The 93968-nt window shown below is 71.8% G+C and carries 86 protein-coding genes and 3 pseudogenes; 45 read left to right on the top strand and 44 right to left on the bottom strand.

What is annotated here, in order from left to right:
• Window positions 1–151: 151 nt before the first annotated feature.
• Window positions 152–3724 carry a CDP-glycerol glycerophosphotransferase family protein gene (locus tag ACIG5E_RS28015; protein ID WP_396537870.1) on the bottom strand — a complete coding sequence of 1191 codons (3573 nt, stop codon included), beginning with the start codon at window positions 3722–3724 and terminating at the stop codon, window positions 152–154.
• Window positions 3725–3857: 133 nt separating this feature from the next.
• Between ACIG5E_RS28015 and ACIG5E_RS28010 the strand changes: the two genes are divergently transcribed.
• Together ACIG5E_RS28010 and ACIG5E_RS28005 are read left to right on the top strand one after the other, a co-directional pair.
• On the top strand, window positions 3858–4856 hold the full coding sequence (locus ACIG5E_RS28010) for a glycosyltransferase family 2 protein (protein ID WP_396537868.1): 999 nt from the start codon (window positions 3858–3860) through the stop codon (window positions 4854–4856).
• Window positions 4857–4922: 66 nt separating this feature from the next.
• The gene (locus tag ACIG5E_RS28005; protein WP_396537866.1) at window positions 4923–5831 is read left to right on the top strand and encodes a YihY/virulence factor BrkB family protein; all 909 of its coding nucleotides are present in this window, start codon (window positions 4923–4925) and stop codon (window positions 5829–5831) included.
• 28 nt (window positions 5832–5859) lie between these two features.
• Here ACIG5E_RS28005 and ACIG5E_RS28000 read toward each other — a convergent pair whose 3' ends face one another.
• Window positions 5860–7092 carry a D-alanyl-D-alanine carboxypeptidase family protein gene (locus ACIG5E_RS28000; protein ID WP_396537864.1) on the bottom strand — a complete coding sequence of 411 codons (1233 nt, stop codon included), beginning with the start codon at window positions 7090–7092 and terminating at the stop codon, window positions 5860–5862.
• Window positions 7093–7233: 141 nt separating this feature from the next.
• Here ACIG5E_RS28000 and ACIG5E_RS27995 point away from each other — a divergent pair, with 141 nt between their 5' ends.
• Window positions 7234–7491 carry an SCO4848 family membrane protein gene (locus ACIG5E_RS27995; RefSeq protein WP_396537862.1) on the top strand — a complete coding sequence of 86 codons (258 nt, stop codon included), beginning with the start codon at window positions 7234–7236 and terminating at the stop codon, window positions 7489–7491.
• A 93-nt stretch (window positions 7492–7584) separates the two neighbouring features.
• The gene (locus tag ACIG5E_RS27990) at window positions 7585–9198 is read left to right on the top strand and encodes a hypothetical protein (RefSeq protein WP_396537860.1); all 1614 of its coding nucleotides are present in this window, start codon (window positions 7585–7587) and stop codon (window positions 9196–9198) included.
• 62 nt (window positions 9199–9260) lie between these two features.
• Here ACIG5E_RS27990 and ACIG5E_RS27985 read toward each other — a convergent pair whose 3' ends face one another.
• The 7 genes from ACIG5E_RS27985 to ACIG5E_RS27955 form a co-directional block, all read right to left on the bottom strand.
• On the bottom strand, window positions 9261–10034 hold the full coding sequence (locus ACIG5E_RS27985) for a succinate dehydrogenase iron-sulfur subunit (protein WP_396537858.1): 774 nt from the start codon (window positions 10032–10034) through the stop codon (window positions 9261–9263).
• The gene (gene sdhA, locus ACIG5E_RS27980; RefSeq protein ID WP_396537856.1) at window positions 10034–11776 is read right to left on the bottom strand and encodes a succinate dehydrogenase flavoprotein subunit; all 1743 of its coding nucleotides are present in this window, start codon (window positions 11774–11776) and stop codon (window positions 10034–10036) included. Before sdhA ends, ACIG5E_RS27985 begins: the two co-directional genes overlap by 1 nt.
• A 51-nt stretch (window positions 11777–11827) precedes the next feature.
• Window positions 11828–12319 carry a succinate dehydrogenase, hydrophobic membrane anchor protein gene (sdhD, locus tag ACIG5E_RS27975; RefSeq protein ID WP_031073427.1) on the bottom strand — a complete coding sequence of 164 codons (492 nt, stop codon included), beginning with the start codon at window positions 12317–12319 and terminating at the stop codon, window positions 11828–11830.
• A gap of 8 nt (window positions 12320–12327) precedes the next feature.
• On the bottom strand, window positions 12328–12708 hold the full coding sequence (gene sdhC, locus ACIG5E_RS27970; RefSeq protein WP_396537854.1) for a succinate dehydrogenase, cytochrome b556 subunit: 381 nt from the start codon (window positions 12706–12708) through the stop codon (window positions 12328–12330).
• A 290-nt stretch (window positions 12709–12998) separates the two neighbouring features.
• Window positions 12999–13484 (bottom strand): 2-oxo-4-hydroxy-4-carboxy-5-ureidoimidazoline decarboxylase, encoded by a 486-nt coding sequence (locus ACIG5E_RS27965; protein ID WP_396537852.1) that lies wholly within the window; start codon window positions 13482–13484, stop codon window positions 12999–13001.
• A 292-nt stretch (window positions 13485–13776) separates the two neighbouring features.
• Window positions 13777–15426: an alpha/beta hydrolase gene (locus ACIG5E_RS27960; RefSeq protein ID WP_396537850.1), complete on the bottom strand. Its 1650-nt coding sequence runs from the start codon at window positions 15424–15426 to the stop codon at window positions 13777–13779.
• A 66-nt stretch (window positions 15427–15492) separates the two neighbouring features.
• A complete protein-coding gene (locus ACIG5E_RS27955; RefSeq protein ID WP_396537848.1) occupies window positions 15493–16233 on the bottom strand; it encodes an SDR family oxidoreductase in 741 nt (246 codons plus the stop codon).
• A 127-nt stretch (window positions 16234–16360) separates the two neighbouring features.
• Between ACIG5E_RS27955 and ACIG5E_RS27950 the strand changes: the two genes are divergently transcribed.
• The 8 genes from ACIG5E_RS27950 to ACIG5E_RS27915 all read left to right on the top strand — a co-directional run bounded on the left by ACIG5E_RS27950 (window position 16361) and on the right by ACIG5E_RS27915 (window position 26822).
• A complete protein-coding gene (locus ACIG5E_RS27950; protein ID WP_396537846.1) occupies window positions 16361–17959 on the top strand; it encodes a methylmalonyl-CoA mutase in 1599 nt (532 codons plus the stop codon).
• 221 nt (window positions 17960–18180) lie between these two features.
• Window positions 18181–19434, top strand: a complete 1254-nt coding sequence (locus tag ACIG5E_RS27945) for an amidohydrolase (RefSeq protein ID WP_396537844.1) — start codon at window positions 18181–18183, stop codon at window positions 19432–19434.
• Between the two features lie 253 nt (window positions 19435–19687).
• Window positions 19688–20746 carry a BMP family protein gene (locus ACIG5E_RS27940; protein WP_396537842.1) on the top strand — a complete coding sequence of 353 codons (1059 nt, stop codon included), beginning with the start codon at window positions 19688–19690 and terminating at the stop codon, window positions 20744–20746.
• Window positions 20747–21094: 348 nt separating this feature from the next.
• Window positions 21095–22618 carry an ABC transporter ATP-binding protein gene (locus tag ACIG5E_RS27935; RefSeq protein ID WP_396537879.1) on the top strand — a complete coding sequence of 508 codons (1524 nt, stop codon included), beginning with the start codon at window positions 21095–21097 and terminating at the stop codon, window positions 22616–22618.
• 3 nt (window positions 22619–22621) lie between these two features.
• Window positions 22622–23776, top strand: coding sequence for an ABC transporter permease (locus tag ACIG5E_RS27930; protein ID WP_396537840.1), 1155 nt, complete (start codon window positions 22622–22624; stop codon window positions 23774–23776).
• Window positions 23773–25038: an ABC transporter permease gene (locus ACIG5E_RS27925; RefSeq protein ID WP_396537838.1), complete on the top strand. Its 1266-nt coding sequence runs from the start codon at window positions 23773–23775 to the stop codon at window positions 25036–25038. The genes ACIG5E_RS27930 and ACIG5E_RS27925 overlap by 4 nt, the downstream gene beginning before the upstream one ends.
• Entirely contained in the window at window positions 25035–25427 is a 393-nt protein-coding gene (locus tag ACIG5E_RS27920) for a cytidine deaminase (protein WP_396537836.1), read from the top strand. The genes ACIG5E_RS27925 and ACIG5E_RS27920 overlap by 4 nt, the downstream gene beginning before the upstream one ends.
• Window positions 25428–25544: 117 nt before the next feature.
• Entirely contained in the window at window positions 25545–26822 is a 1278-nt protein-coding gene (locus tag ACIG5E_RS27915; protein ID WP_396537834.1) for a thymidine phosphorylase, read from the top strand.
• Between the two features lie 27 nt (window positions 26823–26849).
• Here ACIG5E_RS27915 and ACIG5E_RS27910 read toward each other — a convergent pair whose 3' ends face one another.
• Both ACIG5E_RS27910 and ACIG5E_RS27905 read right to left on the bottom strand, forming a co-directional pair.
• Entirely contained in the window at window positions 26850–27404 is a 555-nt protein-coding gene (locus tag ACIG5E_RS27910; RefSeq protein WP_396537832.1) for a Uma2 family endonuclease, read from the bottom strand.
• Window positions 27405–27430: 26 nt separating this feature from the next.
• Window positions 27431–28723: an MFS transporter gene (locus ACIG5E_RS27905; RefSeq protein WP_396537830.1), complete on the bottom strand. Its 1293-nt coding sequence runs from the start codon at window positions 28721–28723 to the stop codon at window positions 27431–27433.
• Between the two features lie 92 nt (window positions 28724–28815).
• Between ACIG5E_RS27905 and ACIG5E_RS27900 the strand changes: the two genes are divergently transcribed.
• The 3 genes from ACIG5E_RS27900 to ACIG5E_RS27890 all read left to right on the top strand — a co-directional run bounded on the left by ACIG5E_RS27900 (window position 28816) and on the right by ACIG5E_RS27890 (window position 31626).
• Window positions 28816–29784 carry a LysR family transcriptional regulator gene (locus ACIG5E_RS27900; RefSeq protein WP_396537828.1) on the top strand — a complete coding sequence of 323 codons (969 nt, stop codon included), beginning with the start codon at window positions 28816–28818 and terminating at the stop codon, window positions 29782–29784.
• A 105-nt stretch (window positions 29785–29889) separates the two neighbouring features.
• Entirely contained in the window at window positions 29890–31047 is a 1158-nt protein-coding gene (locus ACIG5E_RS27895; protein ID WP_396537826.1) for an adenosine deaminase, read from the top strand.
• Between the two features lie 213 nt (window positions 31048–31260).
• A complete protein-coding gene (locus tag ACIG5E_RS27890) occupies window positions 31261–31626 on the top strand; it encodes an ATP-binding protein (protein ID WP_396537824.1) in 366 nt (121 codons plus the stop codon).
• A gap of 86 nt (window positions 31627–31712) precedes the next feature.
• On the opposite strand, the gene ACIG5E_RS27885 is transcribed toward ACIG5E_RS27890, so the two are convergent.
• Entirely contained in the window at window positions 31713–31898 is a 186-nt protein-coding gene (locus tag ACIG5E_RS27885) for a PspC domain-containing protein (RefSeq protein WP_396537822.1), read from the bottom strand.
• 356 nt (window positions 31899–32254) lie between these two features.
• Between ACIG5E_RS27885 and ACIG5E_RS27880 the strand changes: the two genes are divergently transcribed.
• Window positions 32255–33643 (top strand): hypothetical protein, encoded by a 1389-nt coding sequence (locus ACIG5E_RS27880; protein WP_396537820.1) that lies wholly within the window; start codon window positions 32255–32257, stop codon window positions 33641–33643.
• Between the two features lie 75 nt (window positions 33644–33718).
• Here ACIG5E_RS27880 and ACIG5E_RS27875 read toward each other — a convergent pair whose 3' ends face one another.
• The gene (locus tag ACIG5E_RS27875) at window positions 33719–34246 is read right to left on the bottom strand and encodes a hypothetical protein (protein ID WP_396537818.1); all 528 of its coding nucleotides are present in this window, start codon (window positions 34244–34246) and stop codon (window positions 33719–33721) included.
• A 155-nt stretch (window positions 34247–34401) separates the two neighbouring features.
• Between ACIG5E_RS27875 and ACIG5E_RS27870 the strand changes: the two are divergent.
• A pseudogene (locus tag ACIG5E_RS27870) lies at window positions 34402–35031 on the top strand (PhzF family phenazine biosynthesis protein); the annotation flags it as partial.
• A 113-nt stretch (window positions 35032–35144) separates the two neighbouring features.
• On the opposite strand, the gene ACIG5E_RS27865 reads toward ACIG5E_RS27870, so the two are convergent.
• From ACIG5E_RS27865 to ACIG5E_RS27850, 4 genes are all read right to left on the bottom strand, one after another.
• Window positions 35145–35729 (bottom strand): VanZ family protein, encoded by a 585-nt coding sequence (locus tag ACIG5E_RS27865; protein WP_396537816.1) that lies wholly within the window; start codon window positions 35727–35729, stop codon window positions 35145–35147.
• Window positions 35730–35886: 157 nt separating this feature from the next.
• Window positions 35887–36207, bottom strand: a complete 321-nt coding sequence (locus ACIG5E_RS27860; RefSeq protein ID WP_396537814.1) for a hypothetical protein — start codon at window positions 36205–36207, stop codon at window positions 35887–35889.
• The gene (locus ACIG5E_RS27855) at window positions 36204–37745 is read right to left on the bottom strand and encodes an ATP-binding protein (protein WP_396537812.1); all 1542 of its coding nucleotides are present in this window, start codon (window positions 37743–37745) and stop codon (window positions 36204–36206) included. Before ACIG5E_RS27855 ends, ACIG5E_RS27860 begins: the two co-directional genes overlap by 4 nt.
• A gap of 39 nt (window positions 37746–37784) precedes the next feature.
• Window positions 37785–38462, bottom strand: coding sequence for a response regulator transcription factor (locus ACIG5E_RS27850; protein WP_030257458.1), 678 nt, complete (start codon window positions 38460–38462; stop codon window positions 37785–37787).
• A gap of 272 nt (window positions 38463–38734) precedes the next feature.
• Between ACIG5E_RS27850 and ACIG5E_RS27845 the strand changes: the two genes are divergently transcribed.
• Complete coding sequence (locus ACIG5E_RS27845) at window positions 38735–39700, top strand: SigE family RNA polymerase sigma factor (RefSeq protein ID WP_396537810.1); 966 nt, start codon at window positions 38735–38737, stop codon at window positions 39698–39700.
• 196 nt (window positions 39701–39896) lie between these two features.
• Here ACIG5E_RS27845 and ACIG5E_RS27840 read toward each other — a convergent pair whose 3' ends face one another.
• From ACIG5E_RS27840 to deoC, 4 genes are all read right to left on the bottom strand, one after another.
• Window positions 39897–40535 carry an ATP-binding protein gene (locus tag ACIG5E_RS27840; RefSeq protein WP_396537808.1) on the bottom strand — a complete coding sequence of 213 codons (639 nt, stop codon included), beginning with the start codon at window positions 40533–40535 and terminating at the stop codon, window positions 39897–39899.
• 198 nt (window positions 40536–40733) lie between these two features.
• Complete coding sequence (locus ACIG5E_RS27835; RefSeq protein ID WP_396537806.1) at window positions 40734–41639, bottom strand: aldehyde dehydrogenase family protein; 906 nt, start codon at window positions 41637–41639, stop codon at window positions 40734–40736.
• Window positions 41632–43113 carry an aldehyde dehydrogenase family protein gene (locus tag ACIG5E_RS27830; RefSeq protein WP_396537804.1) on the bottom strand — a complete coding sequence of 494 codons (1482 nt, stop codon included), beginning with the start codon at window positions 43111–43113 and terminating at the stop codon, window positions 41632–41634. The genes ACIG5E_RS27835 and ACIG5E_RS27830 overlap by 8 nt, the downstream gene beginning before the upstream one ends.
• Before the next feature lie 5 nt (window positions 43114–43118).
• Complete coding sequence (deoC, locus tag ACIG5E_RS27825) at window positions 43119–44105, bottom strand: deoxyribose-phosphate aldolase (protein ID WP_396537802.1); 987 nt, start codon at window positions 44103–44105, stop codon at window positions 43119–43121.
• 167 nt (window positions 44106–44272) lie between these two features.
• Here deoC and ACIG5E_RS27820 point away from each other — a divergent pair, with 167 nt between their 5' ends.
• On the top strand, window positions 44273–44953 hold the full coding sequence (locus ACIG5E_RS27820) for a PH domain-containing protein (RefSeq protein ID WP_396537800.1): 681 nt from the start codon (window positions 44273–44275) through the stop codon (window positions 44951–44953).
• A 57-nt stretch (window positions 44954–45010) separates the two neighbouring features.
• Here ACIG5E_RS27820 and ACIG5E_RS27815 read toward each other — a convergent pair whose 3' ends face one another.
• The 3 genes from ACIG5E_RS27815 to ACIG5E_RS27805 all read right to left on the bottom strand — a co-directional run bounded on the left by ACIG5E_RS27815 (window position 45011) and on the right by ACIG5E_RS27805 (window position 48307).
• Window positions 45011–46729 (bottom strand): phospho-sugar mutase, encoded by a 1719-nt coding sequence (locus tag ACIG5E_RS27815; RefSeq protein ID WP_396537798.1) that lies wholly within the window; start codon window positions 46727–46729, stop codon window positions 45011–45013.
• Window positions 46730–46899: 170 nt separating this feature from the next.
• A complete protein-coding gene (locus ACIG5E_RS27810; protein ID WP_396537796.1) occupies window positions 46900–47721 on the bottom strand; it encodes a purine-nucleoside phosphorylase in 822 nt (273 codons plus the stop codon).
• 148 nt (window positions 47722–47869) lie between these two features.
• The gene (locus ACIG5E_RS27805) at window positions 47870–48307 is read right to left on the bottom strand and encodes a gamma-glutamylcyclotransferase (protein WP_396537794.1); all 438 of its coding nucleotides are present in this window, start codon (window positions 48305–48307) and stop codon (window positions 47870–47872) included.
• 98 nt (window positions 48308–48405) lie between these two features.
• Between ACIG5E_RS27805 and ACIG5E_RS27800 the strand changes: the two genes are divergently transcribed.
• Window positions 48406–49860: an NAD(P)H-quinone dehydrogenase gene (locus ACIG5E_RS27800; RefSeq protein WP_396537792.1), complete on the top strand. Its 1455-nt coding sequence runs from the start codon at window positions 48406–48408 to the stop codon at window positions 49858–49860.
• 236 nt (window positions 49861–50096) lie between these two features.
• Window positions 50097–51053 (top strand): DeoR/GlpR family DNA-binding transcription regulator, encoded by a 957-nt coding sequence (locus ACIG5E_RS27795; protein ID WP_380422337.1) that lies wholly within the window; start codon window positions 50097–50099, stop codon window positions 51051–51053.
• Between the two features lie 104 nt (window positions 51054–51157).
• On the opposite strand, the gene ACIG5E_RS27790 is transcribed toward ACIG5E_RS27795, so the two are convergent.
• The 6 genes from ACIG5E_RS27790 to ACIG5E_RS27765 form a co-directional block, all read right to left on the bottom strand.
• Complete coding sequence (locus ACIG5E_RS27790) at window positions 51158–52933, bottom strand: acetyl/propionyl/methylcrotonyl-CoA carboxylase subunit alpha (protein WP_396537790.1); 1776 nt, start codon at window positions 52931–52933, stop codon at window positions 51158–51160.
• Between the two features lie 236 nt (window positions 52934–53169).
• Window positions 53170–53916 (bottom strand): hypothetical protein, encoded by a 747-nt coding sequence (locus ACIG5E_RS27785; RefSeq protein ID WP_396537788.1) that lies wholly within the window; start codon window positions 53914–53916, stop codon window positions 53170–53172.
• Window positions 53917–53982: 66 nt separating this feature from the next.
• A complete protein-coding gene (locus ACIG5E_RS27780; protein WP_396537786.1) occupies window positions 53983–54585 on the bottom strand; it encodes a nucleoside triphosphate pyrophosphatase in 603 nt (200 codons plus the stop codon).
• Between the two features lie 60 nt (window positions 54586–54645).
• The gene (gene mmpB / locus ACIG5E_RS27775; RefSeq protein WP_396537784.1) at window positions 54646–54786 is read right to left on the bottom strand and encodes a morphogenic membrane protein MmpB; all 141 of its coding nucleotides are present in this window, start codon (window positions 54784–54786) and stop codon (window positions 54646–54648) included.
• A gap of 168 nt (window positions 54787–54954) precedes the next feature.
• Window positions 54955–55176: an acyl-CoA carboxylase epsilon subunit gene (locus ACIG5E_RS27770; RefSeq protein ID WP_396537782.1), complete on the bottom strand. Its 222-nt coding sequence runs from the start codon at window positions 55174–55176 to the stop codon at window positions 54955–54957.
• A 30-nt stretch (window positions 55177–55206) separates the two neighbouring features.
• Entirely contained in the window at window positions 55207–56817 is a 1611-nt protein-coding gene (locus ACIG5E_RS27765) for an acyl-CoA carboxylase subunit beta (protein WP_396537780.1), read from the bottom strand.
• Between the two features lie 235 nt (window positions 56818–57052).
• On the opposite strand from ACIG5E_RS27765, the gene ACIG5E_RS27760 reads away from it, so the two are divergent.
• The 4 genes and pseudogenes from ACIG5E_RS27760 (at window position 57053) to ACIG5E_RS27745 (ending at window position 61797) form a co-directional block, all read left to right on the top strand.
• Window positions 57053–57946: a biotin--[acetyl-CoA-carboxylase] ligase gene (locus ACIG5E_RS27760; protein WP_396537778.1), complete on the top strand. Its 894-nt coding sequence runs from the start codon at window positions 57053–57055 to the stop codon at window positions 57944–57946.
• A 173-nt stretch (window positions 57947–58119) separates the two neighbouring features.
• Window positions 58120–59241 (top strand): adenylate/guanylate cyclase domain-containing protein, encoded by a 1122-nt coding sequence (locus tag ACIG5E_RS27755; RefSeq protein WP_396537776.1) that lies wholly within the window; start codon window positions 58120–58122, stop codon window positions 59239–59241.
• Window positions 59242–59477: 236 nt separating this feature from the next.
• Window positions 59478–60704 (top strand): annotated as a pseudogene (locus ACIG5E_RS27750) (diguanylate cyclase domain-containing protein); the annotation flags it as partial.
• Window positions 60705–61443: 739 nt separating this feature from the next.
• Complete coding sequence (locus tag ACIG5E_RS27745) at window positions 61444–61797, top strand: hypothetical protein (RefSeq protein ID WP_396537774.1); 354 nt, start codon at window positions 61444–61446, stop codon at window positions 61795–61797.
• Here ACIG5E_RS27745 and ACIG5E_RS27740 read toward each other — a convergent pair.
• Window positions 61794–62396 carry a TetR/AcrR family transcriptional regulator gene (locus tag ACIG5E_RS27740; RefSeq protein ID WP_396537772.1) on the bottom strand — a complete coding sequence of 201 codons (603 nt, stop codon included), beginning with the start codon at window positions 62394–62396 and terminating at the stop codon, window positions 61794–61796. The genes ACIG5E_RS27745 and ACIG5E_RS27740 overlap by 4 nt on opposite strands.
• A gap of 102 nt (window positions 62397–62498) precedes the next feature.
• Here ACIG5E_RS27740 and ACIG5E_RS27735 point away from each other — a divergent pair, with 102 nt between their 5' ends.
• A complete protein-coding gene (locus ACIG5E_RS27735; RefSeq protein WP_396537770.1) occupies window positions 62499–63701 on the top strand; it encodes a macrolide family glycosyltransferase in 1203 nt (400 codons plus the stop codon).
• A 120-nt stretch (window positions 63702–63821) separates the two neighbouring features.
• Window positions 63822–65405, top strand: coding sequence for a histidine ammonia-lyase (gene hutH, locus ACIG5E_RS27730; RefSeq protein WP_396537768.1), 1584 nt, complete (start codon window positions 63822–63824; stop codon window positions 65403–65405).
• A gap of 81 nt (window positions 65406–65486) precedes the next feature.
• Here the strand turns inward: hutH and ACIG5E_RS27725 are convergent, their stop codons facing one another.
• Window positions 65487–65921, bottom strand: a complete 435-nt coding sequence (locus ACIG5E_RS27725) for a hypothetical protein (RefSeq protein ID WP_396537766.1) — start codon at window positions 65919–65921, stop codon at window positions 65487–65489.
• A 229-nt stretch (window positions 65922–66150) separates the two neighbouring features.
• Between ACIG5E_RS27725 and ACIG5E_RS27720 the strand changes: the two genes are divergently transcribed.
• The 6 genes from ACIG5E_RS27720 to hutI all read left to right on the top strand — a co-directional run bounded on the left by ACIG5E_RS27720 (window position 66151) and on the right by hutI (window position 73023).
• Complete coding sequence (locus ACIG5E_RS27720; protein WP_396537764.1) at window positions 66151–67020, top strand: MurR/RpiR family transcriptional regulator; 870 nt, start codon at window positions 66151–66153, stop codon at window positions 67018–67020.
• A 65-nt stretch (window positions 67021–67085) separates the two neighbouring features.
• Entirely contained in the window at window positions 67086–67409 is a 324-nt protein-coding gene (locus ACIG5E_RS27715) for a hypothetical protein (protein WP_033350007.1), read from the top strand.
• Window positions 67410–67582: 173 nt separating this feature from the next.
• Window positions 67583–69253 (top strand): urocanate hydratase, encoded by a 1671-nt coding sequence (gene hutU, locus ACIG5E_RS27710; RefSeq protein WP_396537762.1) that lies wholly within the window; start codon window positions 67583–67585, stop codon window positions 69251–69253.
• A 17-nt stretch (window positions 69254–69270) separates the two neighbouring features.
• Window positions 69271–70452, top strand: coding sequence for an allantoate amidohydrolase (locus ACIG5E_RS27705; RefSeq protein ID WP_396537876.1), 1182 nt, complete (start codon window positions 69271–69273; stop codon window positions 70450–70452).
• On the top strand, window positions 70449–71801 hold the full coding sequence (locus ACIG5E_RS27700) for a formimidoylglutamate deiminase (protein WP_396537874.1): 1353 nt from the start codon (window positions 70449–70451) through the stop codon (window positions 71799–71801). Before ACIG5E_RS27705 ends, ACIG5E_RS27700 begins: the two co-directional genes overlap by 4 nt.
• Window positions 71802–71847: 46 nt before the next feature.
• Entirely contained in the window at window positions 71848–73023 is a 1176-nt protein-coding gene (gene hutI / locus ACIG5E_RS27695; protein ID WP_396537760.1) for an imidazolonepropionase, read from the top strand.
• 59 nt (window positions 73024–73082) lie between these two features.
• Here hutI and ACIG5E_RS27690 read toward each other — a convergent pair whose 3' ends face one another.
• Both ACIG5E_RS27690 and ACIG5E_RS27685 read right to left on the bottom strand, forming a co-directional pair.
• Window positions 73083–73283, bottom strand: coding sequence for a DUF397 domain-containing protein (locus ACIG5E_RS27690; RefSeq protein WP_396537758.1), 201 nt, complete (start codon window positions 73281–73283; stop codon window positions 73083–73085).
• Window positions 73276–74139 (bottom strand): helix-turn-helix domain-containing protein, encoded by an 864-nt coding sequence (locus ACIG5E_RS27685; RefSeq protein ID WP_396537756.1) that lies wholly within the window; start codon window positions 74137–74139, stop codon window positions 73276–73278. The genes ACIG5E_RS27690 and ACIG5E_RS27685 overlap by 8 nt, the downstream gene beginning before the upstream one ends.
• A gap of 287 nt (window positions 74140–74426) precedes the next feature.
• Between ACIG5E_RS27685 and ACIG5E_RS27680 the strand changes: the two genes are divergently transcribed.
• From ACIG5E_RS27680 to ACIG5E_RS27660, 5 genes are all read left to right on the top strand, one after another.
• On the top strand, window positions 74427–74792 hold the full coding sequence (locus ACIG5E_RS27680) for an ATP-binding protein (RefSeq protein ID WP_396537754.1): 366 nt from the start codon (window positions 74427–74429) through the stop codon (window positions 74790–74792).
• On the top strand, window positions 74789–75040 hold the full coding sequence (locus ACIG5E_RS27675; RefSeq protein WP_396537753.1) for a hypothetical protein: 252 nt from the start codon (window positions 74789–74791) through the stop codon (window positions 75038–75040). The genes ACIG5E_RS27680 and ACIG5E_RS27675 overlap by 4 nt, the downstream gene beginning before the upstream one ends.
• Complete coding sequence (locus ACIG5E_RS27670) at window positions 75028–75159, top strand: hypothetical protein (RefSeq protein ID WP_396537751.1); 132 nt, start codon at window positions 75028–75030, stop codon at window positions 75157–75159. The genes ACIG5E_RS27675 and ACIG5E_RS27670 overlap by 13 nt, the downstream gene beginning before the upstream one ends.
• A 161-nt stretch (window positions 75160–75320) precedes the next feature.
• Window positions 75321–76841 (top strand): hypothetical protein, encoded by a 1521-nt coding sequence (locus ACIG5E_RS27665; protein ID WP_396537749.1) that lies wholly within the window; start codon window positions 75321–75323, stop codon window positions 76839–76841.
• Window positions 76825–77136 (top strand): hypothetical protein, encoded by a 312-nt coding sequence (locus tag ACIG5E_RS27660; protein WP_396537747.1) that lies wholly within the window; start codon window positions 76825–76827, stop codon window positions 77134–77136. Before ACIG5E_RS27665 ends, ACIG5E_RS27660 begins: the two co-directional genes overlap by 17 nt.
• 160 nt (window positions 77137–77296) lie before the next feature.
• Here the strand turns inward: ACIG5E_RS27660 and ACIG5E_RS27655 are convergent, their stop codons facing one another.
• The 3 genes from ACIG5E_RS27655 to ACIG5E_RS27645 are packed head-to-tail and all read right to left on the bottom strand — an operon-like array spanning window position 77297 to window position 78901.
• Window positions 77297–78145 carry a helix-turn-helix domain-containing protein gene (locus ACIG5E_RS27655; RefSeq protein WP_396537745.1) on the bottom strand — a complete coding sequence of 283 codons (849 nt, stop codon included), beginning with the start codon at window positions 78143–78145 and terminating at the stop codon, window positions 77297–77299.
• Window positions 78146–78159: 14 nt separating this feature from the next.
• Window positions 78160–78675 carry a DUF6879 family protein gene (locus ACIG5E_RS27650; protein ID WP_396537743.1) on the bottom strand — a complete coding sequence of 172 codons (516 nt, stop codon included), beginning with the start codon at window positions 78673–78675 and terminating at the stop codon, window positions 78160–78162.
• Window positions 78647–78901, bottom strand: a complete 255-nt coding sequence (locus ACIG5E_RS27645) for a hypothetical protein (RefSeq protein WP_396537741.1) — start codon at window positions 78899–78901, stop codon at window positions 78647–78649. The genes ACIG5E_RS27650 and ACIG5E_RS27645 overlap by 29 nt, the downstream gene beginning before the upstream one ends.
• 609 nt (window positions 78902–79510) lie before the next feature.
• On the opposite strand from ACIG5E_RS27645, the gene ACIG5E_RS27640 reads away from it, so the two are divergent.
• Window positions 79511–80173: a methyltransferase domain-containing protein gene (locus ACIG5E_RS27640; protein WP_396537872.1), complete on the top strand. Its 663-nt coding sequence runs from the start codon at window positions 79511–79513 to the stop codon at window positions 80171–80173.
• A 178-nt stretch (window positions 80174–80351) separates the two neighbouring features.
• Here the strand turns inward: ACIG5E_RS27640 and ACIG5E_RS27635 are convergent, their stop codons facing one another.
• The 3 genes from ACIG5E_RS27635 to ACIG5E_RS27625 form a co-directional block, all read right to left on the bottom strand.
• On the bottom strand, window positions 80352–80909 hold the full coding sequence (locus ACIG5E_RS27635; RefSeq protein ID WP_396537739.1) for a DUF3291 domain-containing protein: 558 nt from the start codon (window positions 80907–80909) through the stop codon (window positions 80352–80354).
• Between the two features lie 370 nt (window positions 80910–81279).
• Window positions 81280–83301 carry a prolyl oligopeptidase family serine peptidase gene (locus ACIG5E_RS27630; RefSeq protein WP_396537737.1) on the bottom strand — a complete coding sequence of 674 codons (2022 nt, stop codon included), beginning with the start codon at window positions 83299–83301 and terminating at the stop codon, window positions 81280–81282.
• 84 nt (window positions 83302–83385) lie between these two features.
• Window positions 83386–84894, bottom strand: a complete 1509-nt coding sequence (locus tag ACIG5E_RS27625; RefSeq protein ID WP_396537735.1) for a peptide MFS transporter — start codon at window positions 84892–84894, stop codon at window positions 83386–83388.
• Between the two features lie 328 nt (window positions 84895–85222).
• Between ACIG5E_RS27625 and ACIG5E_RS27620 the strand changes: the two genes are divergently transcribed.
• Together ACIG5E_RS27620 and ACIG5E_RS27615 are read left to right on the top strand one after the other, a co-directional pair.
• Window positions 85223–85897, top strand: coding sequence for a response regulator transcription factor (locus ACIG5E_RS27620; RefSeq protein WP_030290974.1), 675 nt, complete (start codon window positions 85223–85225; stop codon window positions 85895–85897).
• A gap of 63 nt (window positions 85898–85960) precedes the next feature.
• A complete protein-coding gene (locus ACIG5E_RS27615) occupies window positions 85961–87208 on the top strand; it encodes an ATP-binding protein (protein ID WP_396537733.1) in 1248 nt (415 codons plus the stop codon).
• A 28-nt stretch (window positions 87209–87236) separates the two neighbouring features.
• Here the strand turns inward: ACIG5E_RS27615 and ACIG5E_RS27610 are convergent.
• Window positions 87237–87530: pseudogene (locus ACIG5E_RS27610) on the bottom strand (ester cyclase); the annotation flags it as partial.
• Window positions 87531–87690: 160 nt separating this feature from the next.
• Window positions 87691–88239, bottom strand: a complete 549-nt coding sequence (locus ACIG5E_RS27605) for a GtrA family protein (protein WP_396537731.1) — start codon at window positions 88237–88239, stop codon at window positions 87691–87693.
• 257 nt (window positions 88240–88496) lie between these two features.
• Here ACIG5E_RS27605 and ACIG5E_RS27600 point away from each other — a divergent pair, with 257 nt between their 5' ends.
• The 3 genes from ACIG5E_RS27600 to ACIG5E_RS27590 are packed head-to-tail and all read left to right on the top strand — an operon-like array spanning window position 88497 to window position 91405.
• Window positions 88497–89636 (top strand): 5-(carboxyamino)imidazole ribonucleotide synthase, encoded by a 1140-nt coding sequence (locus ACIG5E_RS27600; protein ID WP_396537729.1) that lies wholly within the window; start codon window positions 88497–88499, stop codon window positions 89634–89636.
• On the top strand, window positions 89633–90157 hold the full coding sequence (purE, locus tag ACIG5E_RS27595; protein ID WP_396537727.1) for a 5-(carboxyamino)imidazole ribonucleotide mutase: 525 nt from the start codon (window positions 89633–89635) through the stop codon (window positions 90155–90157). Before ACIG5E_RS27600 ends, purE begins: the two co-directional genes overlap by 4 nt.
• 33 nt (window positions 90158–90190) lie before the next feature.
• Window positions 90191–91405, top strand: coding sequence for a dipeptidase (locus ACIG5E_RS27590; RefSeq protein WP_396537725.1), 1215 nt, complete (start codon window positions 90191–90193; stop codon window positions 91403–91405).
• Window positions 91406–91408: 3 nt separating this feature from the next.
• On the opposite strand, the gene ACIG5E_RS27585 is transcribed toward ACIG5E_RS27590, so the two are convergent.
• Together ACIG5E_RS27585 and ACIG5E_RS27580 are read right to left on the bottom strand one after the other, a co-directional pair.
• Window positions 91409–91822: a CoA-binding protein gene (locus ACIG5E_RS27585; RefSeq protein ID WP_396537723.1), complete on the bottom strand. Its 414-nt coding sequence runs from the start codon at window positions 91820–91822 to the stop codon at window positions 91409–91411.
• Between the two features lie 46 nt (window positions 91823–91868).
• Window positions 91869–93206 carry a UDP-glucose dehydrogenase family protein gene (locus ACIG5E_RS27580; RefSeq protein WP_396537721.1) on the bottom strand — a complete coding sequence of 446 codons (1338 nt, stop codon included), beginning with the start codon at window positions 93204–93206 and terminating at the stop codon, window positions 91869–91871.
• A 208-nt stretch (window positions 93207–93414) separates the two neighbouring features.
• On the opposite strand from ACIG5E_RS27580, the gene ACIG5E_RS27575 reads away from it, so the two are divergent.
• A partial coding sequence (locus tag ACIG5E_RS27575; RefSeq protein WP_396537719.1) for an acyl-CoA dehydrogenase family protein occupies window positions 93415–93968 on the top strand: 554 nt, incomplete at its 3' end.

Below are 93968 nucleotides of genomic sequence, written 5' to 3'. Positions count from 1 at the left end.
ATTTTGGGTCAAATCTTTTTTTATTGCGTTTTTTAAACCTTCTATTCTTCTCAACAAACCGCTTCCGGGGTGGGTTTCTCTAATCAATTCGGGGGTCCCCCCGGGGGGGGGGGGGGGGGCGCGCGCCGCACGCCTCAGCGGGGGCCCGTGACTACTCCTTGCGGAGCATCGCGTCGACCACCCGGGCGGCGGCCTTGCCGTCGTCCAGGTCGCAGTACGCCTCGCGGAACGCGGCCGCCTTGTCCGCGTGCTCGGCCGCGACCTCGTCCACCCGGGCGAGCGCGTCGACCAGGTCCTCGGAGGTGGACAGCAGCGGGCCGGGCGCCTCGGCCTCGAAGTTCAGGCTGAATCCGCGCAGGTTGTCCCGGTAGTGCTCCAGGTCGTGGGTGAAGAAGAGCATCGGCTTGCCGGTGGTGGCGAAGTCGAAGACGCTCGACGAGTAGTCGGTGACCAGCACGTCGGTGATCAGCAGCAGCTCCGCCATGTCGGGGTAGCTGCCGACGTCCCAGATGTAGCCGTTGCCGGCGCCCGGGATCTGGCCGCACATCATGTTGTGCCGGCGCACCAGCAGCACCTGGTCGTCGCCGAGCGCCGCCTTGGCCGCCGCCAGGTCGATCCGCAGGTCGATCTGGTAGCCGCCGTTCGGCCGGCGCCGGTCCTCGCGCCAGGTCGGCGCGTACAGCACGACCTTCTTGCCCTCGGGCAGGCCGAGCCGTTCGCGAACCTGTTCGGCGGTCTTCTCCCGGTCGGCCGCGAACAAAAGGTCGTTACGGGGCGAACCGCTCTCCAGGATCTCGCCCTGGTAATCGAAGGCGCGCCGCAGGACGGGGGCGGACCAGCTGTTGCCGGCCACCAGCAGGCTCCAGTTCGGGACCTCGCGGGACAGGCCCTTGAGGTAGTTCGAGTCGGTGAACCAGACCTTCTCGAAGTCGAAGCCGATCTGCTTCAGCGGGCTGCCCTGCCAGGTCTGGACGACCACCTGGCCGGGCCGGCGGACGAAGAAGTCGGGCAGGTGGGTGCTGGTGACGATGTACTTGGCGGTCGCCAGCGCCTCGAACCACTCCGGGCTCCAGAGCCGGATCGCCCGCGCGGTGCGCGGCAGGTCGGCCTGCATGTCGTCGCTGCCCCAGAGGTGCTCCAGCGGCAGGCCGCGGCGGACCAGCTCCTCATGGATCGCCTTGGGCGAGTCGGCGTACGCGCTGCCGTGCCCGGCGTTGTACAGCACCGTGTCGCGCACCGGCAGGCGGCGGGCGGCCGGGTAGTCGACGGTGCGCAGCCGGCGCTGGCGGAAGCCGGACCGCTCCTCGGGCAGCAGGGCCGCGTGCGACTCCAGCGACAGCCCGTCGTGGTAGCGGCGCTCCAGCGCGATCCGCTTGCCGCGGGACTCCACCTCCACCGGCAGCGAGCCGAAGCAGTCCGGGGAGATCTGCACGTGGCTGTCCGGCAGGGAGGCGGCGGCCACGCCGACCGGACGGAAGAAGACGTTCCAGGTGCCCTGGGCGAGCGGCACCCGGCCGGCGAAGGAGGCGGTCGGCACGGCGGGCAGCGCGGTGCGGAACCGGCCGTCCGAGATCTCCACCGGGTAGACGTGCTCCTCCTCGCGCCAGTTGTGCCGGACCACCAGCTCCCAGCGGTGCGAGCCGGGCAGCGGGAACGAGCCGCTCAGCAGGAAGCCGTCGGCGCCGCGCGCCGACACCTCGTCCACCAGCGGCTGCAGCAGCTGGTCGGAGAGCTGCAGGTGGCCGCTCGGGGAGGGCTTGGTGTAGATCGCCCGGCGCTGCTCGACCGGCGCCTGCGGGTCCAGCGGGACGTGCAGCTGCTCGGGCGCGTTGCGGTCGTCCCAGACCAGCGGCAGGACGCTGCCGTCGGTGAGCAGCAGCGCGGTGCTCCAGCGGTCCCGGACGCGCTCGGCGGCCACCGGGTCCAGCTCGGCCCAGGCTTCGCGGACGGCGGTCAGCTCGGCCACCTCGACGGAGGAGGTGAACGGCTGCAGGGTGCCGGCCGGCGTGCCCAGCTCCAGCGGGAAGGTCAGCTCGCGGTCCGACTCGAGGTGGGTGAGCCGCAGCCGGGCCCCGGCGAGGCTCGCCCCGGAGCGGGCCGCGCCGGAGACCTCGACCCGGCCGCCGTGCGCGGCCAGGCCGGTCACCCGGGCCTTGACGGTCTCCACCTGGAGGTAGACGAAGCTGTCCCGGATCCACGGCACGATCCGCACGTCCGGCTCGACCCAGTGCTGCGGGATCGATGCGGCGGAGTCGCTCCAGCCGGCCGAGACCCGGCCCTTGTAGACGCCGCCCTTGCCCGCACCGGCCACCAGGACGCGCCAGTGCCCGTCCTTCCACTGGCCGCGGTGCTTGAGCTTCTTCGGGTCGAAGGCGACGCTGAAGCCGGACCAGTCGCAGGTGTACAGGTCGTGGTTGCAGCTCGCGGTGGCCTCGGGGCTGTACTGGGCCTTCATCGGCACCGCGATCACCCGGCGGCCCTTGGCCTCGCGCAGCACCAGGGTGCGGACCATGTCGTGCTTGTTCGCCGCGCCGAGCTGCTCCGGGTAGGCGTGGCCGGTCAGCTCCAGCTTCCCGCCGACCCAGGCGCTCTGGTACAGCCGGCTGCGCATGACCAGCGAGTTGTCCAGCTTGAGCACGCCGGCCGGCACGCTCTTGCGCCCGCCGCGCAGGAACGGGTAGTCCGCGTACGGCCGCAGCAGGCCGCGGGCCTGCACGCCGCCGCTGCTCTCGCCCTCGTACTTGATCTGCTCGACCAGCTCGTCGATCCGGTTCTGCAGGGTCAGGTGGTACTTCAGCCGCAGCGGCGCGCGCAGCTTGCGGACCTGCTCCTGGCCGATCGACCGGAGCAGCCGGCTGACGTGCTGGACGTAGGCGTCCCGGTAGTCCTTGTCGCCGTCCACGACGGACCAGAAGAACATCGGGATCTCCTCGACGAGGGTGTTCTCGTCGTAGGAGTGCAGGTACTCGGCGAAGCGCGGCTCGGTCTGCTTCTTCAGCCAGGCACGGACCAGCTCGACCGAGGCGACCCGGTCGATCAGGCCCTTGGGGTTGGTGCGCATCTGGGTGATCGACATCTCGCCGACCTCGCGCTCGCGCCAGTGGTAGATCGGCTCGGAGAGCACGTCCACGCTCTTGGCGAGGTAGTGGTGCGGCACGCTGACCGGCGCGTCCTCGTACAGGATGCCCTCGGGGTAGAGGATGCCCGCCGCGTCGAAGAAGGAGCGCCGGTACACCTTGTTCCACGCGGTGCGGTCGGTGACCAGCGCCGGGAGCTCGGTGATGTGGGTCTTGAGCCGGGTCTCCTTGAACGGCTTCGCGTGCCCGCCGGACTGGTAGTAGCCCACCGCGCGGAACCGCAGCACGTTGCCGGTGCAGAAGTCCGAGCCGGTCTCCTCCAGCGTGTTGATCATCAGCTCGTACGCGCTCGGCGGCATCGAGTCGTCGCTGTCCACGAAGCACAGGAACTCGGAGTCCGGGTCGATGTGCCGGATGCCGGTGTTGCGGGCCGCGCCGAGGCCCTTGTTCACCTGCCGGACCAGCCGGAACCGCGGGTCCTTGGCCGCGTACGCCTCGGCGAGCGCCGCGCTGTCGTCCTTCGAACCGTCGTCGACCATGACGCACTCGAAGTCCGTGAAGGTCTGGGCGGCGATCGAGTCGAGGCATTCGACGAGATAGCGCTCGACGTTGTAGATCGGAACGACGATGGAGAGGCGGGGAGCCATCGGCTACGCAGGCCTTTCTCGGGAGGAGCGTGGCAGCCCGCAAGGGGTCTGGCCGCACTTGGATCGGTGCGTACGTGCGTCCCGATCCTACCTTCCGGGGCCCGGCCCTCCCCGGGCCCACTACGCTGGCCCCGTGCCCCGCTTCAGCGTCATCGTCCCCGTGTACCAGGTCCAGGACTACCTCGCCGAGTGCCTCGAATCGGTCCTCGACCAGGGCGGACCCGACTTCGAACTGATCGCGGTGGACGACCGCTCACCCGACGGCTGCGGCGCCATGCTGGACGCGGCGGCCGCCGCCGACCCACGGATCCGGGTGCTCCACCTGCCGGAGAACGTCGGCCTCGGCCGGGCCCGCAACGCCGGCCTGGAGATCGCCACCGGTGACTACGTCGTCTTCCTCGACAGCGACGACACCCTCACCCCCGACCTGCTGAAGGCCGTCGACGAGCGGCTCGCCGCCACCGGGGACCCGGACGTCCTGGTCTACGACTACGCCCGCACCTACGCCGACGGCCGGATCACCCGGGCCGCCGCCGCTCACGTCTTCGGCGCCGCCTCCCCGGACGTCTTCGACCTCGCCGCCCGCCCCGACCTGCTCGACCTGCTCCAGGTCGTCTGGAACAAGGCCTACCGCCGCGGGTTCATCGCCGAACAGCGGCTGGAGTTCCCGGCCGGCTACTACGAGGACACCCCCTGGACGTACCCGGCGCTGCTCGCCGCCGCGAGCATCACCCTGCTCGACCGGGTCGGCGTGCACTACCGCCAGCGCCAGGAGGGCGGCAACATCCTGGCCACCGCCAGCCGCAAGCACTTCGACGTGTTCGCCCAGTACGACCTGGTGTTCGCCTTCCTCGACCGCCGCCCCGACCTCGACGCCTGGCGCCCGGTCGTCTTCGGGAAGATGCTGCACCACCTCAACACCGTGGTCGCCAAGCCCGGCCGGGTCCCGGCCGGCGACCGCCGCGAGTACTTCCGCCGCGCCGCCGCGCACTGCGCCCGGCTGCGCCCGGCCGGCTACCGCCCGCCGGCCGGCGTGGACGGCGTGCGCACCGAGCTGCTCGGCCACGGGCGCTACGCCGCGTACCAGGCCGTCCGCGCCCTCGCCAAGGCCCGCCGGTTCGTCAACCGGTAACCCCGTCCCGGACATCCGGCCCACGCCTGACGGCCGTTCGGGGGACGGGCCGGTATAACCGGTCGGGTGGACTTCCTGACCCGCCTTCCGGTCCTGGGCCCGCTCGTGGCCCGGGTGCTGCGCAGCCGCCCGTACCGCGTGTACGAGTACTTCTCCGCCGCCCGCGGCAACCGGCTGGCCGGAGCCGTCACCTTCTTCGGCTTCCTCGCCCTGTTCCCGCTGCTCACGGTGGGACTGGCGATCGCCGTCGCGACGCTGAACGGCAGCCAGGTGGACGACCTGCAGCACCGCATCTCCGACCAGCTGCCCGGCCTGTCGGACGCGCTCAACCTGCCCTCCCTGGTGGCCAACGCGGGTGCCCTCGGACTGGCCAGCGGGGCCCTGCTGCTGGTCTCCGGCCTCGGCTGGGTGAACACCATGCGCACCTCGATCCGGGACCTCTGGCAGCTGCCCGAGGAGAAGGGCAACCCGGTGCTGCGCAAGGCCTGGGACGTCGTGGTGCTGGCCGGCCTCGGCCTGGTGTCGCTGTTCTCGATGGCCGCCTCCGCCGCCGGCACCACGCTCGCCGGGCGGATCGCCGACGCGATCGGCCTCGGCAGCGGCTACCTGCTGACCGGGGTCGGCGTGCTGATCGCCATAGCGTGCGACATGCTGCTCTTCGCCTACCTGCTGGCGCCCTTCCCCGGCATCACGGGCCAGCGCCGCCGGGACCTCGTGCGCGGCGCGCTGATCGGCGCGGTCGGCTTCGAACTGCTGAAGCTGCTGCTCGCCTCCTACCTCGGCTCGGTCGCCGGGCGCAGCCTGTACGGCGCCTTCGCCACCCCGGTGGCGCTGCTGCTGTGGATCAACTTCGTCAGCCGGCTGCTGATGTACTGCGTGGCCTGGACGGCGACCGCCGACCCGGAGGCCGCCCGCGAGCGGACCAGGGCACACGGCCGGGCCCTGCTGGCCGCGGCCGACGAGTCGGAGGCGTGACCCGCCCGCTCGCCTCCGGGCCGGGGGATCAGCCGTGGAAGCGGTTCCAGGTGCGGTCCGACGTCCGGCGCCGGAAGAGCACCACGGCGGCCGTCCCGACCACGGCCCCGGCCGCCACGGCCGACCAGCCGCCCACCAGGCCGAGCCAGTCGTCCCCGGCCTTCGCGGCGGCCGGCGGGGTCGCGGTGGCGGAGGCGTGCGGCGGCGGGGCGGGGGCGCCGGTGGTGCCGCTCGCCTGACCGGTGGGCTCCTGACCGGTGGGCTCCTGGCCGTCGGCCGACTTCTCGTCGACCAGCCGGCCGACCGGCCGGACCTTGCCCGCCGCGGCGAAGCCCCAGTCCAGCAGCTCGGCCGTCTCGTCGTACACCCGCTGGTAGCTGGCCGGGTGCATCACCGTCACCAGCAGGGTGCGCCCGTTCCGCTCGGCGGCGCCGACGAAGGTCGAGCCCGCGTTGGTGGTGGTGCCGTTCTTCACCCCGATCAGTCCGGGGTACTTGCCCAGCAGCCGGTCGGTGTTGGCGATCCCGAAGCTGCCGCGCTTGCCGGTGTTCTTGTCGACGGCGCCCGGGAACATCGCGTCGCGGGTCGCGCAGTACATCCGGAAGTCCGGGTTGCGCAGGCCGGAGCGGGCGAACAGCGACAGGTCGTAGGCCGAGGACACCTGGCCGTCCATGTCGTAGCCGTCCGGGGAGATCACCCTGGTGTCCCGGGCCTGCAGGGCTTCGGCCCGGGCCTGCATCTCGTCGACGGTCGGCTGGATGCCGCCGTTCATGAACGACAGGACGTGCACGGCGTCGTTGCCCGAGCTCAGGAACACCCCGCGCCACAGGTCCTCGACCCGGTAGTCCAGGTTCTCCTTGATGCCGACCAGGCTGCTGCCGGCGCCGATGTTCTGGATCTCCCGGTCGGCGACCCGGTGCACCGCGTTGCGGTCGAACTTGGGCAGCACGGTGTCCGCGAAGAGGATCTTCAGGGTGCTCGCCGGGGGCAGCCGCAGGTGCGGGTTGTAGGCCGCCAGGACTTCTCCTGAGGCGGCGTCGGAGACTATCCAGGACTGGCCGGTGAGGTCCGTCGGCAGGGCCGGGGCACCCGCCAGCGGGTTGACCTGGACCCCGGGGAGACCGAGCCGCTCACCGCCGACAGCGGTCGACGGGGGCGGCACCTGCGGGGCCGCGACCGCCGCCGGGGCGGCGAGCAGAACCGGGAGGGCCGCGGCGACCGCGGCGCACAGCTGCGCGAGGGTGTGACGGGATGTAGGCACCAACTGACCGTACCCACTGCGGCGCCGTGGCGTCCGCCACGCCGGACGGGTCCCCCGCATGAGGGGCCCGCCCTAGGCCGATCGGCGGCCCGCGCATACTGGGGAGGCACACCGCCTCCACACCCCGCCGAGGACCACCCCATGAAGCTCAGCCGCCGCACCTCCTGGTTCCTGACCGCCTTCGGCGTCTGGTCGATCATGATCTGGACGACTTTCGTCAAGAATCTGTGGAAGGACTCCAGCGGCCAGGCCTTCGTGAACGGCGACCACTCCCAGCCCACCGCCTTCTTCTGGATTCACCTGCTGCTGGCGATCACGTCCTTCGTGCTCGGAATCGCGGTCGGCGCCGTCGGCGTCCGCGGCCTGCGGGCCACCCGCCGCGGCCCGGCCACGGACTGACAATCGCGTTGCCGCGGTCAGTCCCCACTGGCAAGATCCTCACGGTTCTCATGCGCGTACCGGACGCGCTGATCACAAGGGGTGGGGATTTCGATGGAGCACGTACACCTGCGCAGACTCGGCGGGGTCGCCGCGGTGACCATGGCCGCCGGTCTGCTCGCCACGCCGACGGCGGCCATGGCCGACACCACGCCGGCCGTCCTCGGCACAGCGCAGGGGGCTGGCTACCAGACCACCGCCTGCGACTCGACCGCTGACCCGACCTGGATCGGGCTGACCGTGAACGGCCCGACGATCAACGCCAAGATCACCGGGGAGGCTGCCAAGTTCAGCGTCTGGGACGTGACCACGGGCGCCGAGGACCCGGTGTTCACCGGCCAGGCCCAGACGTACGGCCAGCCGTCTGCCGCGCTCACCGTCCCCGGCCTGGTGGACGGGCACAGCTACGCCTGGCACGCCTGGGCCCAGCAGGGCACCCAGACCTCCGCCCCGTCGGCGGACTGCCACTTCACGGTGGACACCACGAGCCCGACCGCCACGGTCTCCTCGACCGACTTCCCGGCGAGCGGCACCGCCACCAAGTTCGCGGGCCAGACGGGCACCTTCGTCCTCAAGGGCGCCGACCCGGTCCCCGCAGGTGGCGAGGCCTCCGGTGTTGCCTGCTTCCAGTACGGCTGGACCTACGCCGGGAGCGACTGCAACTCGCCGGGCGCCGTCGAGCCGGACGCCGACGGTACGGCGAAGATCGACCTCAAGGTCCCGCAGTGGGGTACCAACAACCTCGTGGTCAACGTGATCGACAGTGCGGGCAACGTCGGCCGGACGACCTACACCTTCTCCGCGCCGTCGAACCCCAACCCGCCGAAGACCCTCGGCGACGTGGACGGCGACGGCGTCCCGGACGTCCTGCTGCCGGACTCGGCCGGCAACCTGCAGATCATCAGCAGCGGTTCGGGCGACACCACCCCGACCGCGACGGTCCGGGCCGCCGTGTCGCCGAACCAGAGCTCCTGGTCCAACGTCCAGGTGGCACACCGCGGTTGGGACGCCAACGCGCACGCGCCGATGGACGACATGGTGCTGCACCCGAGCGGCTCGCCGGCGCTGTACTTCTACAGCAACCAGGACTACGCCTCGTTCACCCGCGGCTTCTCGACGATCTCCCGGCCGACCGCCTGCCAGGACGCCGCCGGCACCGCCACCGCCTGCCCGACCGGCTTCGCCACCGACTGGCACAAGGCCGACCAGGTCGCGATGATCGGTTCGCTGGACACCCGGATGGTCTCGTCCGTCATGACCGTCGAGGACGGCAACCTCTGGCTGTTCGCCAACCCCGGCTTCTCCTACCGGCTGCGGACCGCCCGCCAGCTCACCACCAACGGCGCCTGGGCCGGCTACGACCTGATCGCCCCGGGCCCGGACTCGGGCGGCAACCTCACCCTCTGGGCGCGCGAGCGGGCCACCGGCGACCTGCACGCGTACCCGGTCGTGAAGAAGGCCGACGGCAGCTACGACTTCTCCGCGCTCGCGGACCCGAAGGCGAACGTCGTCGCGAGCGGCTTCACCGTGGCCAGGTACCCGACGCTCGGCAGCTCGGGCGACGTGGACGGCGACGGCCGGCCCGACCTGTGGGCCGTCACGGCCGACCGGCACCTGGTGTACTTCAGCGGCTGGAGCGAGCCGACCGACGCCGGCGCCCTGCAGTGACATGAGCGAAGGCCCCGTCCGATCACCCGATCGGACGGGGCCTTCGGCCTGTCAGGCGGGGATCAGAAGCGGCGGGTGACCAGCGCCCGCTTCACTTCCTGGATCGCCTTGGTGACCTCGATGCCACGCGGGCAGGCCTCCGAGCAGTTGAAGGTGGTGCGGCAGCGCCACACGCCCTCACGGTCGTTGAGGATCTCCAGGCGCTGCTCGGCACCCTCGTCGCGCGAGTCGAAGATGAAGCGGTGCGCGTTGACGATGGCGGCCGGGCCGAAGTACTGGCCGTCGTTCCAGAACACCGGGCAGGACGACGTGCACGCGGCGCACAGGATGCACTTGGTGGTGTCGTCGAAGCGCTCGCGGTCCTCGGCGGACTGCAGGCGCTCGCGCGTCGGGTCGTTCCCCTTGGTGATGAGGAACGGCATGACGTCCTTGTACGCCTGGAAGAACGGGTCCATGTCCACGACCAGGTCCTTGAGGACCGTCAGGCCCTTGATGGCCTCGATCGTGATCGGCTTCTCCGGGTCGACGTCCTTGATCAGGGTCTTGCACGCCAGCCGGTTGCGGCCGTTGATCCGCATGGCGTCGGAGCCGCAGATGCCGTGCGCGCAGGAACGGCGGTAGGTGAGGGTGCCGTCCTGCTCCCACTTGATCTTGTTGAGCGCGTCCAGGACGCGCTCCTTCGGGTCCAGCGTCAGCTGGTAGTCCACCCACACCGGGTCCGGGTGCTCCTCCGGGTTGAACCGGCGGATCCGGAAGGTGACGGTGATCAGCTGGACGCCACCGGCCTCGGCCGCGTCCAGAGCCGCCGAGTGCTTCTCCACGGTCGGAGTGCTCATCAGTACTTACGCTCCATCGGCTGGTAGCGGGTCGTGACGACCGGCTTGTAGTCGAGGCGGATGGAGGTGGTGCCGTCGGCCGCGACCTCCTGGTACGCCATGGTGTGCTGCATGAACTTCACGTCGTCACGGGTCGGGAAGTCCTCGCGGTAGTGGCCGCCGCGGGACTCCTCGCGGGCCAGCGCGGAGACGGCCAGCACCTCGGCCAGGTCGAGCAGGTTGCCCAGCTCGATGGCCTCCAGCAGGTCCGTGTTGTACCGGAAGCCCTTGTCCTGGATGGAGACGTGCTTGAAGCGCTCCCGCAGCGCGGCGATGTCCTCGACCGCCTGCTTCAGGGTGGCGCCGGTGCGGTACACCATCGCGTTGGTGTCCATGGTCTCCTGCAGCTCCTTGCGGATCTGCCCCACGGACTCGGTGCCGGTCGACTCGCGCAGCTTGTCGACCATGCCCTGGACCAGCTCTTCCGGGTTCTCCGGCAGCGGGACGAACTCGTTCGCGTTGGCGTAGTCGGCGGCGGCGATGCCCGCGCGACGGCCGAACACGTTGATGTCCAGCAGGGAGTTGGTGCCCAGGCGGTTGGCGCCGTGCACGGACACGCAGGCGACCTCGCCGGCCGCGTACAGGCCCGGGACGATGTCGGTGTTGTTGCGCAGGACCTCACCCTCGACGTTGGTCGGGATGCCGCCCATGGCGTAGTGCGCGGTGGGCTGGATCGGGATCGGGTCCGTGTAGGGCTCGATGCCGAGGTAGGTGCGCGCGAACTCGGTGATGTCCGGCAGCTTGGCGTCCAGCTGCTCCGGCGGCAGGTGGGTCAGGTCCAGGTAGACGTGGTCGCCGTCCGGACCGCAGCCGCGGCCCTCGCGGATCTCGGTGTAGATCGCGCGGGAGCAGACGTCACGGGACGCGAGGTCCTTCATGACCGGGGCGTAGCGCTCCATGAAGCGCTCGCCGTCCTTGTTGCGCAGGATGCCGCCCTCGCCGCGGGCACCCTCGGTGAGCAGGATGCCCATGCGCCAGATGCCCGTCGGGTGGAACTGGAAGAACTCCATGTCCTCCAGCGGCAGGCCGCGGCGGTAGGCCACGGCCTGGCCGTCACCGGTGAGGGTGTGGGCGTTCGAGGAGACCTTGAACATCTTGCCGGTGCCGCCGGAGGCGAACACGACGGCCTTGGCCTGGAAGACGTGGATCTCGCCGGTGGCCAGCTCGTAGGCGACGACGCCGGCCGTCTTGCCCTCGTTGATCAGCAGGTCGAGGACGTAGAACTCGTTGAAGAACTCGACGCCGTGCTTGACGCAGTTCTGGAACAGCGTCTGGAGGATCATGTGGCCGGTGCGGTCGGCCGCGTAGCACGACCGGCGGACCGGGGCCTCGCCGTGGTTGCGGGAGTGACCGCCGAAGCGGCGCTGGTCGATCCGGCCCTGCTCGGTGCGGGAGAAGGGCAGGCCCATCTTCTCCAGGTCGAGGACGGCGTCGATGGCCTCCTTGCACATGATCTCGGCGGCGTCCTGGTCGACCAGGTAGTCACCACCCTTGACCGTGTCGAAGGTGTGCCACTCCCAGTTGTCCTCCTCGACGTTGGCCAGGGCGGCGCACATGCCGCCCTGGGCCGCGCCGGTGTGGGACCGGGTCGGGTAGAGCTTGGTCAGGACGGCGGTGCGGCTGCGCTGCGTCGACTCGATGGCCGCGCGCATGCCGGCGCCGCCGGCGCCGACGATGACGGTGTCGTACTGGTGAATCTGCATGGGGGGTTAACTCGCCTCTGGCCTCTGCCGATGGTCGATGGTGCTCGCGGCTCAGATGTTGGGGTCGAAGGTGAAGATCACCAGGGTGCCGAGCAGCACGGTGAAGACCGTGGCGGTACCCATGAGCCCCTTGAGCCAGAGCCGGGTCGAGTCCTTCTCGGCGTAGTCGTTGATGACCTGACGCATGCCGTTGGCGCCGTGGAGCATGGCGAGCCAGAGCATGAGGAGGTCCCAGCCCTGCCAGAACGGCGAGGCCCAGCGGCCGGCCACGAAGGCGAAGCCGATCTTGGAGACGCCCCCGTCCATGATCAGCATGATGAACAGGTGGCCGAGGATCAGGGCGACCAGGACGACACCGGACAGGCGCATGAAGAGCCAGGCCAGCATCTCGAAGTTGGTGCGGGTGCGGCGCGGGGTCTTCGCGGTCCGCTTGCGCGGCGGCTCGATGACGAAGGCGTCGGCGGGGTTGCCGGTGCCGAGGCCCTTGCCGGTGTGCGCCTGCTTTGAGGGGACGACGATCGCGTCGGAGTATTCCGTGGTCATCAGTCAGCTCACTTCCCGAACCAGGAGATCAGCGTGTGCTGCAGGATGCCGTAGAAGGAGCCGGCCATCAGGACGACCCAGACTCCGACGACGGTCCAGAGCATCTGCTTCTGGTACTTCGGGCCCTTGGACCAGAAGTCCACCGCGACGACGCGCAGGCCGTTGAGCGCGTGGAACAGGATGGCGGCCACCAGGCCGTACTCCATCAGGTTCACGAGCGGAGTCTTGTACGTCTTAATGACGCTGTCGTAGGACTCCGGCGACACTCGCACCAGGGCGGTGTCCAGGACGTGGGCGAACAGGAAGAAGAAGATGAGGACGCCGGTGACTCGATGAGCCACCCAGCTCCACATGCCTTCCCGGCCGCGGTACAGCGTTCCAGCCGGCACGGAAAAACCCTCCGGAAGCGATTGGGGGCTCGGCCGGCTTCGGTGTCGGTCAGCCCGGCCGGGTACGGTCCACCGGCCGCGAGCATCCTATCGACGCCTTGTCGGGAACCGCCTCCGGGGCCCCTATGTGTGATCAATCAGGCACTTCTGGCCTAGCGGGGCGGGAACCAAACCTGCCGTGGTCACATTGGGTGAATGGCTCGTCGCGCTACGGTAGCGGCTGCCGGTGCCCGCCCATGCCGACGCCGCCGGACGAACGGGTCGTCCGGCGGCGCGGGGAGTTGCGGGGCTCAGTGCGCCCCGGCCTCCGAATGGGTGGCGACCAGGTGCTCCAGCCGGGTGAGGGCGATCCGCCGGAGCTCGTCCGCCGCGATCAGCCGCTCCTCGTCCGGGTCGCTGGCCAGCCGGGTGCGGATGGAGGAGAGCACGGTGTCGAGCATCTCCTCCGGGTCGACGCGGTCCAGGCAGACCACGAAGACGTGGCCGAACCGGGCCTCGTACGCGGCGTGGGCCGCCCGCAGCGCGGTGTGCGCGGCCTGGCTGCCCGGCGCGCGCATGCCGAGCAGCGGCTGCGGCATCCAGCTCTCGTCGGCCAGGGCCTCGGCGAGGTCGGCCGGGCGCAGGTCGTAGGAGGCCTCGCTGGCGGCGGCCAGCAGGGCCTCTATGTCGGGATAGGGGCGGTGTGCGGTGAGCCGCAGGGCCCAGCGGTGGCTGCCGCAGCAGGCCAGCAGGGCCTCCTCGGCGGCACCGGCGTCCGCTTCGTTGAAGCGGTGCAACCCGAGGAGGGTCGGCTCGGTGCTGGCGTCGGGCCGCTGTGACGGGATGTCGCTGGCCAGCGGGTCCTCCTCGTGAGGGCGGGAAGGGGCCGGTGGGGTGGTGTGGCAGCTGAAGTATGGGGCTGCGGAGGGGCGTTCGTCGCCGTTCTGGCAGCTCCTCAAAGGTAGTTGAGCGGTCATCAGTTGGGGAGGGCGCGCGCGGAATTCATCCGGACGAGCTATCAAGTTGTGACGTTGACACCTGTGCGTCATCGCCCTCCCCGCCTTCGTCTGCTGAACCGCCGCCCGCGGCTCAGGTGCAGCGGGTCCCCTCGGCCGGCATCGTGCCGTCGGTGAGGTAGGCGTCCATGGCCTGGTCGATGCAGGTGTTGCCCTTGCCGAAGGCGCCGTGGCCCTCGCCGACCCGGGTGAGCAGGGTCGCCTTGGCGAAGCCCTTGGCCAGCTGCTCGGCCGAGGAGTACGGGGTGGCCGGGTCGCCGGTGGTGCCGACCACCAGGATCGGTGCGGCGCCCTCGGCCCGGATGGTGTGGGGCTTCTCCTGGGTCTTGAACGGCCAGTAGGCGCAGCCGGGCTCCAGGTAGTCGTCCACCGTGACGCCCTTGGACAGCAGCGGCGCCTCGGCGAGCAGCCGGTCGACCGCCTGCTGGGCGTGCTCGGGGGTCGGCGCGGGGCGGGCGGCGTCGGCGCAGCTGATCGCGCCGTTGGCCTCGTCCATCGGGCTGTAGTGGCCGTTCTCGTCGCGACCGTTGTAGTCGTCGGCGGCGGCCATCAGGTAGTCGCCCTTGTCGCGCATCATCGCCCAGCCGAGGCTGTTGCGCAGGTACCGCCAGGCGGTCTTCTCGTCGCCGTAGAGCAGCGAGATGACGCCCGTCCAGGCCAGGTCGCGGCCGAGCGTGCGGCCGTCCTTGGTGGTCAGCGGGTGGTCGTGGAGGCCGTCCAGGAAGGCGGCGGCCTTCTTGGCGGCCTTGTCCTTGTCCTTGCCGAGCGGGCACTCGTCGGCGTGGTTCTCCACGCAGTCGGCGGCGAAGCGCTCGAAGGACTTCTCGAAGCCGACCTGCTGGTCGACGCCGTGGTCCATGGTGTCCTGGGCCGGGTCGACGGCGCCGTCCAGGATCAGCCGGCCGGTGTTCTGCGGGAACTCCTCGGCGTACAGCGCGCCGAGGTAGGTGCCGTAGGAGATGCCGAGGTAGTTGAGCTTCCGGTCGCCGACGACGGCGCGCAGCACGTCCAGGTCGCGGGCGGTGTTGCGGGTGCCGACGAAGGGCAGCAGCTTGCCGGACTTGGCCTGGCAGGCGGCGGCGTGGTCGGTGGACTGCTTGACGTGCGCGGCCTTGCGCTCGGCGCGGTCGTCCGGCGCGTCCGTCTGGTTGACGGCGTCGAGCTGCTTGTCGTCGTAGCAGACCACCGGGGAGCTGTCGCCGGTGCCGCGCGGGTCGAAGCCGATCACGTCGAAGCGGGTGTGCAGGGTGCCGTCGAAGTCCTTGGCGCCGTACTTGACCATCTCGACGCCGGAGGCGCCGGGGCCGCCCGGGTTGACCATCAGCGAGCCGATCCGCTGGTCCTTGGCGGTCGCCGGGTACTTGATCAGCGCGAGGTCGATCGCGTCGGCGGCGGGGTCGGCGTAGTCGAGCGGGACGTGCAGCTTGCCGCACCGCATGCCGGAGATGTCGATCTTCGCCTGTTCGGCCTTGGGGTCGGCCGGGCAGTCCGCCCAGGTGATCTGCTGGCCGTAGAACGGCTTGAGCGCCGGGTCGGCCTCGCCCTTGGGCTTCGGGGTCGGGGTCGGGCTGGCGGTGGGGCTCGCCGCGGCGGGTGCGGCGGTGCCGGAGGCCTTGTCCTGGGCCGTCGTGGCGGAGTCGTTGCAGGCGGACGTGAACAGGAGGGTGCCTGCCGCCATAGCGGTCAGCAGGACCCGTGGGCGGGCGGCCCGGAAGATCGTCATCGCACGTGTGTACCACCCGTGGACGACATGTGTTCGAGCGGGGTTCCCCGGGCCGCCCGTCGCAGGTCAGCCGCGGTGGACCTTGTGGTTGGCGGCCTGCGCCCGCGGGCGGACCACCAGCAGGTCGATGTTGACGTGCGAGGGCCGGGTGACCGCCCACGCCACGGTGTCCGCGATGTCCGCCGAGGTCAGCGGCTCGGCCACGCCCGCGTACACGGCGGCGGCCTTGTCCTCGTCGCCGCGGAAGCGGGTGATCGCGAAGCCCTCCGACTTCACCATGCCGGGGGCGATCTCGATCACCCGGATCGGCTCCCCGCACAGCTCCAGCCGCAGCGTCGCCGCGATGGTGTGGGCGGCGTGCTTGGCCGCGACGTACCCGCCGCCGCCCTCGTACGCGGCCAGCGCGGCGGTCGAGGAGAGCACCAGGACCGTGCCGTCGCCGGTGGCGCGCAGGGCGGGCAGCAGCGCCTGCGTCACGTGCAGCACGCCGAGCACGTTCACCTCGTACATGGCCCGCCAGTCGGCCGGGTCGCCGTGCTCGACGCTCTCGGCGCCGATCGCGCCGCCCGCGTTGTTCACCAGGACGTCCACCCGGCCGACCTCGGCCGCGAAGGCGTCCACGGCGGCCCGGTCGGTGACGTCCAGGGTGTAGGCCCGTCCGCCGATCTCCTTGGCCAGTGCCTCGATCCGCTCGGTCCGGCGGGCGGTCAGCACCACCTCGAAGCCCTCGTCGGCCAGCCGGCGGGCGGTCGCCGCCCCGATTCCGCTGCTGGCACCGGTGACCACGGCCACCTTCTGCTCGGTCATTGCCACTCCCTGGGGCTCATCCGGTCGTTCACCCGATCATCTCAACCGCGTCCGCGCGCCCGCCGCCCGGCCGCGCCCTACGTTGGAAGGGCTGACCCCGCGCCCCCGCCGACCCCGTGGAGGACCGATGCCGCGCCCCGCCGAATCCGCCCGCCTTTCGGAATCGGGCTTCCCGATCGATCCGCTGTACGGCCCCGAGGCGCTGGCCGGCTGGGACCCGGACACCCGGCTGGGCCGGCCGGGGGAGTACCCGTACACCAGGGGCGTCTACCCGACGATGTACACCGGTCGGCCGTGGACGATGCGCCAGTACGCGGGCTTCGGCACCGCCGCCGAGTCCAACGCCCGCTACCGCCGGCTGATCGCGGGCGGGGGCACCGGCCTCTCGGTGGCCTTCGACCTGCCCACCCAGATGGGCTACGACTCGGACGCCCCGCTCGCCGCCGGGGAGGTCGGCAAGGTGGGCGTGGCCGTGGACGGCGTCGAGGACATGGCGGTGCTCTTCGACGGCATCCCGCTCGGCGAGGTGTCCACCTCGATGACCATCAACGCGCCCGCCGCCCTGCTCCTGCTGCTCTACCAACTGGTCGGCGAGGCCCAGGGGGTGGCGCCCTCGGCGCTCACCGGCACGGTGCAGAACGACGTGCTGAAGGAGTACATCGCCCGCGGCACCTACATCTTCCCGCCGCAGCCCTCGCTGCGGCTGGTCGCCGACGTGTTCCGGTACTGCCGGGCCGAGATCCCGCGCTGGAACACCATCTCGATCTCCGGCTACCACATGGCCGAGGCCGGGGCCGATCCCGCGCAGGAGATCGCCTTCACCCTGGCCAACGGGATCGCCTACGTCCGGACCGCGCTCGCCGCCGGGATGGCCGTGGACGAGTTCGCGCCCCGGCTCTCCTTCTTCTTCGTGGCCCGCAGCACGCTCCTGGAGGAGGTCGCCAAGTTCCGCGCCGCCCGCCGGATCTGGGCCAGGATCATGCGGGAGGAGTTCGGCGCGCGGGACCCCCGCTCGCAGATGCTGCGCTTCCACACCCAGACCGCCGGGGTGCAGCTGACCGCCCAGCAGCCGGAGGTGAACCTGGTCCGGGTCTCGGTGCAGGCGCTCGCCGCGGTGCTCGGCGGCACCCAGTCGCTGCACACCAACAGCTTCGACGAGGCGATCGCGCTGCCGACCGAGAAGGCCGCCCGGCTGGCCCTGCGCACCCAGCAGGTGCTCGCCCACGAGACCGACGTGACCGCCACCGTCGACCCCTTCGCCGGCTCCTACGCGGTCGAGTCGCTGACCGACGCGGTGGAGGCCGCCGCGCTGGCGCTGATGGCCCGGGTCGAGGAGCGGGGCGGCGCGGTGGCCGCGATCGAGCAGGGCTTCCAGAAGGGCGAGATCGAGCGCACCGCCTACCGCATCCAGCAGGAGACCGACTCCGGCGAGCGCACCGTGGTCGGCGTCAACCGCTTCCGGCTGGACGAGGAGGAGCCGTACCAGCCGCTGCGGGTGGACCCGGCGATCGAGCGGCAGCAGGCCGAGCGGCTGGCCCGGCTGCGGGCCGGGCGCTCCGCCACGGCCGTCGGCCGGGCGCTGGACGCGCTGCGCCGCACCGCGGAGGGGCCGGAGAACGTGCTGTACCCGATGAAGGAGGCGCTGGCCGCTCGGGCCACCGTCGGCGAGGTCTGCGACGCGCTGCGCGGGGTGTGGGGCACGTACGTTCCGGTGGAGCGCTTCTGACCGCTTCCGGATGTTCCTGATCGCCTGTCAAGCGTCACCGGTCGTCAAGCCGGCGGCGGCCGTGACCACCGGCCCGGGTGATCGTTGCACAGGGCAAGCAATCCGGGGAAGGCGGCTGAAACGAGATGTCATACCCACCTGTCCGGACGGTATGCGCCCATCCGGGGACTAATTTTCCGGAAGTCGGGCCAAATCCCCCCAGCGGGCCTAGTCTTGGGGAGATGAACCGTCCTGAGCCCGCTCAGCCGGGCACCACTCTCGCCGCCGCACGCCCCGCCGCCGAACTGCGCGCCCGGGTCCGGGGGCTGGAGCCCGAGCTGATCGCCTTCCGCCGTGATCTGCACCGGCACCCGGAGCTGGGCCGCCAGGAGTTCCGCACCACCAACCTGCTGCGCGACCGGCTGGTGGCGGCGGGCCTGGAACCGCGGGTGCTGCCCGGCGGCACCGGTCTGCTGGTCGACATCGTGCCCGCCGGCACCGCCCCGGGCGCCGAGTTCCTGGCCTTCCGCGCCGACATCGACGCGCTGCCGATCGACGACGCCAAGACCGACGTGCCGTACCGCTCGACCGTCCCCGGCCGGGCCCACGCCTGCGGCCACGACGTGCACACCTCGGTGCTGCTCGGCCTCGCCCTGGTGCTGGCCGAGGCCGTCCGCAGCGGCGAGCTGCGCCGCCCGGTCCGGCTGGTGTTCCAGCCGGCCGAGGAGGTCATGCCGGGCGGTGCGCTGGACGTCATCAACGCGGGCGGGATGGACGGCGTCGGCCGGATCTTCGCGGTGCACTGCGACCCGAAGGTGGAGGTCGGCCGGATCGCCCTGCGGGCCGGGGCGATCACCTCGGCCTGCGACCGGCTGGTGCTGCACCTGGACGGCCCCGGCGGGCACACCGCCCGCCCGCACCTGACCACCGATCTGGTGACCGCGATCGCCCGGATGGCCGCCGACCTCCCGGGTGCGCTGGCCCGCCGGATGGACCCGCGCTGGGGCGTCAGCCTGGTCTGGGGCCGGATCGCCTCCGGCTCCGCGCCCAACGTCATCCCCCAGCACGCCGAACTGGAGGGGACCGTCCGCTGCCTGGAGCTGGACGGCTGGCGCGAGGCGCCGGACCTGCTGCACGAGCTGATCGCCAAGCTCGCCGAGACCTACCGGGCCAAGTGGACGCTGGACTACCACCGCGGGGTGCCGCCGGTGGTCAACGAGGCGGTCTCGGTGGCGCAGCTGGAGGCGGCGATGACCGCCCGGTTCGGCCAGGGCGGCGCCCAGGTGGTGGAGGGCACCGAACAGAGTCTGGGCGGTGAGGACTTCTCCTGGTACCTGGAGCACGCCCCGGGCGCGCTGGCCCGCCTCGGCGTCCGCGCCCCCGGCGACACCACCGTCCGCGACCTGCACCAGGGCCGGTTCGACGTGGACGAGCGGGCGATCGGCGTGGGTGTGGAACTGTTCGCGGCGCTGGCCCTGGAGGGCGACCGAATCTGACCATTCCTGGGGGTATGTGGTCGACCCGTGACCGGGTCGTTGAGATCCGGGGCGACGGAACGGTCCGTAAACTGGGCCGGACCAAGTCTCGGATCACCGTCCGCGCAGGGGAAAAGAGCCTTCGGAAGGCCTTCAGACCACGGTTTGATAACAACCCGAATGCTCTGGCAGCCCGTAATACAACCGTGTTCTACGCGCGTTACGGTGGCGTCCGACCACGCTAAACGGGTGCGTGTGAGAAGGAGATACTCCCTTGCGCCGTTCAATGAAGCTCGCCGCGGTTGTGCTCTCGGGTTCCCTGGGCATGGCCTCGCTCGCCGCTTGCGGCGCAAAGAGCACTGACACCAACGCCTCCTCCGGGTCGTCGTCCGACGCCCTCAAGGTCGGCATGGCCTACGACATCGGCGGCCGTGGCGACCAGTCCTTCAACGACTCCGCCGCGCGTGGTCTGGACAAGGCCAAGGCCGATCTGGGCGTCAACATCAACGAGGCCGAGGCCAAGCCGGGCGAGGCGGAGGCCGACAAGGAGACCCGCCTCAAGAACCTGATCGACGCCGGTTACAAGACGATCATCGCGGTCGGCTTCGTCTACCAGCCGGCCGTCGACAAGGTCGCCAAGGACAACCCGAACGTCAAGTTCGCGATCATCGACTCGAACGACAAGGACCAGCCGGCCAACGTCACGTCGCTGGTCTTCGCCGAGCAGGAGGGTTCGTACCTCGCCGGCGTCGCCGCCGCGAACAAGTCGAAGGGCCACCACATCGGTTTCATCGGTGGTGTGCAGTCCGAGCTGATCAAGAAGTTCGAGGCCGGTTACAAGGCGGGCGCCAAGTCCGTCGACCCGAACATCCAGATCGAGACCACCTACCTCACCACCCCGCCGGACTTCACCGGCTTCAACTCGCCCGACAAGGGCAAGGAAGCCGCCCAGGGCCAGCTCGACAAGGGCGCGGACGTCATCTACTCCGCCGCCGGCTCCTCCGGCAACGGCTCCATCGAGGCCGTCGCCAACGCGGGCAAGCTCGCCATCGGCGTCGACTCCGACCAGGCCAACCAGCCGGCCCTGGCGAAGTTCAAGGGCAGCATCCTGACCTCGATGGTCAAGAACGTCGACACCGCGGTGTACTCGTACATCGACTCGGTCAAGAAGGGCACGCCGTTCACCGGCATCAAGCTCTTCGACCTGAAGGCCAACGGTGTCTCGCTCGCCACCACCGGCGGCAAGATCGACGACATCCAGGACAAGCTGAAGGCCGCCACCGACGCCATCACCAGCGGCGCCACCACCATCCCGACCGCGCCGACCTCCTGAGGTCAGCGCGTCTCGGACGCGACCTGCGCCTGCCGCCTGCCCGGTAGCGCGACGATCGACACAGTTCACGGGAGGGGCCCGGCAGGGTGCGCTCAACGCGTACCCCCGGGCCCCGTTCCGTCCCTCCGTTTCCCCACTTGGCCCTCCGAGCGCAACGACGCGCCTCCAGACCACCAGGAGATCGCCATCACCGCATCAGACCCCGTCCCCCTGCGCAAGGACGGCACCCCCAGCGCGGGGACGGCGACAGCGGCCGTCGAACTGCGCGGCATCACCAAGCGCTTCCCCGGCGTCGTGGCCAACCACGACATCAACCTCACCGTCCGCACCGGCACCGTGCACGCCCTGATGGGTGAGAACGGCGCCGGCAAGTCGACGCTGATGAAGATCCTCTACGGCATGCAGCGGCCGGACGAGGGCACCATCGCGATCAACGGCGAGCAGTGCGAGTTCCACACCCCGGGTGACGCCATCGCCCGCGGCATCGGCATGGTGCACCAGCACTTCATGCTCGCCGACAACCTCACCGTGCTGGAGAACGTCGTCCTCGGCGGCGAGAAGCTCCACGGCATCGGTGCCAAGGCGAAGGCGAAGATCAAGGAGATCTCCGACCAGTACGGCCTGGGCGTGCGCCCGGACGCCCTGGTCGAGGACCTCGGCGTCGCCGACCGCCAGCGCGTCGAGATCCTCAAGGTGCTGTACCGCGGCGCCAAGATCCTGATCCTCGACGAGCCCACGGCGGTGCTCGTGCCGCAGGAGGTCGACGCGCTGTTCGACAACCTGCGCGAGCTCAAGTCCGAGGGCGTCACGGTCATCTTCATCTCGCACAAGCTGCACGAGGTGCTGGCCGTGGCCGACGCGATCAGCGTCATCCGGCGCGGCACCACGGTCGGCGACGCCGACCCGAAGGCGGTCACCGCCCGGCAGCTGGCCGAGATGATGGTCGGCGCCGAGCTGCCCTCCCCGGAGAGCCGCGAGTCGACCGTCACCACCACCGAGATGCTCAAGGTGGAGGACCTGCGGATCGCCAAGACCGACGCCGAGGGCATCGAGCGCGTCGTCCTGGACGACATCTCCCTGAGCATCCACAAGGGCGAGATCCTCGGCATCGCCGGTGTCGAGGGCAACGGCCAGGCCGAACTGGTCGAGGCCATCATGGGCATGCTGCCGCTGGACGGCGGCACCGTCACCCTGGACGGCAAGGACCTCTCGGGCACCCTGACCCGGGCCCGCCGCGAGGCCGGCATCGGCTACATCCCCGAGGACCGCCACAAGCACGGCCTGCTGCTGGAGGCCCCGCTCTGGGAGAACCGCATCCTCGGCCACGTCACCGAGGAGCCCAACTCCAGCGGCGCGCTGCTCAAGCCGGCCGCCGCCCGGACGGACACCCTGCGGATCGTCGAGCAGTACGACGTCCGCACCCCCGGCATCGAGGTCACCGCGGCCTCGCTCTCCGGCGGCAACCAGCAGAAGCTGATCATCGGCCGCGAGATGAGCCACCAGCCCAAGCTGCTGATCGCCGCCCACCCGACCCGCGGTGTGGACGTCGGCGCGCAGGCGCAGATCTGGGAGCACATCCGGTCCGCCCAGCGCGAGGGCCTGGCCGTCCTGCTGATCTCGGCCGACCTGGACGAGCTGATCGGCCTCTCCGACACCATCCGGGTCATCTACCGCGGCCGCCTGGTCGCCGACGCCGACCCGGCCACCGTCACCGCCGAGGACCTCGGCACCGCGATGACCGGTGCCGCGGCCGGCCACATCGAGTCCGAGCCGGAGGCCGTCGAGCAGTTCCACGAGACGCTCGTGGAGGGCACCGAGGCCGAGGCCACCGACCCGTCCGACACCGCCGACGACCCGCAGGCGGGGGAGTAACCCATGACCAGTCCCAACCCCGCCGCCAAGCGTGGCCTGACGCAGCGGATCAGCGGTGAGCGGATCGTGCTCGCACTGGCGGCGCCGGTGCTCGCGGTCGTGCTGTCCGTCGCGATCTGCTCGATCCTGCTGGCGACCTCGGGCAAGAACCCGTTCGACGCGTGGAACGTGATGATCACGTACGCCACCAAGTCGGACGGCCAGGTGGCGATCCTCAACCGCGCCACCACCTACTACCTGGCCGCCGCGGCCGCCGCGTTCGGGTTCCGGATGAACCTGTTCAACATCGGCGTCGAGGGCCAGTACCGGATCGCGGCGCTGTTCGCGGCCTTCGTCGGCGCCCAGGTCGACCTGCCGTCGTTCATCCAGATCCCGCTGCTGCTGATCACCGCCATGATCGTCGGCGGTCTGTACGCGAGCATCGCCGGTCTGCTGAAGGTCTACCGCGGTGTCAGCGAGGTCATCTCGACCATCATGCTGAACTCGATCTCGGTCGCGATCGTCGGTCTGCTGCTCGTCCCGGGCATCTTCGCGCCCAAGGTCAGCGGCACCAGCAACTCGATCCAGACCGACCCGGTCTCGGACTCCAGCCACTTCTTCAGCATCCCGACCGCGGGTGGCGACCTCTGGGGCTTCATCTTCATCGCCGCCCTGGTCGGCGTGGTCTTCCAGTTCACCCTGACCCGCACCCGCTTCGGCTTCGACCTGCGCGCCACCGGCCGCTCGGAGTCCGCCGCGACCGCGTCCGGCGTGAACGTCAAGAAGATGGTCGTCATCTCGATGGTGGTCTCCGGCGCGATCGCCGGTCTGATCGGCCTGCCCGAGCTGCTGCAGAACTCGTACTACTACGGGCAGAGCTTCCAGAGCGGCCTCGGCTTCCTGGGCATCGCGATCGCCCTGCTCGGCCGGAACAGCCCGATCGGCATGGCCTTCGCCGCGCTGCTCTTCGCGTTCCTGGACTCCACCGGCTCGCAGCTGCCGCTGCAGGGTGGCTTCCCGTTCGAGATCGTCGCGGTCATGCAGGGCACCATCGTCATCTGCGTCGTCGTCGCGTACGAGCTGGTGCGCCGCTACGGCCTGAAGCGCCAGCAGCAGAAGGTCGGCGCCCAGCTCGCCGCCCAGGCCGCGGCCACTGAGAAGAAGGAGGTGTCCGCATGAGCACCGCGACTGCTGCTCGTCCGAAGGCGCCGGGCGCGCCCGCGAAGAAGCGCAAGCTGTCCTGGCCGGTGGTCCTGCTCCTGATCGCGGGCGCCCTGATCCTGGTCTCCGCCGTGGGCATGGCCACCGGCAACCACTCGCTGACCTCCTCCGGTCAGATCACCGCCGCGCTCAGCGCCGCCGTGCCGATCGGCATGGCCGGTCTGGGCGGTCTCTGGTCCGAGCGGGCCGGCGTGGTCAACATCGGCCTCGAAGGCATGATGGTCGCCGGTACCTTCTGCGGCGCCTGGGCGGGCTACCTGGTCAACCCGTGGGTCGGTCTGCTGGCCGGCATGCTCGGCGGTGCGCTCGGTGGTCTGCTGCACGCGATCATCACCGTCACCTTCGGCGTCGACCACATCGTGTCCGGTGTCGGCATCAACCTGCTGATCCCCGGCATCTGCGCGTACGTCAACCGGATCTACTACAAGGACTACCTCTCGGCCGGTGCCGGGGCGAACCAGTCCCCGCCGGCGGATCCGCTGCCGTACCTCACCGTTCCGGGGCTGTCCTCGGGCCTGAAGAGCATCGAGAACCACCACTGGTTCCTGGTCTCGGACGTCGCCGGCGTGCTCGGCGGTCTGGTCACCAACCTCTCGGTGGTCGTGGTGCTGGCCGCCGTGCTGATCGTGGTCAGCTACTTCCTGCTGTGGCGCACGGTGTTCGGCCTGCGGCTGCGCTCCTGCGGTGAGAACCCGACCGCGGCCGAGTCGCTGGGCGTCAACGTCTACAAGTACAAGTACATGGCGGTCATCGCCTCCGGCGCCTTCGCGGGCCTCGGCGGTGCGTACCTCTCGCTGGTCGCCGCGCACTTCTACAAGGACGGCCAGACCCTGGGCCGCGGCTTCATCGGCCTCGCGGCGATGATCTTCGGCAACTGGATGCCCGGCGGTCTCGCCATGGGCGCCGGCCTGTTCGGCTTCACCGACAGCCTCCAGCTGCGCGACCCGGAGTCGGTCCACGTGCTGATCCTGATCGTCGCGATCGCGATGGCACTGCTCGCCCTGTGGCAGCTGTACCGCCGCAAGTTCACCGCGACGGTGATCTCCCTCGTGGTGGCCGGCGGGCTGGGTGCCTGGTACGCGCTGACCGACCAGGTGCAGCGTCCGCTGATCGTCGCCACGCCGTACGTGATCACCCTGGTGGTGCTCTCGCTGGCATCGCAGCGACTGCGGATGCCCAAGGCCGACGGCCAGATCTACCGCAAGGGCCAGGGCAAGTGACGGCCCCCGTGATCGACTGGGCGCGGCTGCGCGAGGCGGCGCGCGAGGCGATGAGCCACGCGTACGCCCCGTACAGCAAGTTCCCGGTCGGCGCGGCCGCGTTGGTGGACGACGGCCGGCTGGTCAGCGGCTGCAACGTGGAGAACGCCTCGTACGGGCTCGGGCTGTGCGCCGAGTGCGGGCTGGTGTCCGCGCTGCACGCCTCCGGCGGCGGCCGGCTGGTCGCCTTCACCTGCGTCGACGGCGCGGGCGAGCTGCTGATGCCGTGCGGGCGCTGCCGCCAGCTGCTGTACGAGCACGGCGGCCCGGAGCTGCTGGTCGAGCTGGCCTCCGGCGTGAAGCCGATGAGCGAGGTCCTGCCCGACGCGTTCGGGCCGGAGCGGCTCTAGCATCTCTTTCTGTTACGCGCGTAGAGTGTCGCGAGTGGGCCGGAACCCGGTCATCTCGCGACACTCTTCGCTTTTGTCGCATCTGTTTGACGCATCTGAACCCCTCTTGGAGCACGCATGGACGCCATCTCCGTCATCAGGACCAAGCGCGACCGCGGAGAGCTGAGCGACGCTCAGATCGACTGGGTCATCGACGCCTACACCCGTGGCGAGGTCGCCGACGAGCAGATGTCCGCGCTGGCCATGGCGATCCTGCTGAACGGCATGAAGCCGCACGAGATCAGCCGCTGGACCGAGGCGATGATCCGCTCGGGCGTCCGGATGGACTTCTCCTCGCTGCCGCTGCCCACCAGCGACAAGCACTCCACCGGCGGCGTCGGCGACAAGATCACCCTCCCGCTCGCCCCGCTGGTCGCCGCCTGCGGCGCCGCCGTCCCGCAGCTGTCCGGCCGCGGCCTCGGCCACACCGGCGGCACCCTGGACAAGCTGGAGTCCATCCCCGGCTGGCGCGCCCTGCTCTCCAACGACGAGATGATGGACGTGCTGCGCGACTCGGGCGCGGTCATCTGCGCGGCCGGCGACGGCCTCGCGCCCGCCGACAAGAAGCTGTACGCGCTGCGCGACGTCACCGGCACCGTCGAGGCCATCCCGCTGATCGCCTCCTCGATCATGTCCAAGAAGATCGCCGAGGGCACCGGCGCGCTGGTGCTGGACGTCAAGGTCGGCTCCGGTGCCTTCATGAAGAACCTCGACGACGCCCGCGAGCTCGCCCGCACCATGGTCGGCCTGGGCACCACCGCCGGGGTCAACACCGTCGCCCTGCTCACCGACATGTCCACTCCGCTCGGCCTCACCGCGGGCAACGCGCTGGAGGTCCGCGAGTCCGTCGAGGTCCTGGCCGGCGGCGGCCCGGCCGACGTCGTCGAGCTCACCCTCGCGCTCGCCCGCGAGATGCTCGCCGCGGCCGGGGTGCACGGCAAGGACCCGGCCGACGCCCTCCGCGACGGCTCCGCGATGGACCACTGGCGCCGCATGATCGCCGCCCAGGGCGGCGACGTCGACGCCCCGCTCCCGGTCGCCCGCGAGCAGCACGTCATCCCCGCGCCCGCCTCCGGCGTGCTCACCGCGCTGGACGCCTACGCCATCGGCGTCTGCGCCTGGCGCCTGGGCGCCGGCCGCGCCCGCAAGGAGGACCCGGTCCAGGCCGGCGCCGGCGTCGAGATGCACGCCAAGCCCGGCGACACCGTGGTGGCCGGCCAGCCCCTGCTGACCCTCCACACCGACACCCCGGAGCGCTACGACTACGCCATCGAGGCGCTGGCGGGCGGCATCGAGGTCTCCCCGGCGGGCACGGCCTTCACCCCGAACCCGATCGTCCTCGACCGCATCGCCTGATCCGGTCGGTGTCCTGCGGACGTGCGCTCAGGCGTACGTCCGCAGGACGCTGGTGTCGAGGGTCCAGGGGCCGACCGTGATCGTGTCGCCGAATTTGAACTTCTCCCGGGAGTCGTAGCCGGGGCCGTCGTGGATGATTCCGGTGCCCTTGCGGGGGTCGACCAGGAGATACATCGGGATGCCCATGGCCGAGTAGTCGCGGACCTTGCCGTGGTAGTCGTTCTCAGGGTTGGACTTGGACACGATCTCCACGACGAGAAGGATTTCGTGAGGGAGGAAGGCCGGCTTGTCGTCGTCCAGATCCGCCTCGGGGAACACCATCAGATCCGGGTTTCGGAGCCGGCCGAGGCCGACGTCCTCCAAGTCCGCGCCGCCGTGGGCGATGTAGCCGGGATGCGTCTGGGGCAGCTGGGCGTTGAGCTGCCGGGCCAGGCGGATGACGGCGAGTTCGTGGCGCTTCACCGGCGACATCATCATGACGATCTCGCCGTCGGCGATCTCGATCTTCCCTATTCCCGGCACCTGCGGCAGCTGATCCGCGATCTCCCGCAGCCGGGCGTACACAGCAGGATCGATGCTCATATCCCGGAGTGTATCGGCGGAGACTGTCAAGCGTCCGCGACCGCTCGCCTCGTGGTATGCGCCTGACGGGTGGCGTAGAGGGTGACCGCTGCGGCCAGGGTCATGGCGGTGAGGCCGACGGTGGCGGCGCCGGGCCAGCCGGTGGAGTGGTAGGCGTCGGCGCCGAGGGTGCCGCCGAGGCTGTTGCCGAGGTAGTAGGCGATCAGGTAGAGGGCGGAGGCCTGGGCGCGGCCCTCGGTGGCGGTGCGGCCGACGGCGGCGGAGGCGGTGGCGTGGCCGGCGAAGAAGCCGGCGGTGATCAGGACCAGGCCGAGCAGCGCGCAGAGCAGTGAGTCGGCGAGCGAGAGCAGCAGGCCGGCCGCGGTGACGCCGATGGCGACGTAGAGGGCGCCGCGGCGGCCGAGGCGGGCGGAGAGTCGCCCGGCCGCGGCGGAGGTGCCGGTGCCGACCAGGTAGACCACGAAGATCGAGGCGGCGATCGACTCCGGCAGGTGGAACGGGGCGGCGATCAGCCGGTAGCCGACGGTGTTGTAGACGGCGCCGAACACCGCCATGAACAGCATCCCGAGCGCGTACAGCCGCACCAGCAGCGGGTTGCGCAGGTGCCGGCCGACCGTACGGGCGAGTGCGCGGGCGTCCACCGGGGCCGGGGTGAAGTGCCGGGCGGCGGGGATCAGCAGCCGGAAGGCGAGCGCGGCGAGCAGGGCGAGGGCGGCGGAGGCGGCCAGGCCCCAGCGCCAGCCGAGGGCCGCGGCGGTCCAGCCGGAGAGCAGTCGGCCGCCCATGCCGCCGATGCTGTTGCCGGCCACGTACAAGCCCATCGCGGAGGCCAGCGCGCTGGGGTGGACCTCCTCCGCGAGGTAGGCCATCGCGGTGGCGGGCAGGCCGGCGAGCGCGGCGCCCTGGAGGACGCGCAGTGCGACGAGGGTGGTGAGGTCGGGCGCGAAGGGCAGGGCGACGGCGAGCGCGGAGGCGGCGAGGGTGGAGGCCGTCATCACCGCGGTGCGGCCGTACCGGTCGGACAGTGCGCTGGCGGGGAGCAGCCCGAGGGCGAGGCCGAGGGTGGCGGCGGAGGCCGTCCAGCTGGCCTGCCCGGGGGTGAGGTCGAGGTCGGCCGAGAGGACCGGCAGCAGGCCCTGGGTGGAGTAGAGCAGGACGAAGGTCGCGACTCCGGCGGCGAACAGGGCGAGGTTGGCGCGGCGGAAGTCGCGCTGGCCGGGGCGGTGGCGGTCGTCGTGGCCGAGCGCGGGGGCGCCGGGGGTACGGGCGGTGGAGGCATCCGGGGTGGGCACGGATGCCCTGGTATCGGCGGGCTGCATGACGTCGACGGTAGGCCCGGCGCGGTTGATGCGTCCAATGCATGAAGAGTGGATGATCGATGCACTGACGTATGAGTCGAGGTGAGGCGCGGATGACCGTGGCGGATGTGTCGGACGGAGCGGAGCAGCGGTACCGGGCGGCCGAGTTGGGGCCGGACGAGCCGGCCGTGCTGCTGGCGCCCCGGCTGGCGCAGTTCGCCGCGGTGGCCCGGCTGGAGCACGTGACGCAGGCGGCGGCGTTGCTCGGGGTGCCGCAGCCGACGCTGTCGCGCGCGGTGGCCCGGCTGGAGGAGGAGCTGGGGGTGGACCTGCTGGCCCGTCAGGGCCGGACGGTCCGGCTGACCAGAGCCGGCCGGCTGCTGCTGGCCTCGGTGGAGCGGGCGTTGGCGGAACTGGAGCGCGGTGCGGAGGCGGCCCGGGCGGAGGCGGACCCGGCGGCGGGGCGGGTGGCCTTCGGGTTCCTGCACACGATGGGGCCGGACGCCGTCCCGGCGCTGCTGCGCGGGTTCCGGGCGGCGCATCCGCAGGTGCGGTTCCAGCTGGTGCAGGACTACGGCATGGCGATGCTGGAGCGGCTGCGGGCGGGCGAGTTGGACCTGTGCCTGGTGGCGCCGCTGCCGGACGACCCGGCCTTCACCGCCCGCCCGCTGGACGAGCAGCGGCTGCACCTGGTCGTCCCGGCGGACCACCGGCTGGCCCGGCGGCGGCGGATCCGGCTGACGGAGGTGGCCGAGGAGCCGTTCGTCGGCCTGGAGCAGGGGTACGGGCTGCGCATGATCACGGACGGTTTCTGCGCCCAGGCCGGGTTCGTGCCCCGGCTGGCCTTCGAGGGGGAGGAGACCGAGACCCTGCGCGGGCTGGTGGCGGCCGGGCTGGGGGTGGCGCTGCTGCCGCCGGCCCTGGTGCCGCGGCCGGGGGTGGTGGAGCTGGAGGTGACCGCGCCGCGGACCCGGCGGGCGATCGGCCTGGCCTGGGCGACGGGGCGGCCGCTGACCCCGCCGGTGGCGGCTTTCCGGGACTTCGTGCTGTCCCGGCGGGGGCGGCTGCTGCACCACGACTGATTTGGCGGATCGTATGGACCGGGAGGAGGAATTCCGGGCGGACTTTGGACCATCCGGCGGTGTCCGCGGTGGTCGGTCTACGCGCGTAGGGGCTATATTTCCGCAATGGAGAAGCAGATCCCCGTCACCACCGCGGGCACCGGCCCGCGCATTCCCACCCCCGACCAGATCCGCCGCGCGCCGAAGGTCCTGCTGCACGACCACCTCGACGGCGGACTGCGCCCGGAGACCGTGGTCGAGCTCGCCGCCGCGACCGGCTACGAAGGTCTCCCCACCACCGACGTCAAGGAACTCGGCGAGTGGTTCCGCGAGGCCGCCGACTCCGGCTCGCTGGTCCGCTACCTGGAGACCTTCGCCCACACCTGCGCCGTCATGCAGACCCGCGAGGCCCTGATCAAGGTCGCCGCCGACTGCGCCGAGGACCTGGCCGCCGACGGCGTCGTGTACGCCGAGGTCCGCTACGCCCCCGAGCAGCACCTGGAGGGCGGCCTGACCCTGGACGAGGTCGTCGAGGCCGTCCAGGAGGGCTTCCGCCTCGGCGAGGCCAACGCCCGCGCGGCCGGCAACCGGATCCGCATCGGCACCCTGATCACCGCGATGCGGCACGCCGCCCGCTCCCAGGAGATCGCCGAGCTGGCCAACCGCCACCGCGACCAGGGCGTCGTCGGCTTCGACATCGCGGGCGCCGAGGCCGGCTACCCCCCCACCCGCCACCAGGCCGCCTTCGACTACCTCAAGGGCGAGAACAACCACTTCACCATCCACGCGGGCGAGGCCTTCGGCCTGCCGTCGATCTGGGAGGCCCTGCAGTGCTGCGGCGCAGACCGGCTCGGCCACGGCGTGCGGATCGTGGACGACATCACGGTGAACGAGGACGGCAGCGTCGAGCTGGGCCGGCTGGCCGCGTACGTGCGCGACAAGCGCATCCCGCTGGAGATGTGCCCGACCTCCAACCTCCAGACGGCGGCGGCCACTTCGTACGCCGAGCACCCGATCGGGCTGCTCAGCCGGCTGAAGTTCCGGGTCACCGTGAACACCGACAACCGGCTGATGAGCGGCACCAGCATGAGCCAGGAGTTCGGGCACCTGGTGGACGCCTTCGGTTACACGCTGGGCGACATGGAGTGGTTCACGGTGAACGCGATGAAGTCCGCGTTCCTGCCCTTCGACGAGCGACTGGCGATGATCAGCGACGTGATCAAGCCGGGCTACGCCGAGCTCAAGGCGGAGTGGCTGTTCAGCGCGGGTACCGGCGGCAACTGAGCCGGCGCGCCACTGCGGTCGGGTGAACGCCGCTTCCCTGTAGGGAAGTTGGCGTTCATCTGACTAGTCACTCGGGTGAGTGAACGCCCTTTGGATCTCGCGCGACCCTGTCACTACGGTGTGCCAGTCATTGCTGACAGGTCGTGGCGACGGTCGCCCGTCCGCCGGACCGCGCGACGTCGGCCACCGACTGAGGACTCAAGGGGACGAACCATGAAGCAGGCTCTCAAGGCCGCCGGCACCGCGGCGCTCGGCATCGCCATCGCGGCGGTCGGCGCCGGCACCGCCTCCGCGGCGGCCGGCCAGGCGGCCGGCGGCCTCGGGCTGCCCACCGGCGCGGTCACGAACCCCGCGGTGACCGGTGCGGTCACCGACACCGCCACCAAGCTGCCCGGCGGCGACAAGGTCGCCGGCACGCTCGGCACCCTGGCCCCGACCGCCGGTCAGGCCGCGCCCGCCGCCGACGCCGCCCCGATCGCCGGCGTCACCCAGCAGCGCGCCGCCGTCCCGTCCATCCCCGGCCTGGACAAGACCCCGATCGGCGGGCTGACCGGCTCCCTGCCCGGCCTGGGCGGCTGATCCCGGCCACTGGCACGACGACGGGCCGCCCGCCCCCGGGGTTTCCGGGAGCGGGCGGCCCGTCGTCGTGCCCCGCCCGTACGGCCTCACGGCTCCTGGGGGAGCAGCACCCACAGCGCGAGGTAGATCAGGAACTGCGGGCCGGGCAGCAGGCAGGACAGCAGGAAGATCAGCCGGACGGTGAACGGCGCCACGCCGAAGCGCTCGGCGATCCCGGCGCAGACGCCGGCGATGACGCGGTTGTGGCGGGGACGGGCGAGGCGCGCGTTCATGGGGACTCCTTGGCTTGCCGCCTGGCCGGGCGGTCCGGCGGGCGTACTTCCATGCTCCGCCGCGGACGGCCCGGATTCCTCCGCCCACCAGGCGATTCCCGACCCCGGCGGGTCACCGGGGAGGAGTAGGCCCGTGTCGGGGTCCGTCTCGGGGATGCCCCGGAGGCCGGCGGGGTGCCCGGCGGTCCCGAGGCCCCGAGGGCCCGTTCGTAAAGCCGTCCGACCCGGGGGATATGATTCCGCGGTCGCTGCTGGTGGGGGGCATTCGGCGGCGCCTGTACGGCCTCAATAGGCCCCTCACGCCTGCGATTTCGCACTCTTATCGGGTTACGCCCGAATTCCTCCGTGAGGTTCCCTTGCGCAATCAGCCCCGCAGAATCCTCGCTGCGGCCGCCACCGCCGCCCTGGTCTCCGGTGTCGCCCTGGCCTCGGCCCCGGCCGCCCTCGCGGCCCCGGCGGCCACCGGTACGACCCAGGGCACCCAGGCCTCCTCGCCGGTCACCGTCGCCCTCGTCGGCCTGCCCGACACGGTCAAGGCGGGCGGCGCGCCGATCGAGTTCTCCGCGACCCTCAGGAACACCGCCGACCACCAGATCGACGTGCTGGGATCGGTCTTCACGATCGCGGACACGGGCATCGGCAGCAAGCCGAGCCAGTTCAAGCTGGAGTACCAGGCCCCCGGCGGTACGCAGTGGAAGGACGCCACGCCGAGCGGCGGGATCGCCGGTGGTCTCTGGGACATCGACCGGACCGCCGGGCCGCACCTGGCGCCCGGCGCCGAGGTCGCCTACCGTCTGCGGCTCACCGTCACCGCCGACGCCCCGGCCGGCCGGGTGGCGCCGGGCTTCAACTCCGTGGCCTCGGACCCCACCCTGCCGCCGGAGCAGCGCACCTCGTTCGCGATGAGCGGCTCCCCGAGCCTGGTGATCGCCCCGGCGGTCACGCCGACCACTCCGGCGACCACGCCCGCTGCCACGGCGGACGTGCGGCTCGACGGGGTGCCCGCCGTCTTCACGGCGGGCGCGGAGGCGAGGCCGCTCAAGCTGGTCCTCACCAACAACAGCGGCAAGGACCTCCGGCTGGTGCCCGCGGTCGTGTTCCAGGGGCAGGACATCCTCCCCTCGGGGACGGTCGAGTTCGAGTTCCAGGCACCGAACGGGGACTGGCTGGCGGGCGCCCCCGGAGGCGACTCGGACCACCCGTCCTGGCTCTACCTGGGCCTGCGGACCGGCAGCAAGGACGCCGACGTCATCACCCTGCCGAAGGGCGGGACCAGGACGATCAACGCCCGACTGGCCTTCACCAAGGACGCCCCGGCCCTCGCCGAGTCCCTGGTCGCCATCGCGGGCACGCTGCCCGGCGCCGGCGAGAGCGCGGCCGAAGCGTCCAGCCCGAAGGCCGACTTCAACATCGCGGGCCCGGCGGGCTCCGTCGGCACCCCGGCCCCCACCACGCCCGCCACCGGTACGGCTCCGGCCGCCACCGATCCGTCCACCGCCCCGTCCACCGCCCCCGCCGCCGTCCCGGCCGCGCAGGTCACCACCGGCGCGCCGAGCCCGGCGGCCGACGCCGTGAAGGCCGCCGCTGCGGCGCCGGCCGCCGTGACCGCCACCCGGCTGGCCTCCACCGGCGGCGGCTCCTCCGCCGCCCCGATGGCGATCACCGGCGCGACCGCGATCGCCCTCGGCATCGGCACCCTGGTCGTGGCCCGCCGCCGCAACGGCGCCCAGGGCGCCCGCAACTGACCCGGTACGGCGAAGGCCCGCCCGTCACCGCTGCGCAGCGGTGACGGGCGGGCCTTCGGCCTTCGTGCGGCGGGATCAGCCGGCCGGCTGCTGCGGCGGCTGCGGCTGTGCGTACGGGTTGTCCGCCACCGGCTGGACCGGCGCACCCGGCTGGTGGGGCACGGCATCCTGCGGCGGCACGGGCTGGCCGGGCTGCGGAGCCACCGGGGCGTTCGGGTTGAACGCGGCCTGCTGGGCAGCGCCGGGGACGTACGGCGCGTTCGGGTTGTACGGCGCGTTCGGGTTGTACGCCCCGACCGGCGGGGTCGGCCGGTTCTTCGCGTTGCTGCGCTCGACGATGGCCTTCACGGAGGCGACGATCATGCCGACCGGAAGGATGAACGCCTTGAAGAAGATGAAGTACTCGCCGCCCTCGAAGACGAACGCGAGGTAATAGGCGTACCCCAGGAATCCGAGGCCGAAGAGCACGTTGAAGATCCGCAGGCCGACCTTCATGCCGCCGAGGGGCAGTACCCCGAGGACCAGCATGATGAGGCCGCTGAGCGCCAGCAGGACGACGTACCAGGAGAACAGCGGCTCGGCGCTGAAGTCGAGATTGTTCAAGGGGGGTTTCCTGTGGGAGGAGAAAAACGACGGGAACCGTCCGGGGACGAAAGCGCACAGTACTGGAGGCGACCGACATCCGTCGTCGCCTTTTCATCACGGTGTCGTTGCGTTGCGTCGGAGCTGCGCCGAAACGGTAATTGACGAGGTGGGAAATGACTGATTATGAGGTGCTGCGGGTCTTTTGCGGGCCGGACGGGCGGCACGGGAACGAGCTCGGGGTGGTGCGCGACGGTGCCGCCGTGCCGGGGCGGGCGGCGCGGCAGGACGTCGCGCGTGAACTCGGGTTCAGCGAGACGGTGTTCGTCGACGATCCGGGGCGCGGGGAGATCGACATCTACACCCCGAGCGTGCGCCTGCCGTTCGCCGGCCACCCGTGCGTGGGGGCCGCCTGGCTGCTCGGGGTGGAGCAACTGGTCACCGCCGCCGGGGTGGTGGCCGTCCGGCACGAGGGCGGGCTGACCCGGATCGAGGCCCGGCCGGAGTGGGCTCCGGGGCGGACCCTGCGGCAGTACGGCTCGGTGGCCGAGGTGGAGGCGCTGGAGGTGCCGCCGCCGGGGGAGTGGATCTACGCCTGGGCCTGGCAGGACGAGGCGGCCGGTACGGTCCGGGCGCGGGCCTTCCCCGGTCGCGGTGACGGGATCGACGAGGACGAGGCGACCGGCGCGGCCGCCCTGTTGCTGGCGGCGCGGCTCGGGCGGGCGCTGACCATCACCCAGGGCCGGGGTTCGCAGCTGATGGCGGGCCCGCGTCCGGGCGGGCTGGTCGAGGTCGGCGGCCGGGTGGTGCCCGCCGGGGCTCAGCCCGCCCTGCCCCGAGCCGAAGGGCGCGCCGACGTCGAAAGGGAGAAGCGAGAGGGCGACGCAGGAGCGACGGAGCGCCGACCGTCAGCGTCGGATCAGGAGCGCCCGGAGGCGAGCGGGCGAGTAGGCGGCGTCGGCTCCGCGTAGGCGCGCGGCCGGGCCGCGGGTGCGACCGCCACCGTCGGGGTGACGGTGGCGGTCACCGGCGCGGCGGCCAGGACGGATACCCGCGGCGCCCGCGGCTTCGACCGGTGGGTCCGCAGCAGGTGGCGCAGGCCGGGGACGAGGGCGAGGTGGGCGATCACCACGCCGAGCACGGCGAACAGTATGTGGTCCACGTTGAGCACGTGTCCGGGCGTCCAGGAGGAGAGGAACTCCAGGCCGGTCGCCAGCAGGGCGGAGGCGCCCGTGGTGCGCAGGAAGGACGGCAGCCAGGGGGCCCGGACCCGGCCGCCGGCCAGCGGGAGCAGGACGCCGAGCGGGGCCAGCAGCAGGAACTCGCCGACCACCTGCCAGGTGGTGGAGGAGCGGAGCGAGGCCAGCGGCGTCAGGTTGGCGTCGTACACCCAGGCCACCGGCAGCGGTCTGAGCACCAGCCAGAGCACCAGTGTCAGGTGGAGGGCCAGGCCCGCCAGCCCGGCCAGCCGGAGGGGACGGTGGACGCCTTGCGGAGCACGCACCCCAACCCCGCTCGGCGCGCCCTCCGGGCGGACGACGGGAGTTCGAAGGCGGGCCCCAGTGCCATCTCGCTGCACGGGGGGAAGGACGTGAGCCGGTGGCGCGGCGGTTCCACCTCGGGCGTGAACATTCCAGGACACGCCCCCGTTCCCCCCTCCGCTAGCGGCACGGAGCGGCCGTCGGCACCGCGCTGAACACGTTGTCCGGCGGCGGCGAGCCCGGCGCCACCGGGGTCGGCGAGGGGCTCGGACTGACGCCGGCCTTGGCCGCGCCGCGGGCCGAGGTGGCGGTCGGGGCCGGGCCGGTCGGGGTGGCCAGGGCGGTCGGTATGTGCGGGGCGGTCGGGCAGGCCGTCCGGCTGGCGGGCGCGCCGGCGTCGACCGGTACGGCGGTCGGCCGGATGCCGCAGCCGGAGGCCAGTACGAGCAGGAACAGCACGCCGGCGGTGCGGCGCAGGGTGGTGCGGGTGGGGGAGGTCACGTGGCGTCCTTGTGCTCGGCGCCGCCGGTGGGGCCGCCTTCGGCCCCGCCCGCGGACGGCGGCGGTGGCGGGGTCAGCGGCAGGGTGAGGGTGAACACCGCGCCGACCTCCCCGTTCGCCGCCGTGATCGTCCCCCCGTGGATCTGTGCGTTGGCCATCGCGATGGACAGCCCCAGGCCGCTGCCCTCGGAGCGGGCCCGCCCCCGGTCGGCCTTGTAGAAGCGGTCGAAGACGTGCGGCAGCACGTCCTCGGGGATGCCGGGGCCGCTGTCGGAGACCTCGACCACGACCGAGTCGTCGGTCTGCCGGACCTTGACCCGCACCGGCGAGCCGCCGTGCTTGAGGGCGTTGCCGATCAGGTTGGCGAAGACCACGTCGAGCCGGCGCGGGTCGACCACGGCCAGGATGCCGCGCGGGGCGTCCAGTTCGACCGCGTCGTACCAGGCCCGGCCGTCGATGCAGGACATGATCAGGTCGGCGATGTCCACCTCGTCGGCGACCAGCTTGGCGGTGCCCGCGTCGAAGCGGGTGACCTCCATCAGGTTCTCCACCAGGTCGGACAACCGCCGGGTCTCGCTGACCACGAGCCGGACGGCCGGCTCGATCATCGGGTCCAGCGACTCGGCCTCGTCCTCCAGGATGTCGGTCACCGCGGTCATCGCGGTCAGCGGGGTGCGCAGCTCGTGCGACATGTCGGCGACGAACCGCCGGCTCTGCGCCTCGCGCGCGCTCAGCTCCTCGACCTGCTCGTGCAGCGACTCCGCGGCCCGGTTGAACGTCCGCGCCAGGTCGGCGAGTTCGTCCGAGCCCTCGACCTCCAGCCGGGTGTCCAGGTGCCCCTCGCCGAGCCGCTTGGCGGCCTCGCCGAGCCGCTTGACCGGCCGCAGCACGGTCGCCGAGGCGGCCTGGGCGAGCAACGCCGAGCCGATCAGCGCGAGCAGCGTCGCGATGGCCAGCGACCAGCCCAGCGTGTTGAGGTCGGCCCGCTCGTTCTCCAGCGACTTGAACATGTACGCCGTCGGACCGTTCGGGAGCACCTTGGTGCCGCCGATCACGAACGGGCGGCCCTCCAGGTTCTGCCGCTGCCAGTACAGGTGGTACGGGTACGGGTTGCTCTCGGTGACCTCGCGCGGCTTGGCGACGGTGGACTGCAGCGCCGCCGGGACGTCCGCCAGCGTGAAGTGCGTCGGGTCGGAGGAGGCCGGGCACTCCGGGTGCGCCGGGTCCACCACGACCACGTCGTAGGTCAGGCCGGAACTCGCCACGGTGGAGGCCAGCGCGGAGAGCTCCGGACAACTGGCGTTCAGCGGCAGGTCGGAGACGTTGCGGCTGAGCGAGACCCGGAAGTCGTTCAGCGCGGTGTCCTGGGCGCGCTTGAGCACCGCGTCGCGGTTCAGCCAGTACGCGATGCCGGAGGCCGAGACGGCGGCGAGCAGCGCGACGGCCGCGAACACCGCGATCAGCCGCACCCGCAGGGAGCGCAGCCGCCGCCACGGGCCGGACGAGAACCGTCGGGCAGTCTGCTGATGGTCAGTCACAAGAGCCTGTCGTGATACGGGAGTTCAGAATGGGAAGGGTCAGGCGGGCGGGTCCAGCCGGTAGCCGACGCCGCGTACGGTGCGGATCAGCGTCGGTGCGGACGGCACGTCCTCGACCTTGGCCCGCAACCGCTGCACGCAGGCGTCCACCAGGCGGGAGTCGCCGAGGTAGTCGTGCTCCCAGACCAGCCGCAGCAGCTGCTGGCGGGAGAGCGCCTGGCCGGGGCGGCGGCTGAGCTCCAGCAGCAGCCGCAGCTCGGTCGGGGTGAGCTGGAGGTCCTGGCCGTCCTTGGTGACGGTCATCGCGGCCCGGTCGATCACCACGCTGCCGTACGCGGAGGAGTCCGAGCTCTCGCGCTCGCCGCGCCGCAGCACCGCCCGGATCCTGGCGTCCAGCACGCGCGGCTGCACCGGCTTCACCACGTAGTCGTCCGCACCGGACTCCAGCCCCACCACCACGTCGATGTCGTCCGAGCGCGCGGTGAGCAGGATGATCGGCAGCTGGTCGGTGCGGCGGATCCGACGGCAGACCTCGAAGCCGTCGATCCCGGGCAGCATCACGTCCAGGACGATCAGGTCGGGCCGCTGCTCCTTGAAGAGCCTCAGGCCGTCCTCGCCGGAGGCGGCGGTGGCCACGCGGTGGCCCTGGCGGGTGAGGGCGAGTTCGAGGCCGGTACGGATGGCGTCGTCGTCCTCGATCAGTAGGAGGAAAGGCACGGGCCCCATTTTGGCTTACGGGAAGCGCCGATTCACCCCCCGGACCGGTCACTGCCCGTATGGGAACCGGAAGGACGGCCGCCGGCGTCCGGTACGGAGGGAGGCGGACCGGGACGAAAGGCCCGCCCCTGTGACACCCCTGTGACAGTCGGCGGACAGCGCCATCACAACCGGCGGGCAGGATTTTCCATGTCGCCGCAGGACAGCGGGCCGCAAGGGCCGGCTGGAGGGCGGCAACAGGAACCGCTCGTACCGATCCAAGGGGGCGCACGATGAACGCCATGCTTCAGACCCGGACCAACCCGGCTGTCCGCACCGCGCGTTCGTCAGCGACCACGCACCGGACCCGGTACGAGATCAGGACCGACGAGAACTCCGGTGCCGTGACCGTACGGGGGTGCGCGCACAGCACCGGTGGAAATCCTGTCGCCCGTCGGGTGAGCGGCGGCGGCAGGACGGGGGAGCTGTACGGGATCGGCCGACTGGGGAGTGCGGTCGACTCCGCCAACACCCTCACGCTGCGGGGGATCCTCCCCGTCCGCGTCGAGGGCAAGGACAACCGGGGGAACAACGGCCTGCGGGCGGTCGGTTCGGGGGAGCCGACCGGTCGCGAGGCCGCCGGTGCGACGCTGTTGCGGCTGAACCCCGCACCGGCCCGCACCACCGAGGCGGGACAGGGAGACGCGCAGGGGGAGCACCCGGCCGTCGCGGAGGACCACATCACGGAGTTCACCGCGTACGTGCGCGAGCGCCGCGCCTCCCTGTACGCCACGGCGTACCACCTCACCGGTGACCGCTACGAGGCCGAGGACCTGCTGCAGAGCGCGCTCTTCAGCACCTACCGCGCCTGGGGCCGGATCACCGACAAGGCCGCGGTCGGGGGCTACCTCCGCCGCACCATGACCAACCTGCACATCTCCGCCTGGCGGCGCCGCAAGGTCAACGAGTACCCGACCGAGGAGCTGCCGGAGACGGCCGGCGACACCGACGCGATGGGCGGCACCGAGCTGCGCACCGTGCTCTGGCAGGCGCTGGCGAAGCTGCCGGAGAACCAGCGGACCATGCTGGTGCTGCGGTACTACGAGGGCAAGACCGACCCGGAGATCGCCGACGTGCTGGGGATCAGCGTCGGCACGGTCAAGAGCAGCATCTGGCGCGCCCTGCGCCGGCTGCGTGACGACGAGCACCTGAACAAGTCGGGCGACACCGTCCGGGCGTTCGGCGAGCTGGTCGCGTAGGACCAGGGGGAAGAGGACTCCCGTCGGGGGACGGGTAGCGGACGGTTACGGTTCGGGGGCGCCGGCTCGGGGGAGCGGTGCCTGTGGGGAGCCGAGGCCGTTCGGCAGGCGACGGCCCGGTGCGGGGGAGACGCACCGGGCCCGTCGTCGTTTTTTCCGTCGTCTCCGTCGTTCTCCGTCGTCGTGCCGTCGCGGTTCAGACCGCGGAGAGCTCCCGCTGCCCGGCCGCCGCGCGGACCCGCCGCCCGGCCTCCGGCCCGGCGCACGGGTACGAGCCGAGCTCGACCTGCCGGCCGACGATGGCCCGCTCGGCCCGCATCAGCCGGAAGCCCCGGCGCAGCAGCACCGGCAGCGACTTGCGGCCCTCGCGGACGTCCCGGCGCAGCCGGCGCCACGCCGTGGTGAGCGCGCCGTTGCGCAGGCACAGGGCGTCCCCGAGCAGGCCCTCGGCCGCGCACTCGGCGACGATCTCGGCGGCGAAGATGCCCTCGGCGATGAACGCGGTCGCGCCGCCCAGGTCCAGCGGGCGGGTGGAGACCCGGCCGTTGTCCGGGATCGAGTACACCGGCACCTCGGCGCGCCCGTGCTCGTACAGGGCGCGGATGGCGGCGACGGCCTGGTCGCGGTGCCAGGCGAGCGGGGAGTCCCAGTCCACGGCGCCGTCGGGCAGCCGGGGCAGGGTGGGGTCGTCCCCGTCCTTGTAGAAGTCGTCCAGCTGGAGCACCGGCAGACCGCTGCGCTCGGCCAGCGAGGACTTCCCCGATCCGGAGGGCCCGGAGAGCAGGATCACCCGGGCATGGGCTGTCGGCGCGGGATTCATGGGGGAGTCACTCACGGGACACCAGTCTGACGCATCCCGGCCGGTTGCCGAAACCGTCCGGCTCACACCTTCTGCGCTCACCGGGAAAGTCGACGGACCCGCGCCAGGGGGGGAGAGGCGCGGGTCCGTCCAATGACCGCCCGGGCCCTGGGGGGGAGAGGGCACTGGGGACGGTCAGTCTGTGGAGTTGTGACGCGGTGGAGCGAGGGAGGGTCAGATCCCCATCGGGTGCCAGACCGTCTTCGTCTCCAGGAACGAGAGTAGCCGGTCCGTACCGGGCGCACTGGTCCAGTCCTGGGCGAACGGGTCCAGCTCCGGACGGACCACCCGCTTCAGGGTATCGGCGGCGGCGGCCTCCAGGGCGGGCGCCGCGCCGGGACCGTCGGCGGCGATGGCTCCGGTGAGGTCCAGCGCGTTGACGTCCTGGTGCGAGGCCAGGGTGGGGGCGATGTCCGCGGTGCGGCCCGAGATGATGTTGACCACGCCGCCCGGGACGTCCGAGGTGGCGAGCACCTCGCCCAGCGACAGCGCGGGCAGCGGGGCGTCCGCGGCGGCCGCGACCACGACCGTGTTGCCGGTGGCGATCGCCGGGGCGATCACCGAGACCAGGCCGAGCAGCGAGTGCCCGTAGCCGGCCTGCGGGGCGACGATCCCGACCACGCCGGTCGGCTCCGGGGTGGAGAGGTTGAAGTACGGCCCGGCGACCGGGTTGGCGCCGCCCGCGATCTGGGCGACCTTGTCCGTCCAGCCCGCGTACCAGACCCAGCGGTCGATCGCGGCGTTCACCAGCGCGGCGGCCTTCTTCGGGCCGATGCCCTCGGAGAGCGACACCTCGGCGGCGAACTGCTCGCGCCGGCCCTGCAGCATCTCGGCCACCCGGTACAGCACCTGGCCGCGGTTGTACGCGGTGGTGCCGGCCCAGCCCTTGACCGCCGCGCGGGCGGCCAGGACGGCGTCGCGGGTGTCCTTGCGGGTGCCCAGCGGGGCGTTGGCGAGCCACTCGCCGTTGGAGTCGGTCACCTCGTACACCCGCCCGCTCTCGGAGCGCGGGAACTTCCCGCCGACGTACAGCTTGTAGGTCTTGAGGACGTCAAGACGCGCGAAGGTCGTGTCAGACATCGAGGTAGGCCTCCAGACCGTGGCGGCCACCCTCGCGGCCGTAACCCGACTCCTTGTAGCCGCCGAACGGCGAGGTCGGGTCGAACTTGTTGAAGGTGTTGGCCCAGACCACGCCGGCCTTGAGCCTGTTGGCCATCCAGAGGATGCGAGAGCCCTTCTCCGTCCAGATGCCGGCGGAGAGGCCGTACGGGGTGTTGTTGGCCTTCGCGACCGCCTCGTCGGGCGTGCGGAAGGTCAGCACCGAGAGCACCGGGCCGAAGATCTCCTCCTGGGCGATCCGGTGGGCCTGGCTGACGCCGGTGAACAGGGTCGGCTTGAACCAGAAGCCGGTGCCCGGGAGTTCGCACTCCGGCGACCAGCGGTCCGCGCCCTCGGCCTCGCCGGCGTCGGTCAGCTCGGTGATCCGGGCCAGCTGGGCGGCCGAGTTGATCGCGCCGATGTCGGTGTTCTTGTCCAGCGGGTCGCCGACCCGCAGGGTGGCCATCCGGCGCTTCAGGGCATCCAGCACCTCGTCCTGGACCGACTCCTGGACCAGCAGGCGCGAGCCCGCGCAGCAGACGTGGCCCTGGTTGAAGAAGATGCCGTTGACGATGCCCTCGACCGCCTGGTCGATCGGCGCGTCGTCGAAGACGATGTTGGCGGCCTTGCCGCCCAGCTCCAGCGACAGCTTCTTGCGGCTGCCGGCCAGCTGCTTGGCGATCGCCCGGCCGACCGGGGTGGAGCCGGTGAAGGCGACCTTGTTGACGTCCGGGTGCGCGGTGAGCGCGGCGCCGGTGCGGCCGTCGCCGGTGACGATGTTGACGACGCCCTTCGGCAGACCGGCCTGGCGGCAGATCTCGGCGAAGCGCAGGGCCGTCAGCGGGGTGGTCTCGGCCGGCTTCAGGACGACCGTGTTGCCGGTCGCCAGCGCGGGCGCGATCTTCCACGCCAGCATCATCAGCGGGAAGTTCCACGGGATGACCTGGCCGGCCACGCCCAGCGGGCGCGGGTTGGCGCCGAAGCCCGCGTAGTCCAGCTTGTCCGCCCAGCCGGCGTAGTAGAAGAACCACGCGGCGACGGTCGGGATGTCGAAGTCGCGGGTCTCGCGGATCGGCTTGCCGTTGTCCATCGACTCCAGCACGGCCAGCTCGCGGCTGCGCTCCTGGATGATCCGGGCGATCCGGAACAGGTACTTGGCGCGCTCGCTGCCGGGCAGCGCCGACCAGTCGGCGAAGGCCTTGCGGGCGGCGGCGACGGCGCGCTCCACGTCCTCGTCGGTGCCCTGGGCGAACTCGGCGAGCACCTGCTCGGTGGCCGGGTTGACCGTCTTCAGGGCCTCGCTGCCGGAGGAGTCGACGAACTCGCCGCCGATGAAGTGGCCGTAGGAGGTGGCGATGTCGCCCGCGGCGGCGGGGGACTCCGGGGCCGGGGCGTAGGCGAAGAGGCCTCCGGCCGGCTTGGCCGCGGGCTCCTCGATGTTCTTCTTCTTGGCCATGGTGATCAGTCCACCGTCACGTAGTCGGGGCCGGAGTAGCGGCCGGTGGCGAGCTTCTGGCGCTGCATCAGCAGGTCGTTGAGCAGGCTGGAGGCGCCGAAGCGGAACCAGTGCGGGGTCAGCCAGTCGTCGCCGAGCGTCTCGTTGACCATCACCAGGTACTTCATGGCGTCCTTGGTGGTCTTGATGCCGCCGGCGGGCTTCACGCCGACCTGGACGCCGGTGGCCGCGCGGAAGTCGCGGACGGCCTCCAGCATCAGCAGGGTGACCGGCGGGGTCGCGTTGACGGTGACCTTGCCGGTGGAGGTCTTGATGAAGTCGGCACCGGCCAGCATCGCCAGCCAGGAGACCCGGCGGACGTTGTCGTAGGTCTGCAGTTCGCCGGTCTCGAAGATCACCTTGAGGTGGGCGGAGGTGCCGTCCGGGCGCTTGCACGCCTCCTTGACGGCGACGATCTCGTTGAAGACGTCGAAGTAGCGGCCGGAGAGGAAGGCACCGCGGTCGATCACCATGTCGATCTCGTCGGCGCCCGCGGCCACCGCGTCGGCGGTGTCGGCGAGCTTGACCGGGAGGGCGGCGCGGCCGGCCGGGAAGGCGGTGGCGACCGAGGCGACCTGGATGTCGGTGCCGCGCAGGGCGTCCTTCGCGGTGGCGACCATGTCCGGGTAGACGCAGATGGCGGCCACGCGCGGGGCGGTCGGGTCGGTCGGGTCGGGGGTCCTGCCCTTGGCGCACAGGGCGCGCACCTTGCCGACCGTGTCCGCGCCCTCCAGCGTGGTCAGGTCGATCATGGAGATCGCCAGGTCGATGGCATAGGCCTTCGCCGTGGTCTTGATCGAGCGGGTACCGAGGGAGGCGGCGCGGGCTTCGAGGCCGACCTGGTCGACGCCGGGCAGGCCGTGCAGGAAGCGGCGGAGCGAGGCCTCGGACGCCGCAACGTCCGCGAGGCCGCTGCCCGCAACGCCGGGGGCATTGGCTGCAACAGTGGACATAGTCACCAGACCAGCATATCTACGCGCGTAGTCGACCGCTAGGGCGACCACCTTTCCGGCCGCCTTTCGTGGCCGGACCGAGACCTCGGCCACGCGGAACCCCGGCCCGCCATTCGTGGCCGGACCGAGACCCGCCGGTGAGGGGCGGATGGGGCAGAATCGACGCCATGACCGAATCCGACGGCAAGCCCCACCAGGGCCCGGCCGCCCCCGGCGGGGAACCCGAGTACGCGGACCGCGTGTACCGCTCCGTCCCCGGCGTGATCTCCGGCGTGCTCCTGCTCGCCGTCGCCGCCTGGCTGATCGGCGACGCGGTGGTGACCGGCACCGGGAAGACCCCGTACGTCGCCCTCGCGGCGGTGCCGGTGTTCGCCTTCCCGGTGATCGCCTACACGCTGCGCCCCGCGGTGTTCGCGGGCCGCGACCGCCTGGTCGTCCGCAACCCGTGGCGCACCATCACCGCCCCCTGGGGCTCGGTCGCCGCGCTGCGCGCCGGGTACTCCGTCGAGCTGCTGGCCGGCGGGAAGAAGTACCAGGTGTGGGCCGTCCCGGTCTCGCTGCGCCAGCGCAAGCGCGCCACCCGGGCCCAGAGCCGCGGCAACGCCGAGCACGCCTCCCGGACGGGGCTGGGGCTGGGACTCGCCGGCCGGACCAACCCGGTCGTCCAGGGCTCCCCCGACCCCACCCGCGCCTGGTCCGACCAGGTGACGGACGTCCTCCAGGAGATGGCCGAGCGCAACGGCACCCGCCCCGACGCCGCCGGGCCCGTGGTCGTCCGCTGGTGCTGGTGGGTCATCGCCCCCGCCCTGGTGGGCCTCGTCGCCCTGATCACGGTGATCGCCGTCTGAACCCGGATGCGCGAGGGCCCGCCGGTACGGAACCGGCGGGCCCTTTCACGTACGGCGTCAGATGCCCGCGGCCTCGGCGAGGTCGCGCTTGACGGCCGCCAGCAGCTCGGCGGCGCGCTCGCGGGCGGCGGCCAGGTCGGCGGCAGTGGCGACCGGGAGGACGACCTCCAGGTAGCACTTGAGCTTGGGCTCGGTGCCGGACGGGCGGACCACGATCCGGGCCGAGCGGACCGGGTCGCCGGCCAGGTAGTAGCGCAGGCCGTCGGTGGGTGGCAGGTCGGCGGAGCCGGCCGAGAGGTCGTCGGCGCGGGTGACGGCCAGGCCGGCCAGGACGGTCGGCGGCTGCTCGCGCAGGCGGCGCATCGCGTCGGCGATCAGCGAGAGGTCCTGCACCCGGACGGACAGCTGGTCGGTGGCGTGCAGGCCGTGCTCCAGCGCCAGGTCGTCCAGCAGGTCGCTCAGCGTGCGGCCGGACTTCTTGAGGGTCGCGGCGAGCTCGGCGACCAGCAGGGCGGCGGTGATGCCGTCCTTGTCCCGGACGCCCTGCGGGTCGACGCAGTAGCCGAGCGCCTCCTCGTAGCCGTAGCGCAGGCCCTCGGCGCGGGCGATCCACTTGAAGCCGGTCAGCGTCTCGGCGTACGCCAGGCCCGCGGCCTCGGCGATCCGGCCGAGCAGGGTGGCGGAGACGATGGTGGTGGCGAAGGTGCCCTCGGCCTTCTTGGCGACCAGGGCGGAGCCGAGCAGCGCGCCGACCTCGTCGCCGCGCAGCATCCGCCAGCCGGCGGAGCCGTTGCCGCTGCCCGCCGCGTTGCCGTTGACCGGGACGGCCACCGCGCAGCGGTCGGCGTCCGGGTCGTTGGCGATCACGATGTCCGGGCCGACCGCGGCGGCGGTGCGGAAGGCGAGGTCCATCGCCCCCGGCTCCTCCGGGTTGGGGAAGGCCACGGTCGGGAAGTCCGGGTCGGGCTCGGCCTGCTCGGCGACCACGGTCGGCGCCGCGAAGCCGGCCCGGCGGAAGGCGGCGACCAGGGTGTCGCGGCCGACGCCGTGCATCGGGGTGTAGACCACGTCCAGCTCGCGCGGGCTGTGCTCGTCGACGATGGAGACGGCCCGGGTCAGGTAGGCCTCGATGACGTCCTCGCCGAGCACCTCCCAGCCCTCCTCGGCGCGCGGGACGTCGTCCAGCGAGCCGATCGCGTCGATGTGGGCGGCGATCCCGGCGTCGGCCGGCGGGACGATCTGCGAGCCGTCGCCCAGGTAGACCTTGTAGCCGTTGTCCTGCGGCGGGTTGTGGCTGGCGGTGACGGTCACTCCGGCGGCCGCACCCAGGTGGCGGATCGCGAAGGCCAGCACCGGGGTCGGCAGCGGGCGGGGCAGCAGCGCGGCGCGCAGGCCCGCCCCGACCACCACGGCGGCGGTGTCGCGGGCGAAGTCGTACGACTTGTGCCGGGCGTCGTAGCCGATCACGACCAGGTCGCCGAGGCCCTGCTCCTTCACGTACGCGACCAGGCCGGCGGCGGCCCGGATCACCACGGCGCGGTTCATCCGCATCGGGCCGGCGCCGAGCTCGCCGCGCAGGCCCGCGGTGCCGAACTGGAGGCGGTCGGAGAAGCGCTCGGCGAGCTCGGACCAGGCGAGCGTGCAGTTCTCCTCGGCCTCCGGGCCCTCGGCCCGGGCCAGCAGGGCGGTCAGCTCCTCGCGGGTCTGCGGGTCGGGGTCCTCGGCCAGCCAGGTACGGGCCCGGGCGAGGAGGTCGGTGGTGGGTGCCTGCGTCATGGCTTCCAGAGCTCCATCGGGAAGTGCATCGGTGGGTCGGCCGGGGGCCGGAGGGTTACACGCGAAGAGAGGAAGAGGGGGCACATGCGGACGGGGCCCGCGGGAAGGCGTGATCAGCGGATCACGCCGCCCGAGGGCCCCGTCACTCATGATTCTGCGCCCGGCAGGCGTCAGATCCGCTCCAGGACCTTCGCCAGCAGCTCGCCCATGCGCTCGGCGGAGGCCTTGCCGGCCTCCAGGACCTCTTCGTGGTTGAGCGGCTCGCCGGTCATGCCGGCGGCCAGGTTGGTGACCAGGGAGATGCCGAGCACCTCGGCGCCGGCCTCGCGGGCGGCGATGGCCTCCAGGGTGGTGGACATGCCGACCAGCTCGCCGCCGATCACCCGGGCCATGTTGACCTCGGCCGGGGTCTCGTAGTGCGGGCCGCGGAACTGGACGTAGACGGCCTCGTCCAGGGACGGGTCGACCTCGTGGCACAGGGCGCGCAGGCGCTTGGAGTACAGGTCGGTGAGGTCGACGAAGTTGGCGCCGACGATCGGGGAGTCCGCGGTCAGGTTGATGTGGTCGCGGATCAGCACCGGCTGGCCGGGCGTCCAGCCCTCGCGCAGGCCGCCACAGCCGTTGGTGAGGACGACGATGCCGCAGCCGGCCGCGGCGGCGGTGCGCACGCCGTGGACGACGGTGGCCACGCCGTGGCCCTCGTAGTAGTGGTTGCGGCCGAGGAAGATCAGGGCGCGCTTGTCGCCGATCTTCACCGAGCGGATCTTGCCGGCGTGGCCGGCCACGGCGGGGGCGGGGAAGCCCGGGAGCTCGGTGACCGGGAACTCGGCCACGGTCTCGCCCAGGGCGTCGGCGGCCGGCACCCAGCCGGAGCCCATCACCAGGGCGACGTCGTGCCGCTCGGCACCGGTCAGCTCGCGCAGGCGCTCGGCGGCGGCCTGGGCGGCGGCGTAGGGGTCGGTGGAGACGACCGACTGAGGAGAAGCGTTCACGGGAACGAGGATAGACGGCTTTCGGCTACGCGCGTAGAAGATCCGCGTACGGCATGCCGGATCGTTACGCGGTTGACCCGAAAGCACAGCTCGGTGGCGCTTTCGGGTGACCGGGTCTGTCGATACGTACAGAAGGGAGGGCCGGCCGTCAGCAGGGGCGGCGGCGCAGGTCCAGCACGTAGTCGTCCGGGGCGCCGGCGCTCTCGGCGGCGTCGGCGATCAGACCGAGGTAGCGGGCCGCGGGCAGGCCGCCCTCGTAGTCGTTGAGCACGTACGTCCAGACCGGGATGTCGCCGTCCAGGGTCTGCGCGCGCAGCCTGATCTTGCGGTAGATGCCGAGCTGGACGCCCTCCCAGCGGTCCAGGCCCTCCTCGTCCATCGGCGCGATGTCGTAGAGGGAGACGAAGACCTGGTCCTTCCCGTCCTCGACGACGGTGGCCAACGAGCCCTCCCAGCCGAGCTGCTCGCCGCCGAAGGTGAGCCGCCAGCCGTCCAGCCACCCCGTGCCGCGGAGCGGGGAGTGCGGGGCTCGGCGGGTCATCTGCCGGGCATCGAGGTTGGTGGCATACGCGGCGTAAAGGGGCATGGGTGCCAGCGTAGCCCGGTCGGCCCACGGTCTGGGGTGACTGGATGAACGTACCGAGCGCGGACCCCGTTGTGGCGCCGCATCCGCCGTGCGGGACAATGGGGTACGTGACTCGGATCGTGATCATCGGTGGCGGACCCGGCGGCTACGAGGCGGCCCTGGTGGCCGCTCAGCTCGGCGCGGAGGTGACCGTCGTCGACCGCGACGGTCTGGGCGGATCGGCGGTGCTCACGGACTGCGTGCCGTCGAAGACCCTGATCGCGACCGCGGAGGTGATGACCACCTTCGACAGCTCGTACGAGGAGCTGGGCATCACGGTCGACCGGGACGGCGCCGCCGCGGACCGGGAGACCAAGGTCATCGGCGTGGACCTGGGCAAGGTCAACCGCCGTGTGAAGCGCCTCGCGATCGCGCAGTCCCACGACATCACCCAGTCCGTCACCCGCGCCGGGGTCACCGTGCTGCGCGGCCGCGGCCGGCTCGGCGCCGGCGGGCAGGCCGTGGACGGCTCCCGCGAGGTGCTGGTGGACGCCCCCGACGGCACCGTGCACTCGCTGCGCGCCGACGCGGTGCTGATCGCCACCGGCGCCCACCCGCGCGAGGTGCCGGACGCCCAGCCGGACGGCGAGCGGATCCTCACCTGGACTCAGGTGTACGACCTGGACGAGCTGCCGCGCGAGCTGATCGTGGTCGGCTCCGGTGTCACCGGCGCCGAGTTCGCCGGCGCGTACCAGGCGCTCGGCTCCAAGGTCACTCTGGTGTCCAGCCGCGACCGGGTGCTGCCGGGTGAGGACCCGGACGCCGCCGAGGTGCTGGAGGACGTCTTCCGCCGCCGCGGCATGAACGTGATGAGCCGCTCGCGGGCCGAGAGCGCCAAGCGGATCGGCGACCGGGTCGAGGTCACCCTCTCCGACGGCAAGGTGATCGAGGGCACCCACTGCCTGATGGCGGTCGGCTCGATCCCCAACACCGCGGACATGGGCCTGGAGGAGGCCGGGGTCAAGCTCAACGACTGGGGCCAGATCCAGGTCGACCGGGTCTCCCGCACCAGCGCCCCGGGCGTGTACGCGGCCGGCGACTGCACCGGCGTCTTCATGCTCGCCTCGGTGGCGGCCATGCAGGGCCGGATCGCGATGTACCACGCGCTCGGTGACGCGGTGCAGCCGCTGAACCTGAAGACCGTGGCCTCCAACGTCTTCACCGACCCGGAGATCGCCACCGTCGGCTACACCGCGGCCGACGTGGAGTGCGGGAAGATGGACGCCGTCGTGGTCAAGCTGCCGCTGCGCGGCAACCCGCGGGCGAAGATGCAGGGCATCCGGGACGGCTTCGTGAAGCTGTTCTGCCGTCCGGGCACCGGCATCGTGGTCGGCGGCGTGGTCGTCGCCCCGCGGGCCAGCGAGCTGATCCACCCGATCGCGCTCGCGGTGGACGCCAATCTGACGGTCGAACAGGTGGCCAGCGCCTTCACCGTCTACCCGTCGGTCTCCGGCTCGACCGCCGAGGCCGCCCGGCAGCTGCACATCCGCAAGCGGTCCGACGGCGAATCCTGAGCTCAAGGCGCACAGTTGAGGGCGGCTGCCGATCGGCGGCCGCCCTTCGCGCGGGCATGACCATCACCCGGACGGCAGGCGCAGTTCCGGGTTGTTGACGGCGCGTATTGTACGGTCATGCGCCGCTCTTGCGTGAGCAATTCCCGCTACCAGCTGCAAACGCCTGAAAGCAGACGGTCACGCGGGTTACCGTCGGTTCTGTGTTTGCAGCAGAACGTCGCCAGTTGATCCTCGAAATGGTGCGCGCCAACGGAGCGGTCTCGCTCCGGGAGTTGGCCCGCGTCGTCCAGACCTCCGAAGTGACCGTGCGCCGCGACGTGCGGGCGCTGGAGGCAGAAGGGCTCCTCGACCGCCGGCACGGCGGCGCGGTGCTCCCCGGCGGCTTCAGCCGCGAACCCGGCTACCCGCAGAAGACCCACCTGTCCGCGGCGGAGAAGAGCGCCATCGCGGACCTGGCCGCCGGCCTGGTGGAGGAGGGCGACGCGGTGGTGGTCGGCGCCGGCACCACCACCCAGGAACTGGCCCGCCGGCTGGCCCGGGTGCCCGGGCTGACCGTGGTCACCAACTCGCTGCTGGTCGCCCAGGCGCTGGCGCACGCCAACCGGGTCGAGGTGGTGATGACCGGCGGCACCCTGCGCGGCTCCAACTACGCCCTGGTGGGCAGTGGTGCGGAGCAGTCGCTGCAGGGGCTGCGGGTCACCAAGGCCTTCATCTCCGGCAGCGGGCTGACCGCCGAGCGCGGGCTGTCGACCGCGAACATGCTGTCCGCGAGCGTGGACCGGGCAATGGTGCTGGCGGCCGCCGAGGTCATCGTCCTCGCCGACCACACCAAGCTCGGCGCGGCCGGCATGTTCCAGACGGTCGCCACCGAGACCATCACCCGGCTGGTCACCGACGAGCAGGCCACCGCGGACGACGCCACCGCCCGTGAGCTGGACGCGCTCGCCGACTGCGGGGTGCAGATCGACCTGGCCCCGCTCGGCGTCGCCACCGGCGGCGACGCCCCGGTGCACGGCACCGGCAGCGGCCCGGTGCACCAGACCCAGCCCGGCCCGATGGGCCGTCGGCCCGTCCCGCCGCCCGGTGGCGCCCCGTTGCCCGGCCAGCGCCGCCCCGGCACGCACGGCGGGCCGGTCGGCCCGGGTGGGATGCCGGTCCGGCTGGCCGAGATGGGCCTGCCGCGCGGGCGCTGAGCCCGGCCCGCCGCGGCGCGGGGTAACGCGACCGGTCCGCACCCCCCGAAGGGAGTACGGACCGGTCGAAGATTGACGGAGCCGGCGTCAGCCGCCGATCCCGGTCAGTCCTTGATCTCGCACAGCGCGGCGCCGCTGCTGACGCTCGCGCCCACCTCGGCCTTGAGGCCGACGACGGTGCCCGCCTTGTGCGCGTTCAGCGGCTGCTCCATCTTCATCGCCTCCAGGACCACGATCAGCTCGCCCTCGGCGACGACCTGGCCCTCCTCGACGGCGACCTTGACGATGGTGCCCTGCATCGGCGAGGCCAGGGTGTCACCGCTGACGGCCGAACCGGCCTTCTTGGCGCCCACCCGGCGCTTGGCCTTGGCCGCACCCGTGGCACCGGCCGCGGGGGCCGTCGAGACGCCCAGCGAGGACGGCAGCGACACCTCGATCCGCTTGCCGCCGACCTCGACGACCACGGTCTCCCGGGTCTCGGCCTCCTCGGCCTCGCCGGCCGCGCCGACGAACGCCGGGATGGTGTTGTCGAACTCGGTCTCGATCCAGCGGGTGTAGATCTTGAACGGGCCCTCGCCGCCGTGCACCTCGGGCGCGAACGCCGGGTCGGTGACGACCGCCTGGTGGAACGGGATGGCGGTGGCCATGCCCTCGACCTTGAACTCGTTGAGCGCGCGCTTGGCCCGCTCCAGGGCCTGCTTGCGGTCGCGGCCGGAGACGATCAGCTTGGCCAGCAGGGAGTCCCAGGCCGGGCCGATGACCGAGCCGGTCTCCACGCCGGAGTCCAGGCGCACGCCCGGGCCGGACGGCGGGGCGAACAGCGTCACGGTGCCGGGCGCGGGCAGGAAGTTGCGGCCCGGGTCCTCGCCGTTGATGCGGAACTCGAAGGAGTGGCCGCGCACCTCGGGGTCGCCGTAGCCGAGCTCCTCGCCGTCGGCGATCCGGAACATCTCGCGGACCAGGTCGATCCCGGTGACCTCCTCGGTGACCGGGTGCTCCACCTGCAGACGGGTGTTGACCTCCAGGAAGGAGATCGTGCCGTCCAGCGCGACCAGGAACTCGCAGGTCCCGGCGCCCTCGTAGCCGGCCTCCTTGAGGATGGCCTTGGAGGCGCGGTACAGCTCGGCGTTCTGCGCCTCGGTCAGGAACGGCGCGGGCGCCTCCTCGACCAGCTTCTGGTGCCGGCGCTGCAGCGAGCAGTCACGGGTGGAGACGACCACCACGTTGCCGTGCTTGTCCGCGAGGCACTGGGTCTCCACGTGCCGCGGGTTGTCCAGGTAGCGCTCGACGAAGCACTCGCCGCGACCGAAGGCGGCGACCGCCTCGCGCACCGCGGACTCGTACAGCTCCGGGATCTCCTCCAGGGTGCGGGCGACCTTGAGGCCGCGGCCGCCGCCGCCGAAGGCCGCCTTGATGGCGACCGGAAGACCGTGCTCCCGGGCGAACGTGACGACCTCGTCGGCACCCGAGACCGGGTCCGGGGTGCCGGCCACCAGCGGGGCGCCGGCGCGCTGGGCGACGTGACGGGCGGTGACCTTGTCACCGAGGTCCCGGATGGCCTGCGGCGGCGGGCCGATCCAGGTCAGGCCCGCGTCGATGACGGCCTGGGCGAAGTCGGCGTTCTCCGACAGGAACCCGTAGCCGGGGTGGACGGCGTCCGCGCCGGAGTCCTCGGCGGCCTTGAGGACCTTGGCGATGTCCAGGTAACTGGTGCCGGGGGTGTCACCGCCCAGCGCATAAGCCTCGTCGGCCGCGCGGACGTGCAGCGCATCCCGGTCCGGCTCGGCGTAGACGGCGACGCTGGCGATACCGGCGTCCGAGCAGGCCCGGGCGACGCGGACGGCGATTTCCCCGCGGTTGGCGATGAGCACCTTGCGCACTGTGGCTCCCTTCTTGAACCTCGTTGAGTTTATGGATTCCTGGGCAGTACCGGCGAGTAGCCCCAGGTTGTGAACTATCCCACACGGACCGTGATGGGATTCCGGGCCCGGTCGACGGGCCGGACGGAGACTTCGCAGGTCGTGCCCGGTGCGGTCGAGCGGGCCCGGGCGACGGTGGGTGACCGGGCGGCGGCGTGGCGGGACGGTGGCATGGAACACATCCTCCCGCCGGCCGCTCAGGCCGCAGTCGAGCCGGCCGGGGCGGCCGCCGGGGACCGCCGCAGCGCCTCGGTCGTCACGTCGGCCGCGAGCTCGACCATGTCCGGCCCGTAGGCCTCCGGGTTGACCACCCGCAGGACCAGGGCGAAGGTGCCGTTCCGGCCGTACTCGCGGGCGAGTTCGCGGTGGTGCGCGACCAGGTAGCGGACGCCGGCCTGGTTGGCGACGCCGGTCTGGCCGGAGATCAGGAACACCGGGCGGCCACTGTCCGGAGTGGCGATCCGGGCGAGCAGGACGTGGGTCTGGTCGTGGTCGACGGAGAAGTCCCGGTCGCCCACCACGATCACGTTGCTGCCCGGGCCGGGGCCGGAGGTGATCAGCACGCCGGGCAGGCCCCAGGCCAGGTGGGCGGCCGTCCGCTCGTTGCTGACCGGACCACCCAGGCACAGCTCGGTCTTGGCGCCCAGACCGCGGTGCGCGGCGTCGTGGGCGACCAGTTCGGGCCGGGCGCCGCACTCCTCGACCAGCCCGGCCAGCCACATCAGGGCGTAGGCGTCCCGGCGGGTCACGGTGTGGGCGTGCGAGCCCGTCCCGATGCTGCGGGGCACCACGATCAGGCACTCGCTGCCGGCCGGCAGCCCGAAGAACGCCCGCACCCGCTCCACCCGGCGGCGCCGCCGCAGGGCCTGCGCCAGCCAGCCGAGACCGGCGCTGATGGCACTGGCCACCAGGCCGAGCACCACGTTGAGCACGTTGTCGTTCATCGGCGTGCTTTCTCCCCCTATTCGAACGCCGGTCAGCTTAGGGCCTGAACTACCGGATGCGGCAGGTTACTTGGTCCACAGATCGGTGATGCGCAGGTCGAGGTCGGCGAGCAGGCGGCGCAGCAGCGGCAGGGACAGGCCGATGACGTTGCCCGGGTCGCCGTCGATGCCGTCGATGAACGGCGCCGAGCGGCCGTCCAGGGTGAACGCCCCGGCCACGTGCAGCGGTTCGCCGGAGGCGACGTAGGCGGCCACCTCCTCGTCGTCCGGGGTGCCGAAGCGGACGGTGGTGGAGGCGGTCGCCGAGGCCTGCCGGCCGGTCGTGGTGTCGACCACGCAGTGGCCGGTGCGCAGCACCCCGGCGCGACCGCGCATGGACTGCCAGCGGGCCAGCGCCTCCGCGGCGTCGGCGGGCTTGCCGAGGGCCCGGCCGTCCAGCTCCAGGACGGAGTCGCAGCCGATCACCAGCTCGCCGCCGGTCAGTCCGGCGGCGACGGCCTTCGCCTTGGCCTCGGCCAGGACGAGGGCGAGTTCGCCGGGGGTGGCGGCGCTGATCGCGTCCTCGTCGACGCCGCTGACCACCACGCGCGGGTCGAGCCCCGCCTGGCGCAGCAGCCCGAGGCGGGCGGGGGAGGCGGAGGCGAGGACGAGGGCGCGCTGGTCGGTCATGCCCACCAGAGTAGGGGGTGGCACCAAGGGGGTGTCGCTGCCGCCGTTCGGGTGAACGGCTCAGGTGAAGAACCGGGTGAGCATGATCAGCACTGAGCCCACCAGCACGATGGCGGCGAGCACCTTGCCGGCCCGCTGCATCCGCTCCTGCATGCGACGGGCCTCGGGCGAGGGCCCGTCCTCGGGGTCTGACCAGAGCACCCGTCCAGAGTGCGGTGCGGGCGGGCCCGGACGCCTGAGTATCCGTACTCAGGTTTCGGGCAAAGCGGGCGGCAGAACGCGGCGGGGAGGGCGGCAGGGGCGGAGCGGGGAGCGGCCCGGAGCGGGAAGTCGGACGGGCCGACCTCCCACTCCGGGCCGGAGCGGCTCCTAGTGCGCCCAGCCGGACGTCCGCCAGGCGTTGACGCCCGGGCGGACGGCGGGGCGGAACAGGCGGGAGCGGTCGTTCCAGGGGGAGGCCGGGCCGACGCCGGCCAGACGCGCCGCGTCGGCGGCGGCCTGCGCGGCGGCGGCCCGGGCCTGGACCACCGCCAGGACGGTGGCGAGCTCCTCGGGGGTCGGCTGCCCGTGCAGCACGTGGATCGGGGACATGGCTTGGTTCTCTCCCGAGAGGGATGGTGCCTACAGGGGGATGTTGCCGTGCTTCTTGGGCGGCAGCACCTCGCGCTTGCCGCGCAGCGCCCGCAGGCCCCGGACGATGTGCCGACGGGTCTCGCTCGGGGCGATCACCGCGTCGACGTAGCCGCGCTCGGCGGCCAGGTACGGGTTGAGCAGGGTGTCCTCGTACGAGGCGATCAGCTCGGCCCGCTTCTCCTCGGCGGTGCCGGCCGCCTCGGCCTCGGCGATCTCCCGGCGGTGCAGGATGTTGACCGCGCCCTGCGCGCCCATCACGGCGATCTGGGCGGTCGGCCAGGCCAGGTTGAGGTCGGCGCCCAGGTGCTTGGAGCCCATGACGTCGTACGCGCCGCCGAAGGCCTTGCGGGTGATCACGGTGATCAGCGGGACGGTGGCCTCGGCGTAGGCGTAGATCAGCTTGGCGCCGCGGCGGATGATGCCGTCCCACTCCTGCTCGGTGCCGGGCAGGAAGCCGGGCACGTCGACGAAGGTCAGCACCGGGACGTTGAAGGAGTCGCAGGTGCGGATGAACCGCGCGGCCTTCTCGCTGGCGTTGATGTCCAGGCAGCCGGCCAGGTCCATAGGCTGGCTGCCGACGATGCCCACCGACTGGCCCTCGACCCGGCCGAAGCCGGTGATGATGTTGCCGGCGAACAGCGGCTGGGTCTCCAGGAACTCGCCGTCGTCGACGATGTGCTCGATCACCTTGCGCATGTCGTACGGCTGGTTCGCCGAGTCCGGCACGATGGTGTCGAGTTCGAGGTCCTCGTCGGTGACGGTGAGGTCGGCCTGCTCGGGGTAGGACGGCGGGTCGCTCAGGTTGTTGGAGGGCAGGTACGAGAGCAGGCTCTTGACGTACTCGATCGCCTCCTTCTCGTCCGTGGCCAGGTAGTGCGCGTTGCCGGACTTGGTGTTGTGGGTGCGGGCGCCGCCCAGCTCCTCCATGCCGACGTCCTCGCCGGTCACGGTCTTGATCACGTCGGGGCCGGTGATGAACATGTGCGAGGTCTGGTCGGCCATCACCACGAAGTCGGTGATCGCGGGGGAGTAGACCGCGCCGCCCGCGCAGGGGCCCATGATCAGCGAGATCTGCGGGATGACGCCCGAGGCGTGCACGTTGCGGCGGAAGATCTCGCCGTACAGGCCGAGCGAGACCACGCCCTCCTGGATCCGGGCGCCGCCGGAGTCGTTGATGCCGATGACCGGGCAGCCGGTCTTCAGCGCGAAGTCCATCACCTTGACGATCTTCTCGCCGAAGACCTCGCCGAGCGAGCCGCCGAAGACGGTGAAGTCCTGGGCGAAGACGGCGACCTGACGGCCGTCCACGGTGCCGTAGCCGGTCACCACGCCGTCGCCGTAGGGCCGGTTCTTCTCCTGGCCGAAGTTGGTCGAGCGGTGCCGGGCGAACTCGTCGAACTCGACGAAGGAGTCCTCGTCCAGCAGCTCGACGACCCGCTCGCGGGCGGTCAGCTTGCCCTTGGCGTGCTGCTTCTCCACCGCCTTGGCGGAGCCGGAGTGCACCGCCTCGTCCAGCCTGCGCCGCAGGTCGGCGAGCTTGCCGGCGGTGGTGTGGGGGTCGTACGGCGCCTCGGTCATCCGGTGGCTCTCCCTGATCATCGGCCGCGACCTGTTCGAGTGCGCGCGGACCGGAGATGGAGGCCCGCGCAGGAGGGCAGGGCGGCGCTGCGAACTACCGCTGCGTAGCGTAGCCAGCGCGCCGGGCGATCCGTCATGTCCTGGCGTTATGGTCATCGACACAGTGTGTTAACGGGCGTTATGCGGGACGATGGGGCGGACTGCGCCTCTGTGGTCCGTCCTGCCGCGGGCCCGTCCTGGTTCTAGGGTGGCCACCATGACCGCACCCGACACCCCTCGCCGCAGCGGACTGCGCGGCTTCGGCCGCACCGGACCGTCCCCCTGGACCGACCTGGACCGGCCGCCGCTGGACCAGGAGGTGCTGCGCCGCGACCTGGTCGTCCCGGGCGGGCTCTGGACCTCGCTGGACGTCGTCGCCGAGACCGGCTCGACCAACAGCGACCTCGCCGAGCGGGCCCGGGCCGGCGCCCCGCAGGGCGCGGTGCTGGTCGCCGAGGTGCAGAGCGCCGCGCGCGGCCGGCTGGACCGGCAGTGGACCGCCCCGGCCCGCTCCGGGCTGTTCCTGTCCTTCCTGCTGCGCCCCGGGGAGGTGCCGGTCGAGCGGTACGGCTGGCTGCCGATCCTGGTCGGCGTGGCCGCCGCCAGCACCCTCGACCGGGTGGCCGGGGTCGAGGTCGGGCTGAAGTGGCCCAACGACCTGCAGGTGGAGATCGACGGCGCGGAGCGCAAGCTCGGCGGCATCCTCACCGAGCTCAGCGGCGGCGCGGTGGTGGTCGGGATGGGCCTGAACGTCTCGCTGCGCGCCGCCGAGCTGCCCGTCCCCACCGCCGGCTCGCTGGCCCTGGCCGGCGCCTCGACCACCGACCGGTCCGTCCTGCTGCGCGCCCTGCTGCGCGAGTTCGCCGGGCTGTACCGCGAGTGGACGGCGGCGGCCGGGGACCCGCACGCGAGCGACCTGCTGCGCGCGTACGTGGACCGCTGCAGCACGCTCGGCCGTCAGGTGAAGGTGCACCTGCCGGGCGACCGCGAGCTGGTCGGCGAGGCGGTGGCGATCGACGGGGACGGCCGACTGGTGGTCCGTACGGCCGACGGCGTACGCCGGGCGGTCGGCGCGGGGGACGTGGTCCACGTCCGCCCCGAGCCGCGCTGAACGGCACTCTTCACCTCTCCTTGACTCGGGCGGATGCTCCGGATCACGTGATTCCGTGCGAACATTCCACCTGGCAGCGGTGTGAGGCGCGCCACTGTCCGCCCGGGTGGCGGGCGGTGCGCCCGGACAGGTAGGACACGAGGCAAGTGCGGCAACCGCACGGGGACGGACCGGTGGCAGAGGACGGCAGCAGCGGGACGGCGGGCAGCCACGACCCCACGGTCGCGCTCGAACTGGAACGCCTGATCCTGGACGCGCCACGCCGCTACACCCCGTACCAGGCCGCGCGCGCCGCCGACGTCCCGATGGAGCTGGCCACCCGCTTCTGGCGCGCCATGGGCTTCCCCGACATCGGCCAGTCCCGGGCGCTCACCGACGGCGACGTGATCGCGCTGCGGCGCCTGGCCGGCCTGGTCGAGTCCGGGCTGCTCAGCGAGTCGATGGCGATCCAGGTGGCCCGCTCCACCGGCCAGACCACTGCCCGGCTGGCCGGCTGGCAGATGGACACCTTCCTGGAGAACCTCACCCAGTCCGTCGAGCCCGGGCTGACCCGCGCCGATGTCGCGTACCCGCTGGTCGAGCTGCTGCTGCCGGAGCTGGAGCAGTTCCTGGTGTACGTCTGGCGGCGCCAGCTGGCCGCCGTCACCGGCCGGGTGGTGCAGGCCGCCGAGGACAACGAGATCACCAGCGGCCGGCTCGCCGTCGGCTTCGCCGACCTGGTCGGCTTCACCCGGCTGTCGCGGCGGCTGGAGGAGGAGGAGCTCGGCGAACTGGTCGAGACCTTCGAGAACACCTGCTCCGACCTGATCGCCGGGCAGGGCGGCCGGGTCATCAAGACCCTCGGCGACGAGATCCTCTACGTCACCGAGGACCCGGCCACCGCCGCCGAGATCGCGCTCAGCCTGATCGAGGCGCTGGCCGAGGACGACACCATCCCCGCGCTGCGGGTCGGCATGGCCTTCGGGACGGTCACCCAGCGGATGGGCGACGTCTTCGGCACCACCGTCAACCTGGCCAGCCGGCTCACCTCGATCGCGCCCAAGGACGCGGTGCTGATCGACGGGGAGTTCGCCGCGGCGCTGGAGCAGAACGGCAGCGTCGGCCCGGCCGAATCGGAGGGGCCCGGCCTGGCGGAGGCGCTGTCGGTGGCGGCCGGGATGCCCGCCTCCGGGCTGCCGGTGCCCGGACCGGACCCGGGGGCGCGGTTCCACCTGCAGCCGATGTGGCGGCGGCCGGTGCGCGGGCTGGGGCTGGTGGAGCCGTGGCTGCTGTCGCGGCGGATGAAGGCGCAGTAGGGGGTGGGCCGCTCGGGGGCCGGGCGTTTCGTAGGTCGGGGCCTCGGGCGCTCGGATGGGTGCCGAACGGTTGAAAGCCGTACCGTCGGCTGCGGGTCCATCCGGGCAATCGGGGCATAACCGAACGAAATCGCCATAGTCTTGGTGCGAGCGGCCGGACGGGTGCGGCCGACCGGTGGGGGTCCGGCAGGACCGAGCACAGGGAGCGAGGCGAGCCGGTGAGCAGTGAGGCGATCATGACGGACCGCGGCTGCGACTGCGATGGCCCGCACCACTCCGACCCGCTGCCCGACCTGCGGCTGCAGTCGGTGGTCGAACTCGCCCAGGACATGGCCGGGGCGCTCACCCCGTTGGAGGCCGTCCGGGCCGCCGCCGCCCGGGCCACCGAGGCGCTCGGCGCCACCATGGCCGCCGTCTCCGTCTGGGACCGCGAGTCCGGCCGGCTCCGGGTGCTGGTCAACCACGGCGAGCTCGCGCCCGGCGAGGAGGAACTGCCCGAGGACGAGTCGTACCCGGTCGCGGACTTCCCGGAGATCGTCACCTACCTGGAGGAACGGTGGACCACCGGGCGGCTGCCGCGCGCCTGGCTGCAGACCGCCGAGAACGTCGAGGCGCACGTCGGGCACAACCACCCGACCGCCGGAGCGTACTGCCAGGAACGCGCCGCCGCGCTGCGCCGGCGCGGCCGGGCCTGCTGCGTGGTCGCGCCGATCGTGCTGCACGGGCAGGCCTGGGGCGAGCTGTACCTCGCCCGGTCGACCGGCATGCCCGAGTTCACCGAGGCCGACGCCGACTACGCGACCCTGCTCGCCGCCCAGGTCTCGGCCGGACTCGCCCAGACCGAGCGCCTCGCCGACCTGCGCAAACTCGCCTTCTCCGACCCGCTCACCGGCCTCGCCAACCGGCGGGCCGTCGACGCCCGGCTGGAGAGCGCGCTGGAGGCGCACAACCGGGACAACACCGTGGTCTCGCTGGTGGTCTGCGACGTCAACGGGCTGAAGCGGGTCAACGACCAGCTCGGCCACGAGATGGGCGACCGGCTGCTGGAGCGCTTCGCCCACCAGCTGTCCCTGGCCGCCGCCAAACTGCCCGGCAGCCTCGCCGCCCGGCTCGGCGGCGACGAGTTCTGCCTGCTCGCGGAGGGGCAGAAGGCCGACGAGGTGGTCGCCGTCGCCGAGGAGCTGTGCGCGCGGGCCCTCGCGCTGTCCGAGGGCGAGGGCGTCGCCTGCGGCGTCGCCTCCACCGGCGACTCCATCGGGCCGGTCACCACCCCCGACCGGCTCTTCCGGCTCGCCGACGCCGCCCAGTACCGCGCCAAGGCCGCCCGCGCCGCCCACCCCGTGGTCGCCGGGCGCAGCCACGGCCCCGGCTTCTCGCCCGACCCGACCGTGCTGCTCGCCGACGCCGCCGACCCCCACCACCGCGCCGACGGGCGACGCGGCCCCGGCGGCCGGGCCGGCGCGGCCGACCGGCGGCGCTTCCGCGGCGCCGCCCACAGCGCCGACCCCGGCCAGCTGCTCACCGCCGTGCTCGCCGCCCTCGACCAGGCCTCGGCCGCCCGGGCCGTCCACCCCGCCGACACCCTCGGCAAACTGGTCGTCGTCGCCGAGACCTCCGCCCGGCTGCTCGACGCCGTCGGCTGGTGGGTCTCGTACGTCCCGCCCGGCTCGCACCTGATGCGCACCGCCCAGCACGCCGTCTACCGGATGACCAGCGGCCCCAGCAGCACCCGCGCCGAGACCCAGCGCGCCCAGATCGAGGCCCCCGACGCCGTCTTCGACCTCCGCCACTACCCGACGACCCGCCGCGCCGTCCGCGGCGGCGCCTTCGCGCTGCGCGCGGGCGCGGCGGGCAACGACCCGGCGGAAGAGGCGATGCTCGTCGTCTCCGGCTACCGCGGCATGGTCGCCGCCGGCGGCCAGAACCCGGCGGGCGGCTGGCTGGTCGAGCTCTTCGCCGACGACGCCACCCTGCCGCTCGGCCAGGCCGCCTGCGCGATGCGGGCGCTGGTGGCGGTCGCCCTGGCGGGGGCGGCTTCGCCGCCGGTGATGTGACGGAGGGGCGGGGGGCCGCCCCGGGCGAGGTGTACCGGTTCGGTGACCGGGGTGTCGCGGGTGGGTCGCGGTTGAGGGGCCGGGGGTGCCGTGGTGCGGGGCGGGGTGGGATGGTGTCGGGGCTGGATCGGGGACCGGGGAACGGGGGGTGGCCATGGGCGGACGGCTGGTGGGCGCGGCGGTGGCCGGGGTGCTGGTGCTGGGCGGCGGGGTGGCGGCGGCCGGGCCGGCGGCGGCGGTGCCCGTGGTGCGGGTGGCGGGCCAGACCGGTACGGCGTCGGCGGGGGTGACCGGTCCGGCGGCCGTGCGGACGGCGCGGGCCGGGCTGCGGGCGCACCAGATCACCGACCACGCCTCCTCGCGGCGCAGGCACAAGACCCGGCGCAGCCTGGTGGGCCGGGCGCTGGACGCGGTGTTCGGCCGGATCGTGTTCGTGGTGCTGGTGGTCCTGCTGCTCGCGGCGCTGCTGGTGTACTCGGTCCGGCGCCGGAAGGGCCGTTAGCGGGCGGCCGGTTCGAGGGCGCGCAGGGTGGAGTCGACCAGGCGGTCCGCGTGGTCGTGGTCGAGCGGGCCGAGCCGGTGCATCCAGCGGTAGTACAGCGGGCCGTAGAGGAGTTCGACGGCGAAGTCGAGGTCGGTGTCGGGGGCGAGGGCACCGGCCGCGCGGGCGCTGCGCAGGCGGTCACGGGTGACCTCCAGGAGCGGGTCGAGCAGCCGGGTGCGGTACTCCGCCTGTACGGCCGGGTCGTTGAGGATCTCGGCGTTGAGGGCGCGGTAGGTGCGGTCGATCGCGGGGTCGGCGAGGTCGTCGATGCTGAGCCGTAGCACGGTCTTCAGGTCGGCGGCGAGGTCGCCGGTGTCGGGGAGGGCGAAGTGGCCCTCGTGGCCGTTGACGGTGAGGAAGGCGTCGAAGACGACCGCGCCCTTGGAGGGCCACCAGCGGTAGATGGTCTGCTTGCCGACCCCGGCGCGGGCGGCGATCGCCTCGATGGTGAGCTTGCCGAAGCCGATCTCGGAGACGAGCTCGTAGGCGGCGGTGAGGACGGCGGAGCGCGAGCGCTCGTTGCGCCGGGTGGGGTCGGGGGCGGTTCTCGGGGCCATGCCGAAAATTCTATGCGAGACATCGAGACGAGACGTATCGTCTTGTCCTGTCCGCGGGCGAGACGCAACGTCTCGTCTCATTCGCCGTTCCCGGAGGTGCCCATGCCCCGATCCCACCCCGCCCACATCCTGATGGTCTCCATCCCGGCCCACGGGCACGTCAACCCGAGCCTGGCCGTGGTCACCGAGCTGGTCGCCCGGGGCCACCGGGTCAGCTACGTCAACGACGCCTCCTTCCGGGAGACCGTCGAGTCCACCGGGGCCGCGTTCGTCCCGTACCCCTCGACGCTGCCGCTCACCGACGACCCGGCGAGCTGGGCGGTGGACCCGGTGGCCCTCCAGGAGCTGTTCCTGGACGACGCGCTCGCGATGTGGTCCGTCCTCCTGGAGCACTTCGACGAGGGTGGCGACCGCCCCGACCTGGTGCTCGTCGACATCGCGGGCTACGCGGGCCGGGCGCTCGGCGAGCGGCTCGGAGTGCCGGTGGTGCAGCTGTCGCCCACGCACGTCGGCTGGGAGGGCTTCGAGGAGGACTTCCCGGAGGTCTTCGGGCAGCTGCGCTCGTCTCCCGGCGGCGCCGAGCACTACCGGCGGTTCGCCGACTGGCTCGCCGAGGCCAGGGTGGTGCAGCGTGACGTGGACGCCTTCAAGGCCCTGCCGGACCGGGCGATCGCGCTGATCCCGCGCGCCATGCAGGCGTGCGTGGACCGGGTGGACGAGCAGCGCGTCACCTTCGTCGGGCCCTGCTTCTCGGACCGCGCCCACCAGGGCCGGTGGGAGCGCCCGGCCGATGCCGAGAAGGTGCTGCTGGTCTCGCTGGGCTCGGCCTACACCAACCAGCCCGCGTTCTACCGGGCCTGCATCGAGGCCTTCGGCGACCTGCCGGGCTGGCACACCGTGCTGCAGATCGGCCGGCACACCGACCTGGCGGAGCTGGGCGAGGTGCCGGACACCGTGGAGGTGCACCGCTGGGTGCCGCAGCTGTCGGTGCTCGCCCAGGCGGACGCCTTCGTCACCCACGCGGGCATGGGCGGCTCCAGCGAGGGGCTGTTCCACGCGGTGCCGATGATCGCCGTACCGCAGGGCGTCGACCAGTTCGCCAACGCGGACGCCCTGGTCGGCCTCGGCGTCGCCCGTCGGCTGGACGCCGACGCGGTCACCCCGGAGGCGCTGCGCTGCGCGCTGCTGGAGCTGGTCGGGGACGCGGCGGTGGCCGAGCGGCTGGAGGTGCTGGCCGCCGCCGGCCGGGCCGAGGGCGGCACCGCGCGGGCGGTGGACCTCATCGAGGCCGAGCTGAAGGGCTGATGCCGGAGTCGGGGTGCGGGTGGCGGAGGCCCCGGGGGTGCGGCGCGGATCCGGGCGTCGGAGAATCCGGATGGTGAGCAGCTGTTGTCATATCTCCATTCACCTGATGTGATTATGTATATGGATATGCACAGTGCTGTGGCCCCCGACGCTCCGCTGGTCCAGGTCGGCAAGGCCGACGTCAGTGCGGAGGACGTACTGGCCGTCGCCCGGGGCAACGCCCGGGTCGAGATCGGCCCCGACGCGCTCGCCGAGATGGCGGTCGCCCGCGCGCGGATCGACGCCCTCGCGGCCGAGCCGCGCCCCGTCTACGGCGTGTCGACCGGCTTCGGCGCGCTCGCCGTCCGGCACATCAGCCCCGAGCTGCGCGCCCAGCTGCAGCGCTCGCTGGTCCGCTCGCACGCGGCCGGCATGGGCCCGGTGGTCGAGCGCGAGGTGGTCCGCGCGCTGATGTTCCTGCGGATGAAGACCCTGGCCTCCGGCCGTACCGGCGTCCGGCCGCTGGTCGCCCAGACCATGGCCGCCCTGCTCAACGCGGGCATCACCCCGGTGGTCCGCGAGTTCGGCTCGCTCGGCTGCTCCGGCGACCTCGCGCCGCTGTCGCACTGCGCGCTGGTGCTGATGGGCGAGGGCACCGCCACCGGCCCGGACGGCGTGGAGAAGCCCGTCGCCGAGCTGCTGGCCGCCGCCGGGATCGAGCCGGTCGAGCTGCTGGAGAAGGAGGGCCTGGCCCTCATCAACGGCACCGACGGCATGCTCGGCATGCTGGTGATGGCCATCGCCGACCTGCAGCGGCTGTTCACCACCGCCGACATCACCGCCGCGATGTCCCTGGAGGCGCTGCTCGGCACCGACAAGGTGCTCGCCCCCGAGCTGCACGCCCCGATCCGCCCGCACCCGGGCCAGGCGCTCAGCGCCGCCAACATGCTCGCCGTGCTCAAGGGCTCCGGCCTCACCGGCCACCACCAGGACGACGCGCCGCGGGTCCAGGACGCCTACTCGATCCGCTGCGCCCCCCAGGTCGCCGGGGCCGGCCGGGACACCCTGGCGCACGCCCAGCTGGTCGCCTCGCGCGAGCTCGCCGCCTCGGTGGACAACCCGGTGGTGCTGCCGGACGGCCGGGTGGAGTCCAACGGCAACTTCCACGGTGCGCCGGTCGCGTACGTGCTGGACTTCCTCGCCATCGCCGCCGCCGACCTCGGTTCGATCTCCGAGCGCCGCACCGACCGGCTGCTCGACAAGGCCCGCTCGCACGGCCTGCCGGCCTTCCTGGCCGACGACCCGGGCGTGGACTCCGGCCTGATGATCGCCCAGTACACCCAGGCGGCGCTGGTCAGCGAGAACAAGCGGCTCGCCGTCCCGGCCTCGGTCGACTCGATCCCGTCCTCCGCGATGCAGGAGGACCACGTGTCGATGGGCTGGTCGGCCGCCCGCAAGCTGCGCCAGGCCGTCGAGAACCTCGGCCGCATCCTGGCCGTCGAACTGACCGCCGCGGCCCGGGCGCTGGAGATCCGTCAGCAGGCCGATGCGGCGGGCGGGCCGGCCCCGGCCACCGCGGCCGCGATGGCCGCCGCCCGCGAGGCGGGGGTCGGCGGCGCCGGCCGCGACCGCTTCCTCTCGCCGGACCTGGAGGCCGCCGCCGCGCTGGTCGCCTCCGGGGACCTGGTGCGGGCGGTGGAGCGGGTCACCGGCCCGCTGGCCTAGGGAGTGTCTTGTGGATCTTGTCGGACCCGGCAAAGATCCACAAGACACGACCTAATGCCCCGGACGCGGGGCGGCCGGGGCTCAGTCCCAGTCGCTCTGCGGCCGGCGCTCGTCCCGGTCCCGGCGGTTGCCCAGGGCCGCCGCGAAGTTGACCCCGACGATGCCCGCCCAGCAGGCCAGCAGGCCGGCGAAGCCGCCGCTGCCGGGGCTGCTGGCGATCGCGGTCAGCGGGATGCCGAAGGCCAGCGAGATCACCGCCATCCGGTTGCCGGAGCGGCCGGGGGCCCAGCCGCGGCGCGAGCGGCGCCGGTCCCGGTCCCGGTCCCGGTCGCGGTAGTCGGGCTCGTAGTCGTCCAGCCGCGCGGCCACGGAACGCTCCACCCGGGCGTCCAGACGGGCGTCGAGGCGCTTCATGAAGGAGTCGACGAGCTCCTCCTCGTACTCCTTGCCGAGCTCCTTGCGGGCCTGCAGGGTGGCGTCGAGGTCGCGCCGAAGTTCGTCCTGGCGAGTGTCCATGCCAGTAGCGTGGGGCCGCCGCGCGGCCCGGTCCATCCGTTCGCGGGGGGAATCCGGGCGGGGTCAGGGAGAAATCAGGGTTACCCCGAGGCCCGTGTCCGGCGCCCGTTCCGGTGTCCGATCATTGGGACGTCCCGTGCGGCGTTCCGCCGTACGAGACGTCTTTGCCAGGCGCGGCGCGCTGTTGCACAGTCGTCGTCCCGAACGCTCGCACCCGGAGGTAGAGCTGATGACCGCCACCGACGAGGCCGGTACCGTCGGCCCCTCCGCCCGGCTGCTCCAGCTGTTCGAGGGGCACCGGCTGACGCCCACCCAGCGGAGGATCGCCCACTCGCTGGTCCGGCACGCCACCGAGGCGCCCTTCCTGTCCAGCGTCGAGGTCGCCGAACTCGCCGGGGTCAGCCAGCCCTCCGTCACCCGCTTCGCGGTCGCCCTCGGGTACGACGGCTACCCGGCGCTGCGCAAGCAGCTGCGCGAGCTCGGCGTCGGCGAGCCGGCCGCGCCGGAGACCCCGGACGACGCGGTGCGCAACGAGCACCAGCAGGCCGTGCTGGCCGAGATCGAGCACCTGCGCCACCTCGCCGAACTGCTCGCCGACCCCGAGCCGATCATCCGGGCCGCCCGGCTGCTGGCCGCCTCCCGCCCGCTGCCGGTGCTCGGCCTGCGGGCGGCCTCCGCGCAGGCGCGCGGCTTCGCGTACTTCGCGGCCAAGGTGCACCCGGACATCCGGCTGCTGGACGAGGGCGGCAGCATGCTGGCCGACCGGCTGGAACAGGCCACCGCGGCGGGGGCCACCGCGCTGCTCTGCTTCGCCCTGCCGCGCTACCCGCGGGAGTTGATGGACGCCCTGGCGGTCGCCCGGGAGTGCGGGCTGACCGTGCTCACCGTGGCCGACAGCGCCTTCTCGCCGGTCGCCAAGCTCTCCGACCTGATGCTGCCGGCCGCCGTCGGCACCGGGCTGGTCTTCGACACCGCCTGCGCGCCGATGATGCTCGGCCGGGTGCTGCTGCAGACCATGTGCGACGAACTCCCCGGTGCGGAGGCCCGGTTGGAGGCGATCGAACACGCGGCGGCGGCGCGGGGGCTGTTCCTGGAATAGCGAAACAAGGCCGGGGGAGTACTCGACACGAACCCGGGCATCCCCTAGTGCAGGGGGTGCCGCCCATGCGCGTGATCCACGAGATGAAGTTCGTCGCCCGCCTGGCCTCGGGTGCCGACGAATGGTCCTGCCCCGCCTGCGGACGCCGCGTCACCCTGCGGCGCCTGCCCGAACCCGAACTGACCGTCCTCGACCCGGGCGACGAGTCCGCCGTCCACGTCGGCGTCATCGAACCCGACGCCCGTGCCACCGCGGCCGCCGAGAAGTACGGCCTCGGCCCGGTCCAGAACATCCCCCGCCCACCGTCTCCGCCCGCCCCCGACGCCGCCGACCGCCGCTGGCTGGCCGAGATCGGCATCGACTGGGACGGCGGTGACGCCGCCGCCTGAGGGCGTCCGCTCCAGCCCGTACCGGCCCGTGCCGGGCGGGCCCTTCGGCGTGCCTGGAGGCCGGTTCCGGCCATGGCTGTTCCGATGGATTGCAGGTCTGGTCGAAGGCTGAATGATTGGATATATTCAGCCGAACCGAGCTTGAATGAATCCATCCGCAGAGGAGCCGGGACATGGTGCAGCAGCAGGCGAGCGGGCCGCGTGAGGTGCGTGCGGCGCGCGGGACGGGACTCACGACGCAGGGCTGGCAGCAGGAGGCGGCCCTGCGGATGCTGATGAACAACCTCGACCCCGAGGTGGCCGAGCACCCGTCGAAGCTGGTCGTGTACGGCGGCACCGGCAAGGCGGCGCGGGACTGGCGCTCCTTCGACGCCATGGTGAAGACGCTGCAGGGGCTGAAGCAGGACGAGACCATGCTGGTCCAGTCCGGGCGGCCGGTCGGCGTCATGCAGACCCACGAGTGGGCGCCGCGCGTGCTGATCGCCAACTCCAACCTGGTCGGCGACTGGGCCAACTGGGAGGAGTTCCGCCGGCTGGAGAGCCTCGGGCTCACCATGTACGGCCAGATGACCGCCGGCTCCTGGATCTACATCGGCACCCAGGGCATCCTCCAGGGCACCTACGAGACCTTCGCCGCCGTCGCCAACAAGCGCTTCAACAGCACGCTGGAGGGCACCATCACCCTCACCGCCGGCCTCGGCGGGATGGGCGGCGCCCAGCCGCTGGCCGTCACCATGAACGGCGGCGTGGCGATCTGCATCGACTGCGACCCGTCCCGGATCTCCCGCCGGATCGAGCACCGCTACCTGGACGTCGAGGCCAAGGATCTCAGCCACGCGCTGGAGCTCGCCACCGCCGCCCGCGACAAGAAGCAGCCGCTCTCCATCGGCGTGCTGGGCAACGCCGCCGAGCTGGTCCCGCAGCTGCTCGCGATGGACGCGCCGATCGACATCGTCACCGACCAGACCAGCGCCCACGACCCGCTCAGCTACCTGCCGGTCGGCGTCGCCTTCGAAGACATGGCGGACTACGCGGCCGCCAAGCCCGCCGAGTTCACCCAGCGCTCGCGCGAGTCGATGGCCCGGCACGTCGAGGCGATGGTCGGCTTCCTGGACCGCGGCGCCGAGGTCTTCGACTACGGCAACTCGATCCGCGGCGAGGCCCAGCTGGCCGGCTACGACCGCGCCTTCGCCTTCCCCGGCTTCGTCCCGGCGTACATCCGCCCGCTGTTCTGCGAGGGCAAGGGCCCGTTCCGCTGGGCCGCGCTGTCCGGCGACCCGCAGGACATCCACAAGACCGACAAGGCCGTCCTCGACCTCTTCCCGGAGAACGAGTCGCTGCACCGCTGGATCAAGATGGCCCAGGAGAAGGTGCACTTCCAGGGCCTGCCCGCGCGCATCTGCTGGCTCGGCTACGGCGAGCGCGACAAGGCCGGTGAGCGCTTCAACGACATGGTCGCCTCCGGCGAGCTGTCCGCGCCGATCGTGATCGGCCGCGACCACCTGGACTGCGGCTCGGTGGCCTCCCCGTACCGCGAGACCGAGGCGATGCTGGACGGCTCGGACGCGATCGCCGACTGGCCGCTGCTCAACGCCATGGTCAACGTGGCCTCCGGCGCCTCCTGGGTGTCCATCCACCACGGCGGCGGCGTCGGTATCGGCCGCTCGATCCACGCCGGCCAGGTCACCGTCGCCGACGGCACCGCGCTGGCGGGCGAGAAGATCCGCCGGGTGCTCACCAACGACCCGGGCATGGGCGTCATCCGGCACGTGGACGCCGGGTACGACCGCGCCACCGAGGTCGCCGCCGAGCGCGGTGTGCGCGTCCCGATGGGTGAGCTGTGAGCTCCAGCTTCGAAGCGATGTGGGCGGAGCTGCTCCCCGTGGGCCGCTCCGCCGCCTCCGGCGGCTACCGCCGCTTCGCCTGGAACTCCGCCGACGCCGAGTGCCGCGCCTGGTTCGAGCAGCAGGCCCGCAGCCGAGGCCTGACGTACGAGCTGGACCGCAACGGCAACCAGTGGGCCTGGCTGGGCGACCCGACCGCCCCGGGGGCGATCGTCACCGGCTCGCACCTGGACTCCGTCCCGGACGGCGGCGCCTTCGACGGCCCGCTCGGGGTGGTCTCCTCCTTCGCCGCGCTGGACGAACTGCGCGGTCGCGGGGCCGAGTTCGACAAGCCCCTGGCGATCGTCAACTTCGGTGACGAGGAGGGCGCCCGGTTCGGCGTGGCCTGCATCGGCTCCCGGCTGACCGCCGGGGTGCTCTCCCGCGAGGCCGCGTACGAGCTGCGCGACGCCGGCGGCCTGCGGCTGCCCGACGCGATGGAGAAGGCCGGCTACGACCCGACCGCGATCGGCGCGGACGAGGAGCGGCTGGCCCGGATCGGCGCCTTCGTCGAACTCCACGTCGAACAGGGCCGTCACCTCGCAGAGGGGCAGCCGGTCGGCGTGGCCGGTGCGATCTGGCCGCACGGCCGCTGGCGGTTCGACTTCCACGGGGAGGCCAACCACGCCGGCACCACCCGGATCGAGGACCGCCGCGACCCGATGCTGACGTACGCCAACACGGTGCTCGCCGCCCGCAAGAAGGCGAAACTGGCGGGCGCGCTGGCCACCTTCGGCAAGGTCGCGGTCGAGCCCAACGGCACCAACGCGATCGCCTCGCTGGTGCGCGGCTGGCTGGACTCCCGGGCCGCCGACGAGCGCACCCTCACCGAGCTCGTCGCCGAGATCGAGCGGGCCGCCGCCGAGCGCGGCGAGCGCGACGGCGTCCGGGTCGAGCTGACCCGCGAGTCCTACACCCCGGTGGTGGACTTCGACGGCCCGCTGCGCGACCGGCTCGCCAAGCTGCTCGACGCCCCGGTGCTGCCCACCGGCGCGGGACACGACGCCGGGATCCTGGCGTCCGCGATCCCGACCGCCATGCTGTTCGTGCGCAACCCCACCGGCGTCTCGCACTCCCCGGCCGAGCACGCCGAGGTGGCCGACTGCCTGGCCGGGGTCGCCGCCCTCGCTGACGTACTGGAGGATCTGGCGTGTCATTGACCTCAGTGACCTACTGGGCGCAGCACGCCTGGCTGCCGCACGGCAACGGGCCGGTGGTCGAGCCGGACGTGCTGATCACCACCGGCCCCGACGGCCGGATCGTCCGGGTGGAGCCGGACAGCGGGCCCTGCCCGCCCGGCGCCGTCCGTCTCGACGGACTGCTGCTGCCCGGCCAGGCCAATGCTCACTCGCACGCCTTCCACCGGGCGCTGCGCGGGCACGTCCAGGTCGGCTCCGGGACCTTCTGGACCTGGCGCGACACCATGTACCGGTTCGCCGGCGCGCTCGACCCGGACAGCTACCTGGAGCTCGCCACCGCCGTCTACGCCGAGATGGCGCTCGCCGGGATCAGCGCCGTCGGCGAGTTCCACTACCTGCACCACGCGCCCGGCGGCGCCCGCTACACCGACCCGAACGCGATGGGCGAGGCGCTGATCGAGGCAGCCGCCCGGGCCGGCATCCGGATCACCCTGCTGGACACCTGCTACCTGTCCTCCGGCTTCGGCGCCGAGCCGACCCGCCCGCAGCTGCGGTTCAGCGACGGCGACGCCGAGGCCTGGGCGGTCCGGGCGGACGCGCTCAAGCCGCGCGAGCACGCCCGGATCGGCGCCGCCATCCACTCGGTCCGGGCCGTCCCGGCCGGGCAGTTGGGCACCGTCGCGCACTGGGCGGCGATGCGCAAGGCGCCGCTGCACGTCCACCTGTCCGAGCAGACCGCCGAGAACGACGCCTGCCTGACCGCGCACGGCGTCACCCCGACCCGGCTGCTCGCCGACCACGGCGCGCTCGGCCCGCGCACCTCGGCCGTGCACGCCACCCACCTCACCGACGAGGACGTCAAGCTCCTCGCCGACTCCTCCACCACCGTCTGCATGTGCCCCACCACCGAGCGGGACCTCGCCGACGGCATCGGCCCGGCCCGCCGGCTCGCCTCGGCGGGCAGCCCGATCAGCCTGGGCAGCGACAGCCACGCGGTGATCGACCCGTTCGAGGAGGCCCGGGCGCTGGAGCTGGACGAGCGGCTGCGGACCAGGACCCGCGGCCACTGGACGGCGAACGCGTTGCTGCGGGCCGGTGGCGAGGACGGGCACGCCTCGCTGGGCTGGCCCGAGGCCGGGCGGGTCGAGGCCGGGGCGCTCGCCGACTTCACGGTGATCGCGCTGGACTCCGTCCGCACGGCGGGGCCGCCGCCTCGGCTCGGCGCCGAGATCGCCGTGTTCGCGGCCTCGGCGGCGGACGTGCGGCACCTGGTGGTCGGCGGACGGCACGTCGTCCGGGACGGCGTGCACCAGCTGGTGGCCGACGTGCCGGGGGCGCTGCGCTCCGCGATCGGCGCGCTGGACTACTGATTTCCCTGTTGATTCCCTTGTTCAACTCCCTTCGGAAGGCGTTGTCTTGAGCACCAGGACCACCTTGATCACGGGCATCGGCAGCCTGGTCACCAACGACCTCGGGCGCGGCACCGGACCGCTCGGCCTGCTCGCCGACGCGGCCGTGGTGATCGACGGTGACACCGTCGCCTGGGTCGGCCCGGCGGCACAGGCCCCGGCGGCGGACGAGCGCTTCGACGCCGAGGGGCGGGCGCTGTTGCCCGGCTTCGTCGACTCGCACGCCCACCTGGTGTTCGCGGGCGACCGCACCGCCGAGTTCAACGCCCGGATGTCCGGGCAGGCGTACTCGGCGGGTGGCATCCGCACCACGGTGGCGGCGACCCGGGCGGCGAGTGATGCCGAACTGGACGCGAACGTGGCGGGGTTCGTCCGGGAGGCGCTGCGCCAGGGCACCACCACCATCGAGTGCAAGTCCGGTTACGGGCTGACGGTCGAGGACGAGGCCCGGGCGCTGCGGATTGCGGCCCGGCATACCCCGGAGACCACCTACCTGGGCGCGCACATCGTGGCCCCCGAGTACGCCGAGGACCCGGCGGGTTATGTGGACCTGGTCACCGGCGAGATGCTGGACGCCTGCGCGCCGCACGCCCGTTGGGTGGACGTGTTCTGCGAGAAGGGCGCCTTCGACGGCGACCAGGCGCGGGCGGTCCTGACGGCGGGGATCGAGCGCGGCCTCACGCCCCGGGTGCACGCCAACCAGCTGACGTACGGGCCTGGCGTGCAGCTGGCGGTGGAGTTGGGGGCCGCCTCGGCGGACCACTGCACCCACCTGACGGACGAGGACGTGGCGGCGCTGGCGGGCTCGGCGACGGTGGCGACCCTGCTGCCGGGGGCGGAGTTCTCCACGCGGGCCGAGTACCCGAGCGGGCGCCGGCTGCTGGACGCGGGGGCGGTGGTCGCGCTGTCGACGGACTGCAACCCGGGTTCCAGCTTTACGAGTTCGATGGCGTTCTGCATCGCGGTGGCGGTACGGGAGATGGGGATGACCCCGGACGAGGCAGTCTGGGCGGCCACGGCGGGCGGTGCGCATGCGCTGCGGCGCAGTGATGTGGGGACGGTGGTGGTCGGCTCGCGCGCGGACCTGCTGCTGCTGGACGCCCCGTCGCACGTGCACCTGGCCTACCGCCCGGGCGTGCCGCTGACGGCGGCGGTGTGGCGGGCGGGCGTCCGGGAGGTCTGAGCTCCGGGACTGTAGACGGCCCCCGCGCCCCCGGGGTGGCGGGCGCGGGGGCTTCTTGCTCACGGGGTGGGGATCAGGTGGTCGAACTCGCCTGCCTTGGCGCCTTGGAGGAAGTCGGCGAAGTTGAGGCGGGTGGTGCGGACGATGACGTCCGCGTCGTCGGACTCGCGCACTTCGAGCGAACCGTTGATGGAACGCACCTCAACGCAGTTGTCGCTTGAGGCCGAGTAGCTGGACTTCTGCCACGCGGAGCTAGACATGCTGGCCTGCCATTTCTTCCTTGATCGACTGCATGAGGTCACGTGACTTCTCCTCGGAGAGCGCCGTGGAGTCCATCATGGCAAGGAGGGCACGGAACCTTGTGAGGTGGGCTGGGCTGTCGAAGAGCTGCCCACCATGGCCTGTGTCCATCTGCGCAGCGTCCAGGTCCGTTATCGGCCCTTCGGCATAGGTGAAGTTCTCGCACGGGCTCGGGACCGCGCCGGCAGCGAACGGTACGACTCGGACCGAGATGCTGGGCTGCTCCGAGTCGGTCATGAGTGCGTCGATCTGCTCGATGTTGACCTCCGGATCACTGAACTGCATGCGCAGGGCTGCCTCGTGGATGAAGGCAGAGTACGGCGTCGCTCCAGATCGGATGATGCGCTGTCGCTGCATGCGGAAGGCCGTCTTGAGATCGACCTCGTGACGCAGCGGTGGCGGGTAGGCCTGAGCGAACAGCGCAGCCGTGTAGGCGCCGGTCTGGAGCAGGCCAGGGATGAACGTGGTCCCATAGGCCGAGAGTCTGTGGGCGTGACCCTCCAGTTCGGCGATGTCGAGGAAGTCTGTTGCCAGGGTTTCCCGATACTCCTCCCACCACCCGGGCTTGCCTCGCTCGGTGATGATGTCGGCGAGCGCGTCGATCAGCGGTTGGTTCGAGCACATGCATGTCGTGGCGATCGTGTGCAACCGCTCCACGCTGATGCCGATCTTCCCCGACTCCATCTGCGTCACCTGGGCCGGGTTCATGCCGACCGCTCGGCCGAGCTGGCTGCCGCCGAGGCCGACCTGCTCTCGCATCCTCCGCAGTTCTGTTCCCAGCCTGCGCTGACGGAGTGTGGGGTTCGTACGAGCCATGGTTCCTTCCGGGGCGAGGGGGGTTCCCAGTCTGCCGCGCTGGCCTGACGTGGGTCCATCTCAGGCCTCCAGCCACGATCGAGGGAATATTTGGATTCCATGGAAATTTTCTCATGGGTCTGAGTTATCGTCGTCCACAGCTCGATCCGACGGATCGTCAGTAATGCCTGCATCCAGGGCAGTAGGCGCCTGCTGCCCGCACGCCGTAGAGCAGCCGCCGCCCCGGCCTGGCTCACGGTGACGACCGTCCTCACCTCTCCCCACACCACAGCCTCACGGAGGTTCCCGTGTGCACCCGTAACACCCCCTCGCTCACCCTCTCCCGCCAGGCCCTGCGGGACGCCATGACCCGCAGCGGCGGTTGGGACGCCGACATCATCTTCAACGCCGAACTCGCCCTCTGCGAGCTGATCGTCAACGCCTGGCGGCACGGCGGCACCCCCGCGCCCGTCGTCTGGTTCTCCATCCTCAACCAGACCCTCCGGGTCACCGTCTCCGACGAGAGCGACGCCCTTCCCCAGCTGCGAACGTCCTCCGGCCTCGCCGAGACCGGCCGAGGCCTCCAGCTGGTCGAGGGCCTCACCCACCGCTGGGGCGTCGACCCGCAGAAGCGCGGCAAGACCACCTGGTACGAAGTGGACTCCACGCCGTGAGCCGCGACCCCATCGCGCCCGACGACCCCCGGATGCGCGACTACACCGAGCCCCAAATCACCACCCTCCTCGGCGAGTTGCACCGGCGCGGCCTGCCGCACGGTCTCCTCTGGGGCTCCGCCGCTCCCGGCGAGACGACCCTCGACGGCCGCATCCTGATCGACTTCGGCAACGCGCCGGTCAGCACTCTGCTCAACCTCCTCCACCTGCTCCGCGACCTGGAGCGCGACGAGGCGTGGCACCGGTGAAGTTCTTCGTCGGCGCGATCCTCGTCGCCCTCCTCGCCCTCGCGATCGCCACCGTCGCCCTCGGCGTCCTCGCCACCCTCAAGATGCCCCGCCCCGAGGAGCCCGACGACCAGCCCTGAAACCCACGCGCAGGCCCTCGCCCACCCAGGCCGAGGGCCTCGCAGGCAATATCAGGCCCGCGTGACTGGGATCACGTGCATGGCGTGAAACCCCGTCAGCCGGTTCGTCGATCTCATCACCGTAGTGGTGAGTTCCGTGAGCGCGTACGGGGGTGTGGCACATGGGTGAGTCCTCGGTCGCGAAGGCCGTCCAGAAGGTCACCGGCATGTGGTGGCCCGACGCCGACCCGGACAAGCTGCGCACGATCGCCGACGCCTGGGACGCGATGGCCACCGCCATCGACAACGTCACCGCCCCCACCAACCAGGCCGCCGCTGCCATCGTGGCCAACAACCACGGCCCCGCGATCGACGCCTTCGGCAAGTTCTGGGGCCGGTACTACGGAGGCAAGGACAGCGCGGGCAAGGGCAAGGGCTGGCTGCCCGAGACCGCCGAGGCCTGCCGTGCCCTGGCCAAGGCGCTGCGCGACTTCGCCCACGAGGTCGACAAGGCCATCAAGAAGCTGGAGGAGGAGGCCGCCATCGTCGGCGGCACCCTCGTCGTCGGCACCGCCCTGGCCATCGTCACCTTCAGCATCTCGGCCGACATCGCCGCCGCCACCGCGGCGGGCATCGTCGCCACCGCCGCGGCAGTGGGCGTCACCGTCTCCGAGGCCATCGCCACCATCGCCGCCACCGTGCTGGTCGGCGCCGCCTTCGGCGCCGTCGAGGCCATCACCGTCGACCTCGCCGTCGCCCAGCCCATCCGCGTCGAGCTCTTCGGCGACGGCGGCTACAGCCTCACCGAGGCCGCCGACTCCGCCAAGACCGGCGGCATCATGGGCGGCGCCGGCGGCGGCCTCGGTGCCGGCGCCCGCGTCGTCTCCACCGCCGCCGAAGGCACCGAGAACGCCTCCGTCGCCCTCGCCGGCCTCGCCAAGGTCGCCAACGCCGCCGACACCGTCCCCGGCCGCATGATCACCGGCGCCGGCCTCACCTACGGCTACGACACGGCCTTCAAAACCGGCCCCGTCATGCCCCTCGACCTCGCCCTCGGCGCCGTCGGCAGCGCCGCTGGGCCCCGCGCGCGCTCCACTGAGAGCGCCCCTTACGTGCCCAAGCACGCCAAACCGGTCGAGCTGCCGATGCCCGGCAGGCTGCCCCCGCGCGAGTACGTCGAGGTCCACCCGAGCGTCGCCAAGGTGACCACCGAGCTTGCGCGCGTGCCACCCAAGGTCTTCAACAAAGTTTGGGACTACCTGAAGGCCGCGCCCGGCGGCGGAATCAGCATCGGCCCGAGACCCATCACCGAACTTCCGGGTGGTTTCCACCTCGGCGGGGTCAGGCCGGTGGGAGGCAGCGCACCGGCAGAACACGTCGCAGGCATGTACCTGCCCCTGGAGCGCAGGCTCCTTATCAATTCGAGCGCGGAGACGCCCAGCAGCGTCGCCGTCCACGAGTTCGGGCACGCGGTCGACGAGGCCTACGGCTTCAAGAGTCGCCAGCCGGAGTGGCAGCATGTGCAGCAGCAGGTCCTCGACCGGATCGGCGGCAATCCGAAACTGGACGCCTACACCCGCCAGCCGCACGAGTTCTTCGCCGAGGCATTCAACCACTGGACCGCGAACAAGCTGAAGGCATTCACATTCGGCGACCGTGAGGCGGCGAAGATCCTGAAGGAGTACTTTGAGCGAGCATTCTGAGCCCTACGAAGTCACCGCGCACCCGATGCTCGACGCCGACGGCGTCACCATCTGGCAGAAGTACGGCGGAAGGACTGCGGAGGGGTACCACTACGACGGGTGGCACAAGATTCAGCCCGGCGACCCCCGTTACGACGAACTGCTCCCCCAGGCACGCCAGAACCCACAGGACGCCGATGACGACGACGACCTGGACGACGACCTGGACGAGGGCGAGAGCACGGTCCACCCCGAGACCCTGGCCATGCTGATGGACATGCAGCGCAGGACGACCGAGCGCGAGGCGGGCCGGTAAGGCGCGCCCGGGATACCCGTCCCGCCCCGAGGAGCGCGACGAGCTTGAACACGGCGGGGCCCTCGCCCACCCGGGGCGAGGGCCCCGCGAGTGCCGTTGTAGCACTCCGCCCGCGCCACGTGATCAACCTCGCTCGGCTGGTCGATGGACGTCCCAAGTATCAATCCAGGTAGGCCAAGGCATCCACCACGAGTGATCGCGCTGCGGCACCTCGCGCCGCCCCCTGCGAGAGCCGCTCAAAGGCGCGGGCGTACAGATCGACCTGACTGGGCTGCATGAGCGTCGAGGCGGCGTCCAGAGTGTCCGCGTGGACTCTGGTGCCATCGAAGATCGTGAAGGTCGGCATGGGCCACACGGTCCGTTGCTCCGCGAACGGGACGATGCCCACGGTGACCTTCGGGAGATCCATGACTCCGAGCAGGTGGCCGAGTTGCGCCGCCATCGTCTCGGCGCTGCACACGCGGTACCGCAATACGGATTCCTCCAGTACGAACGAGAACCGGTGAGCGCCGTTGTTCAGTACCACGTTGCGCTTCATGCGGGCGGCCACGGCGTCACTCACGTCGTTCGGGGTTCGCCGGAAGTCCGCGATGGACGACAGCAGGGCGGTCGCATATCCGGGGGTTTGGAGGAACCCGGGGATCACGTCAGAGACGTAGACCCGGAACACCTTGGTCTGCTGATACAGATCTCCGGTCGACTCTTGCAGACGACGAAGCCCACTTCGCTGAAGTCGCCGCCACTGCACATGAGCGTCGGCGGACTGCCGGTTGGCGGCGATCAAGTCAGCGACTTGATCGCCGGCATCACAGGCTCGGCACCACGCCTTGATGTCAGCGTCGGAGGGAGGTGTCTTGGCGTTCTCGATCCGGGACGACTTCGATTCCGACCAGCCGCACCTGGCAGCCAGCTCCCGCCCGCTGAGCTCCGCGTCCTTCCGAATCTCGCTCAGCCGACCGGCAAGGGCTTCGCGGGCCTTCTGAACGGATGGAGAGGGGTGCGCGGGCATGAAGCTGGCCTTCGTCAGATCTCGTACAGATGGTGCGGGAGTGCTCGCTCCCAGACAGCTTCGAACGCGGTGGCGCACAGTTTCACGGTGTCGGGGTCGGCCGTGATCTCATCCTCGACCACGGCGCCGTCCCCGGAGAAGTGGTGCACGCGGAGCAGTTCACCATCGAACAGCCAGAAGTCGTTCCCCGGAAGAGGGATGCTCGTGGCTTGTCGCCGTGGCAGCCAGCGGACCAGCTCGCCCGCCGTGACGTTGGCGTGGGTGACGTAGTGCTCCCACCGGATGTACTCGGACACGGGCTCAGATACGACCCGAGCCCGACGGATGACCACGCCCCGCGCCACGGCGTCCGTGATCAACTGGTCATAGGGATGCCACCAGGACTGGCGGTCCGCCCAATTGATCCGCGCACCGCGTTGCCAGGCCTCGAACCGCTCCGTCGGGGCATAGGAGTCCCGCAGCTCCAGATGGACAGCGGACCGGTGGCACTGCTCAAGCAGCTCAGCGAAGCTGGGCACGCTCGATGGCATCACACGCCTCCCTGATCATGGGCACCATTCGGGCTGGAAGCCTGACGATGGCCTCATTGTCGGGCACCGATCCATTCGCGGGGCTGCTTCCCTCGCATTCCGCCTTCGTCTCGGGGCGCGGGTTCCACCCCTGGAAGAGGATCTCCTGAGCCTCCGGGTCCACCCACACGGTGGGGCAGTGGTCCCGGTCGGTGTTGGGGTCGATGCCAACGAACTCAACGGCCATGGCCGGCTCCCTGGTCTAGGTGCTTGCTCGGGCTTGCGCAAGCACTTCTGAGCAGCTGATGTGCAGTCAACAGTGCTGGTCGGGAGAACAATTGGCGTGCAAGACAGTACGCCCGGCTCGCGGGGCTAGTGATCAACGGCGAGTCCAACCGGATCACGGCTCGCCTGCTCACCGAATGTGATGTCGAGCCCGCTCTTACAAGCGATGGACTCCACGTCGTTCGGCGGGAGTTGAGCGCATCGAGCAGTGCTGTTGGCCCGAGCGCGGGATGCCAGCCGCCGGTTCCGGCGCTCAGAGAACCGGCCCTCGTAGGCCACCACGACCCCTGTCCCGGCCGTCCGGGGAAGGAACTGGCTCGGACAGGTCAGCAAGGGACACGACAGGCAGAGGGAACCACCTCAGCCTGACCGACCGAAAGGGGAAGAACATGGGCAAGCGCGGAGGCGGATCCGGCGACGGCAAGGGCGGCAACACCTCCGACGGCTCGTCCCCGGCGGGCGGCGGCAGGTGACGGGCGAAACGCACCAGGAGGCGGGTCCCCAGGGGCTCGCCTCCGCGCTGGTGGCCAGCGGCGCGCCCTCCTCGGACTGGCTCCCGTCCTCCAACTCCATGCCCACGATGGTGTTCTCGATGCTCCAGGATCTCGACGTCCGGCCTGGCGACAGGGTGCTGGAGATCGGAGCCGGCACGGGTTGGAACGCGGGCTTCCTCGCCCACCGCCTGGGCAGCCCCAACATCGTGACCGTCGAGTACGACCCCGATGTCGCCCGAGGCGCCCGCGAGAACCTGGACCGGGCCGGACTCGGGCCGACCTTGGTCGAAGGCGACGGACGGCAGGGCTGGCCGGAGGGTGCTCCTTACGATCGGATCACCGCCACGTGCTCACTGCTGGAGATCCCTCCGGCGTGGCTGGCGCAGACGGCCCCCAGCGGAATCATCATGGCGCCGTTCGGCATCGAGTACGGTGGCGAGCAGATCGTCCGGCTGACCGTGAACGACGACGGCACCAGCGCGAGCGGCAGGTTCACCCGCAGCTCCGCGTTCATGCGGCTGCGCCAGCAGCGTACGGACCGGCTGCCCTTCGAGGACTACCTGCGCGGTCAGCGACGCGGTCCGCAACCTGATCACCTCCTGAGTCAGGCCCGTCTGCCGCTCGGGCTCTTCTGGGGCTCCGCCTCGGCCGGCGAGAAGACCCCTCGACGGCCGCATCCTGATCGACTTCGGGAACGCGCCGGTCAGCACGCTGCTCAACCTTCTCCACCTGCTCCGTGACCTGGAGCGCGACGAGGCGTGGCACCGGTGAAGTTCTTCGTCGTCGCCCTCCTCGCCCTCGCGATCGCCACCGTCGCCCTCGGCGTCATCGCGACCCTCCAGATGCCCCGCCCCGAGGAGCCCGACGGCCAGCCCTGAAACTCACGCGCAGGTCCTCGCCCACCCAGGCGAGGGCCTGTCAGCGAACCTGGTCGCTCTTCGGCCCGATGCCTTCGATCCTGGTCGGAGTTCCGTCCGGGGCGAACGGGTGGCGGAAGGTGAAGGCGTGCGGCGCGGAGCCGTGGCCGTGGAGGTGTTCCAGCCTGGAAGCCCCGTCCTGCCAGGTGGGTATCACGCCGTCGGAGACCCACCAGAACACGTAAAGCGGGTGCCCCGTCCTCTCGAACCAGTCGTAACGCCTGTTCAGCGCCTCACGGTGCAGACCGGTGTAGATGGCGTCGAAGGCGGGGCGCAGGTCGGTCCAGAGTGAGAGGGTCGCGGCCAGGGCGGTGGTTTCCGGCGTACGGCCCTTGTCGTACCAAGTCGGTACGGCGAACTCTCCCCATGCACCCCAGTCCGCCTCGAAGAGCGTGCCCCGGTCGCCGTCTGCCGCTTCAGCGCGCGCGAGGTATCCGGGGTGCTGACTGATCGTCTGGTAGGCGGCCTCACCACTGTCGTAGAGCTCGCGCGTGAGAGGGCCGGGATCGGCGAGAGGTGACTTCAGGACTCCGAATGTGTACAGCGCAAGATGAGGCATGCGTTTCTCCCTGGTTGGGGGTGCTGGGTGGATCCGGTTCGGTGGCTTACGCATGGGGACGAGGGTTTGTGGGGCATGACCGACTCATCCCGTCGCGGGTGGCGCAGCCTGAAGGAACTCCGGTGCGACCGTGGGCGATCGCCGAGGACCAGGTGAAGGTAGCCGCCTCTGCGGGCCATGTCGAAGTTGCGTTTTCCCTGCCCAAGTGGCCTCTTGCACCGTCACTGCGGGGGGCTGGGGGCTGGGGGCGGTGACGGGCGAGGCAGTCGGGTGCCGTTCCCGGGCTGAGCGGAAGAACAGGTTGGCAGTGGACCCGGTTGCCCGGCGCAGGAAGTCGGCCGAGCCGACTTCCTGCGCACTCAGGCGCCCTCTATGCGGCCAATGACCTTCGCAGGAAGTCCAGTTCGTGCCGCAGCAGGTTCTCCACCACCGCCTCGTCCGTCGGCCGGTGGCCGGTCGCCCGCAGCGGCAAGACCTCGTGGAGGCGGCCGGCGGCGAGCAGGGCGTGGGAGAGCCGCAGGGTGTGGGCGGGGAAGACGTTGTCGTCCGCGAGGCCCTGAATCAGCAGGAGCGGCCGACGCAGCTTCGGTGCCTCGGTGGTCAGGTCGCAGGAGTCGTAGTGCTCGGGGTGCTCGTCGGGGTGGCCGAGGAAGCGTTCCTGCCAGTGGGTGTCGTACATCCTGTGGTCGGTGGGGGCGGCCCCGGCGGAAGCAGCGTGGAAGACGTCCGGGCGGCGCAGCACCGCGAGGGCGGCGAGGAAGCCGCCGTAGGACCAGCCTCGGATGCCGACCCGGTCGAGGTCGAGCAGCCCGGGCCGTAGCCGGGCGGTCTCGTGCAGGCCCTCGATCTGGTCCTCCAGTGCGGGACCGGCCTTGTCGCCCCAGATCGTCTTGTCCCACTTCGGCCCGCGCCCGGGGGTGCCCCGGCCGTCCACCACCAGCACTGCGAAGCCCTGGTCGGCGAACCACTGGGACACCTGCTCGTGCCAGGCGCCGCCGGTGGTGACCTTCTGCATGGCCGGCCCGGCGTACGGGTCGAGCAGGACGGGCAGCGGGCCGTCGGCGGGACGGTGGCCGGTGGGCAGGAAGAGGTTGGCGCGCAGCTCCTGCGGGCCGAGCCGGAGCAGTTCGGGGCGAGCGGTGACGACGGGTGGCTCCGCGTGCGAAACCAGGGAGAGCGCCGGACGGCCCTCGCGCAGGACGGTGGAGCGGCCGTCGGGGGAACGGGTAGTGAGCACCAGTGTTCCGCCCCGCGCCACCCCGTCGTGCAGACCCGGGCCGTCGCTCAACTTCCGCACGCCGAAGCCCGGTTCGTACGTCCACAGGTGGGTCTCGGTGGGTTCCTCCGAGGCGGTGAAGAGCACCTGCTCGCCCTCCGTCCCGAGCACAGCCCGCAGCTGCAGCCCGTCCGGCGTGACGGGCTTGCCGTCGACGGTCAGCTGCCGGGTGTCGCCGTCGTCGGCGGTGTCGACCAGCGCGCCGCCCGCCGTCCGGACCGGAAGCCCGGGGACCAGTTCGACCCAGTGCGGGTCCGTCCGCTCGGCGAGCACCCGGGTGGCGCCGTCCGGCTCGATCGCCAGGGTGCGGACGGTGCGCTGGTCGCGGCTCTGCACCGCGGCGTACGGGCCATGGCCGTCCCAGCCGGCGGCGGTGAGGTACTCGAAGGCGGTGCGGTCCCAGTGGACCTCGGTGCGACGGCCGTCGAGACCGAGCAGCCAGAGCGAGACGTCGGCGTTGGCGGTGCCGGCCAGCGGGTAGCGGATGGCGCGCGGCTGCTGCTGCGGGTCGGTGGGGTCGGCGAGGAACCAGCGGGTGACCGAGCGCTCGTCGACCCGGGCGACCAGCAGCGCGGTGCCGTCGGGGGACCACCAGTACCCGCGGTCGCGGTCCATCTCCCCGGCGGCGACGTACTCGGCGAGGCCGTACGTGACGTCACAGGAACCGGCCTCCGGCTCGGCCAGCGCCCGGTCGTCCGTACCGTCCGCGCCGACCACCCGCAGGGCGCCGCCGCTGACGTAGGCGATCGTGCGGCCGGTCGGGTCCAGCCGCACCTCCTGCGGCTCGCGAGCGGAGGGGACCGGGCGCACGCCACCCCCGGCGGTGTCGGTCAGCCACAGCGCACCGTTCAGCGCGAACGCGACGAGAGAGCCGGTGGCGTCGGTGCTGTACGAGGCGATGCCGGTGGCGGAGCCCAGCTTGGCCGGGTCGACCACCAGCCGCTCCGCACCGGTCGCGGTGTCCAGCGCCCAGAGGCAGGAGAGCGGGTCGGTGCCGGTCCAGCCGCGCAGGAACAGCACGGTGGCGCCGTCGGCGGAGGGCTCCGGCTGGACGGGGACGCCCAGGGTGAACCGCCGGGTGCGGGCTAGCTGCTGCGGGAACGAGTCGGTGGCCATGCGGGCACCGTAGGCAGAGAACGGCCGAGGCCGCCGTGGATCTCAGGAATCCACGGCGGCCTCGGTGTCTTACCGGGACGGACGTCAGTGCACGTCGCCCATGAGCTTGACGACCTTCTTGCGGTACATCGCCAGCGCGATACCGGCGATGATCGCCAGGACGCCCTGCACCGCGAAGTACGCGGTGCCGCCGACCACCTTGTCACCCAGCACCAGCTGGACGATGGCCGCGACGCAGTCGCCCGCGGTGACGGCGAGGAACCAGACACCCATCATCTGGCTGGCGTACTTCGTGGGGGCCAGCTTGGTGGTGACGGACAGGCCGACCGGGGAGAGGGTGAGCTCACCGACGGTCTGGACCAGGTAGACCATGGCCAGCCACAGCGGGGTGACCTTGGTACCGCCGGAGGCGGCGCCCATCGCCAGCATCATGACCAGGAAGGAGGCGCCGATCATCAGCAGACCGAAGGCGAACTTCATGGTGGTGCTGGGGTTCTTCGACCGGCGGGCCAGGGCGACCCAGATCCAGGCGAAGACCGGGGCCAGCGCCATGATGTAGAGCGGGTTGAGCGACTGGAACCAGGTGGACGGGAAGTTGAACCCGAACAGCGTGGACGCGGTGTGCTCGTCGGCGAAGATGCTCAGCGTCGAGCCGGACTGGTCGTAGATCATCCAGAACACGGCGGCGGCGACGAAGAACCAGATGTAGCCGCTCATCTTGGACTGCTCGGCGGAGTCGAGGTCCTTGTCGCGCTTCACCTTGGTGAAGACGATCACCGGGATGGCGATGCCCGCGATGGACAGCGGCCAGATCGCCCAGCCGATGGAGAAGGTGCCGGTGGCGCCGAGGACCGCGTAGATGACGACGGCCACGGCCAGCCAGATGCCGGCCTTGGTGAAGATCTTCCGCTTCTCGTCCGCGCTGATCGGCGAGGTGACGATGTCGCTCTTCGGGCTCAGGTGGCGGGTGCCCAGCAGGAACTGGGTGAGGCCGAGGGCCATGCCGACACCGGCCAGGGCGAAGCCCAGGTGCCAGTTGACACTCTGGCCGACGGTGCCGATGACCAGCGGGGCCGCGAAGGCGCCGAGGTTGATGCCCATGTAGAAGACGGTGAAGCCACCGTCACGACGCGGGTCGTTCGGGCCGTCGTACAGGTGGCCGACCATCGTGGAGATGTTGGCCTTGAGCAGGCCGGAGCCGACCGCGATGAACGCGAGGCCGACGAAGAACGATGCGCTGAACGGGACCGCCAGCAGGAAGTGGCCGATCATGATGATCGAGCCGCCGAGCGCGACGGTCTTGCGGGCACCGAGGAAGCGGTCCGCGATCCAGCCGCCCGGGAGGGCCAGCAGGTAGACCATGGCCGTGTACACGCTGTACACGGCGGCGGCGACGGCCGTCTTCATGGCGAGGCCGCCGTCTGCGACGGAGGCGGTCATGTAGAGCACCAGCAGGGCGCGCATGCCGTAGTAGCTGAAGCGCTCCCACATCTCGCTCATGAAGAGAGTGGCGAGTCCCCGGGGGTGGCCGAGGAAGGTCTTGCCGCCGGGAGTGGCCGACTTGACGCCGGTGTCCAGGGTCGTAGACGCCATGAGTAGTGGTTCCTTGCCTGATCGCGTCCGCCTAGGGGGGTGGCGGCGGACGAACTTGGACCACTGTACGTGGCGATATTTGGCGTTATCAGATGACAAAAACCACGTATCAGGTATGGGAATGGCAAAGTTCGGGCCAGATGCGCCCGATTGATCGATGGTAGACCGGCGGCTCTTCCTTCGGTTTCAAGATCCAAGCGGGGATTCTTCACCGAACGCCCGGTTGGCCACGCCCTGTTGACCCCCGACAACCCTCTATATAACGATCACGCTCTGTGAACTACCTCACAGGGCGTACGGGTATACCCGAGCGGACTACCATCACCACATGACCTGTGTGCTGCTCGCCGAGGATGACCCGGCGATCTCCGAACCGCTCGCCCGGGCCCTGCGACGGGAGGGCTACGAGGTGCTCGTCCGCGAGGACGGTCCGACCGCACTCGCCGCCGGCCTCACCGAGGAGGTCGACCTCGTCGTCCTCGACCTCGGCCTGCCCGAGATGGACGGCCTTGAGGTCTGCCGCCGCCTGCGCGCGGACGGCAAGAGCTGCCCCGTCCTGGTGCTCACCGCCCGCGCGGACGAGGTGGACACCGTGGTCGGCCTGGACGCCGGCGCCGACGACTACGTCACCAAGCCCTTCCGCCTGGCCGAACTGCTCGCCCGCGTCCGGGCCCTGCTCCGGCGCGGCAACGTCGACCAGCTCACCACCGGTGCGCACGGGGTGAAGATCGACATCGAGTCCCACCGCGCCTGGCTCGGCGAGGAGGAGCTGACCCTCTCCGCCAAGGAGTTCGAGCTGCTGCGCGTCCTGGTCCGCGACGCCGGCCGGGTGGTCACCCGCGAGGAGATCATGCGGCAGGTCTGGGACACCACCTGGTGGACCTCCACCAAGACCCTGGACATGCACATCTCCTGGCTCCGCAAGAAGCTCGGCGACGACGCGGCGAACCCGCGCTACATCGCCACCGTGCGCGGAGTGGGGTTCCGGTTCGAGAAGAATTAGCCCCGTACGGAGATCGTGGCCGGGCGGCGGCCGATGAAGCGCAACACCTCGGGGAGCGGCAGCGTGAAACGCCGGATGATCAACTCGCTGCTGGTCGTCGTACTGGTGGTCGTCGTGGTGTTCTGCGTGCCGCTCGCCCTGGTCGAGAAGCGGACCATCGTCAACTCGGCCCAGGACCGGGTGGACGCCACCGCCGTCCGGGTGCTCGCCCTGGTGGAGAGCCGACTCGCCGCGGGCGAGGGGGTCAGGGAAGGCCGGGTCTTCGAGAGCCAGGTCACCGAGGGCAGCTACGTCGAGGTGCAGATCCCCGGCCAGCAGGTGCTCTCGGCCGGAGACCGCCCAGCCGGCAACCACCTGCTGAGGGCCGCGGAGCACGGCACCAGCGGCGAGATCGTCACCGTCGAGCAGTCCCGCGAGGACGTCGACCACGAGATCGCCAACAACCTGCTGCTGCTCGGCGTGGTCGCCCTGCTGGCCGTCCAGGCCGCCGTGGCGCTCGCCGTCTGGCAGGCCAAGCGGCTCGCCCGGCCGCTCACCGACCTCGCCGAGACCGCCGAACGGCTCGGCTCCGGCGACCCCCGCCCGCGCGACCGCCGCTACGGGGTGCCCGAACTGGACCGGATCGCCGAGGTGCTGGACACCAGCGCCGAGCGGATCGCCCGGATGCTCACCGCCGAACGCCGGCTCGCCGCCGACGCCTCGCACCAGCTGCGCACCCCGCTCACCGCGCTGTCGATGCGGCTGGAGGAGATCACCGCCCTCGCCGAGGAGCCGGAGACCGTCAAGGAGGAGGCGACCATCGCCCTCCAGCAGGTCGAACGGCTCACCGACGTCGTGCAGCGGCTGCTCACCACCCAGCGCGACCCGCGCAGCCCCACCGCCGTCGCCTTCGACCTGGACGAGGTGATCAAGCAGCAGGTGGAGGAGTGGGGCCCGACGCTGCGCGAGCAGGGCCGGGTGCTGTCCCTGGAGGGCCTGCACGGGGTCACCACGATCGGCACCCCGGGGACGGTGGCCCAGGTGCTGGCCACCCTGATCGAGAACTCGCTGATGCACGGCGCCGGGACGATCACCCTGCGGGTGCGGCCCTCGGGCACCTCGGTGGTGGTCGAGGTCCAGGACCAGGGCGCCGGGGTGCCGGCCGACCTCGGCAACCGGGTGTTCGAACGCGCGGTCAGCGGCCGCAACTCCACCGGCATCGGCCTGGCCGTCGCCCGCGACCTCGCGGAGGCGGACGGCGGTCGACTGGAGTTGCTCTCGCTGAAGCCCGCGGTGTTCGCGCTCTTCCTCGGCCGAAGCCACCAGGACTAGTCGCGAGGACCGGTTACTAGGCCTTGCCGAGTTGCATGTCGCGGACCACGTCGAGGTCGGTGAAGGTGGGCGGCGCGTCACAGAGCGCCACCATCTCGCGGAAGATCCGGTCCGTCTCGGGGAGCTTGGAGTTGCGCATCGCCTCCTCGTAGGAGGGGAACTCCACGATCTCCACCACGTGCCGGGCGTCCGAGCGGTCGGTGCCGACCACCGCGTGCGAGGCGGTCCGGGTGCCCTTGGTGGCCTCGACCCAGGTGTCCATCAGCTGGTTGAGGTCGTCGAGCCTGTCGGTCTTGCAGTCGATGATCTGGACGAACGCCATGGCGAGCCTCCTGCGACCCCCTCGGCCTCGATCGTCCGCCGGCCGTACTCACCCGGTAACCACTCTCCTCTCGCGGAGGCGGGCCGGACAAGGGGCGGGAGCCGGGCAAGGGGCGGAGCCGGACAGGGGGGGCGGGAGCCGGGCAAGCGGCGGAAGAGGGCTACTCGGCCTTGGCGTAGTGGATCTGCTCGGTGGCGAGCATCAGCTCGGCCTGGGCGGCCAGCTCCTGGCCGCTGGCGGCGTCGGCGACGGCCGGCTCGGGCTCGGGGAGGGCGGTGAACACCCAGGTGCGGTACGAGATGAAGCGGAACACGGTGGCCACGGCGAGGCCGATCACCTTGGCGCCCAGCTGCTCGTAGTGCGAGTCCAGGTGGAGCACGTAGACCGTGAAGGCGAGCACGCCGGTCTCGATCAGCATGCCGATGCCGCTGAACACCAGGAACAGAGTGATCTCCCGCTTGCGCGAGGCGGCGTCGCGGTCCCGGTACAGCCAGTAGCGGTAGCCGAGGTAGTTGGTGGCGATCGCGATCACCGTCGCGGCGATGTTGGACCGCAGTGAGGCCAGGCCCAGGCCGTTGATGCAGACCCAGAAGACGGCGAAGTTGATGACCACGCCGCTCAGGCCGACGATGCCGAACTTCACGACTTCGCCCGTGAGCCCGCGCACCTTCTGCACGAGCGGGGGTTTCGAAGCTGCGGTCGTCGCCATACCGGGTGGCCTCCATGTACCTACGGGAAAAAGGGTGTCCCACTGGGCCGGGGACACCCCTTGAGCCCTGCGTGCACGCACATGATCCGACCGCGCGGACGAGGACCTAGCCGTCCAGGCTACCCGCTTCCACCGAACGGCTCAGCCGTCCGGGCCAGGGGTTGACATCTACGCGCGTCCACTACTCACGGCCCCACCGCGGCTCCATGGTCCCCCACCGGCCCGGATATCCTGGCGGCGTGACTTCCCCGGGCAATGTGAATTTTCCAGTGGTGGGCATGATCGGTGGCGGGCAGCTGGCCCGCATGGCACACCAGGCGGGAATCCCGCTCGGGGTCAGGTTCAAGCTCCTCGCCGACACCCCCCACGACTCCGCCGCACAGGTGGTCTCCGACGTCGTCCTCGGTGACTACCGCGACCTCGACACCCTGCGTCGCTTCGCGGCCGGCTGCGACGTCATCACCTTCGACCACGAGCACGTCCCCACCGAGCACCTGCGGGCCCTGGAAGCCGACGGCATCGCCGTCCGCCCCGGCCCGGAGGCACTGGTCAACGCCCAGGACAAGGGCGTGATGCGGGCCAGGCTCGACTCCATCGACGTGCCCTGCCCCCGGCACCGGATCGTCGCCGACCCGGCCGACGTCACCGCCTTCGCCGAGGAGGGCACCGGCTACCCGGTCGTGCTGAAGACCGTCCGCGGCGGCTACGACGGCAAGGGCGTCTGGGTCGTCGACGACGAGCGGGAGGCGCAGGCCCCGTTCCTGGCCGGCGTCCCGGTGCTGGCCGAGGAGAAGGTCGACTTCGTCCGCGAACTGGCCGCCAACGTGGTCCGCTCGCCCAGCGGCCAGGCCGTCGCCTACCCGGTCGTCGAGAGCGTCCAGGAGAACGGCGTCTGCGCCGAGGTCACCGCCCCCGCGCCGGACCTCGACCCCGCCCTCTCCGACGAGGCCCAGCAGCTCGCCCTGCGGATCGCCGGCGACCTCGGCATCGTCGGCCACCTGGCCGTCGAGCTGTTCCAGACCCGGGACGGCCGGATCCTGGTCAACGAGCTCGCCATGCGCCCGCACAACTCCGGGCACTGGACCCAGGACGGCGCCGTCACCTCGCAGTTCGAGAACCACCTGCGGGCCGTCCTCGACCTCCCGCTCGGCGACCCCCGGCCGCGCGCCAAGTGGACCGTCATGGTCAACGTCCTCGGCGGCGACTACCCGGACATGTACCACGCCTTCCTGCACTGCATGGCCCGCGACCCCGGGCTGCGGATCCACATGTACGGGAAGGACGTGAAGCCCGGCCGCAAGGTCGGCCACGTCAACGTCTTCGGGGACGACCTCGACGACGTCCGCGAGCGCGCCCGCCATGCGGCCGCCTACCTGCGAGGAACGATCACCGAATGACGAACCCTGTCGTTGGCATCGTGATGGGCTCGGACTCCGACTGGCCGGTCATGGAGGCCGCCGCCCAGGCCCTGGACGAGTTCGAGATCCCCTACGAGGTGGACGTCGTCTCCGCCCACCGGATGCCCCGCGAGATGGTCGCCTACGGCGAGAACGCCCACCAGCGCGGCCTGAAGGCGATCATCGCGGGCGCCGGCGGCGCGGCCCACCTGCCGGGCATGCTGGCCTCCGTCACCCCGCTGCCGGTCATCGGCGTGCCGGTGCCGCTGCGCTACCTGGACGGCATGGACAGCCTGCTGTCGATCGTCCAGATGCCGGCCGGCGTTCCGGTCGCGACCGTCTCGGTGGCCGGCGCGCGCAACGCGGGCCTGCTCGCGGTGCGGATGCTCGCCGCCTTCGACCCCGAGCTCACCGAGAAGATGACCGACTTCCAGGCCGAGCTGAACAACCAGGCCACCGAGAAGGGCAAGAAGCTCCGCGCCAAGGTGGCCGGTTCCTCGTCCTTCGGCTTCGGCAAGTAAGACCCGCCGACGGGGTGGGGTAGAACAATCCGTATGACTTCTCAGACGGATCAGACGGACTCCGCCACCCCGCTGGACCGCGCCCGCGCCCTGCTGCGCACCGCCCCCGTGGTGGACGGTCACAACGACCTCCCCTGGGCGATGCGCGAGCAGGCCGGGTACGACCTCGGCGCGCTCGACCTCGCCGCCGACCAGAGCGACCGCCTGCACACCGACCTCGCCCGCCTCGCGGAGGGCGGGGTCGGCGCGCAGTTCTGGTCCGTCTACGTGCCCGCCTCGCTGGCCGGCGACCACGCGGTGAGCGCCACCCTGGAGCAGGTCGACTTCGTCCACGCCCTGGTCGAGCGCTACCCGGACCGGCTGCGTCTCGCCCGCACCGCCGCCGACATGGAGGCCGCCCGCGCCGAGGGCCGGATCGCCTCGCTGATGGGCGCCGAGGGCGGCCACTCGATCGACTGCTCGCTGGCCACCTTGCGCGCCCTGTACGAGCTCGGCGTGCGCTACCTGACGCTCACCCACAACGACAACGTGCCGTGGGCCGACTCCGCGACCGACAAGCCGGTGGCCGGCGGGCTGACCCGGTTCGGCGAGGAGGTCGTCCGGGAGATGAACCGGCTCGGCATGCTGGTGGACCTCTCGCACGTCTCCGCCGACACCATGCGGGACGCCCTGCGGGTCACCGAGGCGCCGGTGGTCTTCTCGCACTCCTCCTCGCGCACGGTCTGCGACCACCCGCGCAACATCCCGGACGACGTGCTCGCCCAGCTGCCCGCCAACGGCGGGGTGGCGATGGCGACCTTCGTCCCGAAGTTCATCCTGCCCGCCGCCATCGAGTGGACCCTGGCCGCCGACGAGAACATGCGCGCCCACGGCTTCCACCCGCTGGACACCGCCCCGCCGGCCATGGAGCGCCAGCGCGCCTTCGAGGCGGCCAACCCGCGACCGATCGCCACCCCGGCCACCGTCGCCGACCACCTCGACCACATGCGCGAGGTCGCGGGCATCGACCACATCGGCATCGGCGGCGACTTCGACGGCACCGCCTTCCTGCCGGACGGCCTCGACTCGGTGGCCGGCTACCCCAACCTGGTCGCCGAACTCCTCGGCCGCCACTGGTCGGAGGCCGACCTGGCCAAGCTCACCTGGCACAACGCCGTCCGCGTCCTGCGCGACGCCGAGTCGGTCGCCACCTCCCTGCGGGCGAGCCGCCGACCCTCCATCGCCACCATCGCCCAGCTGGACGGCTGACGCTCAGCCCAGCCGCGGGATCTCGATGGCCGGGCACCTGTCCATCACCATCGAGACCCCCGCGGCCCGGGTCCGCCCGTACGCGGCCTCGTCGACGACCCCGAGCTGGAACCAGACCGCCTTCGCCCCGACCGCCACCGCCTGGTCGGCCACCTCCCCGGCCAGCTCGGAGCGGACGAACACGTCCACCACGTCGACCGGGAACGGGATCTCAGAGAGCGCGGTGTAGCCGGGCTCGCCGAGGACCGTCTCGGCCTTCGGGTGCACCGGCACGATCCGCTTGCCGTAGCGCTGGAGCACCTCGGCCACGCCGTGGGCGGCCCGGGCGGTGTTGTTGGACAGGCCGACCACGGCCCAGGTGTCGCCGCTGCTGGTGAGGATCTCGCGGACCGTCGCGTCGTCGCCGTAGTTCGTCATGCCGGTGCCAACGACGGCCGCGGGTGCGGGATTCCTGGGGCCGGGGTCAGCTGGGGCGGCCGAGGGCGCGGTAGGTCCAGCCGGCGGCGCGCCAGGCTTCGGCGTCGAGGACGTTGCGGCCGTCGAGCAGGCGGCGTTCGGCGACGACGGCGCCGAGCTCGGCCGGGTCGAGCTCGCGGAACTCGGCCCACTCGGTGAGGTGGAGGACGACGTGGGCGCCCTCGGCGGCCTCCAGGGCGGAGTCGGCGTACGCCAGGGAGGGGAACATCTTGCGGGCGTTGTCCACGGCCTTCGGGTCGTAGACGGTGACCTGGGCGCCCTGGAGCTGGATCTGGGCGGCCACGTTGAGGGCGGGGGAGTCCCGGATGTCGTCCGAGTTGGGCTTGAAGGCGGCGCCGAGGACGGCGACCCGGCGGCCCAGGAAGCCGCCGCCGCACTGCTCGCGGGCCAGCTCGACCATCCGCGAGCGGCGCCGCATGTTGATCGAGTCGACCTCGCGCAGGAAGGTCAGCGCCTGGTCGGCGCCGAGTTCGCCGGCCCGGGCCATGAACGCCCGGATGTCCTTGGGCAGGCAGCCGCCGCCGAAGCCGAGGCCGGAGTTGAGGAACTTGCGGCCGATCCGCTCGTCGTGCCCGAGCGCGGTGGAGAGCAGCGTGACATCCGCGCCGGCCGCCTCGCAGACCTCGGCCATCGCGTTGATGAAGGAGATCTTGGTGGCCAGGAAGGAGTTGGCGGCGGCCTTCACCAACTCGGCGGTCGCGTAGTCGGTGACCAGGAACGGCACCCCGGCGGCGATCGGGTCCGCGTACACCTCGCGCAGCAGCCGCTCGGCCCGCTCGCTCTGGGCGCCGACCACGATCCGGTCCGGGCGCAGGGTGTCCTGGACGGCGAAGCCCTCGCGCAGGAACTCCGGGTTCCAGGCGAGTTCGGCGGCCTCGCCGACCGGCGCCAGCGCGGCCAGCCGCTCGGCCAGCCGGGCCGCCGAGCCGACCGGCACGGTGGACTTCCCGACCACCAGGGCGGGGCGGGTCAGGTGCGGCGCGAGGTCCTCGATCGCGGTGTCCACGTACGACATGTCGGCGGCGAACTCGCCCTTGCGCTGCGGGGTGTTGACGCAGATGAAGTGCACGTCGCCGAACTCGGCGGCCTCCTTGGCGGAGGTGGTGAAGCGCAGCCGCCCGGTCGAGCCCTCGTGCCCGGCCACGTGCTTGAGCAGCAGTTCGGACAGGCCCGGCTCGTACATCGGCACGCGGCCGGCGGTGAGCGTGGCGATCTTCTCGGGGTCGATGTCCAGGCCCAGCACCTCGAAGCCGAACTCGGCCATCGCGGCGGCATGCGTGGCGCCGAGGTAGCCGGTGCCGATCACGGAGATGCGGAGGGTCACGGGTTCCCCTTAGTGCAGGTTCGACCAGTAGAAGGGTGCCCCTGATGCTATCCGCCCCGCTCCGGTCGGCACCGATCGCCCGCACACCGAGGACGCTAGGCACCCGCAGGTCGGAGCCCTAGGATCTCTACTGAACGGTAGTTAACCGCGATTCGACTCGGATCAGACGTCGTTCGGACGTCGGTCACTGGACGACGAGGCAGGCATCATGGCGGGCAGCGCAGGAGCGGCTGACTTCGATCTCTTCCGCATCTCCGAGGAGCACGAGATGCTCCGTGAGGCGGTGCGTTCGCTGGCCGAGGCGAAGATCGCTCCGTTCGCGGCGGAGGTGGACGAGCAGGGCCGGTTCCCGCAGGAGGCGTTGGACGCGCTGACGGGCAACGACCTGCACGCGGTGCACGTGCCGGAGGTGTACGGCGGTGCGGGGGCGGACGCGCTGGCGACGGTGATCGTGATCGAGGAGGTCGCGCGGGTGTGCGGCTCGTCGTCGCTGATCCCGGCGGTGAACAAGCTGGGGTCGCTGCCGGTGCAGCTGTCGGGTTCGGAGGAGCTGAAGGCGAAGTACCTGGGGGCGCTGGCGCGGGGCGAGGGAATGTTCTCGTACTGCCTGTCGGAGCCGGAGGCGGGTTCGGACGCGGCGGGGATGAAGACCCGGGCGGTGCGTGACGGTGACTTCTGGGTGCTGAACGGTGTGAAGCGGTGGATCACCAACGCGGGGGTGTCGGAGTTCTACACGGTCATGGCGGTGACCGATCCTTCGAT

This window comes from Kitasatospora sp. NPDC053057 (assembly GCF_044546945.1).
GTDB lineage: Bacteria > Actinomycetota > Actinomycetes > Streptomycetales > Streptomycetaceae > Kitasatospora.
Note: the sequence above shows the minus strand (reverse complement) of the source record. Positions and strands in the feature narration are given on the sequence as shown.

Excerpts from the sequence above, each read along its gene's own strand:
- ACIG5E_RS27625 (WP_396537735.1), bottom strand. The coding sequence starts at position 84,894 with ATGGCGTCTACGACCCTGGACACCGGCGTCAAGTCGGCCACTCCCGGC.
- ACIG5E_RS27925 (WP_396537838.1), top strand. The coding sequence starts at position 23,773 with ATGAGCACCGCGACTGCTGCTCGTCCGAAGGCGCCGGGCGCGCCCGCG.
- ACIG5E_RS27630 (WP_396537737.1), bottom strand. The coding sequence starts at position 83,301 with ATGGCCACCGACTCGTTCCCGCAGCAGCTAGCCCGCACCCGGCGGTTC.
- ACIG5E_RS27740 (WP_396537772.1), bottom strand. The coding sequence starts at position 62,396 with ATGGCCCCGAGAACCGCCCCCGACCCCACCCGGCGCAACGAGCGCTCG.
- hutH (WP_396537768.1), top strand. The coding sequence starts at position 63,822 with ATGGATATGCACAGTGCTGTGGCCCCCGACGCTCCGCTGGTCCAGGTC.
- ACIG5E_RS27990 (WP_396537860.1), top strand. The coding sequence starts at position 7,585 with ATGGAGCACGTACACCTGCGCAGACTCGGCGGGGTCGCCGCGGTGACC.
- ACIG5E_RS27765 (WP_396537780.1), bottom strand. The coding sequence starts at position 56,817 with ATGATCAGGGAGAGCCACCGGATGACCGAGGCGCCGTACGACCCCCAC.
- ACIG5E_RS27950 (WP_396537846.1), top strand. The coding sequence starts at position 16,361 with ATGCCGCGCCCCGCCGAATCCGCCCGCCTTTCGGAATCGGGCTTCCCG.
- hutU (WP_396537762.1), top strand. The coding sequence starts at position 67,583 with ATGGTGCAGCAGCAGGCGAGCGGGCCGCGTGAGGTGCGTGCGGCGCGC.
- ACIG5E_RS27640 (WP_396537872.1), top strand. The coding sequence starts at position 79,511 with ATGCCCACGATGGTGTTCTCGATGCTCCAGGATCTCGACGTCCGGCCT.
- ACIG5E_RS27590 (WP_396537725.1), top strand. The coding sequence starts at position 90,191 with ATGACTTCTCAGACGGATCAGACGGACTCCGCCACCCCGCTGGACCGC.
- deoC (WP_396537802.1), bottom strand. The coding sequence starts at position 44,105 with ATGTCCACTGTTGCAGCCAATGCCCCCGGCGTTGCGGGCAGCGGCCTC.
- ACIG5E_RS27605 (WP_396537731.1), bottom strand. The coding sequence starts at position 88,239 with ATGGCGACGACCGCAGCTTCGAAACCCCCGCTCGTGCAGAAGGTGCGC.
- ACIG5E_RS27645 (WP_396537741.1), bottom strand. The coding sequence starts at position 78,901 with ATGGCCGTTGAGTTCGTTGGCATCGACCCCAACACCGACCGGGACCAC.
- ACIG5E_RS27935 (WP_396537879.1), top strand. The coding sequence starts at position 21,095 with ATGGGTGAGAACGGCGCCGGCAAGTCGACGCTGATGAAGATCCTCTAC.
- ACIG5E_RS27995 (WP_396537862.1), top strand. The coding sequence starts at position 7,234 with ATGAAGCTCAGCCGCCGCACCTCCTGGTTCCTGACCGCCTTCGGCGTC.
- ACIG5E_RS27910 (WP_396537832.1), bottom strand. The coding sequence starts at position 27,404 with ATGAGCATCGATCCTGCTGTGTACGCCCGGCTGCGGGAGATCGCGGAT.
- ACIG5E_RS27960 (WP_396537850.1), bottom strand. The coding sequence starts at position 15,426 with ATGACGATCTTCCGGGCCGCCCGCCCACGGGTCCTGCTGACCGCTATG.
- ACIG5E_RS27845 (WP_396537810.1), top strand. The coding sequence starts at position 38,735 with ATGAACGCCATGCTTCAGACCCGGACCAACCCGGCTGTCCGCACCGCG.
- ACIG5E_RS27800 (WP_396537792.1), top strand. The coding sequence starts at position 48,406 with ATGGGGTACGTGACTCGGATCGTGATCATCGGTGGCGGACCCGGCGGC.
- ACIG5E_RS27820 (WP_396537800.1), top strand. The coding sequence starts at position 44,273 with ATGACCGAATCCGACGGCAAGCCCCACCAGGGCCCGGCCGCCCCCGGC.
- ACIG5E_RS27985 (WP_396537858.1), bottom strand. The coding sequence starts at position 10,034 with ATGAGCACTCCGACCGTGGAGAAGCACTCGGCGGCTCTGGACGCGGCC.
- ACIG5E_RS27635 (WP_396537739.1), bottom strand. The coding sequence starts at position 80,909 with ATGCCTCATCTTGCGCTGTACACATTCGGAGTCCTGAAGTCACCTCTC.
- ACIG5E_RS27890 (WP_396537824.1), top strand. The coding sequence starts at position 31,261 with ATGAAGCAGGCTCTCAAGGCCGCCGGCACCGCGGCGCTCGGCATCGCC.
- ACIG5E_RS27650 (WP_396537743.1), bottom strand. The coding sequence starts at position 78,675 with ATGCCATCGAGCGTGCCCAGCTTCGCTGAGCTGCTTGAGCAGTGCCAC.
- ACIG5E_RS27835 (WP_396537806.1), bottom strand. The coding sequence starts at position 41,639 with ATGTCTGACACGACCTTCGCGCGTCTTGACGTCCTCAAGACCTACAAG.
- ACIG5E_RS27815 (WP_396537798.1), bottom strand. The coding sequence starts at position 46,729 with ATGACGCAGGCACCCACCACCGACCTCCTCGCCCGGGCCCGTACCTGG.
- ACIG5E_RS27620 (WP_030290974.1), top strand. The coding sequence starts at position 85,223 with ATGACCTGTGTGCTGCTCGCCGAGGATGACCCGGCGATCTCCGAACCG.
- ACIG5E_RS27955 (WP_396537848.1), bottom strand. The coding sequence starts at position 16,233 with ATGACCGAGCAGAAGGTGGCCGTGGTCACCGGTGCCAGCAGCGGAATC.
- ACIG5E_RS27585 (WP_396537723.1), bottom strand. The coding sequence starts at position 91,822 with ATGACGAACTACGGCGACGACGCGACGGTCCGCGAGATCCTCACCAGC.
- purE (WP_396537727.1), top strand. The coding sequence starts at position 89,633 with ATGACGAACCCTGTCGTTGGCATCGTGATGGGCTCGGACTCCGACTGG.
- ACIG5E_RS27725 (WP_396537766.1), bottom strand. The coding sequence starts at position 65,921 with ATGGACACTCGCCAGGACGAACTTCGGCGCGACCTCGACGCCACCCTG.
- ACIG5E_RS27830 (WP_396537804.1), bottom strand. The coding sequence starts at position 43,113 with ATGGCCAAGAAGAAGAACATCGAGGAGCCCGCGGCCAAGCCGGCCGGA.
- ACIG5E_RS27895 (WP_396537826.1), top strand. The coding sequence starts at position 29,890 with ATGGAGAAGCAGATCCCCGTCACCACCGCGGGCACCGGCCCGCGCATT.
- ACIG5E_RS27795 (WP_380422337.1), top strand. The coding sequence starts at position 50,097 with ATGGTGCGCGCCAACGGAGCGGTCTCGCTCCGGGAGTTGGCCCGCGTC.
- sdhD (WP_031073427.1), bottom strand. The coding sequence starts at position 12,319 with ATGACCACGGAATACTCCGACGCGATCGTCGTCCCCTCAAAGCAGGCG.
- ACIG5E_RS27905 (WP_396537830.1), bottom strand. The coding sequence starts at position 28,723 with ATGCAGCCCGCCGATACCAGGGCATCCGTGCCCACCCCGGATGCCTCC.
- sdhA (WP_396537856.1), bottom strand. The coding sequence starts at position 11,776 with ATGCAGATTCACCAGTACGACACCGTCATCGTCGGCGCCGGCGGCGCC.
- ACIG5E_RS27930 (WP_396537840.1), top strand. The coding sequence starts at position 22,622 with ATGACCAGTCCCAACCCCGCCGCCAAGCGTGGCCTGACGCAGCGGATC.
- ACIG5E_RS27665 (WP_396537749.1), top strand. The coding sequence starts at position 75,321 with ATGGGTGAGTCCTCGGTCGCGAAGGCCGTCCAGAAGGTCACCGGCATG.
- ACIG5E_RS27945 (WP_396537844.1), top strand. The coding sequence starts at position 18,181 with ATGAACCGTCCTGAGCCCGCTCAGCCGGGCACCACTCTCGCCGCCGCA.
- ACIG5E_RS27705 (WP_396537876.1), top strand. The coding sequence starts at position 69,271 with ATGTGGGCGGAGCTGCTCCCCGTGGGCCGCTCCGCCGCCTCCGGCGGC.
- ACIG5E_RS27900 (WP_396537828.1), top strand. The coding sequence starts at position 28,816 with ATGACCGTGGCGGATGTGTCGGACGGAGCGGAGCAGCGGTACCGGGCG.
- ACIG5E_RS27735 (WP_396537770.1), top strand. The coding sequence starts at position 62,499 with ATGCCCCGATCCCACCCCGCCCACATCCTGATGGTCTCCATCCCGGCC.
- ACIG5E_RS27720 (WP_396537764.1), top strand. The coding sequence starts at position 66,151 with ATGACCGCCACCGACGAGGCCGGTACCGTCGGCCCCTCCGCCCGGCTG.
- ACIG5E_RS27785 (WP_396537788.1), bottom strand. The coding sequence starts at position 53,916 with ATGAACGACAACGTGCTCAACGTGGTGCTCGGCCTGGTGGCCAGTGCC.
- ACIG5E_RS27915 (WP_396537834.1), top strand. The coding sequence starts at position 25,545 with ATGGACGCCATCTCCGTCATCAGGACCAAGCGCGACCGCGGAGAGCTG.
- ACIG5E_RS27770 (WP_396537782.1), bottom strand. The coding sequence starts at position 55,176 with ATGTCCCCGATCCACGTGCTGCACGGGCAGCCGACCCCCGAGGAGCTC.
- ACIG5E_RS27780 (WP_396537786.1), bottom strand. The coding sequence starts at position 54,585 with ATGACCGACCAGCGCGCCCTCGTCCTCGCCTCCGCCTCCCCCGCCCGC.
- ACIG5E_RS27885 (WP_396537822.1), bottom strand. The coding sequence starts at position 31,898 with ATGAACGCGCGCCTCGCCCGTCCCCGCCACAACCGCGTCATCGCCGGC.
- ACIG5E_RS27685 (WP_396537756.1), bottom strand. The coding sequence starts at position 74,139 with ATGGCTCGTACGAACCCCACACTCCGTCAGCGCAGGCTGGGAACAGAA.
- ACIG5E_RS27690 (WP_396537758.1), bottom strand. The coding sequence starts at position 73,283 with ATGTCTAGCTCCGCGTGGCAGAAGTCCAGCTACTCGGCCTCAAGCGAC.
- ACIG5E_RS28015 (WP_396537870.1), bottom strand. The coding sequence starts at position 3,724 with ATGGCTCCCCGCCTCTCCATCGTCGTTCCGATCTACAACGTCGAGCGC.
- ACIG5E_RS27715 (WP_033350007.1), top strand. The coding sequence starts at position 67,086 with ATGCGCGTGATCCACGAGATGAAGTTCGTCGCCCGCCTGGCCTCGGGT.
- ACIG5E_RS27805 (WP_396537794.1), bottom strand. The coding sequence starts at position 48,307 with ATGCCCCTTTACGCCGCGTATGCCACCAACCTCGATGCCCGGCAGATG.
- ACIG5E_RS27760 (WP_396537778.1), top strand. The coding sequence starts at position 57,053 with ATGACCGCACCCGACACCCCTCGCCGCAGCGGACTGCGCGGCTTCGGC.
- ACIG5E_RS27655 (WP_396537745.1), bottom strand. The coding sequence starts at position 78,145 with ATGCCCGCGCACCCCTCTCCATCCGTTCAGAAGGCCCGCGAAGCCCTT.